Origin of the sequence: Halorubrum distributum JCM 13561 (genome assembly GCF_000337395.1) — an archaeon.
GTDB lineage: Archaea > Halobacteriota > Halobacteria > Halobacteriales > Haloferacaceae > Halorubrum > Halorubrum distributum.
Genome location: NZ_AOJF01000022.1, coordinates 1 through 110,665 on the forward strand (window position 1 = coordinate 1; position 110,665 = coordinate 110,665).

A 110,665-nucleotide genomic window follows, 5' to 3' on the forward strand; every position below is an offset into this window, starting at 1 on the left:
TGGCTCGCCGTAGCGCAGGCGGTTCCCCTGCGACTGGCGGCGCGCGAGGTCGATCAGCTGGCGGGCGTCGGCGACGTGGCCCGCGCTCGCGACGCCGACGTGGTCGTCGGCCTTGTGGAGCTTCTCGATGCTCTCGGGCTCCATGAGGGGGGAGCGGGCGCGCTTGTCGGCCGCGAGGACGACCCCGTCCTCGGCGCGGATCCCGACGCTCGCCGTCCCTCGTTTCACCGCCTCCCGGGCGTACTCGACCTGGTAGAGTCGGCCGTCCGGAGAGAAGATTGTGATGCCGCGGTCGTACGCCTGTTGTTGGGATTGGCCCTGCATGATATCACTCGGTATCGAACGTCGTCGCGCCGACGCGGCCCGACTCGACCCGCACGTCGCACGCGTCTCCGCGCACGACCGCGGGCCGCTCGGCGCCCTCGAACGCGACGTCTCGCTGTGTCGAACTGGGGGTCGCGCGACCCATATATCTTTCCTCACAGGCACGCACCGTCCCCGAAATCCCCCTGACGAGGATTCCGACCGGCTCGTCGTCGACCTCGCTCACGCAGGCTATCGCGGCGCGCGCGTCGTCGACGTGCCCGTGTCTGACGCGGACGACGGCCTCCCCGGTCCCGTCCGCGTGCGCGAACGACAGGAGCGTGAGGTCGGCGTCGGCGCTGCCCGCGTCCCCGAGGAGGTTGCCGGCGCTGTACCACAGCGCGCGCTGGAACGCCCGCCGCCGGATCGATGACTCCGCCCGCGACTCGATCCCGACCGCGAGGTAGCGCCACCGCGGCCGGAGGTGCTTCGGGAGGTGTTTCACGGGGCGATCACGCCGGGAGCTCCCGGATCCGCTCCGCGACGATCACCGCCACCTGGTCGTGGACGCGCTCGACCGCGGTCACCGCGAACCCCTCGTCGGTGAACGCCTCGACCAGCGTCCCGACCGTCGCGGGGTCGTCGACCTCGGGGCTGTAGAACGGCGCCTCCGGGTCCGGCTCCTCGAAGAAGGCGACGTCGCCGAGGACGATCCGGCGTGTTCCCGTGTCGGCCATCACGCCGATCGCCTCGCGCTTCTCGTCGTCCGCGAGGTGGTGGAGCGCGAAGTTCGAGGTGACGACGTCGACGCGCTGGTCCGGGTCGAGGCCGGGGTCGCGGAACTCGCCGTACGCGAACTCGACGTTGTCGAGCCCGCGCTCTTCGGCCTTCCGACGCCCCTCCTCCATCATCCCCTCGCTGATGTCGCGCGCGAGGACGCGCTCGGCGTCCTCGGCGACCGGGAGCGCGATGGCGCCGGTGCCGGCGCCCAGGTCGAGGACCACGTCGTCGACCTCGGGCGCCGCGTGGTCGATCACGAGGCTCGCGCAGGCGTGGTACTCCTCGCTCTTCGAGTCGTCGTACGCCGCCGCCTTCTCGGAGAACCGCTCGGCGTGTTCCTCAACCGTCTTCTTCATACCTGCCACGTCGGACCCCCGGCTCTATGAAGCCCTCGGAGCGGCGGTCGCGGTTACGCTCGACGAGGTCGCCCCACGCACGGAGCCCCTCGCGGACGAACTCGGCGTCGAACCCGACCGCCTCGCCGACCGCGACCAGTTCGCGGGGCGCCCGGAGTTCGAGGTGCGAGCGCGCGTTCGCGCTCACGACGTACGGCGCGTCGTAGTGGGAGACGATCTCGCGGAGCTTCCGGAGGTCCGCCAGCGCCCGGACGCGCTTCCCGCCGGTCGCGCGCAGCGCCGGGCCGAAGTCGAACTCGACGCGGACCCCGTTGTCGCGCGCCGCCTTCGCGAGGACGTGGTTGAAGTCGCCGCCTCCCGCCATCGGGCGGACGAGGGCGTCGACGCGAGCCTGCTCGACCGCGAACCGGTTCAGGGCGTCGTCGCCCCCGACGACGCAGACCGCGGTCCGGTCGGAGCGGTAGTTCCCGACCGCGCCGGAGGCGCTCGTGGGGTCGTCGGCGTCGATCTCGACCGCGTCGACGACGTCGATCCCGTACTCCTCGCGGAGGGCCTGCGGGTCGCGGACGGGACTCTCGTCAGTGTCGGCGGCGGCCGATCCGCCGTTACCGGCCGAATTTTCCCCGTCGACGGCCGGATCCAGCGCGTCGCGCGTCCGCACCACGATCCCGTCGTAGCCGTGCCGGGCGGCGGTCGCGGCGTGGCGCGCGACGGTCGCCTCCCCGTCGGGGTAGGCGTGAACGGCCTCGTACATGAGGGCCCGTTTCGCGGCCGAGCGTATCGGCGTTGCGCTTTCGGCGCTCCCGATCCGCGGGTCACCCCTCGCCGGCGGACTCCTCCGCCTTCTTCCACTCGCGGCGCGGGTCCTCGCCGGTGAACCACGTCGCGATCCCGTCCGGGTCGTCCTCGCGGGCGGCCCGACGCCGGCCCCACTCGACGACCGCCTTCGCCAGCGTGATCGGGAGGAGGTACGGGAGGAGGACGGCCCCGACGCCGAACGCGTCGGCGACGCGGTCGAGCAGCCCGGGAGCGAGGGCCGCCTCGACGACGAAGACGCCGACGGTGACCGGGACGACGGTGAGCATTCCGATGACGAAGTAGAAGAAGACGACGCGCTGGGCCGCCTCGACGACCATGTACGGCGACCGCTCCTCGTACGCCCGCTCGGCGAAGAACTCCCGGCGGACCTCCGCGACCTGCGCGCCGCAGACGCCGAGCGCCGCGAGTCCGACCGTGGGCGTGAGATACGACAGCGCGTCCCACCCCACCGGGACCAGCGGGAACAGCAGAAACGCGAACACGCCCAGCGACCGACGGACGACGCGGAAGTTCCGCCGGTAGATCGGCGGGAGCCACGAGACGAGGCGAATCGGAGTCGGGTCGCTTTCCCACACCTCGTCGCGCTCCGCGTCCTCGTCGTAGCCGGTGATGTAGAACGAGCGGTCCTCCAAGACGATCGGTCGCTCCGCGAACATCGCGGCGGCGGCGTGAGCGAGGACGAGGGCGGCAACCTCGATCCAGTACACCGCGAGCAGTTCGCCGACGCGCCAGCCGAACGCGACGACGCCGGCGAGGGGGAGGAGGTTCGTCGCGACGACGAGCGCGAGCGCCCCGCGGCTCGTGGGGTCGAGCGGGCGCGACGGGCCGCGGTCGGGCCTCGGCGATCCGTCGGAGGGCATCGTGTCGTCTCCGGTTCGCGCCGAACATAAATCTCGCCACCCCGCCGCCCTTTTTGTCCGCCCGCCGGGACACTCGCGTATGGCCGCCGACTTAGAGGAGAAGACCGACCGTTACGAGCGGATGCTCGCGGACGCGCTGGCGGTCGCGGAGCCCCGCCCTCCGGCCGACACGCCGCTGGGCGAGGCCGCCGCGGACGTGACCGAGATGGCCGAGTCGTACCTCGACGACGGGCGCCACTTCCGCGAGGCCGGCGACCCGGTGAACGCGCTCGCGTCCTACTCGTACGGCTACGGCTGGCTCGACGCCGGCGTGCGCCTCGGGCTGTTCGCGGTGCCCGACGACACCGAGTTGTTCACCACGTGAGATAGCGACCCGGGTTCTCCCCACCGTCGCGAGCGGCCCCGAGGGACGCGCTTAAGCGGTGACGCCCGCCACTGGTGGCATGGACGAACTCGCGGACCTGACCGAGCGGCTCGTCTCGATCCCCTCCCACGAGGACGAGACGGCCGCGGGCGACGCCGTCGAGGAGTGGCTGCGCGCGGAGACGGACGCGACGGTCGAGCGCGACGACGCCGGAAACGTGCTCGCGTTCGCGGGCGCGACCGACGACCCGGACGCCGACTCGCTCGCCTTCGTCGGTCACCACGACGTGGTCCCGCCGGCGCCCGAGCAGACGACCGGGGACGGACTCGACGGCGACTACGTCGTCGAGCGCCGCGACGGCCGGATCTACGGCCGCGGAACGGCCGACATGAAGGGGTCGGTCGCGGCCGCAATGTGCGCCTTCCGGGACGCGACGCCGCCGGAGGGCCGGGAGCTGGTCTTCGCCTCGTTCGTCGGCGAGGAGGTCGGCGGCGAGGGCGCGCGCCACGCCATCGACGCCGGGTTCGCGCCGGACCGAGCCGTCGTCGCGGAGGGGTCGACGAACTACTCGAAGCCCGGCGTCACGGACGTCGTCGTCGCCCACCGCGGACGCCGCGGATCGCGGCTCGTCGCCCGCGGGGAGGCCGCGCACGCCTCGGAGCCGGAGGCGGGCGAGAACGCCATCTACCGCGCCTGCGACGCCATCGACGCGGTCCGCGACCTCGACGTGCCCGACGCGACGGTCCTCGGCAACGACGTGTCGGGGTCGCTCGCGGTCACGATCGTCGACGGCGGCGAGACGTGGAACGTCATCCCGGAGCGCTGCGAGGCGACGGTCGACGAGCGCACGGTCCCCGGCGGCCGCGCCGACCTCGCGGGCGTCGCCGACGCGACGTCGGGCGTCGAGCTCGTCGTCGATCAGGACCTCCCGCCGATGGCCTGCGGCGACGCGGCGTTCGCCGACGCCGCGCTCGACGTTGCCAGCTCGGTCCACGACCGGCGCGGCCTCGACGCGCCCGAACACGTCACCAAGCCGCACGCGACCGACGCGGGGTGGCTCGCGCAAGCGGGCACCGACTGCCTCGTCTGTGGCGCCTCGGAGCCGGGGGAGGCGCACACCGACACCGAGAGCGCGAGTCTGGACGTCCTCGACCGCTGTTACCGGATTTATACCGGGATCGCCGAGCGGGAACTGTAGCAGTCGGAACCGGGGTTCCTGCGCGCGCGGCGCGGCGGTCGAGCGACGGTTCGCGGCCGCCTCGCGCGACCCCGTATGGAAGGGGTTTTATGCGCTCCGCGGAAAGTGTGCGCCACTATGGGAGACAAGTCGAAGGCTCAAAAGAAGCGTCTGGCGAAGGCGGAGCGCCAGAACACCCGCGTCCCCGCGTGGGTCATGATGAAGACGGACATGAACGTGACGCGAAACCCCAAGCGGCGCAACTGGCGCCGGAACGACCTGGACGAGTAAATGTCGACGAACGACTTCGAGGAGCGCGTCGTCACCGTCCCGCTCCGCGACGCCAAAGAGAAGCCCGTCCAGCAGCGCGCCGACTACGCCATGAAGATCACGCGACAGCACCTCGCCAAGCACTTCTCCGTCGACGAGGGCGACGTGATCATCGACGGCTCCGTCAACGAGGCCGTCTGGGAGAACGGGCGACAGAACCCGCCCAGCACGGTGCGGGTCCGCGCGGCTCGGTTCGTCGAGGACGGCGAACCGGTCGTCGAGGCCGAACACGCCGAGTAACGTGTTACGGGCGACCTTCACCGGCTCGTCGTACGTGGGCGTGTTCGCCCGCGCCGTCGACGACATCCTGCTGGTCCGGCCGGACGTCGACGAGGAACTCGCCGAGGGCCTCGGGGCGGAACTCGGCGCGGAGCCGCTGCTGACGACGGTCGGGAGGTCCAACACGGTCGGTGCGCTCGCGACGGGTAACGAGCACGGCGTGCTCGTCTCCTCGCGCGCGACCGAGCGCGAGAAGGACCGAATCGCCGACGCCGCCGGCGCCCCGGTGCGCGAACTGCCGGGCGAGATCAACGCCGCCGGCAACGTCGTCCTCGCGAACGACTACGGCGCGTACGTCCACCCGGACCTCTCGCGCGAGTCGGTCCGGACGATCAAAGAGGTCCTCGAGGTCCCCGTGACCCGGGGCGACCTCGGCGACGTCCGGACGGTCGGCACGGCGGCGGTCGCCAACAACGCGGGCGTGCTCTGTCACCCGCAGTCGACCGAGTCGGAACTTCAGGCGGTCGAGGAGGCGCTCGACGTCCGCGCCGACCTCGGCACGGTCAACTACGGCGCGCCGCTCGTCGGCTCCGGCCTCGTCGCTACCGACGAGGGGTACGTCGTCGGCGAGGACACGACCGGCCCCGAACTCGGCCGGATCGAGGAGACGCTCGGCTTCATCGAGTAGCCCGTCCGCTCGCGGCCCGTCTTCTCCCCGTCGCCTCCTCCCACATTTAAGAGCCGCAGCGGAGTTGGGAACGGTATGCCCGCTATCGAGTGTCGCAACCTCTCCAAGTACTACGGGGACGTCCGGGGGATTGAGGACGTCTCCTTCGCCGTCCAGAACGGCGAGGTGTTCGGCTTCCTCGGCCCGAACGGCGCGGGAAAGACGACCGCGATTCGCACCCTGCTGGGGTTCCTCTCGCCGACGAGCGGCGGCGCGACCCTGCTCGGGAACGACGCGGCGGACCCCGTCGAGTCCCGCCGCGCCCGCGAGCGGACCGGGTACCTCCCCGGCGACCCCGGACTCGACCGCGACCGCACAGCGAAGGCCTTTCTCGACCATCAAGCGGCGCTCCGGGGCGCGTCGAGCCGCGAGGACCTCGTCGACCGGTTCGGGCTCGACGAGTCGCGCCGGATCGCCGACCTCTCGCGGGGGAACAGACAGAAGGTGGCGCTGGTCGCCGCGTTCATGCACGACCCCGACCTGCTGCTGCTCGACGAGCCCACTTCCGGGCTCGACCCGCTGCTTCAAGAGGAGTTCGCCGCCCTCGTGCGCGAACGCGTGGACGACGGGGCGAGCGTCCTCCTCTCGTCGCACGTCCTCGGCGAGGTGGCCGCGCTCTGTGACCGCGTGGGCGTCCTCCGGGAGGGGCACCTCGTCGCGGTCGAGTCCGTCTCGGACCTCCGGTCGCGCGGCGGCAAACAGGTCCGCCTCCGCGTCGCGGAGGGCGTCGACCGAGACGACTTCGAAGTCCGGGGCATCATGAACCTCCGCGTCGGCGAGACGGTCTCGTTCACGTGGACCGGCGAATACGACGACCTGATCGACCTGCTCTCCGGCTACACCGTGCTCGACCTCGACGTCGTCGACGCGCCCCTCGAAGAGGCGTTCATGACGTTCTACGACGGCGACGTGCCGGGCCCGACGGGGAGCGGGGGCGGCGAGAGCTCAGGTTCCGACGCGACGGGAAGTGGGGCGGTCGGCTCCGGAGGTGAGGGCCGATGAGCGATCGTCCGGCTCCGTGGCTCGCGATCGCGCGGTACGACGCCACCGGTCGAGCCCGCGGGTCGCTCGTGGTGACGGGGCTGCTCTCCGCGTTCCTGCTGCTCTTCTTAGCCTTCTTCCCCTCGTTGTCGACCGCGGGAATCGACCTCGACGCGTACGTCGACGCGTTCCCGCCGGCGTTTCGAGAGGCGTTCGGGATCATCGCCATCTCCTCCATCGAGGGGTTCCTCGCGGTGGAGTTCTACCAGTTCGCGTGGCTGCTCCTGGTCGGGCTCTACCTCGCGTACCTCGCCGGGGGGACGATCGCCGGTGACGTCGCCTCCGGCCGGATGGACCTCACGCTGTCGGCGCCGGTCGCGCGCCGCGACGTGGTGATCGGACGGTTCCTCGGACTGGTCCCGCTCGTCCTCCTGTTGAACGTCGTGCTCCCCGTCGTCGCGTACGTCGGCGTCCTCGCGGTCGGGGAGACGATCGCGGTCGAACGGCTCGTCGCGGTCCACGCGCTGGCGGTCCCGTACCACCTGACCTGCGTCGCGGTCGGGATCGCCGTGTCGACGCTCGCCTCGCGGCCGGGGATCGCCCAGCGGGTCGCGCTCGGCGCGCTGTTCGCGCTGTTCATGTTCGAGTCCGTCGTCGCGAGCACCGACTACGCCGAGGCGGGAGACCTCAGCCCGACGGCGCATTACGACCCCTCCGGGGTCCTCGTGTTGGGCGAGTACGACGTCACGGGCGCGGCGGTCCTGCTCGCGGCGACGACCGTCCTCGTCGCCCTCGCCGTCGTTCGGTTCCGCCGCGCGGATCTCTCGGGGTAAAAGGCCGCGCACCGAGACCGCTCCGCCGTCCTTCGAGGCCGATCCGTTCCGACCCCGGCAGTCTCGCCGCCTGTCCCTTTTTAGGAAGATACTTCCCTGTCCCTGCCGGATCGGGGAACATGAGTACCTACACGGTGAGTGGACGGTTCCAGAGCCGAGACGGCGACCAGCCGTTCACGAAGGACGTTGAGGCGGAAAACGAGGACCTCGCCCGCGAGCGGATCTACACCACGGTCGGGAGTCAGCACAACCGCAAGCGTACCCAGATCGACATCGAGGAGGTGTCCGAGGCATGATGGGTGGCGGACAACAGCAGCTCCAGCAGCTTTCGCAGGAACTTCAGGAACTCGACGAGGAGATCGAGGCGCTCGAAGCCGAGATCGCGGACTACCGCGAGGAGAAGGCCGACATCGACGACGCGATCGAGGCCATCCAGACGCTCGACACGGGCGCGACCGTTCAGGTCCCGCTCGGCGGCGGCGCCTACCTCCGCGCGGAGGTCCAGGACATCGACGAGGTCATCGTCTCGCTCGGCGGTAACTACTCCGCGGAGCAGGAGCAGGACGACGCCATCGACGTCCTCCGGCGCAAGCAGGAGGCGCTCGACGACCGCATCGAGGAGACCGAGGAGGAGGTCGAGGAGCTCGAGTCCGAGAGCGACGAGCTCGAACAGCAGGCCCAGCAGATGCAACAGCAGATGCAGCAACAGCAGATGCAGCAGATGCAGCAGGCCGAGGAAGGCGACGGGGAGTAAGACGGAGACTATACCGTGTTCGACGGACTGAAAGACAAGCTCTCCGGCTTCCGCGAGGACGTCGAGGAGTCGACCGAGGGTGAGGACGAAGCGGCGCCCGACGACGAGGCGGCCGCCGAGAGCGACGAGACCGACGCCTCGACCGATCCCGTCGGAGACGACAGTGACGCCGCAGCGGTCGAGACCGGTTCCGACGAGCCGACCGCGGACGGCGACTCGTCGTCGAACGACGACGAGCCGAGCACCTTCCAGCGCGCGAAGGCGTTCGCGACCGGCCGGATCATCATCGAGGAAGAGGACCTCGAGGAGCCGCTGTGGAACCTCGAGATGGCGTTGCTCGAGAGCGACGTGGAGATGAGCGTCGCCGAGCAGATCCTCGACAGCGTCCGCGAGAGCATGCTCGGCGAGTCGCGAAAGCAGGTCGAGACGACGGGCGAGCTCGTCGAGTCGGCGCTTCACGACGCACTCCTCGACGTGATCGCGGTCGGCCAGTTCGACTTCGAACAGCGGATCGCGGAGGCCGACAAGCCGGTCACCATCGTCTTCACCGGCGTCAACGGCGTCGGAAAGACGACGAGCATCGCGAAGCTCTCGGAGTGGCTCGCCGACCGCGGCTACTCCTCCGTCCTCGCGAACGGCGACACCTACCGCGCGGGGGCCAACGAGCAGATCCGCGAGCACGCCGACCGGCTCGGCCGCGACCTGATCAGCCACGACCAGGGCGGCGACCCGGCGGCCGTCATCTACGACGGCGTCGAGTACGCGGAGGCGAACGACATCGACGTCGTTCTCGGCGACACGGCGGGCCGGCTCCACACGAGCGACGATCTGATGGCCCAGCTGGAGAAGATCGACCGCGTCGTCGACCCGGACATGACGCTGTTCGTCGACGAGGCGGTCGCGGGCCAGGACGCGGTCAACCGCGCGAAGGAGTTCGACGACGCCGCCGCGATCGACGGCGCGATATTGACGAAGGCGGACGCCGACTCCTCGGGCGGCGCGGCCATCTCGGTCGCGTACGTCACCGGGAAGCCGATCCTCTTCCTCGGCACCGGACAGGGGTACGACGACATCACGCTGTTCGACCCGGAGGACCTCGTCGAGAGCCTGCTCGACGAGGAGTAGCGCTCGGTCGACCCCGAGCGACCGGCTTCTTCGCTCTCCCCGGCTCGCGAGCGGCGGCTCTGGGGGCGCGCGCAGCGGCCCGATCGGTCAACGGTCGACCGGACCGATTCGCCGCTTCGATCAGTCGTCGCCCGCCTTCGGCTTTCGATCCGCCGACGGGCCGTCGAGGGGTTCGGGATCTCCGTCGGTCGACCGCCGCTCGACGCGGGTCACGATCCGCGCCCCGACCGTCGCCGAACCCGCGCCGAGGACGGCGCCGACGACGACGTCAGTCGCCCAGTGGATCCCGAGGAACATCGTCGAGTAGACGACGGCGGCGGCGAGGGTGCCCGAAATCCCGGCCCACCGCGGGAACCGGCGCCGGGAGCGCCACGCGACGGCGGCCACCGCCACCGAGAGCGAGGCGTGGAGCGACGGGAAGACGTTCGTGTTCGACGCGACCGCGGCGGTGAGCTCCTGCGTCTCCGGGTAGAACTGGTACATCAGCCCGTCGACCGAGTCGAGGTACTTGCGCGGCCCGTACCCGATGAACAGCGTGTAACAGAGGGTTCCGACCGCGTAGTTCAGCATGTAGGCGACGAGCAGTTCCTTCAGGTGTCGCCGTCCGCCCGCTCCGGCGAGGAAGTACACCGTCGGCCCGGCGACGAGGAGGACCGCGAACCCGAGCATGTACGCCACCGAGAAGGGTTCGAGCGTCGCATCCGGCGTCGCGCGCTGAAGCGCGGCCACGAACTCTCCCTCGATCGCGTACAGCTCGCCGGTGATGCGCCAGTCGAGCGCGCGGGAGAGCCGAATGCGGTACCCCTGGGTGAGCTGTTTGACCGCTAATAACCCCAGCGCCGCCGCGAGGTACGGGGCGACCTCGCGAGCGCGGCCGCCGAGGTCGTTCGTCGCGCGAGACAGCTGTCGAGGCCCGACACAGAGGAGGGCTGTGACCGCCGTCCCGACGGCTACCGAGAGGCCGGTGAGGGCGGTCACTCTGAGGAGCGCCATCGTCGTTTCCTCACCGTTTTCGCGACACATGAGTGACACGATGTTCGAGTACACCCGTCCAATTCGCTCAAGATCAGCGCGAGCGGTCGACCGAGCCGCTGATTCCCGCACCTTCGGCTGTGGCGGAGAGATCTCACCACTGCTGTGTGCGATGGCCCCGGCGTGACGAGGAAGACCGCGGGTTTCGATATAGCGACATACAGTTTACTCGCACGCTCTCGAACAGAATGAGTCGCCGTCTAATCGACCGAGTTCGACTGCGTCACGGGAAAAGCCGGTATACGTTCGCCTCGTAAACCTCTCGCACCTGATCCCCCCAGTTGTGGGTGTAGGTGTCGATCACGTCGTCGGCGACGTCGCCGCGGAGGTACTTCACCACGCCGCGGTCGCCCGTCCGGTCCCGGAGGTGCGTCGTGAAGAAGTGTCGGAAGTAGTGGGGCGTGACGTTCTCGTCGGCGCCGCCGCCGGTCCGATACCACCCCTCCTCGCGGGCGTGGCGCTCAACGACGTGTCTGACAGCCTCTGGTCGGAGCCGCTCGCCCCACCCTTCCGCAGTACCGACGAACAGCGGCTCCGCGGGCGACGGCGAATCCGGCCGAACGGCGAGCCACGCCTTCAGCGTCCGACGGAGCTCGTCGTCGACCGGGATCACGGTCCCGCGCTTCCGCTTGTTCGCGGCCGTTCGAACCTCCCCGTTCAGCTCCTCGCCGACGGTCGCCTCGGCGGTCACGAATATCGAGTCCGGCCGCTCGGACAGCGCCGGCCGGCCCCCGAGCGAGTACGCCGCTTCGAGGTCCGGATCGGTGACCGCCAGGTCTCGTAGATCGAGGTTACACAGCTCGCCGACCCGCATTCCGGTCTTCAGGAGGGTGACCACGACCGCGCGGTGGAGCGGGTGACGGATCCCGGCGACGAACGACCGCATCGCCGGGATCGAGACGTCGCGACGCGCCGGGTCCTTGTCGACGGTCTCGTCCATCTCCTCCATCACCAGCGTCATCGGATTGCCGTCGAAGGCGCCAACCTCCGTCATGTACCCGTAGAACCGGTGGAGGTACGCCGCGTACGTCGCGACCGTGCTGTCGGTGACGTCCCCCCGCAGCGAGTGTACGAACGACATACAGTCGCGGTGCGTCGCCGCCTTCGGGTCCGTAGCGTCGAGGAACTCCTCGAACCGCCGGAGGACGCGTTCGTACGCCTCTCTGGTCCGGTCGGTCTTCCCGTGATAGGTGAGGTCCTCGAGGAAGTACCCGACCGGGTCGTCGGGGTCGGGGTCGGCGCGCGCGCTACTCATCGGTCAACACGTACCCTCCTTCCCGGCCGCTGTACCGAACGCGGTTGCGCTCCTGAAGCTCGTCGAGCGTCGCCTCCAGTTCGTCCTCCACGTCGCCGACCACGGCCTCGACGAGTTCGTCCCACGAACGGGGTCCCGATTCGAGAGCCGCCCGGACGCCCCTTTCGAGGTCGTGACCCCCTGGGTCAGCGCCCGCGGAAGCGGCTTCCTCGCTGTCGCCGGTGTCGTCCGGCGCGAAGCCCCTGCGTCCGGCCTGTACCATCGTTCTGACGAACTCGCTTAACGACATGTCGAGCTCGTCGGCGTGGTCGCGCCAGACGTCCTTCTGTTCCGTCGGCACGTACGTCTTCACCGACTGTCGATCGCCTCCCATAGCTCTCGGACGAGGGTTCTCACGGCCTCGACTTCAATCTATCCCAGATTTACGGATAAGTGACCTTATCTCGGTAAGTGGTACTCTATATTCCGCGCTGTGAAATACTTATCCGTATTTGTAGCACTATCGGCAGCGGTTTTTGGGTACAGATATCCGGATATGTTTTAGGAACCCATCGCCCGCCGAGATTCCTCCCGGGAGACGCGGATGGATCCTCGCGAAGCCCGGTTGCCCACCATCTGTGGCCGGAGTACGGCCCTGTTGTTCTCGTCGTCCGACGACGACGCGGAACAGATCGTTTGAGGGGCTCTCGGTCGGGCACCGCGACTCGTGTCGTATTGTGGCTCCGAATCGAGGGAAGAATTCGGCCTGACTCGCACACGTATATTCTATGCCGCTATACGATACGGAGAGTCACACGCGGATCTCGGAGTCGGTCGTTTCGCGATCGAGCGCCCGGAGGACCCGAGAGACGGAATCGTCCGTCTCGGCCGCGTTACGCATCAGGACTGTCTCGCTGGGGAAGAGGTGTTCGCCGACGGAGAGGCCGTGCTCGCGCGCCGTGGAGCCGGTAACCGTGAGGTACACGCCGAGGCCGACCCGGGCGATCGCGGCCTCCTCCTCCTCGTCCGCGGCGGGATAGACGAACTCGACCCCGTCGAGCGCGTCGGTACCCAACACCGCGGTGACCAACCGCTCGTAGCGCGGGGAAATACACAGCGGCCCCTCGTAGTCGGCGAGGTACGCGCGGTCGAACGTCGTGTTCGGTGCCCGCCGGTCCTCGCGGCCCATCAGGGTGTGGTACACCGTGTCTCCGAGCCCGGTCACGACGCGCACGTCGGTGTCGACCGGGTCGATCCGGTCGTTGATGTCCGAGATGTTGCCGAGCCCGGTGTCTCGAATCCCGACCACCTCCTCTAAGACGAGGTCGGCGGAGTCGAATCCGAGCGCGAACTCGTGGGTTCGAAGCGCGCGGAACGGCTCCTCGCGACCGACGAGCTTGACCGTCACGTCGCCCAGATCGACCGTCGCGGCGTCGAAGACGATCCGTCGCGGCTTCCCGTTCCGGTCGTCGCGCATCAGCGTGAACTCCGGCTCTGCCGTCGTCGTCGGGTCCGAGTACTCGGCGAGCCGGTCGTAGGGGCCCGCCTCGGCGTCGACCGACCCCTTCGTGACGGCCTTCTCGTATCGGAGCGTGTTGCTCACGCTGTCCGCGAGCCGGTCGAGACGCTCGTCGCTTGCGACGGCCGCGATCCGCTCTAAGACCGCTTCGAGCGGGCGACCCTTGCGAGGGACGGCGACCGGAACCGGATCAGTCATTGACCAATCTGCGGCCGCGCGCGTAAAACGGGTTGCGTTTTGAACCGGCTTGATCGAGGCCGACGGAGCCGTTTCACGTCGGCCGTATCTCGTCGAAAAACGTCGATTTAGGGGCCGAAAGCTTCGTTGAGGCGCGAGCGGAACTCGTCGAGCTCGTCGAGGTGGTCGTTGATCTCGTCCAGCTCGGCCGCCACGTCGTCGAGATCCTCGCCGAGGCGGTCCTCGATGTCGGTGAGCCGCGTGTCGACCTCCGCGAGGTCGTCCCACAGGTCGTCGAACTCCTCGTCGAAGCGGTCGAGCCCGGCCTCGACGTCGTCGACGCGCTCCGCCGCGTCGGCGGCGCGCTCCTCGGCCCCTTCGGCCCGTTCCTCGGCGTTCTCGGCGCGCTCGGCCGCCCTGTCGACTTCCTCGTACAGCGTCTCGACGTCGTCGCCCAGGTCGTCGACCGCGTCTTCGACCGCGTCGGCCTGCCCCTCGACCCGATCGACGTCGGCGGCGAGGTCGTCGACGTCGGTCTCGACGGTCGAGACGGCACTCTGAACCGACTCGACGGCCTCGTCGACGGACGCGACATCGTCTTCGACCGCCCGCACGTCCGCTTCAACGCCGTGAACGTCGCCTTCGACAGCCTCGACGTCCTCTTCGACGGCGTCCACCCGCCCGTCGACCGCGTCCACCGCCTCGGTGGCGGAGTCGACCGCGGAGTCGACGCGGTCGACGTCCGACGATATCGACTCGCGCTCGTCGGCAGCCGCGTCGAGGCGGTCGTCGAGGGCGTCGACCTCGGACTCGACGTCGTCGACGCGTTCGTCGATCCCGTCGAGGATCTCCCGCGCCGTCCCCTCCCCGTCGATGAATTCGGCGAGCGCGTCGGCGTACGCCTCGATGTCGGCCACGCTCGACTGGAGGCGGGCGATCCGCACGTCGACGCTGCGCGGCACGCCGCCCTCGAACGCCCCTTCGATCGTCTCGATATCCTCTTCGTCGGCCGCCCCAGACCTGATCTCGGCCGCCAGCGCCGCCGCGAGGCCGCCCTCGCCGGGCAGCGTCGCGGGCTCGTCGGTCTCGTCGGCTGGTTCCTCGTCCGCCGCTCCGTCGTCGAGAACCTCTTCTACGGCCGTCTCGTCGGCTTCAGCCGGTTCCTCGGACGCCTCGTCGGCCGCCGGTTCGGGTTCGGTGTCGGTCTCCGTCGCCGCGGTACCGATCGGCCCTCCCTCGTGCGCGGTCACGGCTGCCGTTCCCTCGTCGACCGCACGAGGTTCTGGAGCCTCGAGCTCCGGCTCGTCGCCGTCGTCGGATTCCGCGTCGACTTCCGGCTCGTCTCCGGCTTCCGCTGATTCGTCGGGTTCAACGTCTCTCTTCTCGGTTTCAGACGGCTCGGCGGGTTCTTCGACCGGATCGTCCGGCAGCAGCTCGTCGTCCTCCGCCATGCCGGGGAGCGTCGCGCGGTCGCCGGAGAGCACCTCCCGTACCGCGTCCGTGTCGCCGGCGCCGAGGACGTCCTCTATCTCCTCGCCGACCGGGACGTGTTCGATCACCGGCGTCCCGAGGAACCCGTCGAGGTCGGGGTCGTCGTCGCGGATTCCGAACACCGTCTCCACGCTCTCGTCGGGATCGATCACGCGCTCGAACTCCACGCGGTGGTCCTTGTACGCCGTCCAGTTCTCGCTCTCGTACTCCGGGTGGAACCCGACCCGGTCCATCGGGAACGACTCCGGGATCCGGTCGACGATACGTACCCGTACCGGGTCTTCGCGGTGCGAAGAGAGGGTGTACATCACCGCGGGCACGGGGAACGCGTCGTCCGTGAAGGATTTCTCGACGCGGATCCCGTCCTCGTCGACGGTCGTGGCCGCCTCCGCCGTCCGTTCGCTCATATCCGCACGTCCCGGAGCAGGGGCTTAAATTCCACGGGCCGCGTTTCGTGGTTGATAACCGAAACGTCGCGAAAACGCCCGCTCGGCTCCAGATTACAGGTCGAGCCGGTCGCCGATCTCGACTATCTCCAACCGCTCCGGCGACTCGTAGCTCCGGACGTGGTCGTGGAGCGCGGTCGGGTCGGCGGTCAGCCCCTTCCACATGTCCCAGTGGGTCGGCACCAGCCGGTCGAGCCCGAGGTCGTTCGCGGCCGTCGCGATCTCGTTTTCGTCGCTGTACCACTTCGTCTGGACCGGCTCGCCCGTCGCCTTGTCGGGAACCGTGCCCTCGGAGCCGAACGCGAGGATGCCGAGGTCGATGTCGAACCGATCTGCGAGGCCCGTAAAGGACGGCGAGGGCTTGCTGTCGCCGGCGTGGAACACCGTGCCGGCGTCGTGTTCGATCACGTAGCCGACGGGATGGGTGGCGTCGGCGTCGCGCGTCTCCACCACGTGAACGGTGAACTCGCCGATCCGCAGCTCGTCGCCCTCCCGAACCTCGGTGAAGGCCGCCTCGCTCACCGCGTACTCCTCGGTCCAGCGCTCCTCCTCGCGCGCGACCGCGAGCGAGTCGTCGGGTGCGACGAGGTCGGCGTCGGTGTTCTCTAAGATCGGCGCCTGCGACGGACCGTGAACGTGGTCCGTGTGCTCGTGGGTGGCCAGCACGGCGTCGGCGGCCTCGACGTCCGCGGGATCGAACGGGATCGGAACCATGCGGATCGTCCGCGGCGGGTCGCCGGTGCCGACGTACGGGTCGATCCAGAGGACCGTCCCCTCGCTCCCCTTGATCGCGAATCCGTTACAGCCCAGGTACCACAGCGCCACGGTGTCGGGGTCGGCGTCCGCGACCGCGCGCGGCAGCCAGTCTCCCCAGTCGGAGTCGACCATGGGCGTCGATGCGGAAGCTGCGGGGGTAATTATTCCGAAGTGGTCCCGCGTTTTCGAGCCGAGTCCGAATTGCGTTGTCTGTTCTACAACGCAATTCTGTTTGGATTCAAACCCATGTATCTCATATCGCTATATAGAAATCGGCAAGCGGTGCGAGATCACGCACAGCCACGAGACGCAGAGTGAGGCCGCTTCGGTCGTCCGTGGCGGCCTCGGCGACACTCATCCGCGAAAGAGGTTCACCACTTCGTCGACGACGTCCGACTCGACGGCGAGAATGTACTGCTCCGACGGCTGCAGCATCGTCTCGGGGCCGGCGAGGGCCTCCCGATCCGACGTGGAGATGAGGAGACTGCCGGACGGGAGCGCTACCTCGTCGAGTCTGTGGCCCGCCACGGGAGCCGACTCGGCGACCGTCAGCTCGACGATGTCGAGATCCGCGGTGGGGAACACCAGCGTTCGAATCTCCTCGCCCGTGAGCATGTCCGCCGCGTGGTCGCCACTGAGCGACTGCGGGAGGAGCGTGGCATCGACCACCTCGTCGTGTTCCTGCTCGGTCCGGGTCTCAGACCTGGCCAGCGTGCGGATCGACGGCGCGAGGTAGTGAGCCGTCATACAGATCTCCGTGTTCGTTTCTGTCTTGTCGGTGAGCGCGGCGATGGCGTCGGCGTCGGGTAAGTCCGCCTGCCTGAGGATCGACTGGCTCGTGGCGTCGCCGTGGATCACCGGGCCGAGATATGCGTCGGAGAGCTCCTCGACCCGGTCCTCGTCGCTCTCGATCAGCAAGACCTCGTGACCCTGTTCGGTGAGGTTCTCCGCGGTCTGTAGTCCGACTCGCCCCCCGCCGGCGATAACGAACCGCTTCGTTTGGGTCATCGTGCCGCGCCTCGGCGCGTGGCGTCTTTAATCCGCCCCGGAGTTCCTATCGGTTCGGAACGTCGATTCCGACGAGGTATCCTCGAACAGCGGGTTATCACCCCCCGTCACGATTCCTACGACTGGAAAATTCTCCCCGAAAATAAAGTGATTAAATCAGATGGGTGGGAGCGTACGATGGACGACGCGGGACACGCAGAACCGAACGGATGAGCGGGAGTCAAACTCGGTCCCCGGAGGCGGAACTGGGGCTGCTCGACGCGACGATGATCGGCATGGGAGCGATGATCGGCGCGGGGATCTTCGTGTTGACCGGGTTGGCTGCCGAGATAGCCGGTCCGGCGGCGATCATCGTCTTCGCCCTGAACGGCGTCGTCACCGCGTTCACGGGGCTCTCGTACGCCGAACTCGCCAGTTCGATCCCGAAGAGCGGCGGCGGGTACGCGTTCGTCCGCGAGATATTCGACGACCTCTCGTCGTTCATCATGGGGTGGATGCTCTGGTTCGCCTACATGATCGCGGGCGCGCTGTACGCCCTCGGGTTCGCCCCGAACTTCCTCGAACTGCTCCACGTGTACGGGTTCGTCCGCCCGCCGCAGGAGGTCGGCGCTGTTACCTTACCGGTCGTCGACGCGACGCTTTCGGCCGGCTTTCTGCTGGCGTTCGTCGCAGTGTTCGGGCTCGTAGCGCTCAACGCCGTCTCCACTGCCGCCAGCGGAAAAGCCGAGACGGTGTTCACGATAATCAAGGTGACAATTCTGGTTGTGTTCGTCGCCTTCGGACTGGCCTCGCCGATGTTCTCCGGCGCCGAGTTCCAGCCGCTGTTCCCCGAAGGGAGCGGCGCCGCCGCCGTGCTGCCGGCGATGGGGCTCACGTTCATCGCCTTCGAGGGGTACGACCTCATTACCACCGTCACGGAGGAGGTGAAAAACCCCCGCGAGAACATCCCGAAGGCGATCTTCGCGAGCCTGGCGGTGACCGTGGTCGTCTACCTGGCCGTCGTGGCAGTCGCGGTCGGGACGCTCGGGGCGGAGGGACTTGCCGACGCCGGAGAGGCGGGGATCGCCACGGCGGCGACCTCCTTCATGCCGACCGGGCTCCCGATCATCCAGAACGGCGGCGCGCTCGTCGTCTTCGGCGCGGTGTTCTCGACGCTGACCGCGCTGAACGCGGTCGTGATCGCCTCCTCGCGGGTCGCGTTCTCAATGGGGCGCGAGGGACAGCTGCTCCCCTCGTTCGGCCAGATCCACCACCGGTACGGAACGCCGTTCGTCGCGATCCTCGCCAGCGCGGTGGTGATGCTCGGTTCCGTCGCGCTGCCGACCCAGAGCGCCGGCAACATGTCGAGCCTCTTCTTCCTGCTGTCGTTCGTCATCGTCAACGTGGCCGCGATCAGGCTGCGCCGCGAGCGGCCCAACATGCACCGTCCCTACGAGATGCCGTTCTACCCGGCCCCGCCGCTGATCGGCATCGCGCTCAACCTGGTCCTGACCGGCGTGCTCGTCGAATACCTGCTGCGGACGGACCCGTTGGCGTTGGCGCTCAGCGCCGGGTGGATCCTGCTCGGCGTCGTCGCGTACCTCACGCTCAACAGGATTCGCGCGGAGCCGGAGGCGGGACCGGCGGTCGCCGACACCGACATCACCCCGGAGACGGAGGACTGAACCAATGCCAAGCGCACTCAACATCGTGATCGCGGGCGGCGGACGCGTCGGCTTTCAGACGGCGGAGATCCTCGCGGAGCGCGGCCACGAGGTGACGATCATCGAGCGCGACGAGCGGATCGTCTCCGAAATCGCCGACGAGTACGTCGCGACGGTGATACGGGGCGACGCGACGAACCCGGACATCATCGAACAGGCGGGGATCGAGCGGGCGGACGCGATCGCGGCGCTCACGGGGGAGACCGGACTGAACCTCGCCGTCTGTCTGGCCGCGTCGGAGCTGGCTCCGGAGATCCGGACGGTCGCGCGCATCGACCGGGCCGCCGGCGAGGCGTACACGCGGTTCGTCGACGCCGTGCTGTTCCCCGAGCGGGCCGGTGCCCGGGTGGCGGCGAACGAGGTCCTCGGCAGCGACGTTCAGACGCTGGCCGACGTGACGGGGGACCTCGACATCATGCTCATTCGGGTCGCAGAGGGGGCGCCGGCCGCGGGGAAGTCGCTCACCGAGGTCCGCTTCCCGGCGGGAGCTCTGGTCGTCTCCGACGCCGACGGCCACCGGATCGCCGGCTCAGACACGTCGCTGACCCCGGGCGAGCGCTACGTCGTCGCCGTCGAGCCCGACGTCGCCGACGAGGTGCTAAACCTCCTTCAGGGCTGAAGCCGGTCGGGCCCGGGGGTCGGCCCCGGCTACCTCCCGCCCGGCGTCCACTCGGCGCCGTCGAGGTCGCGGTGCGTGAAGGGGAGCGCGTCCTCGCCGCTGTAGCTCGCGACGAGGTGGCCGTCTCCTTCGAGGTAGTACTTGTACGTCGTGAGCCCGTCCAATCCCACCGGACCGCGGGCGTGGATCTTCCCGGTGGAGATGCCGACCTCGGCGCCGAGCCCGTAGCGGTAGCCGTCCGCGAACCGCGTCGACGCGTTGTGGAAGACGCTCGCGGCGTCGACGCCCGTCATGAACGCCTCGGCGGTCTCGGCGTCCTCGGTGAGGATCGACTCCGTATGCTTCGAGCCGTGCTCGTTGACGTGTTCGATCGCGTCGTAGGCGTCGTCGACGACCTTGATCGACAGTTCGAGGTCCCCGTACTCCGTGTCCCAGTCGTCGTCGGTCGCGGGGCCGACGTCGACGACCTCGCGCGTCCGCTCGTCGCCGCGCAGTTCGACGCCCGCCGCCTCGTAGCGCGCGACGAGGTCAGGGAGGACGGCGTCGGCGACGGACTCGTGGACGAGCAGCGTCTCGACGGCGTTGCACACCGCCGGGTACTGGACCTTCGCGTCGAAGGCCACGTCCTCTGCCATCGACAGGTCGGCGTCCGCGTCGACGTACACGTGACAGATCCCCTCGGTGTGGCCCAACACGGGTATCTGGGTGTTCGCCTGGATGTATGAGACGAACTCCGAGGAGCCGCGCGGCATCACCAGGTCGACCCGGTCGTCGAGCTCGAGCAGGCGGTCGACCTCCTCGTGGGCCTCGACGAGCGCGGCCCACCCGTCCGGGAGATCGGCGGTCGCCTCGACGATCGCCTCGTGGAGGATCCGGTTCGACTCGCTCGCCTCGCTGCCGCCCTTGAGGACGACGGCGTTGCCGGACTTCAGCGCGAGCGCCGCGATCTGAACCAGGGCGTCGGGCCGCGACTCGAACACCGTCGCGACGACGCCGATCGGCACCGCGACCCGGTACAGCTCGAGGCCCTCGTCGAGTTCGCGCGCCGCCAGCGTCTCGCCGAGCGGGTCGTCCTGTTCGGCGACCGCCTCGACCATCGACGCGATATCCTCGATCTTCGCCTCGTCCAGCTTCAGCCGGTCGACCAGGGCCTGCGTGTACTCGCCGTCCGCGAGCATCGCCTCGGCCTCCTCGACGTCGACCGCGTTCGCCTCGAGGATCTCGGCCTCGCGGTCGCGGATCGCGTCGGCGATCGACCGGAGCGCCTCGTTCCGGGTCGCCTCGTCCGCGTTCGCAAGGCGGAGGGCGGCGCGCTCGGCCCGGCGGGCCAGCTCGTCCGTGTCGGCCTCAACGTCGCTTCCCGTGTCGGCGTCTGTCTCACTCATCGTCGTCACCAGTCTTCGGCACGAATAGCGTGCCCGTCGGCTTACCCGCTGCGATCCGCTCCAGCACGTCGCGCTCGGCCGAGCCCGCGATGATCGCGGGGATCCCGTGGCGGCTCACGTCGTGAGCGCCCTCCACCTTCGTGCGGATCCCGCCGAAGTCCGTCTCGGTGCCGTCGCCGACGATCTCCCGCAGCCGCTCGTACCCGTCGTCGACCGCCTCGATCAGCTCCGCGTCGTCGTCTCGCTTCGGGTTCCCGGTGTAGACGCCGTCGACGTCGGTGAGCGTCACGAGGAGGTCGGCGTCGAGCCCGATCGCGATCGACGCCGACAGCATGTCGTTGTCGCCGATCCGCAGCTCGTCGGTCGCCACCGCGTCGTTCTCGTTGACGACCGGGACGACCCCCCACGACAGCAGCGTCTCGACGGTGTTCGTGAAGTTGTCGAACCGCTCGGGCGCGTCGAGGTCCGTCCCCGTCACCAGTATCTGGGCGACGTCCTGGTCGAACCGCTCGAAGCTCTGCGTGTAGTGCCGCATCAACAGACCCTGGCCGACCGTCGAGAGCGCCTGATTCTCGACGATCGAGTCGACGCCGTCGCGCGACTCAGGCCCCTCGTCGAGCCGGCCCGTGCCGGCGCCGACCGCCCCCGAGGAGACCAACACGACCTCCGTGCCGCGCTCGCGGAGGTCCATCACGTCGGCGACGAGCTTGTCGAGCTTCACGCGGTCGAGCCGGGAGTCCTCGTCGGTCAGGGAGTTCGTCCCCGCCTTGACGATCACGCGGTCGGCCGCGGCCGCCGCCCGTCGCGCGGCTTCGACCCGCTCGCCGTCGGTCGCGCCGACCCGCTCGAGGCCCGCGTCCTCAGGCATCGTCGAACGCCTCGGCGAGCTCGCGGGACCGGCGCTCCGCGGCCGCGACGGCGTCTTCGACCGCCGCGTCGGCCTCGCTGTCCCACAGCACTTCCATCCCCTCGATCGTCGTCCCGTTGGGCGAGCAGACCGCGTCGATGAGCTCGTCGACGCTCCGGTCGTCGCGCAACACCGTCTCGGCGGCCCCCTTGAACGTCTGGGCGGCCAGCGTCTCCGCCTGCTCGGGGTCGAGCCCGCTGTCGATACCGCCCTGCTTCATCGCGTCGATCAGGTAGAACGCGAAGGCGGGGCCGCTGCCGTTGACCGCGGTCGAGACGTGCATCAGCGACTCGTCGACCTCGACGAACTCGCCGACTGCGTCGAGCATCGCGCGGACCTCGTCGGTGAGGCCCTCGTTCGTCGCGGCCGCGGCCATGTCGCCGGTCTCCGCCGCGAGGTTGGGCATGATCCGGACGACGGGGGCCTCGGTCCGCTCGGCGACGAACTCGCGGGGGAGGCCCGCGGCCAGCGTCACCAGCTGCTGGTCGGCGCGGAGGTCGAGGTCGTCGAGGACCGCCGGCGCCACGTCGGGCTTCACCGCGAGGACGACGATGTCGGCGTCGCGCGCCGCCGCCACGTCCTCGGTCGTCTCGTCGGCGGCGTCTTCGATCGCGGCGAGCGCCTCGGGGTCGAGGTCGATCGCCGTCAGGTGGTACCCCTCAACGCGGGAGAGCCCTCTGAGCAGGGCACCCCCCATGTTGCCGCAGCCGATAACGCTCACTCGAGTCATTTGGCTCTACGGAATCAATGGGCGGACATACCAACTGCGGTTTTCGCAAGATTGTCGGCTCAGAGCCCCCGTCGAGAATCCCATACTAACAGATCCCCGCTCTCGACCGCCCAATACCGGGAAAACGCCACCGAAACGGGGGATCGACGGGGTCGGTATCGAGAGAACGGACGTGGGTTATCGGAGACGTACGCTGGAATATTCGAATCCAACTGGATGACCGCGGGACGCGGCGTCAAAATTCGCAGCGGATGAACGCCACTCCACTATATCGAATCCAGCCCGTCCCCGAATCGATAGATGGCTGCGATCGCACCCGTCGAGAGGGTGACCGTACAGCCCATCGCCCAAGCGAACATCGCGTCCGGGTCGTCGCCCAGCAGCGCGCCCGCCGTACCCGCGACGAGCAGAATCGCAATCGTCACGCCGCTGCCGACCACCCGGACGAATAGATCTTCGTTCATATCTCGTTACTCACGGACGAATGCCACCGATACTCAGACCAGATCCGCGTACAGGTCCCGGTAGCGCTCGGCGATCGCCGACAGGGAGAACGCCTCGCTGCGTTCGGCGGCGTTCGCGCCGAGTTCCGCCCGCCGGTCCGGGTCCCGGAGTTCGTCGATGGCCTCGACGAACCCCTCCACGTCGTCGCCGCGAGCGCGGTCGTCCCGGTCGCCCGTCCCGGCCTCCCCGTCGTCGCGGTCGCCCACCTTCAGGCAGTCCTCGCCGTCCTCCAGCCACGAGAACGTCTCGATGTCGCGGACGACGACCGGCTTTCCGGCCGCCATCGCCTCCAGCAGCGCGATCCCCTCGTTCTCCTCGTGGGTCGGGAAACAGAACACGTCCCCCGCGGCGTACGCGCCGCGGATGTCTTCGATGAACCCCGTGAACGTGCAGTTCGACGGCGCCTCGTCGACGAGCCGCTTCGTCTCGCGACCCTTCAGCGAGCGGTCGATGTGGCCGAACCACGCGAAGTCCACGTCGGGGGTTCGGTGGGCGGTCTCGACGAACGTCTCCAACCCTTTCCGCTTGATCACGTGACCGACCATGAACACCGTCGGCGAGTCGAGTTCGTAGCGCTCGCGGTACTCGGCTTCCAGCGCCTCGAACCCGTCGAGCTTCTCCCGGTCGACGCCGTTCGAGATCACCGTGGTCGGCGCGTCGGTGTACCCCTCGATCACGTCGCGGTTGTACTCGGAGGGACAGACGAGCCGGTCGGCGAGCCCGTACGCGCGGCGGAGGTACGGCTTCAGCGGCCGCGCGAGCGCGTTCGTGAACCGGAAGCTGTCGCCGAAGTCCTCGGCGGTGACGTGGGTGTGCGCGACCACCGGGACGCCCGCCTTCCGGGCGCGGCGCGCGTACCAGACCGAGCGCGGCCCCATCAGGTTCAGATGGAGCACGTCGGCGTCCAGCGTCGGCTCGGTGGTGTACTCGATCCCGGCCCGGTCGAACATCTTCCGCTGGTGGTCGACGGACGCCGCCATGCCGCCGGTGACGTGCTCCTCGAACTCGAAGTAGTGGCTGACCTTCATCGGTGGAGCGGCGCTCGCGGCCGCGCGGCGCTCGCGTCTCGGGACCCCTCGCGGCCGGTCACTCGACTTCCAGCCACGGGACCTCCATCAGCGCGGGGATGTACGTCTCGATGTGGTGCTCCCAGACGCCCTCCTCGCCGAACGCCTCGCCGTGGTCGGCGGTGACGACCACGTCGCCGTCGAGCTCCTCGACGAGCTCCGAGACGCTCTCTAAGGCGATCCGGAGGTTCTCCTCGTACATCGACAGCGCGGTCACGCGCGTGCCGTCCTTCACGAGGTCCTTCGGGTCGAGTTCGAGCCACAGGCCGGCCTTCTGCGCGAACTCGCTGTCGTCCAGCCGGCTCTCGATCTTCGGGCGGACGGTGTCGCTGAGCGAGGTGAGCAGGCCGCCGTCGTCGTCGCCGCCGTCGCTCCCCTCTTCTTCCCCCTGCTCTCTGATCCCCTTCTGGATCTGCTTGAGCTTCTGTCCCTTCCCGCGGGAGAGGTAGGGAGCGTGCGGCTGCATGTAGTGGAGGACGGTGCGGTCGGCGCGCTCGACCGCGTCCTGGTTGCGGTGAAACGCGTCCGCGAGCCCCTCCGGCGGGACGGTCCCGAGGTCGTCGTCCCAGTCGGTCTTCCAGACGTCGTGGATGTCGCTGATGTGCTCGGAGGCCGTCCACTCGTAGTCGCAGCTCGCGCCCCACTTCAGCTCGTTCAGCGGGATCCCGAGATCGTTGATGAATGGGTTCCCGGAGAAGTACGCGATGTCGTGGTCGTCGGTGAACGTGCGGTAGGCCCACTCCGGCGTCGAGGAGCCGACGCTCTTCCGCTTCTCGAGCGTGCCGTCGAGGTACTCGTCGTACACGTCCGCGAACACGTCGTACCGGCACGCGTCGAGAACCAGGCAGTAGTCCCACTCCGACTCGAGGAACCGCTGATCTTCCATTGGGTGGGCCGTCGGCCCGGCGGTACGTATGTATTCTCATTCTCGGCCCGGCACCGCGGGGGCCGTCGAAGGAACGCAGTCCCGGGAGGCGGCCTTCGCCCGACGGACGCGAAGCAGACGTTTCAAGTTCGCTACGGCGCCACCCTGCCTATGGAAGGCCCACAACGGCGCGCGCTAATCTTGGGGGCGGGCGGCGCCGTCCTCCTCCTCGCGGTGCTTTTCGTCGTCGTCGGGGTCGATCGCGTCGTCGACGCGCTCGCCGCCGCGGACCCGGTCCTCGTCGCCCTGACCGCCGGTCTCGGCCTCTGTTGGCTCGCGGCGTGGAGCCTCATGCTGCGCGCCGTGTTGGGCGCGCTCGACGTCGAGATGTCGGTCCGGACCGCCTTTTTGGTCTACAGCGGCGCCGCCTTCGCGAACAACGTCACCCCGTTCGGGCAGGCGGGCGGCGAGCCGGTCGCCGCGGCCCTCATCTCGAAGGTGGGAGAGGCGCGCTACGAGACGGGGCTCGTCGGCATCGCGAGCGTCGACGTGCTCAACGTCGTCCCCTCGGTGTCCCTCGTGTTCCTCGGCGTGGGGTCGTACGCGGCGACCACCGCGGTCGGCGACCGCGTCGGGTTCGCCGTCGCGAGCGCGGTCGCGCTGATCGCCGCCATCGTCTCGGCGATCGCGTTCGTCTGGCGCTACCGCGTGGCGGTCGTCGACCGCGTTCCGGGCGCGCTCGGGCCGTTCCTCGGCCGGTTCGACCGCTTTGACGCCGAGACGATCGAGGCCGGGCTCGCGGACCGGCTGGGGAACTTCTTCGCCGACATCGAGCGCGTCGGCACCGACCGCCCGCGGCTCCTCGGGATCGTCGCGCTCTCGCTCCTCGGCTGGCTCTTCCAGGCGGCCGCGCTCACGGCCGCGTTCGCCGCGGTCGGCCACCCGATCTCGCCGCTGATCCCGGTCTTCGTCGTCCCCCTGTCGTACGTGGCGGGCGCGACGCCCCTGCCCGGCGGCCTCGGCGGCATCGAGGCCGCGCTCGTCGGCCTGCTCGTCCCCACGACCGGGGTCGCCGCGTCCGCGATCACCGCCGCGGTCCTCGTGTTCCGCGGCGCGGTCTACTGGCTGCCGATGGTGATCGGCGGCGCTTCGGCCTCCGCGCTGGGCGTGAAGGCGTTCGAGTAGCGCGGGTCGTCACGGACCGCCGGTTCCCTCCGAGCGACGCCGCAGTGCCACCCCCAGCGCGAACGCCGCGCTCCCGACCGTGAGCGCTATCGCGAGCGCGACGACCGGGCCGATCCGAAGTCCGGTCAGCAGTTCGGCGCGCGGACTCAGCGCGACGATCGACGGTCGCGGAACCGCGTAGCCGCCGGCGTCGAGCGTATCGCCGCGAACGACCGCCGCGAGCGGCGGGATCACGTAGATCCAGATCGTCGCGAGGAACGTCGCTCCCCACCCCGCGACGAGGCCGCCGCGGTGCCGACCGGCGTACCCGGCGCCCGCGAGGCCGACCGCGACGAGGGCGGCCCAGATCGGGTACCGCCCGGCGGTCCGCATCGGCTCCCACGGGAGGGCGACGAGGAGCGACGCGGCGGCGAACGCGGCCGCGACCGCGCCGAGCGCGCGTTTCGGGGACCGGCCGGTTCCGAGGAGGAGGGCTCGCGAGACCATGGGGACGCGTCGACGGGAGCGCACAAAAGCGACGGGGACCGCTCGCTCGAGGGCGGCTCCGCTGGCGCTGGCCCTGGTTCAGAAGAACAGCCACAGCACGAGCAGCGCGTACAGCGTCACGAGCGAGATGATCGTCAGGCGGATGAGGATGTTGACGCTGAACACGAGCCCGTTGTAGTCGTTCTTCAGGAGCTTCACCGGCTCCGTGCGGCGGCTCTCGAATCCCACCGTCGCGGGCGCGACGTCGTCGACGGCGCGGTCGACCGCGCGCTCGATGGCGTCGACGTCGGACTCGCGCATGTTCGCCAGCTCGTGGATCGACGCGTGGGTGTCCGTCGAGAAGGGGATCACCGCGTCGAACTCCTCGCGGTAGGCGTCGGCGGTCGCCCGCACGTCCGGGGTGAGTCCGTTCGTGTCGACCCCGATCCAGAGCACCTCCTGGCCGTCGACGGCCTCGACCATCGCCAGCGCGTCCTGGCCGGTCCGCGTCACGGCGAACCCGGCGGCGTAGTCGTCCGCGAGCTCGGCGTCCGCGAGGCGCTCGCGGAACTCGTCGAACGCGCGCTTCAGGCGGTCGGCCTCGGCGGAGCCGTACTGGATCTCCACGTCGGGGCCGTTCTGGATGTCGTGTCTGTGCTGGTCGATCAACAGCACCTCGTCGTTGTCGACGTCGCGCATGAACACGCCGGTGTCGTAGTCGTCGATCCCCTCGCCGTGGAGGACGATCACCTCCTTGTCGCCGATCCGGCGGCCGTGGAACCGCACGTCGGCGTACCCCTCTCGCTCGCCGTACGACTCCGTGACGAGCCGGGACGTGCGTTCGGTCCGCTCCGGCGCCGCGACCGCGTCGAGGATCCGCTCCGCGTCCGCCGGGTTCGAGAGGTCCTCCTTGTGCGTACACGGTACGTGGAAGAAGAACCCGGCCGAGCCGTCAGCGGCGACCCCGACGCCGCCGTCGGTCGCGGCCTCGTCGCGGTCGCGCTCGCCCCCGTCGGCCTCGCGGCCGTCGTTCAGCGCGTCGATCAGGTTTCCGCTCAGCTGGCCGCCGCCGAAGCCGCCGAGGGGGCCCGGGTGGACCCACGGGGCCGCGACCGTGAGCCGGTCCCCGTTGTCGACGGCGAACGTCTCGACGGACGGGCGGGCCTCGACGCCGAGATCGAGTGACTCGCGGTCGTTCCGGAGGAGCCCGGAGGTGAGCGCGAACGCCGAGACGTCGGTGTTGCTCTTGATCAGGTAGTCGACGACGAGGAGGACCAGCACGAGGAAGCCGGCCGCGATGAGCAGCGACGCGAACGCGAACACGTGGCGGTACGTCGAAAAGCCGAGGTCGCTGCCGCCCAGCGCGTAGAACGCGGTGATGAGCGCCGCCGGCTCGACGAGCGACACGAGGAGGATCCGGTCGGAGCGGTCGATGCCCGTCGAGACGACGAGCACCAGGATGTTGATCAGGTACAGCGTGATGAAGCTCAGCCAGATGATGCTCCAGGCGTTCCCGACGTTGTTCGCGCCGGTGAGCACCAGCGCGTACACGAACAGGACGAACTGCGAGGTGAGCGCCAGGAAGTAGCTCCACGGCCGCGGGTAGCCGTCGAGGACGCGGGGGAACAGCTCCGCGGCGACGACGAACGGGATCAGGAAGATGAGGGCGGCGACCGGAACGATCCGCGACGGGTCGGGAGCGAACGGCGTGAAGAGCCGGATTCCGGCGAACGTGGCGACGCCGTACACGGCGCTGAGGAGGACGAGCGCGACCGCCTGAATCCGGAGTCGCGGCACCGAGAAGATGAACCGCTGGAACGCGTCGACGTTGTCCGCGCCCATCTACCCGGCCACCCCGTATATCGATTCGAGTTCGTCTATCGTCTGTTCCACAGAGAACCGCTCGACGGCCGCGCGGGTGTCCCTGTCGCCGTCGAGGCAGTCGCGGACCGCGCGCTCCATGTCGTCGAGGTCGCCGAGCGCGAACCGCGCGCCGTTCTCGGGACCGATCGTCTCGTCGAACGGCGCGACGTCCGCGGCGGCCACCGGGGTGCCGCAGGCGTTCGCCTCCAGCGTCGAGAGCCCGAGCGTGTCGCAGGTCGACGCCGTGAGGAAGACGTCGAGGGCGGCGTAGAAGTCGGGGAGCTCCTCCCGGGGGAGGAAGTCGTGGAACCGGACGTTCTCCGGCGCGTCCGCCTCCAGCTCCGCGCGGACGGGCCCCTCGCCGACGAGTTCGAACCGGACCTCGGGCAGCCGCTCGGCGAGCCGGAGCGTCTCGTCGACGTTCTTCTTGTGGGTCATCCGGCCGCTGTACCCGACTACCGGCGCGTCGGCCGCGGTCGGGCCGCCGTCGGTCGCGAGCGCGGCCACCCGGGCCCCCTCGCGCGGCCGGAACCGGTCCATCTCGATCCCGACCGGGAGCCGGTACGGCTCCACGTCGCGGCGGATCCGCGAGGTGGATGCCGTGACGCAGTCGAAGGCGTTCAAAAAGCGGTTCTCGTAGGCCACGTACGCCCGCCCGGCGAGCGAGGCGAGCCGCTCCGACTTGAGCCCCTGAACGAAGTAGTCCTCGACGGGGGTGTGGTGGGTGTACACGGAGGTCGCACCGTACCGCTTCGCGTACCGAAGTCCCATCAGGCCGGTCGACGCCGGGCCGTGACAGTGGACCACGTCGAGGTCGGGAAGCGTCGACAGGCGGCGGTAGGTCGGGAGGCGGTACTGTCGGTAGAAGGGGTTCGGCAGCGAGGGGACCGGTATCTCGCGCTCGTCGGGCTCGTGGCTGCTCTCCGGATACACGACGTACACGTCGTGGCCCCGGGACTCGAGGCGGTCGCGCCACGCCTGAATGGTGTAGGTGACGCCGTCGATGCCGGGGAAGTAGCTGTCGGTGAAGAAGCCGATGTTCATGGTCGCGTCTGGCGGTTGGGGGGCTGCCGGCGGCCGGGGCCGCCGCGGAGAGGCCTGTCGGCGGGGACTGCGCCGATCGGGGCGGGGCTCGGGTCGTCGTCCGCGCCGACGGCTACTGCGAGTACCACGGTCATTCGCGGACTTCACCACCTGACCGCTTCAACATTTTCATTTCTCGAGACCGCGCTCCGGGCCCGCCAGCGGGCGGCACGACCCGACCCCGCCCGCTTAATCCCTCGGCGCCCGAACCGACGACTATGATCACGACCGACCGCATGGCGGCCGTCGACGCCAACGCGGCCGCGCTCGGCGTGCCCCGCAAACAGCTGATGGAGTCGTCCGGCAACGCGGTCGCCCGCGAGGTGCGAGCCGTCGCGGACCCCGGGGCGACCGTCGCGCTCGTCTGCGGCCGCGGGAACAACGGCGGCGACGCGCTCGTCGCGGCGCGGTTCCTGAAGGGGTACGACGTGACCGTCTCCCTGCTCGGTCGCCCCGAGACGATCCGGACCGATATCGCGCGAGAGAACTGGGACGCGCTCGAAAGCGCGGAGATTCCGCGCGAGGCCGTCGCCGACTCTCGCGGCCTCAACCTCACCGGCCCCGACGGCGACGACCCGGACGTCGTCGTCGACGCGATGCTCGGCTCCGGAATCTCGGGCGGGCTCCGGGAGCCGGAACGGACCGCGGCCGCCGTGATCAACGCGAGCGACGCGACCGTGATCGCGGTCGACGTCCCCTCCGGTATCGACGCCGACACCGGGGATCCGACCGGCGGTTCGGGGGAGACCTCCGTCGACGCCGACGAGGGCGCCGTCGCCGTACACGCCGACCGCGTGGTGACGTTCCACGACGAGAAGCCAGGACTGGACTCGCTAGACGCCGCCGTCACGGTCGCTGACATCGGGATCCCGGCCGCCGCGGAGCGGTTCACCGGCCCGGGCGACCTGCTCGGGATCGACCGCGACCCGGACTCCCACAAGGGCGAGAACGGCGAGGTGCTGGTGGTCGGCGGGGGGCCGTACACCGGCGCGCCGACGCTGTCCGCGCTCGCCGCCCTCCGCGCGGGCGCCGACCTCGTCCGCGTGGCGTGTCCCGAGTCCGTCGCCGGCGCGGTCCAGGGGTTCTCGCCGAACCTCATCGTCCGCGCGCTGCCCGGCGACCGCGTCGGGCCCGCTCACGCGGACCGAGTCGCGTCGCTCGCGGCGGAGAACGACGTCGTCGTCCTCGGACCTGGGCTCGGGGGCGGCGACGGGACCGAGGCGTTCGTCCGCGAGTTCCTGACGGCGTTCGAGGGGCGCGCGGTCGTCGACGCGGACGCGCTCCGAGTCGTCCCCGACGTCGACACCGACGCCGAACTGATCTGTACGCCCCACCAAGGCGAACTCGTCGGTATGGGCGGCGAGACGGCGGAAGAGCCCGACGAGCGCGCGGAACTGGTCCGCGAGTTCGCGGCCGAACTGGGCCACGCGCTGCTCGTGAAGGGCGCGGTCGACGTGATCGCCGACGCCGACGGCGCCCGGCTGAACCGCACCGGCAACCCCGGAATGACGGTCGGCGGGACCGGAGACGTGTTGGCGGGGACGGTCGGCGCGCTGGCGGCCGTGACCGACCCGTTCCGCGCGGCCGCGGTCGGCGCGTACGTCGTCGGTCGCGCGGGCGACGCGGCCGCGGAAGCGAACGGTGCCGGGCTGGTGGCGACGGACTTACCCGACCGGCTGCCGGAGGCGATGCGTAATGAGTGAGGAGGAAGGCAGCGCCGACAGGGGGGCCGACGGAGCGGGCGCGGAGCCCGCCGGCGCGGACGCGCTGACCCACACCGACGAGTCCGGCGACGTCCAGATGGTCGACGTCGGCGCGAAGCCCGACAGCAACAGGCGCGCGGTCGCCCGCGGCGAGATCCGGCTGACGCCGGAGACGGTCGCAGCGGTCGAGGCCGACGCGGTCGAGAAGGGGGACGTGCTCGCGACCGCCCGGATCGGCGCGGTCCAGGCCGTGAAACACACCTGGGAGACGATCCCGATGTGCCACCAGATCCCCATCACGAACGTCGACACCGAATTTTCTGTCGGCGACGACCGGATAGAACTGACCGTCGCCGTCGAGACCACCGGGAAGACGGGCTGCGAGATGGAGGCGCTCGAGGGCGTCACGACCGGCCTCAACACCGTCTGGGACATGGTCAAGGCCGCCGAGAAGGACGCCGACGGGGGGTATCCCGACACGCGGATCGCGGACGTGGAAGTGGTCGACAAGCGGAAGGAGCGCGTCGGGGAGTAGGCCGATCGACGGGGCGCGGGCGCCGTCTCCCCGAGGGCGCCGCGAGGGTCGCCGCCTCAGAACAGCCCGGTCACGTCGCCGTCGGCGTCGACGTCGATGTCCTCGGCGGCGGGCTCGGCGGGGAGCCCCGGCATCGTCATCACGTCGGCGGTCTTCGCGACGACGAAGCCGGCGCCCGCCGAGGGGGTCACTTCGCGGATCGTCAGCGTCCACCCCTCCGGCACCCCGGTCCGCGCGGCGTCGCCGGACAGCGAGTACGGGGTCTTCGAGAGGCAGACGGGCAGGTCGCCGTACCCCCACCCCTCGACGCGCTCGACGTCGTCGGCCGCGCCGTCGACGTACTCGACGCCCGCGGCGCCGTACACCTCGCGGGCGACGGTCTCGATCTTCTCTCGAATCGGCGCGTCGACGTCGTACAGCGGCGAGAACGACCCCGTCCCGGCGCGCTCGCGGACGAGCTCGGCCAGGTCGGTCGCGCCCGCGCCGCCGTCGCGGTAGGCGGTCGAGCGCGCGACCGGGATCCCGCGGTCAGCGATCGCCTCCTCCAGCGCCGCCAGTTCCGCCTCCGTGTCGTCGCCGAACACGTTGATCGCGGCGACCGTCGGGATCCCGAACGACTCGGCGATCGAGACGTGTTTCGCGACGTTGTCGACGCCGGCGCGGACCGCGTCGGGGTCCGGCTCCGCGAGGGCGTCGAAGTCGGTCGGCCACATCTCCAGCCCGTGGCGCTTCGCGCCGCGGACGGTGGCGACCACGACCGCGACGTCGGGGACCATCCCCTCCCGCGCGACGATGTTGCCGAACTTCTCCGCGCCGAGGTCGGCGCCGAAGCCCGCCTCGGTGACGAGGTAGTCGGCGAGCGCGGTGCCGACTCGGTCCGCGACGAGCGTGTTCGTCCCGTGCGCGATGTTCGCGAAGGGGCCGCCGTGGACGAACGCCGGAACGCCCTCGACCGTCTGGACGAGGTTCGGACGGAACGCGTCGCGGAGCAGCGCGGCCGCGGCGCCGGTCACGCCCAGGTCGTCCGGCGTCACCGGCTCGCCGTCCGCGTCGACGGCGAGGACGATGCGACCGATCCGCGCTTTTAAATCCTCCAGGTCGGACGCCAGCCCGAGGACCGCCATCAGCTCCGAGGCGGCGGTGATCACGAACTCGTCCTCACGGGGGACGCCGCTCGTCGTCCCGCCGAGGCCGACGACCGTCTCGCGGAGCGCGCGGTCGTTGACGTCGAGCGCGCGCGGCCAGTGGACCCGCCGCGCGTCGATCTCCGCGTCGTTCCCCTGATGGAGGCGGTTGTCGAGCGCGGCCGCGAGGAGGTTGTGCGCCGACGTCAGCGCGTGGATGTCGCCGGTGAAGTGGAGGTTGATCGCCTCCATCGGCAAGACCTGCGAGTAGCCCCCGCCGGCCGCTCCGCCCTTGATCCCGAAGACCGGGCCGAGCGACGGCTCGCGCACGGCGACCGCGGTCCGCTCGCCCAGCTCCGCGAGGCCCTGGCCGAGCCCTACGGTCGTAACCGTCTTCCCCTCCCCCTTCGGGGTGGGCGACATCCCGGTCACGAGGACGGTCGTCCCGTCGAGTTCGCCCGGCGCGTCGGCCGCGCTCGCCCCGTCGCCAGCGCCCGCGGCGCCGCCGACGGCCTCGCGCACCGCCGCGTGCGTGAGCTTCGCGACGCCATCGCCGCGGCGCTCGACGTCGTCGGCTGAGAGACCGAGGTCGGCAGCGACGTCCTCGATCGGGCGGGGATCGGTCGCTCGCGCGACGGCGAGGTCGGACTCCGGTGCGCCGGTCGCGTCGCTCGCGGGATCAGTCGGTGCCATACCGGCGCTTCTCGGGCCGGTCTCATGAGGGTTGCTCGGTCCTTGCTGACAACCCTCACCGATCGAGGAACGGCGGGATCACGACCTCGGCGCGCTTCTCGTCGCCCCGCACGACGACGCTTACCTCGGCGCCGGCGTCGGCGTACGACTCGTGGAGGTAGCCGAGTCCGATCGGCTCGTCGAGCGTCGGGCTCATCGTCCCGGAGGTGAGCTTCCCGACGCGGGTGAGGTCGCCGTCGGTGACCGCGTAGCCGCCGCGGGGCACGCCGCGCTCGCGGAGGCGGACGCCGACGAACTTCTCGTCGACGCCTTGCTCCTTCTGGGCCTCCAAGGCGTCGCGGCCGACGAACTCCGTGTCGAGCTTCACGACGAACCCGATCCGGGCCTCGTAGGGCGTTCTGGGTTCGTTCTCGGGGTTGAAGTCCTGTCCGGAGAGCAGGAACCCCATCTCGGTGCGGAGCGTGTCTCGCGCGCCGAGCCCGCACGGCTGCGCCTCGCGCGGCGCGTCGACGAACGCGTCCCAGACGGCCTCGGCGGCGCCGGCGGGGCACATCACCTCGAAGCCGTCCTCGCCGGTGTAGCCGGTGCGCGCCACCCAGCTCTCGGTGTCCGCCACGGCCGCCGCCGTCGCCTCGAACTTCGAGAGGTCGACGACGCGGTCGCGCGGCGTGGCCTCGTCGAGGGCGTCGGCCGCGTCGGGGCCCTGGACCGCGAGCATCGCCCAGTCGTCGGTGGCGTTCGCGACGGTCGCGTCGAGGTCCCAATCGTCGCGGTGCGCGGTCCAGCGGTCCTCCATCTGCTCGTCGTGGCCCGCGTTCGGCACGAAGAGGTAGGCGGGGTCGCCGCTCGGCGCGTCGAGGTCGCCGCCGTGGGCGTCCTCCAAGTCCGCGAGCGACGCGGCCCCCTCGCCGGCCGCGGTGCCGTCCGGAAGTCGGTAGACGACCGTGTCGTCGAGCATCACGCCCGCCTCGTTCGTGATCGCGGCGTACTGGGAGTCGCCGGGGTCGAGCGAGGTCACGTCGTTGGTCGTGAGCCGGTTCATCAGCGCTGTCGCGTCCGGGCCGGCCACCTCGATCTCCCCCATGTGCGAGACGTCGAAGACGCCGACGGACTCGCGGACGGCCGCGTGTTCCGTCCGGATCGAGTCGAACTCGACCGGCATCTGCCAGCCGCCGAAGTCGGTGAACTTGGCGCCGCGCGCGTCGTGAGCGTCGTGGAGCGGAGGGAGGCGATCGGTCATACTCGCACCTCACCGGGACGAACCTAAGGCTTTGTGACATCGGCGGTCCGCTCGGCGAGCGCGTCGCGGCCGGCGCGGTCATCGCCGGACCCGGCCGACAGCCTCAAGCGGTCGCCGGTCCCCGTATCGGGCGTGAGCAGCCGTCGCCCCGATCGCACCGGTCTCGTCGCGCCCGCGGTCGCGGTCCTCCTGATCGCGGTCCTGCTCGGGTCGCTCGTCGGGACGTGGCCGCCGTTCGTCGCCGTCGAGAGCGGCAGCATGGCGCCCGGCGTCGAGCGCGGCGACCTCGTCGTCGTCACGGACACCGACCGCGCGCCGTGGGGCGACCTCTCGACCGCCGCCGACCCGGACGCCCCGACGCGCCTCGGTGAGGCGGGCGACGTGGTCGTCTACACGGTTCCGGGCGCCGGTGGGAGACCGGTGTTCCACCGACTGGCGTTCCCCGTCGACGCCGGCGAGGACTGGACCGACCGGGCGGACCCGGAGCTCCTCGCGGGCGACTGCGACGAACTCGCGACCTGTCCGGCGCCGTACGACGGGTACGTCACGTACGGCGACGCGAACGAGCTGTACGACCAGAGCGCCGGCATCGCGCCGGTCGTCCCCGACGAGTGGATCGCCGGGAAGGCGCTGTTCGCGGTGCCGGACCTCGGCTGGATCCGGGTGGCGATCGACGCGGCGGCCGCGCGGTACGGCGGGGTCGCGACCGGCGTCGTCCTCGTCGGCGGCGCGGGACTCGTGGGGGGCGTCGGCGCCCTTCTGGTAGGACGGCTCCGGCGTGGGAGGCGGCGGTGAGCCGATCTGGCCGGCGCGAGACAGTATTTAAACGGTGGCAAAGCGGCGGCACCGGTGGTTTATAAGGGCGGTGCGGTCGGCGCGCGCCTCCGAGCGCCCGATGGGCGCGAGGAGCGCGTGCGAGGGACGCCGCGAGCGACCGGCGGGAGCGAGCGGCGAGGTTGGGGAGGTGTGAGGCTGCGGTGCTGTGCGGGGCGGGACTCAAAGGGGCAGTCGCCGGCGGCGGAGCCGCCGGCTGCCCGTGGCGCGTAGCGCCTCGCGGCTGGGGCTTTGGAGGTGCTCTTCTCCGGAATACAGTGATTCGGTTATAAATAAGCGGCTGGGACTTCGGAGGCGGTCGTCGTCGATCCGCGACATCTCTAATCGAGCTCGATTCTCAGTGCTACTGCGTCGAAGAGGTTTCCGCGGTCGTCTCGTCCTCGTCGCTCACGGACTCGCTCTTCGTATCGCCGTCAAGCGTAACGGAGCCGTTGGCGGCGTTCCGCAGCGCGTCGGAGCGCCCGAACTCGCCGGGCGCGATGGCGAGCGTCCGGATCCCGTAGCCGTTCGCGGTCTCGACGACCGGCTTGAAGTCCGTGTCGCGGGAGGCGATCGCGAGGGTGTCCATTCGGCCCTCGGCGGCGAACCGCGCGGCGTCGACCGCGAGCTTCACGTCCACGTCGCCGCTCGTGATGACGACCTCGAAGCCGCGGGCCTCCGCGGCCTGGATCAGCCCCGGCGTCGCGTGCTCGTCGAGGTAGAGGCGGGTGATGACGAGCGGCCCCTCCGCCTCCGCCGCCAGTCGCACGTCGTCGAGGTCGACGTCGAACTCCTCGCGCAACACGTTCGGGCCGTCGACGAACAGCGCCACGCCGCCGGCGGTCGCGTCCGTCACGCCTTCTGCGCCTGCCACGCCTTCCGCGCCCGTCTCGCCGTCAGCCGTCACGGCGTCGGTGTCCGTCACGGTATCGGGATCCGTCACACCGCCGGCGGTCGGTTCGCTCTCCGGCCCGTCGCCTCGGTCCATGGCTCGCGTTCGCCGCCGGCGGAAATAGGTATGGTGGTCCGCGGGCGGTTCGGTGTGCCCCCGCCCGCCGAACGAGGGCCTATCCATCACGATCGTTTCAGAACTTTAATCCCTTATATCGGTATTACGACTTCGAGCACGCATGTAGTGAATATACGGAGAATTAAAGTAATGTGTCCAGCAATAGCCGGATAAGATGTCACAATCGAACTCGTACACCGTCATTTCCGCACAGAACGATCACGAATGTACCACGGTACGTGCCCATCCCCGCAACGAGACGTACCACGTCGTCGAGTACGCAGACGAGGACGCCCGCGAGCGCGTCGCGGACCTACCGGTGGGTTCGGTCGTGAAGATGGAACTGTCGCGCGCCGGCCGCCGCAGCAACGTCTGGCGCGCCGAGTCGGTGAAGACCGCAAAGACCGACGGCGGAACGGGCAAGGCGTAGATCAAGTAATTCTCGATATAGAATTCGGAATCCATCGACGGTCTCCGCGATGACTGATCGCAGATCGACGGTGAATACCTCCAAAGCCCCAGTCGTGAGGACGGCGCACGCTCGCTGCGCTCCTCAGTCGCTCGTTACACTCGCTCCTTGCGGTGCTTACGTCGCCTGCGCCGTCCTCACGACTGCCCCTTTGAGTCCCGCCCCGCACCGCCCCGCACAGCAGCCTCAACCCTCCCCAGCCTCGTCAGTCGCCTCCGCTTCGCTCCGGCGACTGACTCCCTCGCGCGTGCTCCTCGCGGCCGCCACCGGCGGCCGCTCGCAGGCACGCGCCACCGCACATATAAATCCGAAAAACGGACGCCCGTCTCGTTTATAAGTCGCGCGTGAGCCGCGGGTTCGTCACCGCGCCGTCGGCGGCGGAAGCGAAGTCGCGGCCGTACTTCGCGAGGATGCCGCCCTCGTAGGGGGGTTCGGGCGCGTCCCACGACTCGCGGCGCTCGTCGAGCTCCTCGTCGGAGAGGTCGACCGTCAGGTCGCGTTCGGGGATGTCCACGGTGACGTGGTCGCCGTCCTCGATGAGCCCGATCGGCCCGCCGACGGCAGCCTCGGGCGCGACGTGGCCGATCATCGGACCGCGGGTGCCGCCCGAGAAGCGGCCGTCGGTGAGCAGCGCCACGTCGTCCTCGTGGCCCGCGCCGACGACGGCCGCGGTGACGCCGAGCATCTCGCGCATCCCGGGCCCGCCGCGGGGCCCCTCGTTCCGGATGACGATCACGTCGCCGGACTCGATACCGCCCGATTGGACGTACTCCATCGCGTCCTCCTCGTTCTCGAACACGCGGGCGGGCCCCTCGTGGTAGAACTCGTCGTCGCCGGTCACCTTCAGCACCGAGCCGTCCGGCGCGAGGTTGCCGTCGAGGATTTTGATCGCGCCCTCCTCCTCCTTCGGGTCGTCGACGGGGTAGAGGAAGTCGGCCTCGATCTCCGACTCGTCCGGGAGCTCGCCGCGCTCCTCCAACTCCGCGATCTCCTCGGCGAGCGTCCGACCTGTCACCGTCATCGCGTCGCCGTGGAGCAGGTCGGCCTCCAGCAGACGCCGGAGCACGACCGGCACGCCGCCGACCTCGTGGAGGTCGTTCATCACGCGGCTCCCGCCGGGCTGGAGGTCCGCGATCTTCGGGGTTCGGCGGGATATCTCGTCGAAGTCCTCGATCGAGAGGTCGACGTCGGCCTCGCCCGCGAGCGCGAGCAGGTGGAGCACCGCGTTCGTCGAGCCGCCCATCGCGGTCTGGGCCGCGATCGCGTTCTCGAACGACTCCCGCGAGAGGATGTCGGAGGGCCGGCGGTCGTTCTCGATACAGTCCATCGCCAACTCGCCGGCGCGCTCGGCGACCGCATAGCGCTCCTCGTCCTCGGCGGGCGGCGAGGCGGAGCCGAGCGGCGCCAGCCCGAGCGCCTCCGAGAGCGACGCCATCGTGTTCGCGGTGAACATCCCGCCACAGGAGCCCGCGCCGGGGCAGGCGTGGCGCTCCAAGTCGTCGAGCTCGTCGGCGTCCATGTCGCCCTGCGCGTACGTCCCGACGCCCTCGAACACCTGGACGATCGTCACGTCGCGCCCGTCGTGCTGGCCGGGCATGATCGAGCCGCCGTAGAGGAAGACGCTGGGGAGGTCCGTCCGGATCGCGGCCATCATCATCCCGGGGAGGTTCTTGTCGCAGCCCGCGACCGTCACGAGGGCGTCCATGCGCTCGCCGAAGGAGACGAGCTCGACGGAGTCCGCGATGACCTCCCGCGAGATGAGGCTCGCCTTCATCCCCTCGGTCCCCATCGAGATGGCGTCGGAGATGGTGATGGTCCCGAACTCGATGGGCATCCCGCCCGCGGCGTCGATGCCGTCGAGCGCGGCGTCGGCCACGTCGTCGAGGTGGACGTTACACGGGGTGATGTCGGCCGCCGGGTTCGGCACGCCGATGATGGGCGAGGAGAGGTCCTCGTCGTCGAACCCCATTGCGCGGAACATCGCGCGGTGCGGCGCCTTGTCCGGCCCCTCGGTCACCTCGCGGCTCCGCAGCTCCTCGTCTTTCCCGCCGGCGAATCGGTCCGTGTCCTCCCGGCGACGACGCCGCTCGTCGTCGTCGGATCTCGGCTGCTGTTCGCTCATACCCGACCCTGTCGCTCGGGACTCTTAAACGACCGCGTCGGGGCGAGGGTTGCTCGGCGGGGCGAACCCGTTCGGGGCGGGGTTACCACTCGCCTGTAAAGTCTATGTCGACACCGCAGGCGTCGGCGAAATTTCGGAGATGGCGTTTCTTGTCTTTCTTGTTTAATGACGTGTAGACGTAGTAATCGCCGCCGACCTGCCGGTACGTTCGCATCTCGTCGCCGTTCGGGTGATTCGGCTCGTCGTTCAGCATCGCAATCTTTTGTCCAGGAACGTACGGAAGTGGTGCGTACGCTTCGATCAGACCGTGATTTTCGACGAGGAGATCCACGGTCTCCTCCATAACGTCTGACTGGCTCTCACCGCTGACGAACGTTGACCCAGCTTCGGTGAGGAGTTCCACGACGTACGATCCAGATTCGTCCGAACGTCCGGTGGTTGTCGCGGGGTCTGACGAATGGGTATCTGTTTCATCGTCCACCCGACTGTCATTCTGATCTCGTTCCAATTCCGCGATCAGATCGTCTATGAGCGTCTTCGACAGCGACTCAGCTGGTTGGGAGACAACTTCGCCGACTCGATCAACGACCGTCTCACGGATCGAATCCGCGATGTCGTCCTTCTCTTCTGACAGCGTCGAAATCGCTTGCCGTCGACGCTCCACTCGCTGATAAATCTCCGTCGAAGCACCCGATTGAATCGACTCCTTCGAGAGCGCGGCGAGCATCCAGTCGTTCGCGGTGAGGTCGGCGAGATCAGATTCTCCGAGACGTTCAACGTCAGGGGTAGCGCCGTCTTTTTTAAGTCGAAACACGGCAAACGTCTTTCCGTTCGTGAGTAGCCCCCAATCGACCCATTCCTGTCGCATATAGCTCCGTAGTTGGTCGGCGTACGCGTCGGTGATCGTCGTGTCACAGCCTTTTGCTTCGACGAACAGAGCCGGAGATCCATCAGCGAACAGGGCGTAGTCGACCTTCTTTTTTGAAGACCCCATCTGGACAGAGTACTCCATCTCGATTTCAGTGGAGTAGAAGTCCCATCCGAGAACATCCCGTATAAATGGATCAATCAGTCGAGACCGCGTGTTCTGCTCGTCCATTTGCGGAGACGACTCGACGAGCGACAGGGAGCGTTCGACGTAGTCCGACACCGTCTCCTCGTCCATCTTTTCGGAATCTCCGGTGCGCACCCTCTTAAAAGTGGAACGTTGCTAACCGTTCAGATGACCGCGGAGGAACACTGTCACGAAATCTCTTCCATGTCTTCCGTTTGTATCTCTTCCAAGCGTTCCTCGCCGTACTGACCATCTGCGTTTTTGTGGTGTCGGTGAAGTCGGTACGCGGCTTGGAGTCGTTCTTCGTCATCGGTGATCGTCCAGTACGACGCCTTGTGACGGACGAGCTCACGATCTTTCAATCGGGAAAGGATCGCACTGACGGCGTCCGTATCCAGATCGAGTTGATCGGTGATCGTCGCCGCCTTCCACGCACATTCATCGTTTTCGTCGAGGAACAGTACGATCCGTTCGGTAGTATTCTGTACTTCGTCCATAGAGGGATTCACACCCGGGCTTTCAGTTCCACCCGATACCCGAACGGGTCCCTGACGTACACCGCGCCCGCCTCCCCGGTCGCGCCGAGCGGCGAGTCGAGGGTCTTCTCGACCTCGACGCCGGCCTCGGCCAGTTCGCGCTCTATCTCCTCGGGCGGCTCCTCGACGACGACCGCGACGTGGTCGTAGTTCGTCTTCGTCGGCCGCTCGAACTCCTCGGTCGGCCAGAGGTGGATCACCGCGGTCGCCGAGAGCCGCACGTCGAAGAAGGGCTTCTCGCCGGCCGCGTACAGCGCGTCCTCGACGCCGAAGCCGAGCCGCTCGCCGTAGAACTCGCGGGCGGCGTCGGCGCCGTCCGCGGGAATCCGGAGGTTGACGTGGTCGATGTGTCGCGCGTTCACACCGACCGATTCGGCGGCCGGGCGCAAAAGTCGTGCGGGGACGCCGCGAGCGTCGTTTCCGAACGGCGGCGAGCGAACCGACCCGTCGACTCGCGACGACTGAGCGCGGTCTCACGACCCGCGAACGGGCGTGGTGTATTTACTTGCGGAATTGTAATTACTACACATGATCGTTCTCGACGCCGTCGCGCCGCTGATGGGCGGTATGGCCGGTTCGGGGATGGCGGGCGGGATGGGCGGCTGGATGTTCGTCTTTCCCCTCGTGGCGCTGCTCACCGTCGCGGTACTGCTCACCGCGGGCCTCCTCGGGGTCAAGCTGCTCGCGAGCGAGAGCGACGACGGCACGGACGCGAGCCCCCCCGACGAGACGCCGGTCGAGCGCCTCCAGCAGTCGTATGCCGCCGGCGATCTCACGGAGGCGGAGTTCGAGCGAGCCGTGGAACGCGAACTGGAGCGCGAGGAGACGGGCGGGACAGCTACGAGGGCGACGGAGACGGAACAGACCGGAGAGGCCGCGCGAGCGCGGTAACCGAGAGCCGACTCGGGCGAACCGAGAGCCGACTCAGGCGAACGCCCGCAGGATCCCCGCGCCGTCGGTGCCGCGCCCGAGGTCCGGGAACGTGGCGCGCTCGGGGTGGGGCATCAGCACGGCGACCGTCTCGCGCTCGCCGAGGACGCCGGCGACGTTGTCGGTCGAGCCGTTGGGGTTGGCGGCGTCCGTGACGTTCCCGTCGGCGTCGCAGTAACGGAACAGGACGCGGTCGTCGGCGACGAGGTCGGCGTGGGCCGCCTCGCTTATCTCGAAGCGCCCCTCGCCGTGCGCGATGGGGACCTCGATCACGTCGCCCTCGTCGTAGGCGGCGGTCCACGGCGTGTCCGCGCGCTCGACGCGCAGGCGGACCGGCTCGCACTGGAAGCGCGCCGAGGCGTTCGTGGTGAACGCGCCGGGGGTGAGCCCGGACTCCGAACCGATCTGCGCGCCGTTACAGATGCCGATCACGGGGACGCCGTCGTCGGCCGCGTCCCGCACCTCCTCCATGATGGGCGCTCGGGCGGCCATCGCGCCGGCGCGGAGGTAGTCGCCGTAGGAGAACCCGCCCGGGAGAACGATCCCGTCGGGGTCGGCCGGGAGCCCGTCCTCGTGCCAGACGCGCTCGGCGTCGACGCCGAGGTGGTCGAGGGCGCGGACGGCGTCGCGGTCGCAGTTCGAGCCGCCGAACTGGACGACAGCGACCGTCACGCCGCCCACCTCCCGCGGGCGGCCGCAACGGCCGAATCGGCGACCGTCATCGCTCCGCGACCGCGACGTCGTAGTCGTGGATCGTGGGGTTCGCGAGCAGCCGCTCGGCCATCTCGTCGGCGCGGTCGGCCGCCTCGTCGGCGTCGGCGGCGTCGAGGTCCACCTCGAACCGGTCCGCCGAGCGGAGGTCGGACAGCTCGAACCCGAGCCGTTCGAGGGCCTGCTGGGTCGTCTCGGCCTCCGGGTCGAGGACGCCCCGCTTCAGCCGGACCGTCACCGTCGCCGTGTACGCGGTCATACCCGTTGGTGCGGAGTCGTGTGTAAAAACCGTTTTGGAACGCCGTTTATAGGCACGTTCGTGGATACAGATCGGTCGTTCATGCGGGAGGCAGGGACCGCGCGGAACGAAAGGGGCAAAGCCCTCCGCCTGTTGGGTGCGGTGTATGCAGCCGCTCGAACCCGCGGAGGTGATCGTCGCATGACCCGCGAACTGACCGAGATCACGGTCGTCGGAGGAGACAAGACCGGACTCATCGCGCGGGTCACCTCCCTGCTGTTCGAGCGGGGAATCAACATCGAGGACCTCGATCAGGCGGTCCGCGAGGGCGTCTTCCGGATGACGACCCGCGTCGACGCGTCGGAGATGGAGACCTCCCGCGGCGAGCTCCGCCGCGCGCTCGCCGAGCTCGGCCGCGAGCTCGACGTCGACATCCAGGTCCGCTTCCCGAGCGACCGCGACGCGCGCCGCGTCGCGCTGCTCGTCACGAAGGAGACGCACGCGCCCGAGGCGCTCCTGGAGGCCGAGGCCAACGGCGAGCTCGCCGACGACGACGCCGAGGCGGAGATCCCCGTCGTCATCGGCAACCGCGGCGACCTCCGGTCGCTCGCGGAGCGCTACGACAAGCCGTTCTACGACGTGGGCGACGGCAACGGCAACACCGACGAGGGACGCCTGCTCGACCTCCTGGCCGAGTACGACGTGGACCTCATCGCCTTGGCCCGCTACATGCGCATCCTCTCTCCGGAGGTCGTCTTCCGGTACGAGGGCCGGATCATCAACGTCCACCCCTCGCTGCTGCCGGCGTTCCCCGGCGCCGAGGCGTACCGGCAGGCGAAGGACGCCGGCGTCCGCATCGCGGGCGTCACCGCTCACTACGTCACGACCGACCTCGACCAGGGCCCGGTCATCGCCCAGCGCGCGTTCGACGTGCCGCCGGGCGCCGACGTCGACGAGATCAAGCGCCGCGGCCAGCCCCTCGAAGCCGAGGTGCTGCTCGACGCCGTGCGGCTTCACCTCGCGGACGCCATCGCGGTCCACCGCGGTACCGTCCACGTTCGCGAGGACGCCGAGGTCGACGTCCAGTTCGGGCTGAGCGACGCCGCCGTCGACGCGAACCCAGACGAGCCCGTCGACGGCGAGCCGCTCGGCCGGTCCCCCGTGTCGCCCTCGGACGACTGAGCGGCCGCGAGCGAGTTGGCCGAATCGACCGCTCCGCCGCCCCACCGGCTACTTTTAAGCGAACGCGGGCGCAACGGTCGACGATGCCCGAGCGTCGCCCGCGGACGGAGTTCCTCGCGGACACCGCCGCGGTCGTCCGCAGCGACGAGCGCCTGATCCTGCTTTTCCTCCTGTTGCTGTCGCTCGCGGCGCTGGTCGTCTTCCTCCACTACACGACGCTGATCTTGGACGGGCTTCCCGACCCGCTCCCGACCGAGCCGATCCGGCCGTGATCCGCCGTCTCAGTCCGATCAGCGGTCCGCGGGCGGTTCGGCATCGCGGTCACCGACGCCGCAGTCACCGGCCTCGTCGCTCCCGGCGCCCCGGGGCGCCTCGCCGATCTCCTCCATCACGCGGGCGTGGAACTCCCGGAGGACGGCCGACTCGTCGTCGGCGATGACGGTGTCGGAGTCGACGAGCGTCGCGAGTCCGAACGCGAGCGGACTCGGGGAGTCGACGACGCGGTGTTCCACCGCCAGGTCGCCCGTCGCGATCCGCCCGACCGCCTCGCGGATCCCGTCGACGTCCAGCCGGTCCTCCAGCAGCTCGCGGTACGTCTCCTCCAGCACGGCGAACTCCTCCAGATCGGCCGCGAACGACAGCAGCATCTCGGCGGACACCTGCTGCTCGGCGGCCGACTTCTCGTACCCCTTGTAGCGCTTGAGGATGAGGAGCGCGCGCCCGGCGTTGATCCGGAAGTAGCGCTGGAGGAGGTCCGTCCCCTGAACGGCCTCGCGGAGGTCCTCGCGGACGGTCTCCGGGTCGAGGCCGGCGAGGATCTGCGCCACGTCGACCTTGCGGTTCAACGGGAGCGCGAGCGAGAACCCGCGGTCCGCGACCGCGACCGCCACGTTGGCGTCGGTGCGGTTCGCGACCGCGGCCGCGACGAGCCGCGAGAGTCCGTCGTTGAACCGGCGGCCGTAGATCGAATGGACGTAGAAGCGACGCTTGTACTCGTTACGGTCGAGCTCCTCCTCGACGACGATGCGGTCGGGCGTCGAGACCGAGCCCGGGCCCGCGTACCTGACCTGCTCGTCGTACATGCGGGCGAGCGCGCGGACCGCGTTCCCGTCGAGGGGGAACTCGCGGAGCCACGCGCGGACCGCGGCGGGACCGGCGCTCGGACCGTCGCCGGTCAGCCGGTCGAGGAGTTCGGCCTGGAACGCCAACACCTCGCGGGCGAGGTCCGCGGACAGCGGGAGGCGTTCGGCGAACCACGAGGGGACCGTCGGGCGCTCGCTCGTGCGGTCGACGTACACCTTCGAGCCGCGGCGGTAGCGGAACGCGAACCGCTCGCCGCCCAGCGCGAACACGTCGCCGGACTCCAGCGTGTCGAGGTACGACTCGTCGAGGGTGCCGACCCACTCGTCGTCGCGCGTGAACACGTCGCAGGTGAACGAGTCGGGGATCGTCCCCACGTTCGTCATGTAGATGACGCGCGCGAGCCGCCCGCGCTTCCCTACGAGCCGCTCGCCGACGGGGAACTCCGGGTGATGGTGCTCGCCGTCCGGCGCGTCGTTGGCGTCGCGCCACACCTTCGGGTAGACGTTCTTCGCCTCCAGCCCGTCGTAGTCGCCGGTGAGGTACCGGAACAGCCGCTCGTAGGCCGCGTCGTCGAAGCCGCGGTACGGGTGCGCCCGACGGAGGACCTCCCGAATCTCGCGGTCGGGGCGGACCCGGTTTATGGCCATCCCGTAGACGTGCTGGGCGGCGACGTCGTAGGCGCCCTCGGGCGGGAACACGCGGTCGACGAACCCGTCCTCTGCGCGGGCGAGCAGCGTCGCGCACTCGATCAGCTCGTCGCGGTCGAGGGCGAACACCCGCCCCTCGACGGTCTCGCCGGGGCTGTGGCCGGCGCGACCGACGCGCTGGAGCAGCGCCGCGACCGACTTCGGCGAGCCGACCTGGACCACCAGGTCGAGGTGGGGCATGTCGATGCCGAGCTCCAGGCTCGTCGAGGTGGTCACCACGTCGAGATCGCCCGACTTCAGCCCCTCCTCGACGCGCGTCCGCTGGGCCTCGCCGAGGCTCCCGTGGTGACAGCCCGAGTCCGACTCGTCGTAGTCGAACCGCTGCCGGAGCTCCTGGAGCGTGCGCTCGGCGCCCGACCGGGAGTTCGTGAACACCAGCGTGTTCTCGTGGGACTCGATCAGCTCGCGGAGCGACTCGTAGAAGCGGTCGGTCACCGCCGACCGCGGCGTGTGGATGAGGTCGGCCGCGGGCGTCCGGAGTTCGAGGTCGAACTCCCGCGCGAACCGCGCGTCGACCACCTCACAGGGGCGCGTCTCGAACCCGTCGACCGCGCCGACCTCGCCGGCGACGCGCTCGCGCCCGACGAGGAACGAGGCGATCCCGTCGAGCGGTTCGACCGTGGCCGAGCAGCCGATCCGGGTGATCTCGGTCTCTGCTTCCCGCTCACCGTTCCGCGCCAGCTCGGTCAGCCGCTCCAGCGACACCGAGAGGTGGGTGCCGCGCTTGTTCGCCGCGAGCGAGTGGATCTCGTCGACGATCACGTACTCGACGGTGCGCAGTTTCTCCTTGAACTTCGGCGAGTTGAGCAGGATCGCCAGCGTCTCCGGCGTGGTGTTGAGGACGTGCGGCGTCTCCGAGAGCATCGCCTGCCGGTCCGCCTTCGAGGTGTCGCCGTGGCGGATCGCCTGCCTGACGCCGGGATCGTATGCGTCCCCGCCGTCGTCGGAGTCGTCCGTCGCGTCGGTCCCGCCGGCCGCCGCCGCGGCGACCGCCTCCCCGATCCCCTCTAAGGGGGCCTCCAAGTTGCGCTCGATGTCGTTCGCGAGGGACTTCAGCGGCGACACGTAGAGGCAGTAGACGGAGTTCTCCAGCTCGCCGGCGCGGTCGCGGGCGAAGAGGTCGTCGAGGACCGCGAGGAAGGAGGCGAGCGTCTTCCCGCTGCCCGTCGGCGCGGCGACGAGGCAGTTCTCGCCGTCGTCGACGTGGGGGATCGCCTCGCGCTGCGGCGGCGTGAAGAAGCCGCCGTTCTCGCCGACGTACCCGCCGAACCGCTCGACCCACCAGCGACGGACCGGCGGCGAGAGCCGGGCGAGGACGTCGGCGTCGGCGATCGGGACCGTCTCCGGGTCGAACTCGGGGTCCGCGATCGCGCCGCGCTCGACCGCGTCTCTGAGGAGCGCCCGCGCGGCGGCCTCGTCGCCGCGGTCCGTGGTCTCGCTCACGACGTTCACGAGGGCTCGGGAAGGGAAATCCGTTGCGTCGATCCTCGTGAGGCGTTCGCGCAACCGACCCCAGCTCCGTCGGTTCCGCGGAAATTCGCGCAACCGACCCGTTTATCCGACGGCCTTCCGTGGCGCAACACGCATGAGCGGCACCTCGCCGGAGCCCGACCGACGGATCGACCGGAACCTGTTCATCACCGTCTCCGGCCCGCCGGGCTGCGGGGCCACGACGCTCGTCGAGGGGATCGCCGAGGCGCTCGACTGCGGCTACGTCTCCGGCGGCGAGCTGTTCCGCGAGATCGCGGCCGAGCGGGACATGAGCCTCTCACAGCTGATCGCGGAGACCGGCGAATCCGAAGAGATAGACCGGGCGCTCGACCAGCGGCTCCGCCGCATCGCCGAGAAGTGGGGCGCCGTGAACAAGGCGTTCGTGCTGGAGTCGCGGCTCGCGGGCTGGATCGCCGGCAACCGCGCCGACATCCGGATCTGGCTCGACGCCCCGGACGAGGTCCGCGCCGACCGCACGGCCGAGCGCGAGGAGATGACCTCCGAGATGCAGGTGCGCGAGGTCATCGAGGAGCAGCGCTACAAGTCCTACTACGGCGTCGACCTGTCGGACCGGTCCATCTACGACCTCGTCATCAACACGGGCCGGTGGGACGCCGCGGCGACGCTCGATCTGGCGCTCACCGGGATCGAGCGCTACGACGTCGACGCCGACGAGGGCGCGTTCGACACGCCCGACTTCGATATCTGAGCGGTTAATCCGGCCAGAACGGACTACAGTCCCTCCACGCGCCGGAACTCGCCCCGGACGTCGCCCGGGGTCGCGTACGGCCCGCCGCTCACCCGGTGGTCCGGAAGCAGGACCGGGATCGGGTTGTCATTGAGCGCGCCGGTCACGGTCTCCAAGTCGTCAGGGTCGTCGGGATCAAATCCGCAGAGCCGTGCGAGCCGGCTCACTGAGACCTCCTCGCCGTACGGGACGCTCCGGAGCGCCTCCAACACCTCCCGCTGATCCGTCGGCACGGTGAGGCCGAGCGCCACCTCGGCGAACTCGTCGCGCTCGCCGCCGAGGTACGCGTCGATCCGGTCCAACAGGTCGTGGTCGCCGTCTGCGTCTCCCGGCGGTTCGGCGGGAAACGACACCGAGATGACGCGGCCCCCCGCGAAACCCACCTGGACTGTCCGGTCGATGGCGTCGAACTCGCGGGCGAAAACGCCGGACGTGCCCGATACACTCATACCCTTCATTGGTAGGGTTGCTTACTTAAAATGTCTCCCGCAGGACCGGTTCGCGCCGCCGGCCGGGAGCCGAGTGGGTCGGTCCGGTCCCCGCAAGTCTTATGAACAGATACGTACATTAGTGTATAGTAATGGACGATCCAGACGAGCTGGCGCCAGCGGTCAGATCGATCCTGTCCGCCGCACGGGACCGGGCTGACGCGGCCGCGGAGGCCGGAGAGGCCGTCTCGGTCGCGCCGCGCGACCTCGAGGCCGCGTTCGAGCGTGCCGAGGCCGACGGGCGCGTTCCGGTGATCGCCGAGGTGAAGCCGACGAGCCCGACGACCGAGGGCAGCCGCGAGGACGACCCCGTCGCGCTCGCGGAGGGGATGGTCGCCGGCGGGGCGGTCGCGCTGAGCGTGCTCACCGAGCCGGAACATTTCGGCGGGAGCGTCGACACGCTCGGACGCGTGCGCGAAGCCGTCGACGTGCCGGTCCTTCGGAAGGACTTCGTCGTCGACGAGGCGCAGCTGGACGCCGTCGAGAGCGACGTCGTCCTCCTGATCGCGCGGTTCGTCGGCGACGACCTCCCGGACCTGCTCGCCGCGGCGCGCGACCGCGGCTTTCAGGTCCTCGTGGAGGTCCACGACCACGAGGAGCTGGAGCGCGCGGTCGACGCGGGCGCGACGACGATCGGCGTGAACAACCGGGACCTCGCGGAACTCGTCGTCGACCTCGGAACCTTCGAGTCCGTGGCGCCCCACGTCCCGGACGACGCCACGCTGATCGCCGAGAGCGGCATCGGCTCGCCGGCGGACGTCCGCCGGATGCGGACGGCGGGCGCAGACGCCCTGCTCGTCGGCAGCGCGATCATGGACGGCGACGTGGAAGCGAACACGCGCGAACTGGTGCGGGCGGAGGCGGACGGTGACGGCGCCGCGGAGGGGGACGCGTACGACGCAGCCGACGACGAGGACGATGCGAGCGGCGAAAGCGGCACCCGAGACACCACGGAGACACCCACATGAGCGAGACCGACACGCGGACGACGGAGGAACCGAACGACACGGCGCCCTCGCGGCGACCGGGCCGCGAGCGCGGCCGCGACGACGGGAAGTTCGGCCGCTACGGCGGCCAGTACGTCCCCGAGGCGCTGATGCCCGCGATCGAAGAGCTGGCCGACGCGTACGAGCGCTACGTCCTGAACAACGAGGACGGCTTCATGGACGAGTTCCGCGAGCGGCTCGCCGACTTCGGCGGGCGGCCGACGCCGCTCCAGCGCGCCGACCGGCTCTCGGAGCGCTACGACACCGAGGTGTACCTCAAGCGCGAGGACCTGCTCCACGGCGGCGCCCACAAGCTGAACAACGCGCTCGGCCAGGTCCTCTTGGCGAAGTACATGGGCAAGGAGCGCATCATCGCGGAGACCGGCGCCGGCCAGCACGGCACCGCGACCGCGATGGCGGCCGCCCACCTCGACATGCCCTGTACGATCTACATGGGCGAACGCGACATCAACCGCCAACGCCCCAACGTGTTCCGGATGAAGCTCAACGGCTCCGAGGTGAAGCCGGTCACGACGGGCCGCGGGACGCTGAAAGAGGCCATCTCCGAGACGATGCGTGACTGGGCCGAGACGGTCGAGGACACCCACTACGTGATCGGGTCTATCGTCGGTCCGCACCCGTTCCCGGTGATGGTCCGCGACTTCCAAGCGGTCATCTCCGAGGAGGCCCGCGAGCAGGCGATCGAGAAGACGGGCGGGCTCCCGACCGACGTGGTCGCCTGCGCGGGCGGCGGCTCCAACACGATGGGGACGTTCGCCGAGTTCGTCGACGACGAGTCCGTCGCGCTCCACGCGGTCGAGGCCGGCGGCTCCACGCTCGAAGTCGACGAGGCGGCGGGCGTCGCGCCCAACTCCGCGTCGCTGTACGCCGGCGAGGAGGGCGTCCTCCACGGGGCGCGGACGAAGCTCCTCCAGGACTCGGACGGGCAGATCATGGAGAGCCACTCCGTCTCCTCCGGGCTCGACTACGCCGGCGTCGGGCCGGAGCTCGCGTACCTCGTCGACGAGGGGCGCGTGAGCCCGGTCGCCGTCGACGACGACGCCGCGCTGGAGGGGTTCCACCGGCTCTCGAACACCGAGGGCATCATCCCCGCGCTGGAGACGGCCCACGCGTTCGGCTTCCTCGAGGAGCACCACGAGGAGCTCGGCGAGCGCGTGGTCGTGAACGTCTCCGGCCGCGGCGACAAGGACCTCGACGCCGCCATCGAGGAGACGGACCAGCGGGACGTGCCGAACGCGCCCGACATGTCGATGTTCACGGAGGGGATGTAGATGGCCAACTCCGACGCCATCGCCGCCGCGTTCGCCGACGGCCCCGCCTACGTCCCGTACCTCGTCGTCGGCGACCCCGACTACGAGTCGTCGAAGGCGTACGTCGAGGCGCTCGACCGCGGCGGCGCCGACGTGATCGAGCTCGGCCTCCCCTTCTCCGAGCCGATCGCCGAGGGGTCGACGATCCAGGAGGCGCTCGTCCGCTCGCTCGACGCGGGGATGACGCCCACTCGCTTCTTCGAGTTCGCGGAGGAGCTCGACGTCGACGCCGCGCTGGTGTGTATGACGTACTACAATCTCATCTACCAGTACGGCGAGGGCGAGGGGCCGCGCCCCTTCGTCGAGCGCGCCGCCGCGGCCGGCATTCAGGGGCTCGTCGTCCCGGACCTGCCGGCCGAGGAGGCGGACCCGTTGCGCGAGGCGTGCGACGAGTTCGGGCTCGACCTCGTCTTCATCGTCGCGCCGACGACGCGCGGCGACCGACTGGACCGCATGATGGAGAACGTCTCCGGCTACGTGTACGTCCAGGCGCGGCTGGGAACGACCGGCGCCCGCGACGACGTCTCCGACCAGACCACGGAGAGCCTCGACCGGCTCCGCGAGTACGACGTGCCGAAGGCGGTCGGCTTCGGCATCTCGACCGGCGAGCACGCCGAGCGCATCGTCGCGGGCGGCGCCGACGGGATCATCGTCGGCTCGGCGCTCGTCGACGTGGTCGCCGAGGGCGTCGCCGAGGACCTGTCGACCGACGAGGTCGCCGACCGGCTGGAGGTGCTCTCCCGCGAGCTGAAGGAGGGCGCCAGGCGCGGCTACCGCTCGCGGACCGAGGCCGTCGAGTCCGCCTGAGCCGCTCCGGACCGGAACGGTACAATACGTCCCCGAACGAAACCGACTTACCTCCGATTGCCACAGACTCACACAACGACCCACCCCACAATGACAGCAGGACTCTCGGCACGACTCGACCGCATCTCCACGAACGACCGATACCTCATCGTCCCGATGGACCACGGGATCACGATGGGCGCCGTCGAGGGGCTCGTCGACATCGAGTCGACGATCGACGGCGTCACGAGCGGCGGCGCGGACGCGGTGCTCACCCAGCGCGGGATCGCGCCCCGCGTCCACGAGAACAAGAACGACGCGGGCTACATCGTCCACCTCAACGGGTCGACGACGATCGGGCCCGACGAGAGCGACAAGCGCGTCACCGGCACCGCGGAGGACGCGGTCCGCGCCGGCGCCGACGCCGTCTCCTTCCACATCAACGTCGGTTCCGACCACGAGCCGGACCAGATCGAGGAGCTCGCCGAGCTGACGGCCGACGCCGAGCGGCTCGGGCTTCCAGTCCTCGCGATGGCGTACGCGCGCGGGCCGGGCGTCGACGAGTCGGACCCGGAGGCGCTCGGGCACGCCGTCCGGCTCGCCGAGGAGCTCGGCGCAGACGTGGTGAAGACGGGCTACTCCGGCGACGGCGACTCCTTCGAACGCGTGACGGAGTCGACCCGGCTCCCGGTCGTCATCGCCGGCGGTTCGAAGGGGACCGACCGCGAGACGGTGGAGATGGTCCGCGGCGCCATGGACGGCGACGCCGCCGGCGTGTCGATGGGGCGGTCGATCTTCCAGCACGACGACCCCGAGGGGATCGCGCGCGCCGTCTCCGCGGTCGTCCACGACGACGCCGCCGTCGAGGAGGCGCTGCGGGCGGGCGGATTCGTCGAGGCGTAAGGGGTCGATCGCGCTCGGGATCCGCCTCAGCAGGCGACGCGCACTCGCTCTTCCGCGTCCGGTTCCCCGACCGGGCCGTCCGAGTCGACGGGCTGTTCGACGTGGACGACCGCGACGGATTCTAAGTCGCGGTCCGATCGCTCGCAGGCGTACGCCGCCACCGGCCGATACTGCGACTCGCCGGCGCTCTTCATTCTGAAGCCGAACTGGTGCCAGAGGGTCGACGGATACGTCTCCGCCGCGTCCGGCGGCCGGTCGTACGAGACCGCGCCGCCGTCGCGCAGGTCGATCGTCTCGCCGGATTCCAGCGTCCCCGCGACGACGTACCAGCCCGAGGCGTCCGGTGGGTTCGGGGCGAAGAACGACCAGCTCACCTCCGACAGCTGTCCGGTCGACTCCTGTGCCGGGAGGTCGACGAGCCCGACCCCCGCCGCCTGCCACCACACGAGCGCGAGGAAGAAGCCGACGAGCAGCGCGGCGGCGCCCGCCCTGATCCCGCGGCGGGTCCGCGACGGGGTCGGAGACGGGGTCCGTGCGTCGGTCCCGCCGTCGCTCCGGTGTGACCGATCGGTCCCCGCGAGCCCCGCGGACTCGGAGACCCTCGACGCGACGGCCTCGACGCGGTCCCACGCGTCGGGCGGGAGGAACAGGAGCAGGACCGCGCTCATGACGTACGGGAACACCGCGAGCCGCATCGTCGCGGCCATGCCGAGGTGGGCGGAAACGAACGCGAGGGCGATCCCGGTCCTGCGCCGCCCGGTCGTGACGACCAGTAGAGGGGAGACGGAGAGGAGCGCGATCCAGAGCCAGTTGATCGCGGTGAGGGCCGCGGTGTACTCCGAGACGAGCGGCCCCAGCCCGACGGTGAACTCGCCCAGCTGGAAGATCCGGGGGACGGCAGTCCCCGACATCCAGGCGCCGCTCCGGTACTTCGAGACCGCGTTCGCCGCGTATATCGACACGAGCGTCAGGAGCGTGACGGCCGTGCCGATCGTACAGATCCGCCGGTCACCGGCGTCGCCTCCCCCGGCGCCCGCACCTCCGTCAGCGTCGTTCGGCTCCCCGCGAACGCTCCGGCGGCCCGCACCGAGCGACCAGCGGGCGTCAAGCGGGAGGAAGAGGCTCAAGAACAGGAAGGCGACAAGCACCGTGTTCCCGCCGTTGAGCACGTACGGGTTCCGCGCGTACAGCGACGCGAGCAGGAGGACCGAGAGGCCCGCCGCCGCCCGCGTGCGATAGCCGACCAGCAGGCAGGCGGCGGCGACGGCGGTAACCGCGAGCAGCCCCGTCTGTACCCGCGCCGATCCGGAAATCGCGTAGAGGGACGCCCGCTCCAACAGCGGGAAGACCTCGGCGAGCGTCGCGCGGGGGAGGACGCCGTCGTCCGTGTAGAACGTCCGCACCGCCGGAAGTCGGTAGATCAGCAGGTCAGAGAGGATCACCAGCGCCGCCGCGATCCGGAACGCGCCGAGCGCCCGCGGGTCGATCCCGAGGTGTGGCCGCGCGCGTTCGCGCAGGGACTCGCGCGCCGCGGCGTACCGGGACCCCGCGTCCGAGAGGCGCTGGCTTGGTTGCGTCATACGGGGGCGTGTGTCAGACGATACTATCTCACCGATAAGTGCTTTGTCGTCTGCCGGGCCGCCGCCCGCAACGCCCGACCCTTTCGCAGTTTTCAAGCCGGCGCGCCGCGACGATTCGACAATGACACGCACGGTCTGGGTCAAAGCCGACGGCGACGTCGGCGACTGGGAGGCGCGCAAGCGACGGGTCACGACGGCCATCGAGGCCGGCGCGGACTGGGTGCTCGTCGACGAGGGCGACGTCGGCCGCGTCCGGGAGCTCGGCGACGTGAACGTGGCGGCGTTCCGCTCGGACGCCGACGTGATCGACGACGCCGAGAGCGACGTCGAGGCCGACGCGTACTTCGTCGGCAAGGGCGGCGAGGGCGACGGGACGGTCTCGATGCCGGACGACTTCTCCGGGTCGGCGGACCTGACCACGCTGCGCCGCCGCGACGACCGCGCGCAGGGCGCGTACGTCCGCGTCCTCGGCACCGAGTACGAGGAGTTCGCCGAGGCCGCGGCCGACGAGGCCGAGTTCACCGTGGTCATCGGCGAGGACTGGTCGATCATCCCCTTAGAGAACCTCATCGCCCGGGTCGGCGACGAGACGCACCTCGTCGCGGGCGCGACGACCGCCGCAGAGGCCCGGACCGCGTTCGAGACGCTGGAGATCGGCGCCGACGGCGTCCTGCTCGACGCCGACTCGCCCGACGAGATCCGCGGTGCGGTCGAGGCCCGCGACGCGGCCGACCGCGAGACGCTGGACCTCCGGCACGCCGAGGTGACCGAGGTCGAACAGACCGGGATGGCGGACCGCGTCTGCATCGACACGGGGTCGCTGATGGACGACAGCGAGGGCATGCTCGTCGGCTCGATGTCGCGCGGGCTCTTCTTCGTCCACGCCGAGACCGCGGAGTCGCCGTACGTCGCCTCGCGACCGTTCCGCGTGAACGCTGGCGCGGTCCACGCGTACGTCCGCAACGCCGAGGGCGGCACGAACTACCTCGCGGAGCTGTCGAGCGGCGACGAGGTCCAGGTCATCGACACCGACGGCCACACCCGCGAGGCGGTCGTGGGCCGGGTGAAGATCGAGAAACGCCCGATGTTCCGGATCCAGGCCGAGATCGAGACCGACGACGGCACCGACCGGATCGAGACGCTCATCCAGAACGCCGAGACCGTGAAGATCGCTACGAGCGAGGGGCGGAAGGCCGTCACCGACGTCGAGCCCGGCGACGAGGCGCTCGTCTACTACGAGGACGTGGCGCGTCACTTCGGCGAGGCCGTCGAGGAGAGCATCATCGAGAAGTAATCGGGGTCTCGCGACCGGAGGGCGCTGTTAAATTTCTCTTTATAAACACCGACAGGCCTGGAACAGCCGATAGCTGAAGCGTGCTTCTTGATCGATTTCGGAGTGAGTATCGCATATCGCTGGCGACGAAACGGTATTTAAATGATCGTGAGCGACGGCGACGTGTATTTATAAATGGCAGGCGGTGGCGCGCCTGCGAGCGGCCGGAGCGAAGCGGAGGCCGCGAGCCAGCCCGCGAGGGAGTCAGTCGCCGGAGCGAAGCGGAGGCGACTGACGAGGCTGGGGAGGCCTGAGGCTGCGGTGCTGGGCGGTCGGGGGAGGACTCAAAGGGGCAGTCGCGAGGGCGAAGCACGCCGCAGTAAGCACCGCAAGGAGCGAGTGAAACGAGCGACTGAGGAGCGCAGCAAGGCGCGCGAGCCGTCGCGACTGGGGCTTTGGAGATCCTCATCCCACCAGCCTCAAGCATTTATAAACAGCCAACGGCAAAACCGAGATTCTATTTATAAATGGCCTCACTCACGACGTACTACACGTACTCCCGCTATCGCTCCTCTCTTCCTCTGTACTGAGCGATCGAGAGCGCTGAACCACCAACCACGAGTACTCACCGGAGTACTGGGGCGGTAAGCGCGTGGTCATCGCCGAGAACCGGCCGCGATCGTGTCGACCAGAACGCATTTGACGGAGACTCGGGATCCGGCGTCCATGGCCGTCGCTGACGAAGGCAGCCGTCACGTCGCTGAGTCGGGATTCGTCGACCGAGTTCGCCACCTCGCGGACGCCGCGAACCCGGCGTTCGCGGCCGGGAGCTTCCTCGTGCCGCTGGCCTTTCTCGCCGCGAGCCTCGCGCTCGCGAACACCGAACTGCTCTTCTACACGCACGTCGCCGCCGGCGCGGTGTGGTTCGGGTTCGCGATCATCTTCCCGGCGATCATCGGGCCGACGCTGGGCGGCCTCGACGAGGAGGCGTCGGCCGCGGTGAACAGGACGCTGATTCCGAAGGCCGTCTTCTTCCTCGTCGGCTTCTCGCTGACGACGGTGCTGTCCGGGACGGTCCTGCTGACGCCGGACCTCGGGCTCGGCTACGGCTTCGGCGGGACGTGGTCGGGGCTCGCGCTCGGGCTCGGCTGGGGGCTGTTCGCGTTCGGGCTGGCCGTCCCGCACCGGCTCCAGCTCAGCGCGTACTACGAGACGCTGTCGCCGGACCCGGACGCCTCGCGGCTCGAATCGATCGAGAAGAAGAACCTCGTGGTCGGGCTGTTCGAGGGCGCCGTGATGCTCGTCCTCATCGTGTTGATGACCGGGTTCCGGCTGGGAATATAAACGCGAGTTAGCGGGAACGGAGCGACTCAGATCCCGTACAGCTCGCCGTACTTCTCGTCGACGTAGTCGAGGAACGCGTCCGCCGAGAAGTCCTCGCCGGTCGCGCGCACCACCAGCTCGTTGGTCTCGTAGCGGGAGCCGTGCTGATGGACGTTCTCGCCGAGCCAGTCGTGGAGGTCGCCGAACTCGCCGTCGGCGATCTTCCCGTGGAGGTCGTCGATCTCGTCCTCGGCGGCCTCGAACAGCTGGGCGGCCATCACGGAGCCCAGCGAGTAGGTGGGGAAGTAGCCGAAGTTGCCGTGGCTCCAGTGGATGTCCTGGAGGCAGCCCTCGCTGTCGGTGTCGGGTCGGATGCCGAGGTACTCCTCGTACTTGTCGTTCCAGACCCCGGGCACGTCCTCGACGTCGAGGTCGCCGCGGATCAGGTCGCGCTCGATCTCGAACCGGATCACGATGTGGAGGTGGTAGGTGAGCTCGTCGGCCTCGACGCGGATGAGGTTGTCCTCGTACACCTGGTTGAACGCCTCGTAGGCGTCTCGAACCGTCGCCTCCTCCGTCTGCGGGAAGTGCTCCTGGAAGACGGGGAGGAACTCCTCCCAGAACGCCTCGCTGCGCCCGACGTGGTTCTCCCAGAGGCGCGACTGCGACTCGTGGACCGAGAGGTCGCGCGACTCGCCGAGCGGCGTGCCGAAGTGCTCCTGCGGGAGCCCGAGGTTGTACTGCGCGTGGCCGAACTCGTGGATCGTCGAGCCGACGGCGCCGAGCGGGTCGTTCTCGTCGAAGCGGGTCGTCACGCGGCAGTCGAACTGGTTGCCCGAGGTGAACGGGTGCGAGGAGACGTCGAGGCGGCCGCGGTCGAAGTCGTAGCCGACGAGTTCGAGCGCCTCCCGCGAGAGCGCTTCCTGCTCGTCCTCGGGGAACGTCCCCTCGAACGTGTCGACGGCGAGCTCGACGTCGGACTCGCGGATCTCCTCGATCATCGGGACGAGCGCCTCGCGGAGCTCCGTGAGGATCGACTCGGCGCGCTCCATCGAGAGGCACGGCTCGAACTCCTCGAAGAGGACCTCGTAGGGGTCGCGGTCGGGGTCGATGTGCTCGGCGTACTCGCGTTTGAGCTCGACGTGCTTCTCGAGGTAGGGGGCGAACTCGTCGAAGTCGTCCTCGGCCTTCGCCTCCTCCCACGCCTGGAGCGCCTCGGAGCCGGTCTCGGAGATCTCCTCGACGAGCTCGACCGGGACGGCGTCGGCTCGCTCGTACTCGCGGCGGACCTCGCGGACGACCGCCGCCTGCTCGTCCGTGAGGTCTGCGTCGTCGAGCTCGTCGAGCAGCTCGCCCGTCTCGTCGGCGGTGACCATGTCGTGGTGGACCGAGGAGAGCGCCGAGAGCTGCTTCGACCGAGCGGGTGTCCCGCCCTCGGGCATCATCACCTGTTGGTCCCAGCCGAGGACGCCGGAGGCGCTGCCGACCGCGTTCCACCGCTGGACGCGGTCGAGGAGGGCGTCGTAGGCGTCCGGTGCGTCGGCTGCGTCGTCTGGCGCGGCTTCCGTTGCCATACGCCACGGATCGGCCGCTGTCGTTAAATAGGGACCGAACGCGGAACCGGGTGGATCGGCCTCGGGACCGTCGGAAACGGTCGGTCTCCGAGGGCGTTCGCCGAGCGCGGGATATATGCCCGCCGCCGCGGAACGACAGACAACCGATGTCCGACGACGACTTCATCGACCTGCGGTCCGACACCGTCACGGCGCCCTCGGACGAGATGCGCGACGCGGCCGCGACCGCCGAGGTCGGCGACGACGTGTACCGCGACGACCCGACCGTCAACGAGCTGGAGCGCCGCGCGGCCGAGGCGGTCGGCACCGAGGCCGCGCTGTACGTCCCCTCCGGGACGATGGCGAACCAGATCGCGGTCCACGCGCACACGGAGCCGGGCCAGGAACTCCTCTTGGAGCGCGAGTCCCACATCTACCGCTGGGAACTGGCGGGCGCGGCCAAGCTCTCCGGCGTCCAGACCCGGACGATCGACGCCGGCGAGCGCTGCGTCCCGACCCCCGAGGCGGTCCGCGAGGGACTCGTCGACGAGGACCTCCACCGACCAGGGACCGGCCTCCTCTCTCTGGAAAACACCCATAACTACCGCGGCGGCAAGGCGGTCCCGGTCGACCGGATCGCGGCCGCCGCCGAGGCCGCCCGCGACGCCGGCGTTCCGGTCCACCTTGACGGCGCGCGCGTGTTCAACGCCGCGGTCGCGCTCGGCGTCGACGCGAGCGAGATCGTCGCGCCCGTCGACAGCGTCACCTTCTGCCTCTCGAAGGGGCTCGGCGCGCCCGTCGGCTCGATCCTCGCCGGCGACGAGGCGTTCGTCGAGGACGCGCGCCGCGTCCGCAAGCTGTTCGGCGGCGGGATGCGCCAGGCCGGCATGATCGCCGCCCCCGCGCTCCGCGCGCTGGAGAACGTCGACCGCCTCGCCGAGGACCACGCCAACGCGGAGCGGCTCGCGGCCGGCCTCGACGCGCTCGACGGCGTCGACGCGCCCGCGCCCGACACGAACATCGTCGTCGCGCACACCGAGGAGGCCGGGGTCCCGGCCGAGTCGCTCTACGCGGCGTGCAAGGAGGCCGGCGTCGGCTGCGTCGAGTTCGCGGACTACACGACGCGGTTCACCACGCACCTCGACGTCGACGAGACCGACGTCGACGAGGCGGTCGAGCGGATCGGGGCCGTCGTCGACGACCTCCGGGACTGAGCGCCACCGCTGTCGAACGCCCGACGGAAACGTTCAATTCGCCGGGTGACTAACGTATTCGCATGGACGCACAGGCACTCGACGCGGACGCGCGGACCGGTCGAACCGTGGTGAACCGCTCCCGCCCCTGAGGTCGTCGGCGTGGACATCAGCGGCCGTCACGAGGAGGACGGCGAGTACCTGATGGTCGCGGCCGCGGTCCACGCGCGGGTCGACTCCGCGCGGATCCGGTCGGTGGAGGGAATTGGCTTCGCGGCGGCGCGCGAGGGGCCGACGCTGGAGGCGACCGTCGCGCTCGCAGCGGAGGCGGTCGGCGACCTCCCTTCACCGCCCGAGGGGCCGGTCGTGGCCGAGGGCGGCGAGTTCTACGAAGAGCCGGCGGAACGCGTCGGACTCAGCTTTCAGCCCGACTTTAAATACGTCGAGAGCATAGGCGAGCGCGAAACAGTGCAGGCAGCACACCACGCCGCGTACGCCGCCCGGGACCTCCTCCGATGAGCGAGGGCACCGGGAGAGCGGACGCCGACGCCGAGTCGTCGACCGAGGGACGCCGCGCAGTCGTCGCCAAGCGCGTCGACTCCGGGGATGCCGATCTCACCGAGATCGGACAGCTCGCGGCCGCTGCGGGCTACGACGTGGTCGGCGAGCTCACCCAGACGCGCACCGAGGACGCCGCCTTCATGTTCGGCGAGGGGAAGGTCGCGGAGCTGCGCGACCTCGTCCGCCGGACGGACGCGAACGCCGTGATCATCGACAACGACGTTGGCCCGTACCAGACGTTCAACATCGGCGGGAAGCTCCCCGAGGGCGTCGAGGTCGTCGACCGGTTCACGCTCATCTTGGAGATCTTCGGCCAGCGAGCCAACACGCGGAAGGCGCAGCTCCAAGTCGAGCTCGCGGAGCTCCGGTACGAGCTGCCCCGCGCGGAGGCGAAGGCGAGCCTGGCGAAACGCGACGAGCGGCCCGGGTTCATGGGGCTCGGAGAGTACGACGAGAGCGTCGAGCGCGACATCAAGCGGCAGATCTCCGAGATCCGCGACGAGCTGGAGTCGATCGCGGAGAAGGAGGAGGCGCGCCGCGAGCAGCGCCGCGACTCCGGGTTCGACCTCGTCGCGCTCGCCGGCTACACCAACGCGGGGAAGTCGACGCTGATGCGCCAGCTCGCCGACGAGCTGGCCGTCGACGAGAACGACGAGCGCCACCGCGACCTCGACACCACCGCCGAGTCGCAGGACATGCTGTTCACGACGCTCGGGACGACGACGCGCCGGGCCGAGATGGAGAAGCGCGACGTCCTCCTCACCGACACGGTCGGCTTCATCGCGGACCTCCCCCACTGGCTCGTGGAGTCGTTCGAGTCGACGCTCGACTCCGTCTACCGCGCCGACCTCGTGCTGCTCGTCGTGGACGCCAGCGAGCCGGTCGAGGAGATGCGCGAGAAGCTCGTGACGAGCCACGACACCCTCTACGAGCGCAACGAGGCGCCCGTCGTCACCGTGTTCAACAAGATCGACCGGCTTGCGCCCGGGGAGCTCGCCGACAAGCGCGGCGCGCTCTCGGGCGTCGCGCCCGACCCGGTCGCCGTCTCGGCGAAGACGGGCGCGGGCGTGGCGGAGCTCCGCGACCGCGTCGAGGACGAGCTCCCGGACTGGGAGCGCGAGCGGCTCGTCCTCCCGGTCTCGGACGACGCGATGAGCCTCGTCTCGTGGGTCCACGACCACGGGCACGTCGCCGAGGAGACGTACGCGGGCGACCAGGTGACCGTCGACTTCGAGGCGAAGCCCTCCATCGTCGCCCGCGCCCGGGCGAAGGCCGCCGAGCTCTCGGCGCCGCCCGCCGAGGAGTCGGCCTGAGCGGGGGCGACCGGCCGCTCTCGGCGGGCCGCCGCGTTCGACGCCGACTCTTGCTCGGCGCCGACTCGCTCGGCGGCGACCCGGACAAAGTATACGGGCCTCCGCGGGCCATACAGTGTCATGGACGATCCCGGGACCGACGGTCGGCTCGTCGAGCGGGACGAGGACGCCGTCCCACCGCCGGCCGACTTCCGGACGCGAGCCGCCGCGAGCGACCCCGCGGTGTACGAGCGGTTCGACCGCGAGGGGCCGGAAGCGTGGCGAGAGGCCGCCGACCTCCTGACGTGGGACCGCGAGTACGAGACGGTCCTCGACGACTCCCACCCCCCCTTCTACGAGTGGTTCCCGGACGGGCGGCTCAACGCCGCGGCGAACTGCGTCGACCGGCACCTGGACGACCGCCGGAACCAGCTCGCGATCCGGTGGTTCGGGAAGCGGGGCGAGCGCCGGTCGTACACGTACCTCGACCTCCACCGCGAGGTGAACGCGGTCGCGGCCGGGCTCCGCGAGCTCGGCGTCGAGGAGGACGACGTGGTCACGCTGTACCTGCCGATGGTCCCGGAGCTGCCGATCGCGATGCTGGCGTGCGCTCGCATCGGCGCGCCGCACAACGTCGTCTTCGCGGGGCTGTCCGCGGAGGCGCTCGCGACCCGGATCGACGCGGCCGACTCCGAGTACCTGATCACCTGCGACGGCTACTACCGCCGGGAGGACGCGTTCAACCAGAAGTCGAAGGCGGACAACGCCCGGATCCGCGCCGAGGGGGAGCTGTCGGCCGCGGTCGTCGTCGACCGCCTCGGCGACGAGCTGGCCGTCTCGCTGGGCGACGACGAACACGAGTACGACGCGCTCGTCGACGCGCACGACGGGGAGACGGTCGAGCCGGTCGCCCGCGACGCGACCGACCTCCTCTTCGTGATGTACACCTCGGGGACGACCGGGCGGCCGAAGGGCGTCGAGCACGCGACCGGGGGGTACCTCGCGCACGTCGCGTGGACGACCCGGAACGTCCTCGACGTGCGCCCGGAGGACACCTACTGGTGCGCCGCCGACATCGGCTGGATCACGGGCCACTCGTACGGCGTGTACGGCCCGCTCGCGACGGGGACGACCACCGTGCTGTACGAGGGGTCGCCCGACTACCCGGACCGCGACCGCGTCTGGGACCTTATCGAGCGCAACGCGGTGAGCGTCTTCTACACCTCGCCGACCGCGATCCGGTCGTTCATGAAGTGGGGCGCGGAGTACCCCGAGTCGCACGACCTCTCGTCGATCCGCCTGCTGGGGACCGTCGGCGAGTCGATCACGCCGAAGGCGTGGCGCTGGTACCGCGACCACGTCGGCGGCGGCGACGTCCCCGTCGTCGACACGTGGTGGCAGACGGAGACGGGGGCCATCTCGCTCGCCACCCTCCCGGGGATCACGCCGATGAAGCCGGGGAAGGTCGGCCCGCCGCTGCCGGGCATCGACGCCCGGGTCGTCGACGAGGACGGCGAGCCGGTCGACCCCGGCGAGTCGGGGTACCTCACGCTCGCCTCCCCGTGGCCCGGCATGCTTCGCGGGCTCCGCGAGGGGGACGAGCGCTACCTGCGGGAGTACTGGGTGAAGGGCGAGGACGGCTGGCGCTACCGCACCGGCGACGGCGCGACCGTCGACGAGGACGGCTACGTCACGATCCTCGGCCGCGTCGACGACGTGATCAACGTCCGCGCGCAGCGGTTCAACACCGGCGAGCTGGAGGCGGCCATCGTCGACGCCGACGGCGTGACCGAGGCCGCGGTCGTCGGCGACGGCGACGGGCACATCGTGGCGTACGTGACGACGAAGAGCGGGGTCGAGCCCGACGAGCCCCTCCGCGACGCGGTCGCGGACCGGCTGGCGAGCACCGTCGGCGACGTGGCGCGCCCGGACCGGGTCGTGTTCACCCCCGAACTCCCGAAGACGCGATCGGGGAAGATCATGCGGCGGTTGCTGGAGGACATCGCCCGCGGCGAGGAGTTCGGCGACGTGAGCGCGCTCCGAAACCCCGAGGTCGTGGGCGAGATCGAGTCGACCGTGCGAGACATGAGTAGGTGAATCTGGTCTCTGTAAACGCATTCTGACGCGGGTCCCACGTACGTATTCGCGGCGACCGAATCGACCGGCATGGGAGCTGCCGGTTTCTCGCGGGAGGCGATACAGGCCCGTCGCCGGGCGGTCGTCGAGACCGGTCGCTACCTGGCGCTGATGGTGACGGTCGCGGTCGCGTTTCTCGTCGTCGGCGACGTCGGGCAGGCGGCGAGCACCGGTCTCGTGACCACCGTCTCGAAGCCGCTCACGTACCACGGCCACGAGCGGCTGTGGGACGACGTCTCCTGAGGCGTCGGCGCGTCCGGCTGACGGCGACCTCGTTTCGGAGCGCAGAACAGAACCGAAACCCTTCGATCGAGACGCGACCGCGGAGAGGGGTGCTTTCGCCAAAGAGCGGGAGGACCCGTCGCGAAGGTGGCGTTTTCCGGAACAGTTTTGTTTCGGCTACCTGTTGTATTCCGAAACGAATGGTCGACGGCCTCGACGCGGACACCTACGACGCGCTCGTCACCGCCGCGGAGACGTATCGCGCGGCGCTCGTCGTCAGGCTGGCGGGCGAGGCCGGACTCCGCACCGAGGAGATCACCCGCGTCGCGCCGCGACACCTGCGCGGGGCGGAGTCGGTCGCGGGCGCGCGCCTCCTCGCGGTCCCCGCGGGCGACGACCAGAGCGCGGGCGGCGAATCGCGCCTGTCCGACGACGAGCCGGTCGACCGCGAGACCGTCGTTCCGGCGTCGCTGGCGGCCGACCTGGACCGGTACGCGACGAGCGAGGAGCTCGACGAGGACGACCCGTACGTCGACGTCTCGCCCCGGCGCGTCCAGATGATCGTGAGCGAGACCGCGGCGCGGGCGGCCGGCCTCACCGACGCCGCGCTCGACGAGCGGGTCACCCCCAGCGCCCTCCGAAAGACGTTCGCGCGGCGGCAGCTCGTCGACCGCGGCGTCGATCCGCGCGCGGTCCGCGACGCCGGCGGCTGGGAGTCGCTCGGCACGCTCGACCCGTACCTCGACCCGCTCGACGGAGAGGCCCTCGCGGCCGCTATCGCCGGCGACGAGGGGACCCCTGACCCGTCGGCGGAACGGGCGACGCGGACCGTCCTCCCGGGGTTCGAGGCGCTCGCGGACCCGGGGTCAGCGGCCCCCCCGGCTGCCGTCGCCTCCGGGCTGACCGAGGCGGACCGCTGGGCCGAGGCGTGGGTCGTCCGCCGGGCGGTCGGCGGGGAGCGGGCCGACGTGGCCACGGCGGCGGGCGTCGACCGAGAGACGCTCGCGGACCGCGGCGTGACCGCCGGCGGCCCCTGGTTGGACGCCATCACGGACGGCGCGCCCGCCGCGACCGACGGCCGTCAGGGGACCGCGGGACGGCCCGCCGTCGCGGTTCCCGCGGCCTACGAGGGCGTGGTCCACGGCGCGCTCTGCGTCGTCGCGGCCGACGGCGACCCGGTCGGCGAGCCCGAACGCCGAGCGCTCGCCGCCCTCGGGGGCTGTCTCGGCCGCGCGATCACCGCCGACCGGTGGCGGGAGCTGCTCCACTCCGACGCGGTCACGGAGGTCGAGTTCCACACGACCGACGAACGCGCGTTCCTCGCCCGCGCGAGCGAGCGGCTGGGCTGCCGGATCGAACTGGCGTCGACCGTCGACGTCGACGACGACGTCTCCCGGGCGTACCTCTCCGTCGACGGGGCCCGCCCGCAGGACGTCGCGGCGGTCGTCGAGTCGGCGCCGGGCGTCTCCGACTTCCGGGTGATTGAGACCGGCGAGGACGGCTGTTCGGCGTCGGTCCGCCTCGCGGACGGGTCGCTCGTCAGGGCGCTCATCGACCACGGCGCGACCGTGCGCGACGCGTCGGCCGCCGACGGCCGGGTCCGCGTCGTCGCTGACTTCCCCGAGGGGACGAACGTCCGCCCCGTCGCGGACGGGCTCCGCGACCGGTTCGCGGACGTCAGGCTCGCGAGCAAGGAGTCGGTCGCGCGTTCGCCGCGAACGGAGTCGTCGCTGCGTGACGGGGTCGCCGACAGGTTCACCGACCGCCAGTGGGCCGCGCTGTCGGCGGCGTACCACGGCGGCTACTTCGACTGGCCGCGGGGGAGCACGGCCGAGGAGGTGGCCGACGCGATGGGCGTCTCGTCGCCGACGTTCCACAACCACCTTCGCAAGGCGCAGCGCGCCCTCCTCGACGGCGTCTTCGAAGACGACGCGGACCGACCGATTCGGGATGGCGACGAGCGGGCGACCCCGCCCGGCGGGTGACCGGCCGAATCGCTTGGCCGCGGCGGGGTCGTCGCTCCCACGGGACCCTCGTCGCCCGCTGAGACACCAGCGCCGGGCCGGAGAGAGTCTATCACGATTTTTCGTATTTAGCGTCAGCGTTTATATGGCGATATTGGTTGGGTACGACCGTACCATGACAGAGGGAGACGGCCAACTGGAAGCGAGACTCGCGGAACAGGAGGTATTCGAGCCGTCGGAGTCGTTCGTCGAGCAGGCGAACGTCTCCGACCCGGAGATATACGAGGAGTTCGAGGAGAACTGGCCCGAGTGCTGGGAGACGGCCGCCGACCTGCTGGAGTGGGAAACCGACTACGACCAGGTGCTCGACGACAGCAACCCGCCGTTCTACGAGTGGTTCACGGGCGGCGAGCTGAACGCGTCGGCGAACTGCCTCGACCGACACCTCGACGAGCGCGGCGACGAGGCCGCAATCGAGTGGGTCGGCGAGCCGGTCGACGAGGACGACCGCACGTACACGTACGAGGAGCTCCACCGCGAGGTGAACGAGTTCGCGGCCGCCCTCCGGGAGCAGGGCGTCGAGGAGGACGACGTCGTCACGATGTACATGCCGATGATCCCGGAGCTGCCGATCGCGATGCTGGCGTGTGCGCGCATCGGCGCGCCCCACAGCGTCGTGTTCGCCGGGTTCTCGGCCGACGCACTGGCGACGCGGATGAACGCCGCGGACTCCGAGTACCTCGTCACCTGCGACGGCTACTACCGCCGCGGCGACCCGCTCGACCACCTCGACAAGGCGAACGAGGGGCTCGCGGGCGTCGACCACGACACGACCACGGTGGTCGTCGACCGGCTCGGGCCGAACGGCGACGGCTTCGGCCACGACCTCGGCGACGACCAGATCGACTACGGCGACCTCGTCGCGGAACACGAGGGCGCCGAGGTCGAGCCGGTCACGCGCGACGCCGAGGACATGCTGTTCCTGATGTACACCTCGGGGACGACCGGGAAGCCGAAGGGCGTGAAACACACGACCGGCGGCTACCTCTCGTGGGTGTCGTGGACCTCGCAGTCGGTCCTCGACATCAAGCCGGATGACACGTACTTCTGTTCGGCCGACATCGGCTGGATCACGGGGCACTCGTACATCGTCTACGGGCCGCTCTCGCTCGGCACGACGACGATGATGTACGAGGGGACGCCGGACCACCCGGAGCGCGACCGCCTCTGGGAGATCGTCGAGGAGCACGAGGCGACCCAGCTGTACACCGCTCCGACCGCGATTCGGGCGTTCATGAAGTGGGGCTCGAAGTTCCCGGACCGCCACGACCTCTCCTCGCTGCGGCTGCTCGGCACGGTCGGCGAGCCGATCAACCCCCGCGCGTGGAAGTGGTACTACCAGCACATCGGCGACGAGGAGTGTCCCGTCGTCGACACGTGGTGGCAGACCGAGACCGGCGGGATGATGGTGACGACGCTGCCCGGCGTCAAGGACATGAAGCCCGGCGCCGCGGGGCCGCCGCTGCCGGGGCTCGACGTCCAGATCCTCGACACGCTCGGCGACGAGGTAGAGCCCGGAAAGGCCGGCTACCTCACGGTACAGAAGCCGTGGCCCGGCATGCTCCGGACGCTGTACAACAACGACGAGCGCTACATCGAGGAGTACTGGGCGGAGTACTCCGACACCGACAGCGACGACCCCGACGACTGGGTGTACTTCCCGGAGGACGGGGCGAAGATCGACGACGACGGCTACATCACCGTCCTCGGCCGCGTGGACGACGTGCTCAACGTCTCCGGCCACCGGCTGGGGACGATGGAGATCGAGTCGGCGATCGTCGGCGTCGAGGGCGTCGCCGAGGCCGCGGTCGTCGGCGGCAACCACGACATCAAAGGCGAGGCGGTGTACACCTACGTCACCACCGAGGACGGCTACGAGGGCAACGAGGAGCTCCGCGAGACGATCGTCGCGGCCGTCGAGGACGCCATCGGCCCGATCGCCCGGCCCGAGCAGGTCGTGTTCACGCCCGACCTGCCGAAGACCCGGTCCGGGAAGATCATGCGCCGCCTGCTGGAGAACATCGCCGACGGCGAGGAGCTCGGGAACACGAGCACGCTGCGGAACCCCGAGATCGTCGAGGAGATCCAACAGAAGGCCGACGCCGAGTAGCGCTCGGCGAGCCGTTTTCAGCTGTTCCACTCACGACCACACCGGACCACACGACGACAATCATCACGAAAAAAACGAGATAAACGATTCCCAACACACGACAAAACATGACAGATAATACCTCACGCGAACGAGACGACGCGGTCACCGATAGTGGCCGCGAAACTGACGACGCGGCCACCGACGGGGGGCGCGCAGCGAACGACGCGGCCACCGACGGGGGGCGCGCAACGAACGACGCGGCCACCGACGGCGGCGTCGCCTCCTCGGGAGCCGCACAGACGCACAACAATACCGACTACCTCGGAGCGGAGGTGAACATCCTGAATCCGAGCACGCCGTACATGCGCGATCACCTGCGAATCGTGTGGTCCGGGTTCGCCATTTGGGTCCTCGCGGTGTGGGGGCCGGTGACCCTGACCCGGATCGCTCCCGGTCCGATGACGCAGTCGATGCCGATCCTTCAGTTCCCGCTCCACTACTTCCTCGTCGCGTTCGGCGCGCCGACCAGCGCGCTGATCTTAGCGTTCTGGTACTCGCGCAAGCGGGACGCGCTCGACGAGAAGTACGGTATCGAGCACGGCACGGCTGACGTCGCGACCGACGGAGGGTCCGACGAATGACGGCGAGTTCGATCCTCCTCCAGAGCGACCTCCTTCCGGAGGCGCTCGACATCTCGTTCAAGCTGGGACCGGCGCTCCTCGTGATCGGGATGTTGGGGCTGTTCCTCACGATCGGCTTCGTCTTCCGCGTGGCCGACACCGACGACATGTGGGTGGCGGGCCGGTCCATCGGGAACGTCGAGAACGGGATGGCGATCGGGGCCAACTGGATGTCCGCGGCGTCCTATCTCGGGATGGCGGCCTCGATCGCGCTGGCCGGATTCTACGGGCTCGTGTTCGTCGTCGGCTGGACGACGGGCTACTTCATCCTGCTCATCTTCCTCGCCGCGCAGCTGCGTCGGTTCGGGAAGTACACGGCGCCGGACTTCGTCGGCGACCGATTCAACTCCGACACCGCGCGCGCCATCGCGGCGGTGACGACGTTCCTCATCGGCTTCGTCTACGCCATCGGGCAGGCGAAGGGGATGGCCTTGGTCGGCCTGTACATCTTCGGTAACTACGGGGGCCTCATCCCCGGCCTCGACGGGTACCAGGTGATGGTCGTCGCCATGATGGTCGTCACCGTCGGCTACCTGACGCTGTCCGGGATGCTGGGCGCCACGAAGAACCAGGCGGTCCAGTACGTCATCCTCATCCTCGCGTTCGTCGTGGGGCTGTTCGTCGTCGGCTACACGAACGGTTACTCCACGGTGCTGCCGCAGCTCGAGTACGGCGCGCTGATCAGCCAGCTCGGCAGCGAGTTCTCCGAGCCGTTCGCCGGGTCGAGCTACTACCTCTGGGTCGCGACGACGTTCTCGCTCATCGTCGGCACCTGCGGGCTCCCGCACGTGCTCGTCCGGTTCTACACGGTCGAGAGCGAGCGGACGGCCCGCTGGTCGACGGTCTGGGGGCTGTTCTTCATCTGCATCCTCTACTGGAGCGCTCCCGCGTTCGCGGCGTTCGGGACCGACCTCTACTCGCAGAACGTCGGCGCGACGTACGGTGACCCCGGGATGACTGGGGCAGCCAGCGAGGTCATCGTCGTGCTGGCGGCGCAGCTGTCCGGACTCCCGTCCTGGTTCGTCGGCATCGTCGCGGCGGGCGGTATCGCTGCCGCCATCGCGACGGTCGCCGGGCTGTTCATCGCCGGCTCGTCGGCGATCAGCCACGACATCTACACGAACATCATCAACGAGGACGCGACGCAGCGCCAGCAGATCCTCGTCGGCCGCCTCTCGATCGTCGCGCTGGGCGCGCTGACGACGCTGGCGGCGCTCAACCCCGCGTCCTCGATCGCCGCGCTCGTCGGGTACGCGTTCTCGCTCGCCGGCTCCGTGCTGTTCCCGATGTTCTTCCTCGGCATGTGGTGGGAGAACGCGAACCGGCAGGGCGCGCTCGCGGGCATGACGACCGGGCTGACGCTCTGGTCGATCCCGATGATCAACCAGATCGTCCCGACGTACATCGGCTCCCTCGATGCGCCGCTGTCGGCCGGGCTCGCGACGTGGATGCCCGCCATCGGTTCGGCGCTCATCACGCTCCCGATCGTGTTCGTCGTCACCATCGCCGTCTCGATGGCCACCGACGAGCCGTCGCTGGAGACGAAGCGGATCGTCCGGCAGTGTCACAGCCCCGAACCGATGGGCCAGCAGGAGACCGCCGAAGACGTCGTCGCCGACGGCGGCGAGGACGTGGCGACCGACGGCGGCCGCGCAATGGACGACGCGGCCGCCGATGGCGACCGCGCAATGGACGACGAAACCACGGAGGAAGCGGAGTAATCCATGTACGACCGAATACTCGTTCCCACTGACGGCAGCGACGTCGCGGAGGCCGCTGTCGACCACGCGCTCGACCTCGCGGAGAAGTACGACGCCGAGGTCCACGCGCTGTACGTGGTCGACATCGACTCCGTGAACTTCAGCCTCGGCACCGAGCAGGTCGACCGGCTCAAGCAGGGCCGGTTCGACGAGATGGGCGAGCTGAAAGAGCAGGCCGACGAGGCGACCGGGGTGGTCGCCGCGCGCGGCGACGAACGCGGCGTCGATATCGTCGAACACGTCTCGGGCGGCCGACCGCACAAGGTGATCGGCGACTACGCCGAGGACAACGACATCGACCTCATCGTGATGGGGAGTCACGGCCGTGCCGGCGTGCGCCGCGCGCTGCTGGGCAGCGTCACGGAGCGCACCCTGCGCTCGACGCACGTCCCGATCCTCGTCGTCGACTACCTCGACGAGGACTGAGGTCGCGGCCCGCAAACCGCTTCATCGCGCGCTCGACGCCGCGCGATTCCGCAACACCGACGTACCCCCTCTTCCACACTCAGTTCATGCCCGACTCGGACGCCCCGGAGACGCCTGACGACCAGCCGACCGACCCGAGCGTCGCCGACCGCGCCCGGCACGTGCTCAGCGAGAACGGCACCGGGATGCTCCAAGACCTGCTGTTCGCGCTCGTGTGGGTGGGGCTCGCGTCCTCGCTGTACAACGTCGCCTTCTCGACGGCCCCGCAGTGGGTGCTGTACATGTTCATGCTCGCGGGGATTCCGGCGTACTTCGGCTTCTTCGTCTCGCTGGAGATGGCCAAGGAGCGCAGCGCGCGCTGACGGACGTTTTTGGATCGGGAGTCGCCCCGCCGCTCACCCGGCGAGATCGCGAATATCGGAGACGTCGAGCAGGCGGTCGTCCGGGTCCAGCGCGGCGCGGTACGTCGCCCGCGCGACGGTGTCGGCGGAGAGCGGCCGCGCCTCGCCGAGCCGCGACGCGAGCGGCGGCGCGCTCGCGACGAACCGGAGGACGCGGTCGACGACGCCGGGGAGGTGCGGCTGTCCCGCTCCGTAGACGGGACCCGGGCGGAGGGTGACCACGTCGAGGTCGAGGTCGGCGATGGACGCCTCGGCGCGGCGCTTGGCCGTCAGGTAGGCGTTTCGAATACCGGGCGGCTTCGCCGCCGCCGAGAGGAAGACGAACGCGTCGACGCCGGCGCGTTCCGCCTCCAGCGACGTGAGGAGGGCCGCGTCCCCGTTGACGCGCTCGAAGGTGACCCCCTCCGTCGGCGCCTCGGTGAGCGTCCCGACCGAGTGGACCACGGCGTCGACGCCGTCGAGGCGGTCGCGCCACGCGTTCGGGCGGAAGAGGTCGGCGCTCGTCCACGAGACGGCGTCCGCCCACGCCTCGTCGACGTCGGGACGGCCGCTCCGCGAGACGCTTCGGACCTCGTGGCCGTCGCGGACCGCGAACCGACAGACGTCGCGTCCGATGAAGCCGCTGCCGCCGACGACGAGGAGGGTCGACATGTGCCGGCGTACGCGCCGCGTCGTCTTGGGGCTTCGGGACCGCCGGCGGGGGAGAAATCGCGCCGCGCTCAGCGCCGCAGGAAGCCGAGGAGCCTGTAGTCGCCGTCGGGGTCGTACCGGCGGAACAGGAGGCTGTTCGTCAGCACCGACACCGAGGAGAACGCCATCGCCCCGGCCGCGAGGACGGGCTGAAGCAGCCCGAGCGACGCCAGCGGGATCATCGCCGTGTTGTAGCCGAGCGCCCACACGAGGTTCTGTTTGATCTTCTGGAGCGTCGCGTCGGAGACGCGGATCGCCTTCACGACGTCGAGCGGGTCGTCGCGCATCAGCGTCACGTCGGCGGCCTCGATGGCCACGTCGGTCCCGGAGCCGATGGCGGTGCCGACGTACGCGACCGCGAGCGCCGGCGCGTCGTTGACGCCGTCGCCGACCATCATCGCCCGGCGACCGTCGGCCTGGATCTCCTCGACCGCGTCTGACTTGTCCTCGGGGAGGACGCCGGCGCGGACGTTGTCGGGATCGATTCCGACCCGCTCAGCGACCGCGCGGGCCGTGCGCTCGTTGTCCCCCGTGATCATCATCACGTCGATAGCGCGGTCCCGGAGCTGACTCACCGCCTCTTTCGCGCTCGGTTTCACCGTGTCGGCGTCGGCGACGACGCCGAGGAGCTCCCCGTCATCCGCGCCGTCTCGAATTCGGGCGACGAGCATCGCCGTCTTCCCCTCGCCCTCTAAGCGTTCCATCGTCTCAGCGGCGGGCGAGGGGTCGATCCCGTTGTCGCGCAGCAGCTTCCGGTTCCCGACCAGTACCCGGTCGCCGCCCACGGTCGCTCTCACCCCGTGGCCGGGGACGTTCTCGAACGATTCGGGGTCGGCGAGGTCGAGGCCGCGCGCCTCGGCGCCGTCGACGATCGCCTGAGCGAGCGGGTGTTCGCTGCCGCGCTCCGCGCTCGCGGCGAGCCGGAGTACCTCGTCCTCGTCGGCCCGCGCGTCGGTCGCGGCGTCGTCGCCGGTCACCGCCGCGTCCTCGCCCTCGGCGACCGCTCCGCCGTCGGGGACGCGCTCGTTGCCGACCGCGACCACGTCCGTGAGCTCCATCTCGCCTTCCGTGAGCGTTCCCGTCTTGTCGAACACCACGGTGTCGACGTCCTTCGCGCGTTCGAGCACGTCGCCGCCCTTGAACAGGACGCCGTGTTGCGCGCCGATGGTGGTCCCGACCATCGTCGCGGCCGGCGTCGCGAGGCCGAGCGCGCAGGGACACGCGATCAGGACCGAGGAGGCGAAGACGACGATCGCGAACTCGAACACCGATACCGACCCGCCGACCGGGGCGGGCCCGCCCGCGACCTGGCCCCACAGCGGGAGCCGGTCGACGAAGCCGGCGAGCGCCTCGGGGAAGGCGAACCAGAGGATCCCCCACAGCAGCGCGTTCGCGATGACCGCCGGTACGAAGTACGCGGAGATGCGGTCAGCGAGGTTCTGGATCTCGGGCTGGCGGGACTGCGCCTCCTTCACCGTCTGGACGATCTGCTGGAGCGCGGTGTCCGCACCGACCTTCGTCGCCTCGACGACGAGGAGCCCGTTCTCGTTGATGGTGGAGCCGACGACCTCGTCGCCCTCCGACTTCTCGACGGGGACCGACTCGCCCGTCACCATCGACTCGTCGACGGCGGACTGCCCATCGACGACGACGCCGTCGGTCGGAACCTGCTCGCCGGGGCGGACCTTCATCCGGTCGCCGACCGCGACCTCGTCGATCGGGACCTCGCGTTCGGTCCCGTCCCCGTCGACGAGGGTCGCGGTGTCGGCCTCCATCTCGAGGAGCTTCCGGAGCGCCTCTCCGGCCTGCCCCTTCGAGCGGGCCTCGAGGTAGTTGCCGAGGGTGATGAAGACGAGGATGAGCGCCGCCGTGTCGAAGTAGACGCTCCCGGCGACCACGTCGAGGAGGACGGCGACGGAGTAGACGTACGCCGTCGTCGACCCAAGGGCGATCAGCACGTCCATGTTGGCGCGCCCGTTCGTGACGAGCGCCTTGTAGGAGTTCACGTAGAACGGGCGACCGAGCACGACCTGGACCGGTGTCGCGAGCGCGGCCGCGACCCAGTGGATCCCGACGCCGAAGACCCGGTCGGGCACGACCGCCCCCCCGAGGAGGAGGTTGTCGACGAGGAAGAAGAGCAGCGGCGCGGACAGCGCGGCCCCGAACAGCGTCAGCCGGCGCTGCTTTCGTATCTCGGCGTTCCGAGCCGCGTCGCGCGCGCTCTCGCCGGAGCCCTCCCCCTCTCCGTCGGCGCCCTCGCCGTCCGCGCCCTCGTCCTCTCGGACGGGAGAGTAGCCCGCGTCCTCGACGGCGTCGTACAGCGCCGACAGCGAGGTCTCGGCGGGGTTGTACCGCACCTGCGCCTCGTCGGTCGCGTAGTTCACGTCGGCGTCGACGACGCCGGGCACGGACGCTAACGCGTCGCGGTTGGCGTCCGCGCAGTTCGCGCACGTCATGTCGGTGATCGCGACGGTCGCCGTCTCCGAGACCGCGCCGTAGCCGGCGTCCTCGATCGCGTCGTAGATCGCCGCGAGCGACGTCGCCTCCGGGTCGTACTCGACCGTCGCCTCGTCGGTGGCGTAGTTCGCGTCCGCACGCGAGACGCCGTCTATCGACTCCACGGCGTCGCCGACGCTCGCCGAGCAGTTGGCGCAGCTCATCCCCGTGATGTCGAGGTGGGTGGTTCTGGTGTTCATCTTGGGTACTACTACGGGATACACCCTTAGTGCGTTTTCCCCTTCGAAACCAAAGCTCTCGGCCGTCGGTATCTTCGGATCGAAAGCGATCTCGGTCCCGGGTCCTTCGACGGAAAAACGACGGGCGCGAAATCGGTCGGACCACCTCGTCTCCGTCCGCGATCCGAGCCCCCGGCCCGAGTCACCGGAACGCGCCGAAGAAAGACTATAGGAAGCGGCGCCTCGTACCCACGACATGGCCCGTTTGGAGCGACTCAGGGTGTATCCGGTGAAGGGGTTAGACGGGGTCGACGTCGAGGGCGTCCGGGTCCTCGACGGCGGGACGCTGAAACGGGACCGCGAGTTCGCGCTGTTCGACGCCGACGGCGACGTCGTCAACGGGAAGCGGACCGACCGGGTCCACGACCTCGCGACCGGCTTCGACGCCGAGTCGGGCACGCTCCGAGTCGAGACGCCCGACGGGACCGTCCGACGGTTCGACCTGGACGGGGAGCCCGCCCGCGCCGCCGAGTGGTTCGGCGACTTCTTCGACGCGGACCTACGGTTCCGGCGCGACGAGTCGCTCGGGTTCGTCGACCGCCGCGAGATGGGCCCCTCCGTCGTCAGCACGGCGACGCTGGAGGCGGTCGCCTCGTGGTTCGACGGGATGACCGTCGAGGGGGCACGTCGCCGTCTCCGGGCGAACGTCGAGGTCTCGGGCGTCCCGGCGTTCTGGGAGGACCGGTTCGTCGGCGAGGGGTCGCCGGCGTTCGAGATAGCCGGCGTCCGCGTCGAGGGCGTGACGCCCTGCGGTCGGTGCGTCGTCCCCGAGCGCGACCCCGACACCGGCGAGCCGACGCCGGAGTTCCGCGAGCGGTTCGTCCGGCGGCGGGAGGAGACGTTCCCCGAGTGGGCCGACGAGGACGCGTTCGACCACTACTACACCGTGATGACCATCGCGCGGATAGCCGAGCGCGACCGCGGCCAGACGCTCCGCGTCGGCGACGAGGTCACGGTCCGCGAGTGAGCGCGCGGCCTCGTCGGTCGCACGCGCTCGGTCCAGCACCGAGAATCCCTTCGCGAGCGGCGAACACGCCCGAGAGAGCGCACGTGGCGGCGATCAGCCCCGGCACGCAACACTTATCACCACGTCGGGAGACTGTTAGGGTGCGATGGCGACAGGCAAGGTCGACTTCTTCAACGACACCGGCGGCTACGGATTCATCGAGACTGACGACGCTGACGAGGACGTGTTCTTCCACATGGAAGACGTCGGCGGCCCGGACCTCGAAGAGGGACAGGAGGTAGAGTTCGAGATCGAGGAGGCGGACAAGGGTCCGCGCGCGACGAACCTCACTCGGCTGTAGCTCGGTCGCGGCATCCGCTACCGGCGAACTCGGATAGCTCTCGAAACGCGTTCCGCGTATATTATCACCGCGAGCGACGGCGCCGTCGTTTTGGTCGCGGAGCCGGGATCGGCACGCATGGAGGCAGACGATTCCGACGCCGCCGACGACGTTCTCGACGACGACGCCGTTCCCGGCGCCGACGCGCGCGACCTCGAGGCGTTCGTCGCCGAGAACCTCGATCGCTACGCCGAGACGCAGGGCGTCCTCCCCGAGCGGCTGGAGGAGTTCGGCGAACGCTACCGGTCGCAGGGCCACCTGACGCGCGATCAGCTGTACGAGATCGCCTACGAGTCGTCCACGCGGAGCGCGTATCACGTCGAGAAGAACCCCGAGGCTCGGTGTCGGGAGGTGACGCGCAACGCGCGCGCCGTCGACGGCGACTTCTCGACGATCCACCTGCTCACCGGGCTCGCCGGCTTCAAGGCGCCGACCGCCTCGTGCGTGCTGGCCGCGCTCGACGGCGACCGCCACGCGGTCGTCGACACTCGCGTCTGGGCGTCCTTAGAGCGGCTCGGCTACCTCGACGGTCGGAAGGAGAGCTTCGACGCCGCCGACTACGTCGCGATGATCGGGCCTCTCCGCGAGATCGCCGACCGGACCGGCTCCCGCGCGGTCGACGTGGGGTACGCGCTGTTCGCGCACGACGCGCACGTCCGGGAGGGGACGCTCCATTAACGCGTCCGACGGACCGACGCCGTATCGCGGGCGGATCTCGGTGCGGTCGGGCCTCGGAGCGGGCGCTCCGACCGAGACGGCGCCGGAAGCCGGATTTTCAAGTCGGTCCGGTGAGACGCGCGTGACATGGTCTCTCGCAGACGATTCCTCCGAGCCGGGGCGGCGGGCGCGCTCGCGGCCCTCGCGGGGTGTTCGGCGGTCCCGGCTCCGCGCCCGAAGCTAGACCTCTCCGTGAGTAACGCGCGAGACGCCGCCGTCGACCTCGACGTGCGGTTCTTCCGACCGAACGTCACGGAGCGGAGCGAGGCGCTCGCCTACCGAAACAGCGTCGAGGTCCCGCCGGACACGGGGTCGGACGACCCGTGGACCGACGAGGACATCGTCTCGGACCGGCCGTACCGGATCGAGGTCGAAGACCGGAGCGCCCGGAGTTCGCGTCACTACCACTACCGACCGGACTGTTCCGACGAGGACCCGTACGATATCGGCGTCCTAGTCCGCTTCAACCCGGACGGCGGCGTCGCCTTCTCGCAGACCACGTGCTCGTCCGACGCGCCATTCCTGTGAAGCGCGGGGGTGGTTCACACACGGAACCCGTGTGTCGCGCCGCTCACAGCGGGTACTCGACGCCGGTCGCCTCGGTCGAGTACTCCCAGAGCTTCCGGGCGTCGTCGCGGTCGTAGGAGGCGTCGTTCGACCGCCCGACGGTCGGGTGCCCCCGCATGTTCATGAGGCCGCCGGGCTCGACGTAGGCGCCGCCGTCGACGTCGGTCGTCGCCGCGAACAGCATCGGCTCGACGCCGATCTCGGGGGCCTGTCCCAGCACCGCGTTCGCGGCCTTCATGCCGACCTTCATGATCGGGTTCCCGCTCTCCGCCGCCGTCCGCATTTGGAGGTTCGTGTCGGTGTAGCCGGGGTGGCAGGCGACGCTGCGGATCCCCGGACCGTCGGCCTCGTCCGTCTCGCCGCTCGCCGCGTCGAGGCGCCGCTGAAGCTCGTAGGCGAACAGGAGGTTCGCGAGCTTGCTGCGCCCGTACGCCTTCCACTTGCCGTACGACGCCTCCCAGTTGAGGTCGGCGAAGTCCATCTCGCCCTGCTCGTGGGCGCCCGACGACTGCGTGACGACGCGGGCGTCGCCCCCGATCCCATCCGCCGCGTCGAGGAGGTCGAACAGCCGGCCCGTGAGCGCGAAGTGGCCGAGGTGGTTGACGCCGAACTGCGTCTCGAACCCGTCCGCCGTCTCGCTCCGCGGGATCGCCATCACGCCGGCGTTGTTACAGAGGACGTCGACTCCGTCGTAGTCGGCGGCGAGTTCCTCGGCGAACGCTTTCACGGAGTCGAGCGAGGCGAGGTCGCACTCGCGGACGTCGAGGTCACCGTCGACCTCGCCGCCGGCGTCGGCGCGGATCTCGTCGGCCGCGTCCTCGGCGCGGTCGACGCTCCGGCACGCCATCACGACGGTTGCGCCCCGGGCGGCGAACGCGCGGGTTCCCTCGAAGCCGAGCCCGCTGTTCGCCCCCGTGACGACGACCGTCTTCCCGTTCAATCGCGGCATCTCGTCGGTCGTCCAGTCTGCCATGTGGTACGGAAGGAGCGTCAGGGGGAGAAACCTGTCGGCGCCCGAACCGGTGATCCGAAAAATCGGTCCCGGAACGAGGCCGTTGCCGTCGGATCAGACCTGCTCGAACCCCCCGAGTACGACGGTGACCGCGTCCTTCGACGCCACGTCGCGGACCCCGTACTCGGTCGGGTGCTGCCGGTCGTGCGGGTACGCCTGCGGCTGCGGGACCTCGTACGTCTCGTTGCCGTCGAACTCCCGGAGGAACTCCCGGGTGATCATCGGCTCGACGAACGCGAGCCGCGACGTTTCGGCGTCGCCGACGAACCCCTGGATGAGAGTGTTATCGAACGCTTCCGGGGTCCCTGGCTCGCCCGGGCCGTCCGGGAGTTCCGGCGCGTCCGCGGGAGCCGTGTGTTCGCCCATGTCGGTGATGTACCGCTGGTCGGCAACCGGCTCGGGCGACCGCGCGTACCCCTCGGGAAGCTGGTCGTAATCGAAGTTCGTCTCCGTCACCTCCCCGTCAGGGTCCGGAGCCGGACTATCGGGCTCGTACTCCTCGTTCCCGGTGTCGTACGGCGGAAGTCGCGGCCCCTCGACGGCGTCGACCCTCGCCGGGTCGAGCATGTGGAAGTGGACGTCGAAGTGCGGCTTCAGCCACGCGCCCGCCCCGCCGAAGTGGCCGCCCGGGTTCCAGTTGAGCCCCAGGAACGTGAACGGCGTCAGCTCCGCGTCCGGGAACGGCACGAAGAACTGGAGCGACTGCTTGAAGTGGACCTCCGTCGCCTGCCCGCCCGCCTGGTACTTGTCGTCCTCGTCGCGGTTGTCGGCGTCCTTGAGGTCCCCCGCGTCCGGTAACCCCTCCAGCGCCGCCCGGTCGAACTCGACCCCGTGGTACTTCGGCTCGCCCGACGGCGTCTCCGTCGTGAACGTCCTGACCGACCCGCTCCCGAGGTCGACGCTCCGTCCGTAGCTCGTGATCCCCTTCGGCGGGAACCCGCCTCCGGGAGCTCCGCCCGGCCCGTTCCCCCGTCCTCCTCCGGGTCTGCCGGCGACCGATCCCGACCCCCAGACGACGGCGGCGCCGGCCGCGGCCGCGCCCCGGAGCACCGCCCGCCGGTTCGCTTCCCGCGATCGAGTCGTGTTTCGCGCTCGATTCGCCCCCCCGTTCGCCTCGTCATCGGTCATCTGTGTGCTCCCTCCCGGCACGGTCGTAATCGAGTGTCACGCTACCGTGCCACACTACTAAATAAATTTAAATTATTTCAATGTAACGACGCGCGAGGCGCTGAGAGGTCGGGGCGAGCGGTTCGTGCGCCGCCTGACACCCTCTCCGCGAGAGCGACCCACACACCCGGGCGAGACTCCGTCTGACGCCGAGATCCACTTTCACCGCGCCGCCGGTGCGTTTTTAGGTGCCTCGGGGGAAAGAACGGGTACCGAATGACGTCCTTCCAGTCGACGATCGGCGACGAGGAGGGGATCGCGGAGGAGCTGGCCGAGGGCCAGCGCGAGATCTCCATCGCCGAGTTCTTCGAGAAGAACAAACACATGCTCGGGTTCGACTCGGGCGCCCGCGGGCTCGTCACCGCCGTCAAGGAGGCGGTCGACAACGCCCTCGACGCGACCGAGGAGGCCGGCTACCTCCCCGACATCTACATCGAGATCGAGGAGGTGGGCGACTACTACCGGCTCGTCATCGAGGACAACGGGCCGGGGATCACGAAAGAACAGCTTCCGAAGGTGTTCGGAAAGCTTCTGTACGGCAGCCGGTTCCACGCCCGCGAGCAGTCTCGCGGACAGCAGGGAATCGGTATCTCGGCGGCCGTGCTGTACTCCCAGCTCACCTCCGGACAGCCCGCGAAGATCACCTCGCGCCCGAAGGGACAGTCGCGGGCGCAGTACTTCGAGCTCATCATCGACACGGACACCAACGAGCCGGAGATCCAGGCGGACGAGGAGACGACGTGGGACCGCCCGCACGGCACCCGGATCGAGCTGGAGATGGAGGCGAACATGCGCGCCCGCCAGCAGCTCCACGACTACGTGAAACACACCGCGGTCGTCAACCCCCACGCGCGGCTCGAACTGCGCGAGCCGGGGCTCGACGAGCCGCTGAAGTTCGAGCGGGCGACCGACGAGCTGCCGGCGGAGACGGAGGAGATCCGCCCGCACCCGCACGGCGTCGAGCTCGGCACGCTGATCAAGATGCTGGAGGCGACCGAGTCGTACTCGGTCTCCGGGTTCCTCCAGGAGGAGTTCACGCGGGTCGGCAAGAAGACCGCCGACAGCGTGATCGACAACTTCCGCGACGTCTACTACGGCCGCGAGCTCGCCTGGTCGCCGCCGCGCGAACACGACGACCGCGACGTGGCGAGCGCGGTCGCGGACGCGGTCGCGAACAAGGGCGCCGAGGCGACGTCCGCCTTCGCGGACGGCGTCGCCGAGGCGGTAGGGAACCACGACCGGGTCACCCGGTCCCAGCTCGCGGCGATCGTCGACAACGCCGCGGAGACCGTCGAGGACGACACCGGGAAGACGTTCGGCGGGACCGTCCGCGAGAACGCGGTCGACGCCGCGTGGCGGGCAGTCACGGGGCTCGGCCGAGCGGACGAGGCCGCCGATTCCGGCGAGGGCGGCGAGGGAGCCGACGAGGTCGAGGAGTCGCCGCTCGTCCCCGACGCCTACGCGCTCGTCGACGAGGCGACGTCGACCCGGAAGGACGACGAGGCGGTTCAGGCGATGGCCGAGGCGCTCGCGCGGCGCTTCGAGAACCTCGACGGCGACGCGTTCCGGATCACGCGCGACGACCTCGAACGCCTCGTCGCGGACGCGGCCTCGTTCGTCGCCGAGCAGCGCGACGCGACGTTCGGCGAGACCGCCCGCGGGAACGTCGTCGAGGCGTTCTGGTCGCGGGCGGTGACGGTGCCGGACGACCCGCCGAAGGTGAAGGCGATCGCGGGCGACCGCGACGCCGCCGCCGACCTGCTCGACGCGATGCGGACGACGGACATCCTCGCGCCGCCGACCGACTGCCTCGCGCCGATCACGGCGGAGCTGGTCGAGGCCGGGCTCCGCAAGGAGTACGACGCCGACTTCTACGCGGCCGCGACCCGCGACGCCGAGGTCCACGGCGGCGACCCGTTCATCGTGGAGGCCGGCATCGCTTACGGCGGCGAGATCCCCGCCGACGGGTCGGTCGAGCTGCTCCGGTTCGCGAACCGCGTCCCGCTCGTCTACCAGCGCGGCGCCTGCGCGACGACGGACGTGATCAAGAACATCGGCTGGCGCAACTACGGGCTCGACCAGCCCGGCGGCTCGGGGATGCCGAACGGGCCGGCGGTGATATCGATCCACGTCGCCTCCACGAACGTCCCGTTCACGAGCGAGTCGAAGGACGCGCTCGCGAACGTCCCGGAGATCGAAGACGAGATCGAGCTCGCGGTGCGGGAGGCCGCCCGCGAGCTGAAGTCGTTCCTCAACAAGCGGCGCTCGATGCAACAACGCCGGGAGAAGCAGGACGTGCTCGGCCGGATCCTTCCCGAGATGGCGGACAAGGTCTCGGAGGTCACGGGCCGGTCGCGCCCCGACATCAGCGGCGCGCTCGCGCGGATCATGAACAACGTCAGCGTCGAGCGCGAGGTGACCGACGGCTCCGTGACGCTCGTCGTCGAGAACCACTCGGACGTGAACGAGGAGCTGGACATCACGGACATCGTGTCGACGGAGCCGACCGACCTCTCCGACGGGACGGTGGTGGACATGGACGGCGAGTGGTTCGTCCAGTGGAAGCCCGAGGTGCCCTCGGGCGACGAGCGGGAACTGACGTACGCGGTCGACGGCGACCCCGAGTTCGAGGTCAGCGTCGGCGGCGTGGAGACCGAGAAACTCACGGTGAACGATTAAATGACGACCGAAAGCGACGCACGAGACGAGCTGATCGACCTGGCGGCGGACTTCTACGACCAGTTCGCGGCCGGGAAGATCCCGGAGATGACGCTCCCGACGCGGACGAAGAGCAACATCGAGTACGACGAGGCGAGCGGCGTCTGGACGTACGGCGACCGCACCTCGACGCGCAGTGCCAACTCGGTGCGCGGCGCGCGCAAGCTGCTGAAGGCCGCCTACACGATCGAGTTCCTCGCGAACCAGCTCGACGACGACCGCTCGTCGACGCTGCGTGAGCTGTACTACCTCTCGGAGTCGTGGGACAACGACGAGGCGCAGTTCAAGAGCCAGGACGAGTCGAACGACCTCGTCGAGGACCTCGAGATCGTCACGGGCGTCACCCGCGAGGACTTCCACATGCGCCCGGAGGAGTCGGGCGCGAAGGTGATGGGGCCGCTGGAGATCCGCGAGCAGACCAACCGCGGCGACCGCGAGATCCACTGCCAGCTCGACGTGGGGCAGGGCGGCTACCAGATCCCCAACAACCCCGACACCATCGAGTTCCTCGACAACGACGCGGAGTTCGTCCTCTGCGTGGAGACCGGCGGCATGCGCGACCGGCTCGTCGAGAACGGCTTCGACGAGGCGCACGACGCCCTCGTCGTCCACCTCGGCGGGCAGCCGGCGCGCGCGACGCGGCGGCTCACGAAGCGCTTCCGCGACGAGCTCGACCTCCCCGTGGTGGTGTTCACTGACGGCGACCCGTGGTCCTACCGGATCTACGGCTCCGTGGCGTACGGCTCGATCAAGTCGGCGCACCTCTCGAAGTACCTCGCGACCCCCGAGGCGCGGTTCATCGGGATCCAGCCGGAGGACATCGTCGAGTACGACCTCCCCTCGGACCCGCTCTCGGACTCGGACATCAACGCCCTCGAATCGGAGCTGGAGGACCCCCGCTTCCAGACGGACTACTGGGAAGAACAGATCGAGCTCCAGCTCGACATCGGGAAGAAGTCGGAACAGCAGTCGCTCGCGAGCCGCGGGCTGGACTTCGTCACGGACACCTACCTCCCCGAGCGGCTCGGGGAGATGGGCGTCCTCTAAGGGGCGGACGAGACGCGGCTACTCGTCGGCGTAGACGATCTCGTCGATCTCGCGCCGTTCCGCCTCGGCCTCGTCGTTCGGGTACTTATAAACGACGCCGTCCGCCTCGTCGGTCGTCGCGTTGTGCGAGCCGTCACAGAGCGGCTTCGTGTCCGAGAGGCCGCACTGACAGACGTAGATGAGGCCGTCGTCGCCCTTGTCGTCGTCGTCGAGAACCGCCGGGCCTCGCTCCTCGTGCGTGACTTCGCGCGCCATGAGTGCGATTCGGCTCCCACCCGAATACGGCTTGTGACCGCCGCAACCCCCTTGCCCGTGGGACCCGTATCGGTGGTATGAGCGAGACCGGCGAGTCCGATCCGAGCGAGCTGACCGACGAGGAGTGGCGCGAGCGGCTCTCCGAGGAGGAGTACCGCGTGCTGCGCGAGAGCGGCACGGAGGCGAAGTTCTCCGGCGAGTACGTCGACCACCACCCCGACGACGGGGAATACCGCTGTCGGGCCTGTGGCACCGTCCTCTTCGAGGCCGAGACGAAGTTCGAGTCCGGCTGCGGGTGGCCCGCCTTCTACGCCGCCGAGGAGGAGTCGGTGACCACGACGGTGGACACCAGCCACGGGATGCGCCGCACCGAGGTCCGGTGCGCGAACTGCGACTCGCACCTCGGCCACGTGTTCGACGACGGCCCCGAGCCGACCGGCAAGCGCTTTTGCATCAACTCGGTCGCGATGGAGTACGACGAATAACTCGGTTCGCCGAACACGTCGGGAGACGGCATTTATAAGGTGATCTCGGGCACTGGTATCAAGCATATATAAGCGATCAACGACGCAAAGACGAGTTCCGAATCTCCAGCTGCTCGCTGATAATTCGTTGTCAGTGACTCGGCGGTGAATCCCTCCAAAGATCCAGTCGCTTGTTTATAAACAGGTACCGGCGGATCGGCGGTGAACGCCGCCAAAGCCCCACCCGCCCCGCACCGCAACCGCACCTCACACCTCCCCAGCCTCGTCAGTCGCCGTCGCTTCGCTCCGGCGACTGACTCCCTCGCGCGGTGCTGTCGCCGGCGCTACGCGCCGGCTTCCAGAGGGACCTTCGGTCCCTCGCGGCTCGGCCGCGGGGCGGCCTCGCAGGCACGCGCCACCGTGTTGTTCCTTATAAGCGATCGCCGTCGCGTCTGTAAGTGTTACCCCTCGCACAGCGGCAGCTGGACGACGAAGACCGCGCCCTTCGGCTCGTTGTCCTCGACCCACACGTCGCCGCCGTAGATCTCGACGAGCGACCGGACCAGGTACAGTCCGATCCCCGCACCCGGGCTGTCGAGCCCCTTCTCCCCCTTCCCGAACACCTCGTCGCGCTGGTCTTCGGGGATCCCCGGTCCGTTGTCGGCGATCCGCACCTCGGCGACGCCCTCGGCCTCCTCGACGGTCGCGGATACGGTCACCTTCGGCGGGGTCTCGTCGTTGTGCTGGACCGCGTTCCGCAGGAGGTTCCGGAACACGGAACTCAGCATCTCGTCGCCGACGACCTCCGCCTCGGGGTACGACCCCTCGACCGTGAAGACGGCCTCCGAGTACCCCGACCGGATCTCTTCGACCTGCTGCGAGAGGACCCGATCGAGCGCGACGCGGCTCGGCTCGGCGTCCTCGCGGAGCATCACCTCGGCGAGGTCGCGGACCGTGGTGGTGAGCGAGACGGCGCTCTGGGTGTTGCGCTTGATCACGTCCAGGTACTCTTCCCCCTCCTCGTCGACGTGGTCGTCGAGCAGCTCGGCGTACGCGCCGACGAGCTGGAGGTCGTTCCGGATGTCGTGGCGCATCACCTGGTTCAACAGCCGGAGGTCGTCCCGCTGGCGCTTGAGGCGCTCTTCCGGGTCCACCTCATCGTCCGCGTCGAAGATGGGACCGTCGCCCGGCTCGGCGTCCGCCCCGTCGCCCGGCTCGGCGCCCGCGTGGTCGCTCATGCCGGAAATCTACGCTCCCTGGTGATTTTTACGTACCGGTTGCGGACGGCCGAGGACCGGCTCCCGCGTCTCACATCCCCTCGTCGAGCAGCTCGCGGGCCACGATGTTCTTCTGGATCTCCGTGGTCCCCTCGTAGATCTGGGTGATCTTCGCGTCGCGGTAGAGCCGCTCGACGTCGTGGTCGTTGACGAAGCCGGCGCCGCCGTGGACCTGGACCGCCTCGTCGGCGACCTCGACCGCGGTCCGCGAGGCGAACTCCTTGGCCATCGACGCCAGCGCGGTCAGGTCGCCCGACTCGTTGTCGACGGCCCACGCGGACCGGTAGGTGAGCCAGCGGGCGGCCTCGGTGTTCGTGTGCATCTCCGCGAGCTTGTGTTTGATCGCCTGGAAGTCGCTGATCGGGCGGTCGAACTGCTCGCGCTCCTCGGCGTACTCCAGCGCGCGCTCGGCGGCGCCGCGGGCGATGCCGACGCCCTGCGCGGCGACCGCGGTCCGGGTCTCGTCGAAGAACTGCATGAGCTGGAGAAAGCCCATCCCGCGCTGCCCGACGAGGTTCTCCTCGGGCACCCGCACGTCGTCGAAGCGCAGCTCCGCGGTGTCGCTCGCGCGGATCCCGAGTTTCCCGGTGATCTTGTCGCGGGTGAGCCCGTCGCGGTCGGCCTCGACGAGGATCTGCGAGTAGCCGGAGTAGCGGTCGTCGATCTCCGGGTCCGTCTCGCAGACGACGACGAAGTAGTCGGCGACGGTGCCGTTCGTGATCCACATCTTCGAGCCGTTGATCACCCACTCGTCGCCGTCCTTCTCGGCGCGCGTCGCGACCGAGGTCACGTCCGAGCCGGCCTGCGGCTCCGAGATGGCCGAGCCCATCACCGCGTCGCCCGCGGTCACCTCGGGGAGGACGCGCTCCTTCTGTTCCTCCGTGCCGAACTCCATCAGCGCCTCCGCGCCGAAGCCGGCGCTGGAGATACAGAGCCCGATCCCGGGGTCGGCCGCGAACAGCTCCTCGGTGAGGATCGCGTTCTCCAGCGAGGAGTAGCCGATCCCGCCGTACTCGACCGGGACGTGCGGCGCGAGCAGCCCCATGTCGGCCGCCTTGTCCATCACCTCGTGGGGGTACGCCTCGTCGACGTCGTACTCGGTGGCGACCGGTCGGATCTCCTCGTCGGCGAACTTCCGTACCTCCTCGCGCAGCTGCTTCTGTTCGTCCGTGAGCTGGAACTCCATACCTCGTCGATCCGGATCGAACGTGATAATCGTTGGCGAACGCCGAACAATTCGCGAGGAGTTGTTCGTTTACGAGCCGTCCGCCGGGTACCCGCGCTCCTCGCGAACCTCGTAGTGTCGCGCGCGGTCGTCGTACCGTTCGAGCACCTCGCGGGCCGCGGGCGGAACGTGCGCCTCCCGGTACTCCTCGCCCGCGAACGCTTTCACCGACTCAGTTGAGTCGAACCGGAGGATCGTGACGAACTCGACCTCCTCGTCGTCGCCGCCGGCCTCGCGGCGGAGCAGTCTCGCGCCTCGGTAGCCGTCGTTGTCCGCGTCAGCGAACGAGGGGAGGACCTCCGCTCTGAGCAGCCGCTCGTACTCGTCCGCGTTCGCCGGCGTCGTCCACCCGTGCCAGATTCTGTCGATCATCGTCTCCCGACGAACTCGGTCATCGATCCGCTACGAACGACGCGATCCGGTCGGTCGCCTCCTTCAGCTCGCGCATCGAGGTCGCGTACGAGACGCGGAGATGTCCCTCGCCGCCCTCGCCGAAGACGGAGCCGGGGACGACCGCGACCCCCTCCGCCTCCAGCAGCTCCTCGGCGAACGCCTCGTCGTCGCCGCCGCACTCGGGGAACGCGTAGAACGCGCCGCCCGGCTCGAACGTGTCGAGGCCCATCTCGTTGAACCGGGAGACGACCAGCCGCCGGCGGCGGTTGTACTCCTCGACCATCTCCGTCACCTCGTCGTCGCAGCGGTCCAGGGCCTCGATCGCCGCGTACTGCGGGGTCGTCGGCGCCGACAGCATCGTGTACTGGTGGATCCGGTTCATCGCGTCGATCGCCTCCGCGGGGCCCAGCGCGTAGCCCAGTCGGAGCCCCGTCTGTCTCTTATACACATCTCTGANGTAGCCCAGTCGGAGCCCCGTCATCGCGTACGCCTTCGAGAAGCCGTTGACGACGACCGTGCGCTCGCGCATTCCCGGCTGGGTGGCGATCGAGCTGTGGTCGGCGCCGTAGGTGAGGGCCGCGTAGATCTCGTCCGCGACCACGCGGAGGTCCTCGTCGCGGCAGAACGCCGCGACCTCGGCCAGCTCCTCGTCGGTCATCGTCGCGCCGGTCGGGTTGTTCGGGTAACAGAGGACGAGCAGGTCCGCCTCGGCCGCCCCGGCCGCCTCCAGCGACTCCCGCGTGAGCGCGAAGTCGTCCGCGGCGCGCGTGGGGACCGTCAGCCGCTCGCCGCCCGCCAGTTCGATCCCCGGCCCGTAGGAGATGTACGTCGGCTCGTGGACCGCGACGGTGTCGCCGGGGTCGACCAAGGCGCGGAACGCGAGGTCGACCGCTTCGCTCGCGCCGGTCGTGACGAGCACCTCCGACTCCGAGTCGTACGACTGGTCGTAGCGCTCGTGGTGGTCGGCGATCCGCTCGCGGAGCGCGGCCATCCCGCGGTTCGACGTGTAGGAGGTCTTCCCGCGTTCCAGCGAGTCGATCGCGGCGGTGCGGGCGGCCCACGGCGCCGAGAAGTCCGGCTCCCCGACCCCGAGGGAGATGACGTCGTCGCGCGCCTCCGCGAGCTCGAAGAACTTCCGGATCCCGGACTCGGGGAGGGTGCGCGCGCGGTCCGACAGCCTCATGGCGACACGGAGAGGCGGTCGTCGTCGTCGCCGTCCTCGAACCGGATCCCGCCGTCCTTGTACGTCTCCATGATGTAGTGAGTCACGGTCTGCGTGACCTCCGACATCGGCGCGACCTGCTCGGAGATGAACTCGGAGACCTCCTGCATGTTCTCCCCGAGCACCTCGACGGCGAAGTCGTAGTCGCCGGAGACGAGGTGTAAGGCGTCGACCGCGGGGAACTTCGCGATCCGGTCCGCCACCTGCTCGTACCCCGTCTCGCGGTCGAGTTCGACGTTGATCTCGACGACCGCGCGGATCTTCCCCTCCTCGACGCGGTCCCAGTCGACGACGGCCTGGTAGCCGTGGACCACGCCGTCCGCCTCCAGCGCGTCGATCGCGTCCGCTACCGCGTCCGCGTCGAGGCCCGTCTGGGCCGCGATGTCGTCGATGTCCTCGCGGGCGTTCCGCGCCAACACGTCGAGTACCTCGCGCTCGGCGTCCATACTTTACGATTACGCGGGGACGGTTTATGAGTAGCGACGGGCGCAACACGGGCGAGCGGCGGGGCGTTCGGTGCGTGCGCCCCGAACCCTTTTCAGTAGTACCGCTGTATCACACGACATGAGCGCCGACGCAGACGCGGGCGACGACCGGATGGAGAAGATCAACGTCCGGGTTCCGAAGTCCCTGCTCGATCGTATCGACGAGGAGTGGGAACGGCGGGGGTACGCGAACAAGTCCGAAGCGATCCGCGACGCGCTGCGCGACTGGGTCGATCCGTCGGTGACGCTCTCCGAGGAGACGCTGTCTGATCTGGCAGAGAGCCGCGAACAGACGGAGCGCGACGAGACGGTGTCGGCCGAAGAAGCCCGCGAGCGGTTGGGTCTCGATGGCTGAGGTCGAGTACACGGAGCAGGCGCTTTCTCACCTCGAATCCCTCGATCCGCAGGCCGCCGATCGAATCATGAACAAAGTCGACGAGGCGACCGAATGGACCGAACACCGGTTGGAACCCCTTTCTGGGTATCCGTACTACAAGCTCCGAGCCGGCGACTACCGTGCCATCGTCGCATGGGACCGCAACGACGACGTCATTCGCGTCGAGGCCGTCGGTCACCGTCGGAACGTGTACGACCGACACCTCCCTCCCTGAACGCGTTCCGCCCCGCTCCTCCCCGCCTCCTTCCGCCATCCCCACGGCTTTCCGCGTGGCGCGAGTTCGTTCGCCCATGGCTTCGAACACCACCAGCGGGAGCGAGACGTTCGAGATCGGCGGTGAGCTGACTGTCAACCGCCTTGGATTCGGCGCGATGCGGATCACGGGCGAGGACATCATCGGTCGCCCCGACGACGAGGCGGACGCGAAGGACGTACTCCGGCGCGCGGTCGACCTCGGCGTCGACTTCGTCGACACCGCCGACTCCTACGGCCCGGGCGTCTCCGAGCGGCTGATCGGCGAGGCGCTCGGCGACCCCGACGACGTGGTCGTCGCCTCGAAGGCCGGCCTGCTCCGCAACCGCGAGGGCGAGTGGCTCCCCCACGGCGACCCCGACTTCCTGAAGAACCAGGTGCTGTGTAGCCTCGACCGACTGGGGACCGACAGGATCGGCCTCTATCAGTACCACCGCCCGGACCCGGACACCGACTTCGAGGAGTCCGTCCACGCGTTCGCGGAGATGAAAGACGCCGGGCAGATCGCCCACGTCGGCCTCTCGAACGTCACCGTCGAGCAGCTCGAGACCGCCATGGAAATCGTCGACATCGCGACGGTCCAGAACCGCTACAACGTCGGCCACCGCGACGACGAGGACGTGCTGGCCGCTTGCGAGGACCACGGGGTCGGCTTCATCCCGTGGGGACCGATGTACGCGGTCGACGACGAGGACGCCGGCGAGGTGCTCGACGAGGTCGCCGAGCGGCGGGACGCGACGCCGCAGCAGGTCTCGCTCGCGTGGCTCCTCGACCACTCCGACGTGACGCTCCCGATCCCGGGCACGTCGAGCGTCGACCACCTCGAATCCAACCTCGCGGCGGCGGACCTGACGCTCACCGACGAGGACCGCGCCGCCCTGAACGGCGTCGACCCGCAGTAAGGAGCGGCCGGTTCACCCCGTCGGTTACTCATTCCACCGTCTCCACGTCGGCCATCTCGGCGACCTTCAGCGCCGTCGCGACGTTGAACGCGAGGCCGAGCGGCGCGGCGACGACCGCTGCGAGCAGGGCGCCGGCAGGCCCCGCATGTGTCAGGAGGCTCAGCGGGACCGAACAGAGCGCCGTGACGACCGCGACGGAGAGGAAGAAGCCGATCGGCTTGTGCTCTCCCACGAGGTCGCGCGCCCGGAGCGCCGCGGACCGGATGTCGCGGTCCTCCAACACGAGGACGTAGGCAGTCGGAAAGAACAGGTACGAAAGCACCAGCGCCGCGAGGATCGCGACCACGAACAGCGGCGGAACGACGAGAAGCGGGAGGAACACCGCCGCCAGCGCGACGATGACGATCGCCTCCAGAAGTATCATCCGGACGCCGAACCGCCGCACGCCCGCGGCGAAGTCGAATCGACCGGTGGTGATGCCCTCGGCGATGGCGCCGAAGTAACCCGCGCTCAGTGCGCCCGACACGATCACGTACGCGCCGAGCAGCGGCACGAAGAGCAGCACCGGCTCCAGCGTCCCGAACGGGAGCGACACCGACAGCCCGCCCCCGGTCGGCGACTCGATGAAGCTCCAGAGGTCGTACCGGTAGACGGGGAACGACGCCCGGATCGAGATCCCGTTCGTCCGCGACGCCGCGAACAGGTCGCTGACCTTCAACAGGGCGGTCGCGAGCGGGACGAGCGCGAGCGGGAGCAGCCGGGAGAGGTGCGCGAACGTGCGTTCGACGATCGGTTCCGGGGCCGGCGGCGCGTCGGCTGACGGACCGGCGGAGGGCTCGGCCATGCCCGGGGGATCGCGTTCGACCGTGAAAAGCGTCCGCCGTCCGCGCTACTCGCCCGCACGCCGCGGTCGGCTCCGGAACCCTCGGCGCGACCCTACTCGTCGAACGGGTTCGTCAGCTCGACCGTCTCCTCGCGGTCGGGACCGACGCCGACGGCGTAGACCGGGGTGTCGATCTCGTCGGCGAGGAACTCCAAGTACTCGCGTGCGGCCTCGGGCAGCGCGTCGTAGCCCGCCTCTGCGACCGCCGAGGAATCGAACTCCTCCCAGGTGTCGAGCGTCTCGTAGATCGGCTCGCAGCGCTCCCACCGGTCGGTGGTGGTGGGGACGGTGTCGAGCGTCTCTCCATCCAGCTCGTACCCCGTACACACCTTCAGCTCGTCGAGCCCGGCCAGCACGTCGACGTGGTTGACCGCGACGCCCGTGAAGCCGGAGACGCGCGCGGAGTGCCGGAGCATCGGGAGATCGAGCCAGCCGATCCGGCGCGGGCGACCGGTGACGGTGCCGAACTCGCCGCCCCTCTCGCGGATCTCGTCGGCGAGCGCCTCCTCGTCGGCGTCGCCGTCGAGCTCGGTCGGGAGCGGCCCCTCGCCGACGCGCGAGAGGTACGCCTTCACGATGCCCACGACATCGCCGTCGCCGACGGTCGTGACGCCGACGCCGGAGCCGACCGCCGCGGCGCCCGCCGTCGGGTTCGAGGAGGTGACGAACGGGTAGTTGCCGTGGTCGACGTCGATGTGGGTCCCCTGCGCCCCCTCGAACACGATCGCGTCGCCCGCCTCGTGGCGGCGGTGGAGGTAGTCGGAGCAGTTGACGGTCATCCCCTCGTCGGCGAGGCGCTCGCCGATCGCGGCGAACTCCTCGTGGAGCGCGTCGACGTCGAACGCCTCGGCGCGGTCGTCGTCGAGGTCGAGCCCGTACACGTCCTCGACGAGTGCGCGCTTCTGCGGCACGGCGTACTCGAGCTTCTCGCGGAGCGCGTCGGGGTCGAGCAGGTCCGCGACCCGGATCCCGCGGCGGCCGGCCTTGTCCTCGTACGTCGGGCCGATGCCGCGCCCGGTCGTGCCGACCTCGTCGCCGGCGTCGTCGTCGGCCTTGACCTCCTCTTCGATCCCGTCCAGCACGCGGTGGTACGGCATGATGACGTGCGCGCGGCGGGCGACGCGTACGTCGGGGTCGAGCCCTCGCTCGCGCAGGTCGTCTATCTCGGTGAACAGCGTGCGCGGGTTGACGACGCAGCCGTTGCCGAGGATGCCGACGGTCCCCCGGACCGCGCCGCTGGGAACGAGAGAGAGCTTGTACTCCGCGCCGCCTTCGACGACGGTGTGGCCGGCGTTGTCGCCGCCCTGATAACGGACTACGACGTCCGCGTCCCCTCCCCACCGGTCGACGAGCGCGCCCTTGCCCTCGTCGCCGAGCTGGGAGCCGACGATGGTGAGTGTCATACGACCTGCCGATTCCCCGCGGGGGGTAAAACCGATTACGGTCTCCGACCGCGAGACCGGCACAGACGTGGATCAGAAAATACGCCCGATACTGTGAATACGCTCGTTCGTGTATTCTCTCGAGATCGCTCCGGGACGCCTCCCTCGCGCGCTATCCCGTGCGTACGCTCTCCGTCTGCCGTGCCGCGATCGAACACGTTAACTACTGCCACGTCAAAGCGTGCGATCTGACGAGGCCTCCCCGGCCGCCGACAGCAACTTTTAAACGGGGGCATGACGAGTTAACATGTGCCATGATAGATCGATTAGAGAAGGAGGTAGACATGCTGGAACGCCACCTCCAAGTCCTGCGGATGGTCATCGAGAACGAGCCGATCGGCATCGTGAAGATGTCGAACGAGACCGGTTACCCGCACCACAAGGTCCGGTACTCGCTGCGCGTCCTCGAGGAGGAGAACCTCATCGAGCCGTCCAGCCAGGGCGCGATCACCACGGAGCGCACCCACGAGTTCGTCGACGAACTCGACGAGAAGCTCGACGAGACCGTCGAGAAGCTCGGCTCCATGCGGATCGACGACGCCGCAGAACTCGAGAACTGACCGCGCTTTCGATTTCGCCCGCCGGCGCATCTGCCGCGTTTCTGCGCTCCCGGTAGCCGCTCCGACAGCGCCCCGTGACGGTTACAGGTCCGGGACCGTCATGTGGAACCCGCCGTCGCGCGCCTCGACGAGACACAGGTGGTACCCCTGCTTGCGCGAGAGCTTCACGAAGCTCGCTCGCTTCGACCGGCTGAACAGGCCGCCGCCGACCGCGTCGCTCGCGGTCTCTAAGGCGCCCGGCTCGAAGAAGCTCTCCGTCACCGCGAACGCCCCGGCGAACGTCTCGTTCGACGCCGCGATGTCGCGCCCGTTCTCGACGAGCGACTCCAGGGTTCCCTCGGGCGTCGGATCCCGGCTGTCGTTCAGGTCGGCGACGAACAGCGGGTGGCCCATCCGGTCGCGCAACACGAGGTCGAACGACCGCTGCTCGCGCACCTCCTCGCCGCCCTCGCGGAGTTCGATCGACACCGTCCCGCCGATCTCGGCGCGATCGATCTCCGGGAGGGCGTCGTAGAGGTCGCGGAGCGTCCCCTCGTTGCCGGTGCCGCGGACCTCGAACGGGAGGTCCTCGACGAGCCAGCGGGTGAAGCCGTACTCGATGGTGTCCTCGAGGAACTCCGCGAACGGCCTGCCGTCCACCGCGAGGCCGTCCGTCTCGAAGCTCGTGTGGTGCTCGACCCGGAGGTTCTCGCGGAGCGCCTCGCGGTCGGCGCTCCCCTCGTGGGCGTCCGCCAGCGTCGCGCCCTCCTTCGAGTCGTACCTGATGAACAGGTTCGTCCCGTTGCGCGCCTCTGCGGCCGTGAGCGTCCGCTCCGCGTCCGGGAGGCGCTCCTTCGCGTTCGAGAGCTCGCGGCGGAGCCGGTCGCGCTCCTCCCGGAGGTCCTCGGCCTCGGACTCGAGCCGTTCGACCTCGTCGGCCAGCTCGTCGCGCTCCGACTCGACCTCGTCGCGCTCGGCCGCCAGGCGGTCGCGTTCGTCCGCGAGCGACTGCCGCTCCGTCTCCGTCTCCTCTAAGGCCGCCTCGAGCTTCCGGACCCGATCGGGGTCGGCGTCGCCCCGCGCGTCGCGCCCGTCGCGCTTCGACACCGCAGACGGCGCCGACGCCGTCTCGGTGGAGCGCGGCGACGGCGACCCGCCGTTCGCGTTCGACCCGCCCCGCTCCGCCCGGCCGCGGTCGTCGCCCGAGCGGGAGCGCTGCGAAGCGGCTTCGCGGCGCTCCTCGGCGCTCCGGGGCTCCCCGCCCGCCTCGGAGGGGTCGAGCGCCGGGATCGACTTCTGTTCCCGCCACTCGGCCTCCTCCGAGAAGACGTCCTCGGAGTCCGGCGCGTCGGCGGCGGCGTTCGCGTCGGCGGCGTTCGCGTCGCCCGGTTCCCCGGTTTCGGCCCCCGGAGCGGACGCTCCGTCGGACCCGGTCGACGACCGGCGCGCGCGGCCCGTCACGGCCGAACCGTCGGTGTCTCGCTCGGCCGACTCGGCGTCGCCGATCCGGACCTCGTCGGGCGTCGGCCCGTCGGCCCCGGCGGCGTCGCCGCTCGCACCGACCCCTTCGCTCGGATCGACCTCGTCGCGGTCGTCCGCGGCCGATTTCGCGTTGACGCCCGCCGACTCGTCGCTTCGGCCCGCGGCGGCCGCCCCGTCGTCAGGGCCGGCGCTCGCGTCGAGGTCGACGGCGCTCGTCGGACCGCCGTCGTCCCCGTCCGGCTCCGGCTCGACGTCTCCCCCGCCGTCCGCCGGCTCGTCGGTCGGTTCCTCGTCCGCGTCGGCCGCGCCGTCGGAACCGGCGGTGTCGGTGGGGCCGACCGCGGCGCTCGACACGCCCGCGTCGTCGCCGTCCGGGAGCGGGCGGACGTCGAGGTCGACCTCGTATACCGTGTAGATGCCGACCTCGTCGGCGGCGAGGTCGAACGCGTCGTCGCCCGTCTCCAGTCGCCTCGCGTTGCCGACGTACGCGGCCGCCACCGACTCGCCGCCCGTGTAGGCGACGTAGTAGTCGCCGGAGAGGACGTTCTCCGACAGCTCGATGTAGCCGGTGAACCCGCCCTGTGAGAGCTTCTGGTCCGCCTCTCGCAGGGGCGTGTCCTTGGTGTAGTACTTCGCTCGCGGCTCGCCGTCCAGCTCCTGCATCGCGAAGAGCACTGGGAGCGCTTCGTCCGGGGCCCGGTAGACGGTCCCGGAGGCGTCGGCGAAGGCGTCGAGCGTGGCGTCGACCACGCCGACGACGCGCCCGTCGACGAGGAAGATCCACCCGGTCCCGTCGGTCGCCGCGCCGGAGAACCCGTCGTCGACGATCCGGCCGAGCCCCGCGAACCCGTCGGAGAACGAGCGGTCGTCCCACTCGGCGATCGCCTCCCGTCGCTGTGCGTCCATCCTTGCGTTTACGTCGCCAACACCGACCCAAATACCTTCCGGAGCGTGAGACGGCCGTCTGACGCCGCGGATCGCGGTTCGAACCGGTCGACTGCGGTGGCGCGCCCGGAGCCGGTCTCCCCCGACCGGGATCGGCGCACCTGGCCGCCCGTTCCGGTCAGCGCTCGTCGACCGCGGCGATCGCCTCTCGGCCGAGGTCGACGACGTCGTCCGGGAGGTCGCTCGCCGCCAGCTCGGCGGGCGTGTACCAGCGCCAGCGCGCCGGGTCGACCTCGTCGTCGCCGTCGGGGGCGATCTGCCGGGAGTCGACGCGAGCGTAGTAGAGGTGGTCGACGTGCTGGTGGCCCACCGACCCGTCCTCGTGGACGTTGATGTCGTGGAGCATGAGGTGGGCGGGCTCCGGGAGCCCGCGGGTGTTCGGCCCGGTAATCGGTGACTCCGTCGCGACGAGCTCCGGGGTCAACCCCGTCTCCTCGCGGACCTCGCGGCGCGCGGCCTCGTGCGGGAGCTCGTCGCGGTCGACGTGGCCGCCTGGGGGGAGCTTGATTCCGAGCCGCTCGTGGTCGTGAAGCGCGGTCGCCCCGTCGTGGACGATGTACGTCGTCGCCGTGAAGTGGCGAGTCGTCTCCATACGGTCGGGTGGCGACGCGCCGCCTTCGCGGTTTCGGCTCCCGACCGCGCCGGGCCGAAGGGCCGGGCGGCGGCCGCTCCCTCGGGGACGCGAACGACTTTGCCGTTCCCGCATAACGGTAGTCCATGCCACCAGTCAACGCGGACGACCTGTCGTGGACGACGCCCGACGCGGACGACGCCGCCTGGCGGCGGAAGCAACTGGCCGAGGCGGCGGGCGGCGACGCCCTCGGCTGTAGCCTCTACGAGCTGCCGGCGGGGGAGCGCTCGTGGCCGTACCACTACCACGCGGCCAACGAGGAGGCGCTGTACGTCCTCGCGGGCGAGGGGACGCTGCGGCTGGACGACGAGACGCACCCGCTTCGACCGGGGGAGTACGCCGCGTTCCCCGCCGACGCCTCGGGCGCGCACCGGGTCGTCAACGACGGCGACGAGACCCTGCGCTACCTCGTCGTCTCGACGATGCGCGAGCCCGACGTGACCATGTACCCGGACTCGGAGAAGTTCGGCGTGTACGTGGGCTCGCCGCCGGGGGGCCGCGAGGAGCGGTCGCTGTCGGGGTACTACCGGACCGGCGACGACGTACACTACTGGGACGGCGAAGACGGCGATTGAAAACGGAAGCGGCCTCCGGACGCCGCGACCCTCGGACGCGGAGCGACGCGTCAGTTCAGCGCGACCGAGTCCTCGGCCTCGAGGAGCTCGTGGTACCGGTTCCGGATGGTGACCTCGCTGATGTTCGCGACCTCGCTGACCTCGCTCTGAGTCACCTTCTCGTTGACGAGCAGCGAGGCGGCGTAGACGGCGGCCGCGGCGAGCCCCACCGGCGACTTGCCGGAGTGGATCCCCTGTTCCTTCGCCGTGTCGAGCAGGCTGCGGGCGCGGCGCTCGGCCTCGTCGGAGAGGCCGAGGTCGGAGGCGAACCGCGGGACGTAGCTCTCGGGGTCGGCGGGCTGGATCTCCAGCTTCAGCTCGCGGACGACGTAGCGGTACGTCCGCGCGATCTCGTCCTTCTCGACCCGCGAGACGCCGGCGATCTCGTCGAGGCTGCGGGGCGTCCCCGCCTGTCGGGCCGCGGCGTACAGGGAGGCCGTCGAGACGCCCTCGATGGAGCGGCCGGGGAGCAGGTCCTCGTCGAGCGCGCGGCGGTAGATGACGGAGGCGGTCTCGCGGACGTTGTCCGGGAGGCCGAGGGCGCTGGCCATGCGGTCGATCTCGCCGAGCGCCTGCTTGAGGTTGCGCTCTTTCGAGTCGCGGGTGCGGAACCGCTCGTTCCACGTGCGCAGCCGCTGCATCTTCTCGCGCTGGCGGCTGGACAGCGACTTGCCGTAGGCGTCTTTGTCCTGCCAGCCGATGTTCGTCGAGAGCCCCTTGTCGTGCATCATGTTCGTCGTCGGGGCCCCGACGCGCGACTTGCTGTCCTTCTCCTTGGAGTCGAACGCGCGCCACTCCGGCCCGCGGTCGATCTCGTCCTCTTCGACGACGAGCCCGCAGTCGACGCAGACGGTCTCGCCGTGTTCCGTGTCGGTCGCGAGCTGGCCGCCGCACTCGGGGCACCGCAGCTCCTCTGCTTCGTTCTCCGACTCGGTCTCGCTCTCGTCGTCGACGTCCTCGGTCGTGTACGTTCGAAGGTTCTCGCTCATTGGTTTGGTGCGTGGAGGGAACAACGAAACCGAGAGACGGTTCTCGGTGTTTTCCTCACCTTCGGGTAAGTGACCGACGCACTTAAATGTTCGCGTGTGTGGCGTCGCAGGAGCACGGTCGAAAACGGCGTGTACAACCCTGTAGAATTCGGATTTTGCGACGGTGGGAACGAACCCCGGTCGAGAGCGAAGACGACGGCGGCGGAACGGGAGTTAGTATATATGCGTTTCGCGGGGGCCGGGCGGCGCTCGGGGCGACCGATCCCTCCGTCAATCGCCGACCGTGGCCGCCGCGAACGCGCCGGCGAGGTAGCCGAGGACGACGTTCAGGCCGGTCACCACCGCGAGGGTAACGGCGAGGTCGGGACCGGCGGTGACGCCGGCCGCCGCCGACACCGGGATCCCGTCGGCGTCGGAGATCGGTACCCTCCCGTCGGCCGCGTGGCGCGTGAGCGGCACGCGGGAGACCGCCCGCAGCGCAAGCATCGCCGGGAGGTAGCCCAGCGTCGCGCCCACCCCGGTCACGGCGCCGGCGAGCAGGTCGTCGATACCGAGGTACCGGACGGCGGTCGCGGCGCCGAGACCGAACGTGAGGGGAACGAGACGGAGCGGCCACAGCGCGGCGTCCGACTGTATCAGCGGGTGCCCGAAAGTGACGAGGTTCGACAGCCCGTGGCCCGTCCGGGTCCGGATCCAGTGCGCGTCGAAGAGGAACCAGATCGACCCTTCGAGCGCGGAGATCGGTCCGCCGACCATCCAGTGGGCGACGTCCGAGTCCCCCGGCGACACGCCGGCGACCGCGAGTCCGACCCGGGTGAGCGCCAGTCCGAGCAGCGCCGCGCCGGCCCCGCAGGCGACGGCGACCGGCAGCCAGCGAGGCGGGAGATTGAGGAGCGAACGGAGGGTAGTATTATCCTCAGGCGACATTGCAACGCCCGCATTCCGACGTGAGCCGTATATGCCTTGTCTCGCGCCGGCCTCGAAGGGCCCTCCTCGTTCGGCCGGTTCCGCGAGGACAACCGCTTTGAGCGTCGCCCGAGCAGGGAGAAGTGTGAACCGAACCCGACTCGACGACCACTTGGCCGACCTCGATGCGGACGGCTACCTGCTCGACGCCTCGCAGGAGGACGCAAACCAGCTGTACCTCTCCGGGTTCACCGGGCCCGACCCGTTCCTCACGCTGTACGCCGACGGCGAGGTCCACCTCCTCGTCAGCGGGCTGGAGTACGGCCGCGCGCAGACCGAGGCGACGGCCGACACGGTGGAGCGCCACGCCGACTACGACTACGAGTACGGCGGCCGCGAGGAGCGAACCGACATGTACGCCGCGTTCCTCCGCGACAAGGGCGTCGAGTCCGTCTCGATGCCGCCGCGCGGCCCGGTCGGCACCGCCGACGCCCTCCGCGAGCGGGGTATCGAGGTGGCCGTCGACGCCGACGACCGGCTCCAGGCGGTCCGCGCGGTGAAGACCGACGAGGAGATCGACGCGATCCGGGACGCCCAGAAGGCGAACGAGGCGGCGATGCGCGCCGCAGAGGACCTGATCGCCGGCGCCGACGTGGCCGGGGAGGACGTCCCGGCGGACGGCGACGTCGAGCGCGGCGTCCTGCTTCACGAGGGCGAGCCGCTCACCAGCGAGCGCGTGACCGAGGAGATCGAGGTGACGCTGCTGCGCCACGGCTGCGCGCTCGACGAGACGATCGTCGCCGGCGGCGCGCAGGCCGCGGACCCGCACGACCGCGGCTCGGGCCCGCTCCGGGCGAACGAGGCGATCATCGTCGACATCTTCCCGCGCTCGAAGGCGACGAAGTACAACGCCGACATGACGCGGACGTTCTGCGTCGGCGAGCCGAGCGAGACCCTCCGCGAGTGGTACGACCTCACTGAGCGCGCGCTGGAGGCGGCGCTCGACGCGGTCGAGCCGGGCGCCACGGGCGAGGAGGTCCACGCCGCCGCCTGCGAGGTGTACGAGGAGGCCGGCGAACCCACCTTCCGGACCGACCCGGAAACGGAGACGGGGTTCATCCACTCGACCGGGCACGGCATCGGCCTCGACGTCCACGAGTCGCCCCGGCTCGCGAGCGGCGGGGAGGAGTTGGAGCCCGGCCACGTGATCACCGTCGAGCCCGGCCTCTACGACCCCGCGGTCGGCGGCGTCCGGATCGAGGACCTCGTCGTCGTCACCGAGGACGGCTGCGAGAACCTCACCGACTATCCGATCCGGTTCGCGGCGGAGTGAGTCCCCGCTCCGGTCGACCGACGGGCCCTGACCCCCCGTGGGAGCGAGCGAGTCCCCGGCCCGTCTGACCGCGATCGGAAGCCGCTTTGACCCGTACCGGGAATGCCGACCGTGAACTGGCGGTACGAACACACGGTGCTCGCGCTCTGTACGCTCGCGTTCACCGGCACGATGGTGGCGCGGCTCGTCGTCAGCCCGCTCGTTCCGGAGATCACGACGCAGTTCGACGTGACCAACGGCACCGTCGGGCTCGCGCTCAGCGGAATGTGGCTCACCTACGCGCTGGCGCAGTTCCCCTCCGGCGTCCTCGGCGACCGCTACGGCGAGCGCCGCGTCATCCTCGCCGCGGTCGGCGCAACCGCCGTCGCGTCGGTGCTGCTCGCCGCCTCGCCCTCGATCCTCGCGTTCGGGCTGTTCGCGGCCGTGCTCGGCGTGGGCGCCGGGCTCCACTACTCGGTCGCGACGACGTTCCTCACGCGGCAGTTCGACGACACCGGCCGCGCCATCGGCGTTCACGTCGCCGGCGGCCCGCTCGCGGGGCTCGCCGCGCCGCCCGCCGCCGCGCTCGTCGGGTCGCGGCACGGCTGGCGCGCCGGCGTCCTCCTCGGCGCCGCCGTCGCGGTCCCCGTGTTCGTCCTGTTCGCGTGGCGGGTCCGGCCGACAGAGCCCCTGCGCCCCGACCAGCCGATGGGCGAGCGGTTCGCGCTCGGCCCGCTCGCCGAACTGCTCTCGCGGCGGGAAATCCTCTACACGACCGCGCTGGCGACGATGGGCGCGTTCACGTGGCAGGCGACCGCCTCGTTTCTGCCCACGTTCCTGGAGGTCGGGACCGGCCTGTCGAGCGCGCTCTCAGCGCTTTTATTCTCCGTGTACTTCCTCGTCCACGGCGGCACCCAGCCGGTGACCGGCTCGGTGTCCGACCGGATCGGCCGCGACGCCACCGCGATGGTGACGATGGGCGCCGGCGTCGTCGGCTACGGGACGCTGGTCGCGGCCGCGGCGTTTGACCTCGGGCTGCCGGTCACGGTCGGGGCCGTTGGCCTCGTCGGCCTCGCGATGTCGTGGGGCGCGCCGGTCCAGTCGCGGTTCATGGACCTGCTGTCCGACGCCGAGCGCGGCGCCGGCTTCGGGCTCGTCCGGACCGCGTACATGGTGACGGGCGCCTCCGGCAGCGTCGTCGTCGGCGCCGTCTCCGACGCCGCGGGGTGGCCCGTCGCCTTCGGACTGCTCGCCTGCGTGATGGCGCTCGGGCTGGCGACGCTGTCGGCGAACCGGCTGCTCGGGCTGGGGTACTGAGTCTGGGGTGGGTTAAAAGGAGCGCAGCAGAGCCCGAGTGTTCAGAGCCGGTCGTCTTCGATGCTGCCCGGGTCCTCCGCGGTGTCGAACATGTTGTTCTCGGCGCCGTCGAGCATCTCGTCGCGGGGCTCGTCGTCGACGACGCTCACGTTGTACGCCTCGATGCCGGACGCGATGAGGTCCTCCGCGGCCTGCTCCTCGGAGACGAACTCCTCGTCCGCCAGCTGCTGAAACTCCGCGTACACGTCGTCCGAGAGGTTCAGCTCGAATGTGGGCATACCCCTCGTTCCGACCGGACGCTTTTAAATCGTTCCCTCGTTGCGGCACGTGTCCGGAGCTCCCTGTCCATGAACGACGGCGACGAAACGGTGATCGAAGCGTACGACGACGGCCTGCGGGTCGTTCGCGAGGAACGCGTGCGACCCGACGCGTACCACGTCGACGGCCCCGACGGGCGGATCGCGTCGTTCGAGATCCCGGCGGCGGCTCGGCTGTACGCCGACCTGTACGCGGTCACCGGAGGATTCGACGAGAAGGAGACCGGCAGGCGGGGCGTCCCGCCGACGATCGCTCGCGCCGACGAGGAGGTGCGAATGACCTACCTCGCGGTCCGGTTCTCGTTGCCCTACGCCGCGCGAGCGTTCGGGGTCGACGAGTCGGCCGCTCGCGAGGCCGTCGACAGCGTTCACGCCCGGGCGGCGGAGCTGCGCTCGCGGGATGGCGGGAACGGCTGAGGGCCGCTCGCCGGCGACGGCGTCCCGAACATCTGCGGGGTCAGGAGTACCCCGGCGGGCCGCCACGGTACGCACATGCCCAGTTTCCCGTCTCCCTTCGGCTCCGACGACGAGGACCTGTTCGACGGCTACGACGAGTTCGTCGCGGACGACCTCCCGCGGCCGGGCGAGTTCCTCGACGGCCACGACGTGCTCACGGGGGCGGACCACCTCGCCTTCCACCGGCTCACCCGCGACTGCTTCGAGGAGCGGAAGGTGTACGACATGACGTTCAACTACAACCTCGCGCGGCTCAACCTCGACACGCGACACGGGAACGCCGGGTTCCGCTACGCCGTCGAGCGCGGCGACGCCGCGGCTGCCGCCGACGCCGTCGCCCCCGCTGTCGTCGACGGGGACGCCTTCGACGACGGCGACTGCGACCGCGTCCTCCGCGCGGAGTTCACGCCGACCACGCCGTTCTGCCCGCAGACGCACACGCTGACTATCGGGGCCTTCCGCGCGTGGAACGGCCTCTCCGACCGCCACGAGTACGATCTCGTCCGGGTCCGCGCGGCCCCGATGCACAACCAGAGCGAGGCGGTGAACGACCGGCTCGCGGAGTTGGAGGCGGCGTACCTCGAAACGGGCGACGTAGAGACCGAAGCGGAGGAGGACGCCGGGATGGGATCGAACCCGATGACCGGGACGGGAGAAGCGAGCGCGCGGAGCCCCTCGACAGACGCGCCGTTCTGAGGGACGACCCCGCCGATCACAGGTCGCGCCAGGCGCCGAGGAACCGCTGGACCGCCGTGAGGTGGCCGACGACGGCGAACAGCGCGAGCAGCAGGCCGACGACGTTCAGCCCGGCGGCGATCGGCGCGGAGTAGACCGCGGCGGCGACACCGACGATCCCGGCGAGCGCGAGCCGGTCGGCCCGGCCGAGGAGCCCGCCGTACTCGCGGCCGATGCCGACCGCCTGGATCTGCGTGCCGAGGTAGGAGGTGAGGAGGACGCCCGTGACGGCGGCGAAGCCGAGCGCGTACGCCTCGACGCCGGCCGTGAACCCCGCGATGATCGCCACGTCGGCGTAGCGGTCGAGGACGTGGTCGAGGAAGTCGCCGCCGTCGGAGGCGACTCCCTGATGTCGCGCGAGCGCCCCGTCGACCACGTCGAGCCAGCCGTTGAGGAGGACGAGGAGGGCACCGGCGGCGTAGAGCGGGCTCGACCCCGCGGCGAAGGCGACGGCGGCCGCGACGGCGACGAGGAACGCGATCACGCTCACTTGGTCGGGCGAGAGGCCGAGCCTGTCGGCCGCCGACACCCACGGCCCGAGGAGGCGGTCCGCGACGGAGCGGTACTGGTCGAGGGTCATCTACCGTCCCGAGGGTCGCGGCCGGCTCATATATAATCGATGAAGTCCACGGTGCCGGCGCTCGGCTCCCGCTCGCCCTCGATCGCCGCGCGGATCGCGTCGGCGACCGCCTCGGGGTCGCGGTCGGTCGCGTCGACCTCGTAGACGTCCTCGACGCCGTGCTCGGCGACCGCCTCCGAGAGGATCACGTCGAGCGCCTCGCTTTCCGCGTTTTCGGCGGCCGTCTCGGGCGACTCGCCTCGCGTTTCGAGCCGGGACTCGATCGTCTCCGGGCGACACCGCAACACGACCACGCGGTCGACGTCGAACCGGTGCGCGAGGTGGGAGTCGAGGACGCCGCTCCAGTCGCCGAGGTCCTCGCGGACCGCGTCGAGGTCGGCGACGAGCGTGTCGCGGTCGTCGTCGCGCTCGGTCCAGAGGCCGTCGTCGGACTTGATCCGGTCGTTGAGGTGGATCACGTCGTACTCGCCTTCGAGCAGCGCCGTCGCGGTCGACTTTCCGGTTCCGGGGGTGCCCGTGACCGCGACGCGGTCGGCGCGGCCGCGGTCGGCACTTTCGGCGGCGTCGGCGTCCGCCGCGGGCTCGGCGTCGCCGTCGCTCACGCGCTGACACCGAGTTCGAGGTCCGCCAGCGTCTCGTTGAGCAAGGCGACCGCCTCGCGGGTCTCCTCGCGGGTGCCCGTCGATACCCGGACGTGCTCCGGGAGCCCGAACGAGGTGCAGTCGCGGACGATCACTCCGCGCTCCTGAGCCGCCTCGGCGACGCGCTCGCCGTCTCCGACCGCGGCGAGGACGAAGTTGCCCGCGGAGTCGACGGTGGGCGCGTCGAGCTCGCTCGCGATGTACTCGCGGGCCCAGCGGGCGGACTCGACCGACCGCTGGACGTGCTCGTCGTCGTCCAACGCGGCGAGCGCGGCGCGACAGGCCAGCTCGTTGGCCGCGAACGGCGTGTTGACGCGGGCGTACGCCTCGCCCCACGCCTCGGGGACGACGCTGTACCCGATCCGGAGCCCCGCGAGCCCGTACGCCTTCGAGAAGGTGCGGAGGACCGCCACGTCGTCGCGCTCGTCGACGAGCGGGATCGCGCTGTCGACGGCGGCGAACTCGCCGTACGCCTCGTCGACGACGACGAGCGTCTCCTCGGCGGTCGCGTCCGCGATCGCCTCGATCTCGTCGAGGGGCATGGTCGAGCCGGAGGGGTTGTGCGGGGAGGTGACGTAGACGATCCGCTCGCCGCCGTAGGCGCTTAGGACGGTCTCCGCGTCCTGCGCGAAGCCGTCGGCCGGGGAGAGCTCGTACTCCGTCACCTCGCCGTGGTGGTACCGCGAGGACATCGCGTAGTAGGCGAAGCCGGGGCTCGGCACCAGCACCTCGTCGCCCGGCTCCAGCGCGGCCCGCGAGAGGTAGTCGATCGAGCCGTCGGCGCCCGGCGACACCCACACCTGCTCGTCGTCGACGCCCCACTTCGCCGCGATCTTCGCGGTGAGGTCCGTGTGCGAGGACTTCGGGTACTGGTGGACGCGGTCGGCGTGCTCGCGGATCGCCTCGACGGCCGCCGGGCTCGGGCCGTGCGGGTTCTCGTTCGAGGAGAGCTTGATGAGGTCGTCGGGGTCGAGCCCGCGCTCGCGGGCGACCTCCTCGACGCCCCGCCCGGGCACGTACGGCGAGTGATCGGAGAGATCCCGTGGTTGCATGCCCGGTGGTCGGGGACCGGCGGGCTTAAGCGTGGTCTTGGCGGTCGAGGGCTCGCGACGGGGTCGCCCCGCGATTCACGACGACGGGGCGTCCGCGAACCGCCGCTCGGCCTCGGCGACCACGTCGGGGCGCCCCCCGAGCTCGACGACGACGGTCTCGCTCCCGTAGTCGACGTCCGCGACCACGCCGCGGTCGTACGCCCACGAGAGCGCGGCCTGCGCGGCGCCGCCGTTGGGCGCCTCGGCCGTCGCGGTCGCCGTCGGCAGCGCGTCGGCCACCGCGTCCGCGAGGTCGGCGAGCCCGGTCTCGTCGCGGACGCTGACCGGGATCGGCGAGCGGAGCGCGTCGACGACGGGGGCGTCCCGCGGGTCCAAGTCGGCGACCGCGCCCTCGTAGGCCTCGACCGCCGCCGCGAGCCCGTCTGCCCCGACCTCATCAGCCTTCGACAGCACGGGGATCACGGGACCGTCGGTCGCCTCGATCGCCGACAGCGACGCCGTGAGCTTCCGGCGCAGGGCCGCCGGCTCGTCGCTCGCGTCGACGACGAGGAGCGCGCAGTCGGCCGCCCGGATCGCGTCGATCGTCGTCCGGAACGAGCGCACCGCCTCGTGGGGGAGCCCGTCGAGGAAGCCGACGGTGTCGGTGACGAGCGCTCGCCGCCCGCCGACCGTCGCCCGGCGCGTCGTCGTCGAGAGCGTCTCGAACGGCCGGTCCGCGACCGCGAGCGGGCCGTCACGGTCCGCCGGGTCGCCCTCACCCTCGTCGGCGTCGGCGCGGCGGACGTCGGCGCGGCGGACGTCGCCACCCCCGGCCTCGTCCCCGAACTCGGGGTCGTCGACCTCGTCGGCGAGCCGGCGAGCCAGCGTCGACTTCCCGGCGTTGGTGTACCCCGCGAGCGCGACGAGGTCGAACCCGGCGTCGCGGCGCTCCGCCCGTCGGGCCGCCCGGTCGTCGGCGATCTCGCCGAGCGCGCGCTCCGCGGATTCGATCCGCTTCTCGACGTCGAGCACGCGGCTGTCGCCCTCCGGCTGGAGGCGGACATCCTCGCTCGCGTCGCGGGCGACCGCCTCCCGGAGCCGGGGGAGCTCGTACCGTAACCGCGCCAGCTCGAGCTGGCGGTCGGCCGCGCGCGAGTCGGCGGCGTCGGCGAACAGCTCCAACACGAGGCGCGGGCGGTCGATCACCGCGGTCCCGGGCGGCAGCAGGTCGCCCAGCGAGAACGTCTGTCCCGGCGACAGTCCCCTGTCGTAGATCACCGCCTCGGCGCCCGCGTCGGCCGCGAGCCGCATCAGCTCCTCGGCCTTCCCGCGACCGAGGTCGTAGGTCGGGTCCTCGCGGCGCCGCTGGGTGACCTCGCCGACGACCGCGTAGCCGGCCGCGGCGGCGAGCTCCCGGATCTCCGCCGTGTCCGGCGGCTCACCCTCGGACCGGGCCGCGACGACGGCGGGGGTCGCGTCCGGGGCGGCGGGGTCGATGAGGGAGGAGTCGGCGTCGTGGGCGTCGGCGTTGTCGGCGTCGGCGTGGGCGTCGGCGTTGTCGGCGTCGGCGTGGGCGTCGGTTTCGATCGATTCGGCGGTCGCGTTCGTCGTGGCGTCGTCTCGTGACATTCGGTCGGGCGCTCGCGTCGGCCCGGAGAGGGGAGCGTCTCGCGCTCCAGTCGCGGCTCTGCGGCGCGGGCGACGGCCCCCGCCTCGCGGAGCGGGGCGGCCGCGTCGCGCCGCGGCGATGCCGTCATGAACCGGCGACGAACGAACTGGTCTCCATACTTCCGACTCCCGGGGCTCGCACATAAGCGTTCACCGGAAACGAGGTGTGGTACCGAACCGCAAAAACGGGGAGGCGGCCGAACGGCGCGCCGCTCAGGGGATCCGCACGTCGTGTTCCAGCGTGCCGACGCCCTCGACTTCCACCTCGACGGTGTCCCCGTCGGAGAGGGCGCCGACGCCCTCCGGGGTGCCCGTCGCGATGACGTCGCCGGGTTCGAGCGTGAGGTACGTCGTGATCTCCTCGATCAGCGTCGGCACGTCGAAGATCATGTGCTCGCGGTCGCTCGACTGCTTCGTCTCGCCGTTGACGCGGAGTTCGACGCTCGCGTCGGCGGGAACCTCGTCGGGCGTCGCGAGGACCGGGCCGAGCGGCGCGGCGCCGTCGAACGCCTTCCCGCGCACCCAGTTCTGCTCGCGGTTCTGGTCGTCGCGGTTCGACACGTCGTTCATGCAGGTGAACCCCGCGACGACGTCCATCGCGTCCGCGGCGTCGACCGACTTACACTGCTCGCCGATCACGACCGCGAACTCCGCCTCCCAGTCGATCCGCTCTTTTCCGGCCGGGACGGTCACGGTGTCGCCGTGGCTCGCCACCGCGTTCGGCGGCTTCAAGAAGAGCAGCGGGCGGTCCGGCACGTCGTTGCCGAGTTCGGCGGCGTGGTCGGCGTAGTTGCGCCCGATACAGACGATCTTCGACGGGTCGGTCGGCGCGAGCACGTCGATCGCGGGGTCCGAGAGCGCGTACTCCTCGCCGCCGAAGGCGACCGTGTCGGTCGCCGGGTCGTACTCGCCCTCGCGGATCGATCCGGCCGGGTCGCGGAACCGTGCCTGGTACATACGCGAGCGAACGGGCGGGCCCCCGAAAAGCGTTCCCGGAGAGGCAAGCGACGACCGCGGCGGGGGGAGGACACCATTTACTCCGCCGACTCGCTCGCTTCGCGGACCGAGTCGGTCTCCGCCTCGTCGCTCGGACCGTCGCTCGCGTCGTCACCGGCCGCGCCGTCAGTTCCCCCGTCGTCGTCCGCGATGTGGTCGAGCGACGGGGCGCCGATCCGGTCGCCGAACAGCTCCGACCGCGCGCAGTCGACGCAGTAGTGGTTGTGGCGGATCGAGTGGGTCCGGACCGGGACGCCGGCGACGACCGTCTCGTCGCGGCGCCGCCTGACGAGGCCGCGCTCGAACCCTTCGCCGCAGACGACGCAGGGCCCCTCCACGGACTCGGGCGGCCGGACGACCCGGTGGTCGACCGTCTTCCGTCGACCGAACTTGGTTATCCCGTGACGGCGGTCGAGTCGCCGGCGGACGGGCGGTGCCACGCCGAGGCCGAGCCCGGCGAACGCGATCCCGATCAGCGCGGCGGGCGGGGACCCGCTCGTCGCCGCGAGGAAGCCGATCCAGCCGCCGATCAGCAACAGCAGCGCGGACAGGACGTACGCGGTGGCCGTCTCCGTCCGACCCGCGCCCTCGACGCTCGACGGGGCGCGCGCCGGCGTCTCGTCGCCGCGAACGAGTCGCCGCCGCTCGGCGAGCTTCGAGTAGTGCCACCAGCCGTACAGCAGGTTTCCGATCCCGCTGGTGAAGATGAACAGGAGGATGTGGACGCCGACGGAGCCGATACCGCGGTCGACGAGGACCACTCGGTCCCCGTCGTCCCGCTCGACGTCCCACCCGGCGTCGAGGTGGTCCTGGACGCGACGGCGGAAAGCGCGCGAACTCTCCCGCGGGGTCGGCGCCGAGCGCGACGGGGACGAGTCGGGGTCCGCCGACTCCGTGGGCGCGCGGCCCGCTACCTCGGACGCGGCGGACCCGCCGCCCGACCGCGACGCGCCGCAGTTCGAGCAGAATCGGTCGTCGTCGTCGAACGCCTCGCCGCACGCGGCGCAGTACGCGGGGTCGGACGGGTCGCCGAGGTCGGCGCCGCAGTCGGGGCAGAAGCTCGACCCGGCGGGGACCGCCTCCCCGCAGGCGGGGCAGGCGGCCGACGGGTCGCCGGGCTCGCTGGTCTCGGAGGGCATCTACTCTGCGTTCGCGTTCGTCCCTGTTAATTGCTTTCGCCGGCGGACGACGCGACCCGCGGCGTCGAGTTTTATTACGGCCCGCCGAGATGTAACGGACGTACCATGGAACTCACCTGGCACGGCCACTCCACGTGGCACGTCGTGGTCGAGGACACGGAGCTGCTCATCGACCCGTTCTTCGACAACCCGAAGACCGACGTCGACCCCGAGGAGCTCGACCCCGACTACCTCCTCTTGACCCACGGCCACGCGGACCACATCGCCGACGCGGCCGAGTTCGAGGACGCCACCGTGGTCGCCACTCCGGAGCTGACGGGCTACGTTCAGGAGAACTTCGGCCACGAGCACACCCTCCCGGCCGGCGGGATGAACATCGGCGGCACCGCCGAGTGCGGCGACGCGTGGGTGACGATGGTCCGCGCGGACCACTCGAACGGCATCGAGAACGACCCCGACTACTCGGGCGGGATGCCGACCGGGTTCGTCATCGGCGACAAGAAGCCGACCCAGGAGTCAGACGCCGACTGCACCACGTTCTACCACGCCGGCGACACGGGCCTGATGTCCGAGATGGTCGACGTGATCGCCCCGTACCTCGAGCCGGACGCCGCCGCCTTACCCGCCGGCGACCACTTCACCATGGGGCCCGCGGGCGCCGGCATCGCCGCCGACTGGGTGGGCGCCGACGTCGTCTTCCCGATGCACTACGACTCGTTCGGCCCGATCGAGATCGAGACGCAGGAGTTCGTCAACGAGGTGAAAGCCGCGGGCGCCGCGGCCGAGCCGGTCGTCCTCGAAGGCGACGAGACGTACACCTTAGAGTAGCGCTTTCGGCGCCGGCGGCCGACTTCCACGCCCGCTCGGCCCGAGTGCGGCGACGACCTCGTTTTTTTCGACGGCGAAGCTCGGCAGTTCGTGCGCGGTGCCGCTTCGACGCCGGAGACGGGACGCCGCGACGGTCCGCAGTAGAATGCTATTCGAATCTGAATAAATATTATCCTCTCTGAGAGTAGATTCCGTGAGCGGTCGGTAGGAGAAATGTATTGAATGTATTTAAATTAATAATAAATCAGAAGGCTTCTAAATAAATGATGGTTAGCGCCGAATTGGTACGCCATGTCAACCGCCGATATGCGGGCTGTGATCCGGGGAGAGGGCGGTCGCTTCGTCTACGTCGTCTCCGCGCTCGCAGCGCTCAACGGACTCCTGTTCGGGTTCGACACCGGGATCATCTCCGGAGCCATCCTCTTCATCGACACGGCCTTCGAGCTGAGCCCGCTGGTGGAGGGGATCGTCGTCAGCGGTGCGATGGTCGGCGCGGCCGCCGGTGCGGCCGTCGGGGGGCAGATCTCCGACCGCATCGGCCGCAAACGGTTCATCCTCCTGTCGGCCGGGGTGTTCTTCCTCGGCTCGTTCCTCATGGCGGTCGCGCCGACCGTCGAGGTGCTCGTCGCCGGGCGGATGATCGACGGGATCGCCATCGGGTTCGCGTCGATCGTCGGCCCGCTGTACATCTCCGAGATCGCGCCGCCCTCCGTCCGCGGCGGCCTCACGTCGCTGAACCAGCTGATGGTCACCGTGGGGATCCTCTCGTCGTACTTCGTCAACTACGCCTTCTCCGGCTCCGGGTCGTGGCGGATCATGCTCGGCGCCGGAATGGTCCCCGCCGTCGTCCTCGCCGTCGGCATGCTCAGGATGCCCGAGAGCCCGCGGTGGCTCTACGAGCAGGGCCGGACCGACGAGGCCCGGGCGGTGCTCCGCCGCACGCGCGACGGCGACATCGACTCCGAGCTCTCGGAGATCGAGGAGACCGTCGAGACCCAGTCCGGAAACGGAGTCCGCGATCTGCTCAGTCCGTGGATGCGCCCGGCGCTGATCGTCGGGCTCGGACTCGCGGTCTTCCAGCAGGTCACCGGGATCAACGCCGTGATGTACTACGCGCCGACGATCCTGGAGTCGACCGCGTTCGGCAGCTCGCAGTCGATCCTCGCGTCGGTGTTCATCGGCACCGTCAACGTGGCGATGACGATCGTCGCGATCCTCCTCGTCGACCGCGTCGGGCGGCGCCCCCTCCTGCTCGTCGGGACCGGCGGGATGATCGGG

At 70.0% G+C, this 110,665-nt stretch carries 112 protein-coding genes and 1 pseudogene (1 of these 113 cut by a window edge); 56 read left to right on the forward strand and 57 right to left on the reverse strand.

Features of this window, described 5'->3' with window-relative positions; translation table 11 throughout:
• The 5 genes and pseudogenes from C470_RS01495 to C470_RS01515 all read right to left on the reverse strand — a co-directional run.
• Positions 1–324, reverse strand: a pseudogene (locus C470_RS01495) (proteasome subunit alpha); the annotation flags it as partial.
• 4 nt (positions 325–328) lie between these two features.
• Positions 329–808 (reverse strand): Rpp14/Pop5 family protein, encoded by a 480-nt coding sequence (locus C470_RS01500; RefSeq protein ID WP_008364743.1) that lies wholly within the window; start codon positions 806–808, stop codon positions 329–331.
• Between the two features lie 7 nt (positions 809–815).
• Entirely contained in the window at positions 816–1,439 is a 624-nt protein-coding gene (locus C470_RS01505; protein WP_008364745.1) for a class I SAM-dependent methyltransferase, read from the reverse strand.
• Positions 1,423–2,193, reverse strand: a complete 771-nt coding sequence (locus C470_RS01510; RefSeq protein ID WP_008364747.1) for an RNase P subunit p30 family protein — start codon at positions 2,191–2,193, stop codon at positions 1,423–1,425. Before C470_RS01510 ends, C470_RS01505 begins: the two co-directional genes overlap by 17 nt.
• 61 nt (positions 2,194–2,254) lie before the next feature.
• Positions 2,255–3,118, reverse strand: a complete 864-nt coding sequence (locus tag C470_RS01515; protein WP_008364749.1) for a DUF6498-containing protein — start codon at positions 3,116–3,118, stop codon at positions 2,255–2,257.
• Between the two features lie 79 nt (positions 3,119–3,197).
• Between C470_RS01515 and C470_RS01520 the strand changes: the two genes are divergently transcribed.
• The 10 genes from C470_RS01520 to ftsY all read left to right on the forward strand — a co-directional run bounded on the left by C470_RS01520 (position 3,198) and on the right by ftsY (position 9,628).
• On the forward strand, positions 3,198–3,482 hold the full coding sequence (locus C470_RS01520; protein WP_004595724.1) for a DUF357 domain-containing protein: 285 nt from the start codon (positions 3,198–3,200) through the stop codon (positions 3,480–3,482).
• Between the two features lie 79 nt (positions 3,483–3,561).
• On the forward strand, positions 3,562–4,680 hold the full coding sequence (locus C470_RS01525) for a M20 family metallopeptidase (RefSeq protein WP_008364751.1): 1,119 nt from the start codon (positions 3,562–3,564) through the stop codon (positions 4,678–4,680).
• A 117-nt stretch (positions 4,681–4,797) separates the two neighbouring features.
• A complete protein-coding gene (locus C470_RS01530; protein ID WP_004050128.1) occupies positions 4,798–4,950 on the forward strand; it encodes a 50S ribosomal protein L39e in 153 nt (50 codons plus the stop codon).
• On the forward strand, positions 4,951–5,229 hold the full coding sequence (locus tag C470_RS01535; RefSeq protein ID WP_004595726.1) for a 50S ribosomal protein L31e: 279 nt from the start codon (positions 4,951–4,953) through the stop codon (positions 5,227–5,229).
• A gap of 1 nt (position 5,230) precedes the next feature.
• Positions 5,231–5,896 carry a translation initiation factor IF-6 gene (locus C470_RS01540; RefSeq protein ID WP_004595727.1) on the forward strand — a complete coding sequence of 222 codons (666 nt, stop codon included), beginning with the start codon at positions 5,231–5,233 and terminating at the stop codon, positions 5,894–5,896.
• Between the two features lie 75 nt (positions 5,897–5,971).
• Complete coding sequence (locus C470_RS01545) at positions 5,972–6,937, forward strand: ABC transporter ATP-binding protein (RefSeq protein WP_008364753.1); 966 nt, start codon at positions 5,972–5,974, stop codon at positions 6,935–6,937.
• Positions 6,934–7,749 carry an ABC transporter permease subunit gene (locus C470_RS01550; protein ID WP_004595729.1) on the forward strand — a complete coding sequence of 272 codons (816 nt, stop codon included), beginning with the start codon at positions 6,934–6,936 and terminating at the stop codon, positions 7,747–7,749. The genes C470_RS01545 and C470_RS01550 overlap by 4 nt, the downstream gene beginning before the upstream one ends.
• 119 nt (positions 7,750–7,868) lie before the next feature.
• Positions 7,869–8,045 carry a 50S ribosomal protein L18Ae gene (gene rpl18a, locus C470_RS01555; protein WP_004595730.1) on the forward strand — a complete coding sequence of 59 codons (177 nt, stop codon included), beginning with the start codon at positions 7,869–7,871 and terminating at the stop codon, positions 8,043–8,045.
• Complete coding sequence (gene pfdA, locus C470_RS01560) at positions 8,045–8,503, forward strand: prefoldin subunit alpha (RefSeq protein ID WP_004595731.1); 459 nt, start codon at positions 8,045–8,047, stop codon at positions 8,501–8,503. Before rpl18a ends, pfdA begins: the two co-directional genes overlap by 1 nt.
• Positions 8,504–8,518: 15 nt before the next feature.
• A complete protein-coding gene (gene ftsY, locus C470_RS01565; protein ID WP_007344779.1) occupies positions 8,519–9,628 on the forward strand; it encodes a signal recognition particle-docking protein FtsY in 1,110 nt (369 codons plus the stop codon).
• Positions 9,629–9,748: 120 nt separating this feature from the next.
• Here the strand turns inward: ftsY and C470_RS01570 are convergent, their stop codons facing one another.
• From C470_RS01570 to C470_RS01600, 7 genes are all read right to left on the reverse strand, one after another.
• Positions 9,749–10,621, reverse strand: a complete 873-nt coding sequence (locus tag C470_RS01570) for a phosphatase PAP2 family protein (protein WP_049908339.1) — start codon at positions 10,619–10,621, stop codon at positions 9,749–9,751.
• Positions 10,622–10,883: 262 nt separating this feature from the next.
• Positions 10,884–11,915, reverse strand: a complete 1,032-nt coding sequence (locus C470_RS01575; protein ID WP_004595757.1) for a tyrosine-type recombinase/integrase — start codon at positions 11,913–11,915, stop codon at positions 10,884–10,886.
• The gene (locus C470_RS01580) at positions 11,908–12,288 is read right to left on the reverse strand and encodes a DUF5805 domain-containing protein (protein ID WP_008364760.1); all 381 of its coding nucleotides are present in this window, start codon (positions 12,286–12,288) and stop codon (positions 11,908–11,910) included. The genes C470_RS01575 and C470_RS01580 overlap by 8 nt, the downstream gene beginning before the upstream one ends.
• 417 nt (positions 12,289–12,705) lie before the next feature.
• Entirely contained in the window at positions 12,706–13,611 is a 906-nt protein-coding gene (locus C470_RS01585; RefSeq protein ID WP_007344783.1) for a hypothetical protein, read from the reverse strand.
• A 107-nt stretch (positions 13,612–13,718) separates the two neighbouring features.
• Positions 13,719–15,488: an alanine-zipper protein gene (locus C470_RS01590; RefSeq protein ID WP_008364762.1), complete on the reverse strand. Its 1,770-nt coding sequence runs from the start codon at positions 15,486–15,488 to the stop codon at positions 13,719–13,721.
• A gap of 93 nt (positions 15,489–15,581) precedes the next feature.
• Complete coding sequence (locus C470_RS01595; RefSeq protein ID WP_008364764.1) at positions 15,582–16,415, reverse strand: MBL fold metallo-hydrolase; 834 nt, start codon at positions 16,413–16,415, stop codon at positions 15,582–15,584.
• A 222-nt stretch (positions 16,416–16,637) separates the two neighbouring features.
• Positions 16,638–17,291: a potassium channel family protein gene (locus tag C470_RS01600; protein ID WP_008364766.1), complete on the reverse strand. Its 654-nt coding sequence runs from the start codon at positions 17,289–17,291 to the stop codon at positions 16,638–16,640.
• 209 nt (positions 17,292–17,500) lie between these two features.
• Here C470_RS01600 and C470_RS01605 point away from each other — a divergent pair, with 209 nt between their 5' ends.
• Both C470_RS01605 and C470_RS01610 read left to right on the forward strand, forming a co-directional pair.
• A complete protein-coding gene (locus C470_RS01605) occupies positions 17,501–18,955 on the forward strand; it encodes an APC family permease (RefSeq protein ID WP_008364768.1) in 1,455 nt (484 codons plus the stop codon).
• 4 nt (positions 18,956–18,959) lie between these two features.
• Positions 18,960–19,613 (forward strand): potassium channel family protein, encoded by a 654-nt coding sequence (locus tag C470_RS01610; RefSeq protein ID WP_008364771.1) that lies wholly within the window; start codon positions 18,960–18,962, stop codon positions 19,611–19,613.
• 29 nt (positions 19,614–19,642) lie between these two features.
• Here C470_RS01610 and C470_RS01615 read toward each other — a convergent pair whose 3' ends face one another.
• The 6 genes from C470_RS01615 to C470_RS01640 all read right to left on the reverse strand — a co-directional run bounded on the left by C470_RS01615 (position 19,643) and on the right by C470_RS01640 (position 25,092).
• Positions 19,643–21,007 (reverse strand): glutamate-5-semialdehyde dehydrogenase, encoded by a 1,365-nt coding sequence (locus C470_RS01615; protein WP_008364772.1) that lies wholly within the window; start codon positions 21,005–21,007, stop codon positions 19,643–19,645.
• A complete protein-coding gene (gene proB / locus C470_RS01620) occupies positions 20,991–21,866 on the reverse strand; it encodes a glutamate 5-kinase (RefSeq protein WP_008364773.1) in 876 nt (291 codons plus the stop codon). The genes C470_RS01615 and proB overlap by 17 nt, the downstream gene beginning before the upstream one ends.
• Entirely contained in the window at positions 21,859–22,635 is a 777-nt protein-coding gene (gene proC, locus C470_RS01625) for a pyrroline-5-carboxylate reductase (RefSeq protein ID WP_080505958.1), read from the reverse strand. The genes proB and proC overlap by 8 nt, the downstream gene beginning before the upstream one ends.
• 266 nt (positions 22,636–22,901) lie before the next feature.
• Positions 22,902–23,099 (reverse strand): hypothetical protein, encoded by a 198-nt coding sequence (locus C470_RS01630; RefSeq protein WP_008364775.1) that lies wholly within the window; start codon positions 23,097–23,099, stop codon positions 22,902–22,904.
• A gap of 33 nt (positions 23,100–23,132) precedes the next feature.
• Positions 23,133–24,167 carry a glycosyltransferase family 4 protein gene (locus C470_RS01635; RefSeq protein WP_008364777.1) on the reverse strand — a complete coding sequence of 345 codons (1,035 nt, stop codon included), beginning with the start codon at positions 24,165–24,167 and terminating at the stop codon, positions 23,133–23,135.
• A 58-nt stretch (positions 24,168–24,225) separates the two neighbouring features.
• Complete coding sequence (locus C470_RS01640) at positions 24,226–25,092, reverse strand: hypothetical protein (protein ID WP_008364779.1); 867 nt, start codon at positions 25,090–25,092, stop codon at positions 24,226–24,228.
• 150 nt (positions 25,093–25,242) lie between these two features.
• On the opposite strand from C470_RS01640, the gene C470_RS01645 reads away from it, so the two are divergent.
• The gene (locus C470_RS01645; protein WP_049908508.1) at positions 25,243–26,256 is read left to right on the forward strand and encodes a lysylphosphatidylglycerol synthase transmembrane domain-containing protein; all 1,014 of its coding nucleotides are present in this window, start codon (positions 25,243–25,245) and stop codon (positions 26,254–26,256) included.
• A 9-nt stretch (positions 26,257–26,265) separates the two neighbouring features.
• Here C470_RS01645 and C470_RS01650 read toward each other — a convergent pair whose 3' ends face one another.
• The 3 genes from C470_RS01650 to C470_RS01660 form a co-directional block, all read right to left on the reverse strand.
• A complete protein-coding gene (locus C470_RS01650) occupies positions 26,266–26,742 on the reverse strand; it encodes a hypothetical protein (RefSeq protein WP_008364783.1) in 477 nt (158 codons plus the stop codon).
• A gap of 78 nt (positions 26,743–26,820) precedes the next feature.
• Positions 26,821–28,563, reverse strand: a complete 1,743-nt coding sequence (locus C470_RS01655; protein ID WP_008364784.1) for a DUF2070 family protein — start codon at positions 28,561–28,563, stop codon at positions 26,821–26,823.
• Entirely contained in the window at positions 28,564–29,628 is a 1,065-nt protein-coding gene (locus tag C470_RS01660) for a glycosyltransferase (RefSeq protein WP_004595781.1), read from the reverse strand.
• A gap of 257 nt (positions 29,629–29,885) precedes the next feature.
• Between C470_RS01660 and C470_RS01665 the strand changes: the two genes are divergently transcribed.
• The gene (locus C470_RS01665; RefSeq protein WP_008364787.1) at positions 29,886–31,370 is read left to right on the forward strand and encodes a bifunctional ADP-dependent NAD(P)H-hydrate dehydratase/NAD(P)H-hydrate epimerase; all 1,485 of its coding nucleotides are present in this window, start codon (positions 29,886–29,888) and stop codon (positions 31,368–31,370) included.
• Positions 31,363–31,905: a cyclic pyranopterin monophosphate synthase MoaC gene (gene moaC, locus C470_RS01670; protein WP_008364788.1), complete on the forward strand. Its 543-nt coding sequence runs from the start codon at positions 31,363–31,365 to the stop codon at positions 31,903–31,905. The genes C470_RS01665 and moaC overlap by 8 nt, the downstream gene beginning before the upstream one ends.
• Positions 31,906–31,961: 56 nt before the next feature.
• On the opposite strand, the gene C470_RS01675 is transcribed toward moaC, so the two are convergent.
• On the reverse strand, positions 31,962–33,722 hold the full coding sequence (locus C470_RS01675) for a formate--tetrahydrofolate ligase (RefSeq protein WP_008364791.1): 1,761 nt from the start codon (positions 33,720–33,722) through the stop codon (positions 31,962–31,964).
• Positions 33,723–33,777: 55 nt separating this feature from the next.
• Complete coding sequence (gcvT, locus tag C470_RS01680; RefSeq protein ID WP_008364793.1) at positions 33,778–34,962, reverse strand: glycine cleavage system aminomethyltransferase GcvT; 1,185 nt, start codon at positions 34,960–34,962, stop codon at positions 33,778–33,780.
• A 132-nt stretch (positions 34,963–35,094) separates the two neighbouring features.
• Here gcvT and C470_RS01685 point away from each other — a divergent pair, with 132 nt between their 5' ends.
• A complete protein-coding gene (locus C470_RS01685; protein WP_049908510.1) occupies positions 35,095–35,757 on the forward strand; it encodes a S26 family signal peptidase in 663 nt (220 codons plus the stop codon).
• Between the two features lie 382 nt (positions 35,758–36,139).
• Here C470_RS01685 and C470_RS01690 read toward each other — a convergent pair whose 3' ends face one another.
• Complete coding sequence (locus C470_RS01690) at positions 36,140–36,763, reverse strand: NYN domain-containing protein (protein WP_008364796.1); 624 nt, start codon at positions 36,761–36,763, stop codon at positions 36,140–36,142.
• Between the two features lie 196 nt (positions 36,764–36,959).
• Between C470_RS01690 and C470_RS01695 the strand changes: the two genes are divergently transcribed.
• Positions 36,960–37,214, forward strand: coding sequence for a hypothetical protein (locus C470_RS01695; RefSeq protein WP_007343981.1), 255 nt, complete (start codon positions 36,960–36,962; stop codon positions 37,212–37,214).
• Between the two features lie 370 nt (positions 37,215–37,584).
• Here C470_RS01695 and ilvD read toward each other — a convergent pair whose 3' ends face one another.
• The 4 genes from ilvD to C470_RS01715 form a co-directional block, all read right to left on the reverse strand.
• Complete coding sequence (gene ilvD, locus C470_RS01700) at positions 37,585–39,375, reverse strand: dihydroxy-acid dehydratase (RefSeq protein ID WP_008364798.1); 1,791 nt, start codon at positions 39,373–39,375, stop codon at positions 37,585–37,587.
• An 82-nt stretch (positions 39,376–39,457) separates the two neighbouring features.
• Positions 39,458–40,540: a type I restriction enzyme HsdR N-terminal domain-containing protein gene (locus C470_RS01705; RefSeq protein ID WP_007993278.1), complete on the reverse strand. Its 1,083-nt coding sequence runs from the start codon at positions 40,538–40,540 to the stop codon at positions 39,458–39,460.
• A gap of 77 nt (positions 40,541–40,617) precedes the next feature.
• The gene (locus C470_RS01710) at positions 40,618–40,926 is read right to left on the reverse strand and encodes a hypothetical protein (protein WP_008364801.1); all 309 of its coding nucleotides are present in this window, start codon (positions 40,924–40,926) and stop codon (positions 40,618–40,620) included.
• A gap of 8 nt (positions 40,927–40,934) precedes the next feature.
• Positions 40,935–41,327 (reverse strand): VOC family protein, encoded by a 393-nt coding sequence (locus C470_RS01715; RefSeq protein WP_008364802.1) that lies wholly within the window; start codon positions 41,325–41,327, stop codon positions 40,935–40,937.
• Positions 41,328–41,493: 166 nt separating this feature from the next.
• Here C470_RS01715 and C470_RS01720 point away from each other — a divergent pair, with 166 nt between their 5' ends.
• Positions 41,494–41,856: a hypothetical protein gene (locus C470_RS01720; RefSeq protein WP_008364805.1), complete on the forward strand. Its 363-nt coding sequence runs from the start codon at positions 41,494–41,496 to the stop codon at positions 41,854–41,856.
• Positions 41,857–41,889: 33 nt separating this feature from the next.
• Here C470_RS01720 and purQ read toward each other — a convergent pair whose 3' ends face one another.
• On the reverse strand, positions 41,890–42,567 hold the full coding sequence (purQ, locus tag C470_RS01725; protein WP_008364808.1) for a phosphoribosylformylglycinamidine synthase I: 678 nt from the start codon (positions 42,565–42,567) through the stop codon (positions 41,890–41,892).
• Between the two features lie 46 nt (positions 42,568–42,613).
• Positions 42,614–42,865, reverse strand: a complete 252-nt coding sequence (purS, locus tag C470_RS01730) for a phosphoribosylformylglycinamidine synthase subunit PurS (protein ID WP_004595793.1) — start codon at positions 42,863–42,865, stop codon at positions 42,614–42,616.
• Between the two features lie 180 nt (positions 42,866–43,045).
• Between purS and C470_RS01735 the strand changes: the two genes are divergently transcribed.
• Together C470_RS01735 and C470_RS01740 are read left to right on the forward strand one after the other, a co-directional pair.
• Entirely contained in the window at positions 43,046–44,026 is a 981-nt protein-coding gene (locus C470_RS01735) for a formyltetrahydrofolate deformylase (protein WP_008364810.1), read from the forward strand.
• 83 nt (positions 44,027–44,109) lie between these two features.
• A complete protein-coding gene (locus C470_RS01740; protein ID WP_007344611.1) occupies positions 44,110–44,298 on the forward strand; it encodes a hypothetical protein in 189 nt (62 codons plus the stop codon).
• An 18-nt stretch (positions 44,299–44,316) separates the two neighbouring features.
• Here the strand turns inward: C470_RS01740 and C470_RS01745 are convergent, their stop codons facing one another.
• Complete coding sequence (locus C470_RS01745) at positions 44,317–47,268, reverse strand: ATP-dependent helicase (RefSeq protein WP_008364812.1); 2,952 nt, start codon at positions 47,266–47,268, stop codon at positions 44,317–44,319.
• A 133-nt stretch (positions 47,269–47,401) separates the two neighbouring features.
• Between C470_RS01745 and cmk the strand changes: the two genes are divergently transcribed.
• Complete coding sequence (cmk, locus tag C470_RS01750; RefSeq protein WP_004595797.1) at positions 47,402–48,016, forward strand: (d)CMP kinase; 615 nt, start codon at positions 47,402–47,404, stop codon at positions 48,014–48,016.
• Positions 48,017–48,039: 23 nt separating this feature from the next.
• Here the strand turns inward: cmk and C470_RS01755 are convergent, their stop codons facing one another.
• On the reverse strand, positions 48,040–48,504 hold the full coding sequence (locus tag C470_RS01755) for an MGMT family protein (protein ID WP_008364813.1): 465 nt from the start codon (positions 48,502–48,504) through the stop codon (positions 48,040–48,042).
• Positions 48,505–48,635: 131 nt separating this feature from the next.
• On the opposite strand from C470_RS01755, the gene trpC reads away from it, so the two are divergent.
• The 4 genes from trpC (at position 48,636) to C470_RS01775 (ending at position 52,549) form a co-directional block, all read left to right on the forward strand.
• Positions 48,636–49,511 carry an indole-3-glycerol phosphate synthase gene (gene trpC, locus C470_RS01760; RefSeq protein ID WP_008364815.1) on the forward strand — a complete coding sequence of 292 codons (876 nt, stop codon included), beginning with the start codon at positions 48,636–48,638 and terminating at the stop codon, positions 49,509–49,511.
• The gene (gene trpB / locus C470_RS01765; protein WP_008364817.1) at positions 49,508–50,821 is read left to right on the forward strand and encodes a tryptophan synthase subunit beta; all 1,314 of its coding nucleotides are present in this window, start codon (positions 49,508–49,510) and stop codon (positions 50,819–50,821) included. The genes trpC and trpB overlap by 4 nt, the downstream gene beginning before the upstream one ends.
• A complete protein-coding gene (trpA, locus tag C470_RS01770; protein ID WP_008364819.1) occupies positions 50,822–51,667 on the forward strand; it encodes a tryptophan synthase subunit alpha in 846 nt (281 codons plus the stop codon).
• A 90-nt stretch (positions 51,668–51,757) separates the two neighbouring features.
• On the forward strand, positions 51,758–52,549 hold the full coding sequence (locus tag C470_RS01775; RefSeq protein WP_004595802.1) for a 2-amino-3,7-dideoxy-D-threo-hept-6-ulosonate synthase: 792 nt from the start codon (positions 51,758–51,760) through the stop codon (positions 52,547–52,549).
• A gap of 26 nt (positions 52,550–52,575) precedes the next feature.
• Here the strand turns inward: C470_RS01775 and C470_RS01780 are convergent, their stop codons facing one another.
• The gene (locus C470_RS01780) at positions 52,576–54,129 is read right to left on the reverse strand and encodes an HTTM domain-containing protein (RefSeq protein ID WP_008364822.1); all 1,554 of its coding nucleotides are present in this window, start codon (positions 54,127–54,129) and stop codon (positions 52,576–52,578) included.
• A gap of 121 nt (positions 54,130–54,250) precedes the next feature.
• Here C470_RS01780 and C470_RS01785 point away from each other — a divergent pair, with 121 nt between their 5' ends.
• The gene (locus C470_RS01785; protein WP_008364823.1) at positions 54,251–55,423 is read left to right on the forward strand and encodes a 3-dehydroquinate synthase II; all 1,173 of its coding nucleotides are present in this window, start codon (positions 54,251–54,253) and stop codon (positions 55,421–55,423) included.
• A 705-nt stretch (positions 55,424–56,128) separates the two neighbouring features.
• Positions 56,129–56,746 carry a hypothetical protein gene (locus tag C470_RS01790; RefSeq protein ID WP_008364825.1) on the forward strand — a complete coding sequence of 206 codons (618 nt, stop codon included), beginning with the start codon at positions 56,129–56,131 and terminating at the stop codon, positions 56,744–56,746.
• A 26-nt stretch (positions 56,747–56,772) separates the two neighbouring features.
• Here the strand turns inward: C470_RS01790 and C470_RS01795 are convergent, their stop codons facing one another.
• Positions 56,773–58,299 carry a carboxypeptidase M32 gene (locus C470_RS01795; RefSeq protein ID WP_008364827.1) on the reverse strand — a complete coding sequence of 509 codons (1,527 nt, stop codon included), beginning with the start codon at positions 58,297–58,299 and terminating at the stop codon, positions 56,773–56,775.
• A 146-nt stretch (positions 58,300–58,445) separates the two neighbouring features.
• Between C470_RS01795 and C470_RS01800 the strand changes: the two genes are divergently transcribed.
• The 11 genes from C470_RS01800 to C470_RS01850 all read left to right on the forward strand — a co-directional run bounded on the left by C470_RS01800 (position 58,446) and on the right by C470_RS01850 (position 71,026).
• Positions 58,446–59,492, forward strand: coding sequence for a threonine aldolase family protein (locus tag C470_RS01800; RefSeq protein ID WP_008364828.1), 1,047 nt, complete (start codon positions 58,446–58,448; stop codon positions 59,490–59,492).
• A gap of 141 nt (positions 59,493–59,633) precedes the next feature.
• Complete coding sequence (locus tag C470_RS01805) at positions 59,634–59,990, forward strand: DUF2209 family protein (RefSeq protein WP_008364830.1); 357 nt, start codon at positions 59,634–59,636, stop codon at positions 59,988–59,990.
• Complete coding sequence (gene hflX, locus C470_RS01810; RefSeq protein ID WP_008364832.1) at positions 59,987–61,345, forward strand: GTPase HflX; 1,359 nt, start codon at positions 59,987–59,989, stop codon at positions 61,343–61,345. Before C470_RS01805 ends, hflX begins: the two co-directional genes overlap by 4 nt.
• A gap of 120 nt (positions 61,346–61,465) precedes the next feature.
• The gene (gene acs / locus C470_RS01815) at positions 61,466–63,421 is read left to right on the forward strand and encodes an acetate--CoA ligase (RefSeq protein WP_008364833.1); all 1,956 of its coding nucleotides are present in this window, start codon (positions 61,466–61,468) and stop codon (positions 63,419–63,421) included.
• Positions 63,422–63,490: 69 nt separating this feature from the next.
• On the forward strand, positions 63,491–63,703 hold the full coding sequence (locus tag C470_RS01820) for a DUF2061 domain-containing protein (RefSeq protein WP_008364835.1): 213 nt from the start codon (positions 63,491–63,493) through the stop codon (positions 63,701–63,703).
• A 179-nt stretch (positions 63,704–63,882) separates the two neighbouring features.
• The gene (locus C470_RS01825; RefSeq protein WP_008364837.1) at positions 63,883–65,667 is read left to right on the forward strand and encodes a bacterio-opsin activator domain-containing protein; all 1,785 of its coding nucleotides are present in this window, start codon (positions 63,883–63,885) and stop codon (positions 65,665–65,667) included.
• Positions 65,668–65,821: 154 nt separating this feature from the next.
• Entirely contained in the window at positions 65,822–67,816 is a 1,995-nt protein-coding gene (gene acs / locus C470_RS01830; RefSeq protein WP_007344596.1) for an acetate--CoA ligase, read from the forward strand.
• Positions 67,817–67,923: 107 nt separating this feature from the next.
• Entirely contained in the window at positions 67,924–68,439 is a 516-nt protein-coding gene (locus C470_RS01835) for a DUF4212 domain-containing protein (protein ID WP_004595815.1), read from the forward strand.
• Positions 68,436–70,199 carry a VC_2705 family sodium/solute symporter gene (locus C470_RS01840; RefSeq protein ID WP_008364839.1) on the forward strand — a complete coding sequence of 588 codons (1,764 nt, stop codon included), beginning with the start codon at positions 68,436–68,438 and terminating at the stop codon, positions 70,197–70,199. Before C470_RS01835 ends, C470_RS01840 begins: the two co-directional genes overlap by 4 nt.
• Before the next feature lie 3 nt (positions 70,200–70,202).
• Positions 70,203–70,664 carry a universal stress protein gene (locus C470_RS01845; RefSeq protein ID WP_004595817.1) on the forward strand — a complete coding sequence of 154 codons (462 nt, stop codon included), beginning with the start codon at positions 70,203–70,205 and terminating at the stop codon, positions 70,662–70,664.
• 86 nt (positions 70,665–70,750) lie between these two features.
• On the forward strand, positions 70,751–71,026 hold the full coding sequence (locus C470_RS01850) for a hypothetical protein (RefSeq protein ID WP_004595818.1): 276 nt from the start codon (positions 70,751–70,753) through the stop codon (positions 71,024–71,026).
• A 33-nt stretch (positions 71,027–71,059) separates the two neighbouring features.
• Here C470_RS01850 and C470_RS01855 read toward each other — a convergent pair whose 3' ends face one another.
• Both C470_RS01855 and C470_RS01860 read right to left on the reverse strand, forming a co-directional pair.
• Positions 71,060–71,716, reverse strand: a complete 657-nt coding sequence (locus tag C470_RS01855) for an NAD-dependent epimerase/dehydratase family protein (RefSeq protein WP_004595819.1) — start codon at positions 71,714–71,716, stop codon at positions 71,060–71,062.
• A 68-nt stretch (positions 71,717–71,784) separates the two neighbouring features.
• Entirely contained in the window at positions 71,785–74,451 is a 2,667-nt protein-coding gene (locus tag C470_RS01860) for a heavy metal translocating P-type ATPase (protein ID WP_008364841.1), read from the reverse strand.
• A gap of 235 nt (positions 74,452–74,686) precedes the next feature.
• Between C470_RS01860 and C470_RS01865 the strand changes: the two genes are divergently transcribed.
• The 4 genes from C470_RS01865 (at position 74,687) to C470_RS01880 (ending at position 77,081) form a co-directional block, all read left to right on the forward strand.
• Positions 74,687–75,457 carry an MOSC domain-containing protein gene (locus C470_RS01865; protein WP_049908512.1) on the forward strand — a complete coding sequence of 257 codons (771 nt, stop codon included), beginning with the start codon at positions 74,687–74,689 and terminating at the stop codon, positions 75,455–75,457.
• A gap of 145 nt (positions 75,458–75,602) precedes the next feature.
• On the forward strand, positions 75,603–75,797 hold the full coding sequence (locus C470_RS01870) for a cold-shock protein (RefSeq protein WP_004045866.1): 195 nt from the start codon (positions 75,603–75,605) through the stop codon (positions 75,795–75,797).
• Positions 75,798–75,914: 117 nt separating this feature from the next.
• Positions 75,915–76,514 carry a hypothetical protein gene (locus tag C470_RS01875; protein ID WP_008364847.1) on the forward strand — a complete coding sequence of 200 codons (600 nt, stop codon included), beginning with the start codon at positions 75,915–75,917 and terminating at the stop codon, positions 76,512–76,514.
• 231 nt (positions 76,515–76,745) lie between these two features.
• Positions 76,746–77,081, forward strand: coding sequence for a hypothetical protein (locus C470_RS01880; RefSeq protein ID WP_049908528.1), 336 nt, complete (start codon positions 76,746–76,748; stop codon positions 77,079–77,081).
• 43 nt (positions 77,082–77,124) lie between these two features.
• On the opposite strand, the gene C470_RS01885 is transcribed toward C470_RS01880, so the two are convergent.
• Positions 77,125–78,093, reverse strand: coding sequence for an oxidoreductase (locus tag C470_RS01885; RefSeq protein ID WP_008364851.1), 969 nt, complete (start codon positions 78,091–78,093; stop codon positions 77,125–77,127).
• Positions 78,094–78,186: 93 nt separating this feature from the next.
• Positions 78,187–79,260 carry a hypothetical protein gene (locus C470_RS01890; protein WP_008364854.1) on the reverse strand — a complete coding sequence of 358 codons (1,074 nt, stop codon included), beginning with the start codon at positions 79,258–79,260 and terminating at the stop codon, positions 78,187–78,189.
• A gap of 255 nt (positions 79,261–79,515) precedes the next feature.
• Here C470_RS01890 and C470_RS01895 point away from each other — a divergent pair, with 255 nt between their 5' ends.
• Entirely contained in the window at positions 79,516–81,978 is a 2,463-nt protein-coding gene (locus tag C470_RS01895; protein ID WP_004595826.1) for a DNA topoisomerase VI subunit B, read from the forward strand.
• Positions 81,979–83,064 (forward strand): DNA topoisomerase IV subunit A, encoded by a 1,086-nt coding sequence (locus C470_RS01900; protein WP_004595827.1) that lies wholly within the window; start codon positions 81,979–81,981, stop codon positions 83,062–83,064.
• Positions 83,065–83,082: 18 nt separating this feature from the next.
• Here C470_RS01900 and C470_RS01905 read toward each other — a convergent pair whose 3' ends face one another.
• Positions 83,083–83,319: a CDGSH iron-sulfur domain-containing protein gene (locus tag C470_RS01905; protein WP_004595828.1), complete on the reverse strand. Its 237-nt coding sequence runs from the start codon at positions 83,317–83,319 to the stop codon at positions 83,083–83,085.
• A gap of 77 nt (positions 83,320–83,396) precedes the next feature.
• Between C470_RS01905 and msrB the strand changes: the two genes are divergently transcribed.
• Positions 83,397–83,804, forward strand: a complete 408-nt coding sequence (gene msrB, locus C470_RS01910) for a peptide-methionine (R)-S-oxide reductase MsrB (protein WP_008364856.1) — start codon at positions 83,397–83,399, stop codon at positions 83,802–83,804.
• A 440-nt stretch (positions 83,805–84,244) separates the two neighbouring features.
• On the opposite strand, the gene C470_RS01915 is transcribed toward msrB, so the two are convergent.
• From C470_RS01915 to C470_RS01935, 5 genes are all read right to left on the reverse strand, one after another.
• Positions 84,245–85,021: a sensor histidine kinase gene (locus C470_RS01915; RefSeq protein ID WP_008364858.1), complete on the reverse strand. Its 777-nt coding sequence runs from the start codon at positions 85,019–85,021 to the stop codon at positions 84,245–84,247.
• 70 nt (positions 85,022–85,091) lie between these two features.
• Positions 85,092–86,246, reverse strand: coding sequence for an acyl-CoA dehydrogenase family protein (locus C470_RS01920; RefSeq protein ID WP_008364860.1), 1,155 nt, complete (start codon positions 86,244–86,246; stop codon positions 85,092–85,094).
• A gap of 69 nt (positions 86,247–86,315) precedes the next feature.
• Complete coding sequence (locus tag C470_RS01925; RefSeq protein ID WP_008364861.1) at positions 86,316–86,657, reverse strand: hypothetical protein; 342 nt, start codon at positions 86,655–86,657, stop codon at positions 86,316–86,318.
• A gap of 19 nt (positions 86,658–86,676) precedes the next feature.
• On the reverse strand, positions 86,677–87,861 hold the full coding sequence (locus C470_RS01930; RefSeq protein WP_008364863.1) for a pyridoxal phosphate-dependent aminotransferase: 1,185 nt from the start codon (positions 87,859–87,861) through the stop codon (positions 86,677–86,679).
• Positions 87,858–88,346 (reverse strand): Lrp/AsnC family transcriptional regulator, encoded by a 489-nt coding sequence (locus tag C470_RS01935; RefSeq protein WP_008364864.1) that lies wholly within the window; start codon positions 88,344–88,346, stop codon positions 87,858–87,860. The genes C470_RS01930 and C470_RS01935 overlap by 4 nt, the downstream gene beginning before the upstream one ends.
• 118 nt (positions 88,347–88,464) lie before the next feature.
• Between C470_RS01935 and C470_RS01940 the strand changes: the two genes are divergently transcribed.
• The 3 genes from C470_RS01940 (at position 88,465) to C470_RS01950 (ending at position 89,936) form a co-directional block, all read left to right on the forward strand.
• Positions 88,465–88,740, forward strand: a complete 276-nt coding sequence (locus tag C470_RS01940; RefSeq protein WP_008364866.1) for a ribbon-helix-helix domain-containing protein — start codon at positions 88,465–88,467, stop codon at positions 88,738–88,740.
• A complete protein-coding gene (locus C470_RS01945; RefSeq protein WP_008364868.1) occupies positions 88,733–88,996 on the forward strand; it encodes a type II toxin-antitoxin system RelE family toxin in 264 nt (87 codons plus the stop codon). Before C470_RS01940 ends, C470_RS01945 begins: the two co-directional genes overlap by 8 nt.
• A 76-nt stretch (positions 88,997–89,072) precedes the next feature.
• Positions 89,073–89,936, forward strand: a complete 864-nt coding sequence (locus C470_RS01950) for an aldo/keto reductase (RefSeq protein WP_008364870.1) — start codon at positions 89,073–89,075, stop codon at positions 89,934–89,936.
• Between the two features lie 28 nt (positions 89,937–89,964).
• Here C470_RS01950 and C470_RS01955 read toward each other — a convergent pair whose 3' ends face one another.
• On the reverse strand, positions 89,965–90,780 hold the full coding sequence (locus C470_RS01955; protein ID WP_008364871.1) for a hypothetical protein: 816 nt from the start codon (positions 90,778–90,780) through the stop codon (positions 89,965–89,967).
• Between the two features lie 92 nt (positions 90,781–90,872).
• On the reverse strand, positions 90,873–92,222 hold the full coding sequence (locus C470_RS01960) for an adenylosuccinate synthase (RefSeq protein WP_007344579.1): 1,350 nt from the start codon (positions 92,220–92,222) through the stop codon (positions 90,873–90,875).
• Positions 92,223–92,515: 293 nt separating this feature from the next.
• Between C470_RS01960 and C470_RS01965 the strand changes: the two genes are divergently transcribed.
• Positions 92,516–92,821, forward strand: a complete 306-nt coding sequence (locus C470_RS01965) for a hypothetical protein (RefSeq protein ID WP_004595838.1) — start codon at positions 92,516–92,518, stop codon at positions 92,819–92,821.
• 81 nt (positions 92,822–92,902) lie between these two features.
• Here C470_RS01965 and C470_RS01970 read toward each other — a convergent pair whose 3' ends face one another.
• Complete coding sequence (locus C470_RS01970; RefSeq protein WP_008364875.1) at positions 92,903–95,188, reverse strand: DUF7527 domain-containing protein; 2,286 nt, start codon at positions 95,186–95,188, stop codon at positions 92,903–92,905.
• A 157-nt stretch (positions 95,189–95,345) separates the two neighbouring features.
• On the reverse strand, positions 95,346–95,819 hold the full coding sequence (locus C470_RS01975) for an NUDIX hydrolase (RefSeq protein WP_004595840.1): 474 nt from the start codon (positions 95,817–95,819) through the stop codon (positions 95,346–95,348).
• A 125-nt stretch (positions 95,820–95,944) separates the two neighbouring features.
• Here C470_RS01975 and C470_RS01980 point away from each other — a divergent pair, with 125 nt between their 5' ends.
• The gene (locus C470_RS01980; RefSeq protein ID WP_008364878.1) at positions 95,945–96,433 is read left to right on the forward strand and encodes a cupin domain-containing protein; all 489 of its coding nucleotides are present in this window, start codon (positions 95,945–95,947) and stop codon (positions 96,431–96,433) included.
• 50 nt (positions 96,434–96,483) lie between these two features.
• Here the strand turns inward: C470_RS01980 and C470_RS01985 are convergent, their stop codons facing one another.
• Both C470_RS01985 and C470_RS01990 read right to left on the reverse strand, forming a co-directional pair.
• On the reverse strand, positions 96,484–97,461 hold the full coding sequence (locus tag C470_RS01985) for a transcription initiation factor IIB (RefSeq protein ID WP_008364880.1): 978 nt from the start codon (positions 97,459–97,461) through the stop codon (positions 96,484–96,486).
• A gap of 270 nt (positions 97,462–97,731) precedes the next feature.
• Positions 97,732–98,388 carry a hypothetical protein gene (locus C470_RS01990; RefSeq protein WP_008364882.1) on the reverse strand — a complete coding sequence of 219 codons (657 nt, stop codon included), beginning with the start codon at positions 98,386–98,388 and terminating at the stop codon, positions 97,732–97,734.
• A 124-nt stretch (positions 98,389–98,512) separates the two neighbouring features.
• Between C470_RS01990 and C470_RS01995 the strand changes: the two genes are divergently transcribed.
• Together C470_RS01995 and C470_RS02000 are read left to right on the forward strand one after the other, a co-directional pair.
• Positions 98,513–99,700 carry a M24 family metallopeptidase gene (locus C470_RS01995; protein WP_008364883.1) on the forward strand — a complete coding sequence of 396 codons (1,188 nt, stop codon included), beginning with the start codon at positions 98,513–98,515 and terminating at the stop codon, positions 99,698–99,700.
• A gap of 102 nt (positions 99,701–99,802) precedes the next feature.
• Positions 99,803–100,996 (forward strand): MFS transporter, encoded by a 1,194-nt coding sequence (locus C470_RS02000; RefSeq protein WP_004595846.1) that lies wholly within the window; start codon positions 99,803–99,805, stop codon positions 100,994–100,996.
• A gap of 41 nt (positions 100,997–101,037) precedes the next feature.
• Here C470_RS02000 and C470_RS02005 read toward each other — a convergent pair whose 3' ends face one another.
• Positions 101,038–101,274, reverse strand: coding sequence for a hypothetical protein (locus C470_RS02005; RefSeq protein WP_004595847.1), 237 nt, complete (start codon positions 101,272–101,274; stop codon positions 101,038–101,040).
• A 69-nt stretch (positions 101,275–101,343) separates the two neighbouring features.
• Here C470_RS02005 and C470_RS02010 point away from each other — a divergent pair, with 69 nt between their 5' ends.
• Positions 101,344–101,730, forward strand: coding sequence for a hypothetical protein (locus C470_RS02010; protein ID WP_008364886.1), 387 nt, complete (start codon positions 101,344–101,346; stop codon positions 101,728–101,730).
• Between the two features lie 75 nt (positions 101,731–101,805).
• Complete coding sequence (locus C470_RS02015) at positions 101,806–102,465, forward strand: hypothetical protein (RefSeq protein WP_008364888.1); 660 nt, start codon at positions 101,806–101,808, stop codon at positions 102,463–102,465.
• Between the two features lie 16 nt (positions 102,466–102,481).
• Here C470_RS02015 and C470_RS02020 read toward each other — a convergent pair whose 3' ends face one another.
• The 6 genes from C470_RS02020 to C470_RS02045 all read right to left on the reverse strand — a co-directional run bounded on the left by C470_RS02020 (position 102,482) and on the right by C470_RS02045 (position 108,559).
• Positions 102,482–103,084 (reverse strand): CDP-alcohol phosphatidyltransferase family protein, encoded by a 603-nt coding sequence (locus C470_RS02020; protein ID WP_007993375.1) that lies wholly within the window; start codon positions 103,082–103,084, stop codon positions 102,482–102,484.
• Positions 103,085–103,110: 26 nt separating this feature from the next.
• Positions 103,111–103,686, reverse strand: a complete 576-nt coding sequence (locus C470_RS02025; protein ID WP_008364890.1) for an adenylate kinase family protein — start codon at positions 103,684–103,686, stop codon at positions 103,111–103,113.
• Complete coding sequence (hisC, locus tag C470_RS02030; protein ID WP_049908514.1) at positions 103,683–104,777, reverse strand: histidinol-phosphate transaminase; 1,095 nt, start codon at positions 104,775–104,777, stop codon at positions 103,683–103,685. Before hisC ends, C470_RS02025 begins: the two co-directional genes overlap by 4 nt.
• A gap of 75 nt (positions 104,778–104,852) precedes the next feature.
• Positions 104,853–106,385, reverse strand: coding sequence for an HflX-like GTP-binding protein (locus tag C470_RS02035; protein WP_008364893.1), 1,533 nt, complete (start codon positions 106,383–106,385; stop codon positions 104,853–104,855).
• 252 nt (positions 106,386–106,637) lie between these two features.
• Positions 106,638–107,381 carry a fumarylacetoacetate hydrolase family protein gene (locus C470_RS02040; protein WP_004595854.1) on the reverse strand — a complete coding sequence of 248 codons (744 nt, stop codon included), beginning with the start codon at positions 107,379–107,381 and terminating at the stop codon, positions 106,638–106,640.
• Between the two features lie 77 nt (positions 107,382–107,458).
• On the reverse strand, positions 107,459–108,559 hold the full coding sequence (locus C470_RS02045; RefSeq protein WP_008364896.1) for a double zinc ribbon domain-containing protein: 1,101 nt from the start codon (positions 108,557–108,559) through the stop codon (positions 107,459–107,461).
• Between the two features lie 105 nt (positions 108,560–108,664).
• Here C470_RS02045 and C470_RS02050 point away from each other — a divergent pair, with 105 nt between their 5' ends.
• Together C470_RS02050 and C470_RS02055 are read left to right on the forward strand one after the other, a co-directional pair.
• On the forward strand, positions 108,665–109,387 hold the full coding sequence (locus C470_RS02050) for a metal-dependent hydrolase (RefSeq protein WP_004595856.1): 723 nt from the start codon (positions 108,665–108,667) through the stop codon (positions 109,385–109,387).
• Positions 109,388–109,678: 291 nt separating this feature from the next.
• Positions 109,679–110,665, forward strand: partial view of a sugar porter family MFS transporter gene (locus tag C470_RS02055; protein ID WP_049908516.1) — the 5' portion only. The gene runs 411 nt beyond the window's last position; 987 of the gene's 1,398 nt are visible here — the first part of the coding sequence; it begins with the start codon at positions 109,679–109,681; the stop codon falls past the right edge of the window.

Excerpts from the sequence above, each read along its gene's own strand:
- C470_RS01505 (WP_008364745.1), bottom strand. The coding sequence starts at position 1,439 with ATGAAGAAGACGGTTGAGGAACACGCCGAGCGGTTCTCCGAGAAGGCG.
- C470_RS01510 (WP_008364747.1), bottom strand. The coding sequence starts at position 2,193 with ATGTACGAGGCCGTTCACGCCTACCCCGACGGGGAGGCGACCGTCGCG.
- C470_RS01515 (WP_008364749.1), bottom strand. The coding sequence starts at position 3,118 with ATGCCCTCCGACGGATCGCCGAGGCCCGACCGCGGCCCGTCGCGCCCG.
- C470_RS01520 (WP_004595724.1), top strand. The coding sequence starts at position 3,198 with ATGGCCGCCGACTTAGAGGAGAAGACCGACCGTTACGAGCGGATGCTC.
- C470_RS01525 (WP_008364751.1), top strand. The coding sequence starts at position 3,562 with ATGGACGAACTCGCGGACCTGACCGAGCGGCTCGTCTCGATCCCCTCC.
- C470_RS01530 (WP_004050128.1), top strand. The coding sequence starts at position 4,798 with ATGGGAGACAAGTCGAAGGCTCAAAAGAAGCGTCTGGCGAAGGCGGAG.
- C470_RS01535 (WP_004595726.1), top strand. The coding sequence starts at position 4,951 with ATGTCGACGAACGACTTCGAGGAGCGCGTCGTCACCGTCCCGCTCCGC.
- C470_RS01545 (WP_008364753.1), top strand. The coding sequence starts at position 5,972 with ATGCCCGCTATCGAGTGTCGCAACCTCTCCAAGTACTACGGGGACGTC.
- C470_RS01550 (WP_004595729.1), top strand. The coding sequence starts at position 6,934 with ATGAGCGATCGTCCGGCTCCGTGGCTCGCGATCGCGCGGTACGACGCC.
- rpl18a (WP_004595730.1), top strand. The coding sequence starts at position 7,869 with ATGAGTACCTACACGGTGAGTGGACGGTTCCAGAGCCGAGACGGCGAC.
- pfdA (WP_004595731.1), top strand. The coding sequence starts at position 8,045 with ATGGGTGGCGGACAACAGCAGCTCCAGCAGCTTTCGCAGGAACTTCAG.
- C470_RS01570 (WP_049908339.1), bottom strand. The coding sequence starts at position 10,621 with ATGGCGCTCCTCAGAGTGACCGCCCTCACCGGCCTCTCGGTAGCCGTC.
- C470_RS01575 (WP_004595757.1), bottom strand. The coding sequence starts at position 11,915 with ATGAGTAGCGCGCGCGCCGACCCCGACCCCGACGACCCGGTCGGGTAC.
- C470_RS01580 (WP_008364760.1), bottom strand. The coding sequence starts at position 12,288 with ATGGGAGGCGATCGACAGTCGGTGAAGACGTACGTGCCGACGGAACAG.
- C470_RS01585 (WP_007344783.1), bottom strand. The coding sequence starts at position 13,611 with ATGACTGATCCGGTTCCGGTCGCCGTCCCTCGCAAGGGTCGCCCGCTC.
- C470_RS01590 (WP_008364762.1), bottom strand. The coding sequence starts at position 15,488 with ATGAGCGAACGGACGGCGGAGGCGGCCACGACCGTCGACGAGGACGGG.
- C470_RS01595 (WP_008364764.1), bottom strand. The coding sequence starts at position 16,415 with ATGGTCGACTCCGACTGGGGAGACTGGCTGCCGCGCGCGGTCGCGGAC.
- C470_RS01600 (WP_008364766.1), bottom strand. The coding sequence starts at position 17,291 with ATGACCCAAACGAAGCGGTTCGTTATCGCCGGCGGGGGGCGAGTCGGA.
- C470_RS01605 (WP_008364768.1), top strand. The coding sequence starts at position 17,501 with ATGAGCGGGAGTCAAACTCGGTCCCCGGAGGCGGAACTGGGGCTGCTC.
- C470_RS01610 (WP_008364771.1), top strand. The coding sequence starts at position 18,960 with ATGCCAAGCGCACTCAACATCGTGATCGCGGGCGGCGGACGCGTCGGC.
- proB (WP_008364773.1), bottom strand. The coding sequence starts at position 21,866 with ATGCCTGAGGACGCGGGCCTCGAGCGGGTCGGCGCGACCGACGGCGAG.
- proC (WP_080505958.1), bottom strand. The coding sequence starts at position 22,635 with ATGACTCGAGTGAGCGTTATCGGCTGCGGCAACATGGGGGGTGCCCTG.
- C470_RS01630 (WP_008364775.1), bottom strand. The coding sequence starts at position 23,099 with ATGAACGAAGATCTATTCGTCCGGGTGGTCGGCAGCGGCGTGACGATT.
- C470_RS01635 (WP_008364777.1), bottom strand. The coding sequence starts at position 24,167 with ATGAAGGTCAGCCACTACTTCGAGTTCGAGGAGCACGTCACCGGCGGC.
- C470_RS01640 (WP_008364779.1), bottom strand. The coding sequence starts at position 25,092 with ATGGAAGATCAGCGGTTCCTCGAGTCGGAGTGGGACTACTGCCTGGTT.
- C470_RS01645 (WP_049908508.1), top strand. The coding sequence starts at position 25,243 with ATGGAAGGCCCACAACGGCGCGCGCTAATCTTGGGGGCGGGCGGCGCC.
- C470_RS01650 (WP_008364783.1), bottom strand. The coding sequence starts at position 26,742 with ATGGTCTCGCGAGCCCTCCTCCTCGGAACCGGCCGGTCCCCGAAACGC.
- C470_RS01655 (WP_008364784.1), bottom strand. The coding sequence starts at position 28,563 with ATGGGCGCGGACAACGTCGACGCGTTCCAGCGGTTCATCTTCTCGGTG.
- C470_RS01660 (WP_004595781.1), bottom strand. The coding sequence starts at position 29,628 with ATGAACATCGGCTTCTTCACCGACAGCTACTTCCCCGGCATCGACGGC.
- C470_RS01665 (WP_008364787.1), top strand. The coding sequence starts at position 29,886 with ATGATCACGACCGACCGCATGGCGGCCGTCGACGCCAACGCGGCCGCG.
- moaC (WP_008364788.1), top strand. The coding sequence starts at position 31,363 with ATGAGTGAGGAGGAAGGCAGCGCCGACAGGGGGGCCGACGGAGCGGGC.
- C470_RS01675 (WP_008364791.1), bottom strand. The coding sequence starts at position 33,722 with ATGGCACCGACTGATCCCGCGAGCGACGCGACCGGCGCACCGGAGTCC.
- gcvT (WP_008364793.1), bottom strand. The coding sequence starts at position 34,962 with ATGACCGATCGCCTCCCTCCGCTCCACGACGCTCACGACGCGCGCGGC.
- C470_RS01690 (WP_008364796.1), bottom strand. The coding sequence starts at position 36,763 with ATGGACCGAGGCGACGGGCCGGAGAGCGAACCGACCGCCGGCGGTGTG.
- C470_RS01695 (WP_007343981.1), top strand. The coding sequence starts at position 36,960 with ATGTCACAATCGAACTCGTACACCGTCATTTCCGCACAGAACGATCAC.
- ilvD (WP_008364798.1), bottom strand. The coding sequence starts at position 39,375 with ATGAGCGAACAGCAGCCGAGATCCGACGACGACGAGCGGCGTCGTCGC.
- C470_RS01705 (WP_007993278.1), bottom strand. The coding sequence starts at position 40,540 with ATGGACGAGGAGACGGTGTCGGACTACGTCGAACGCTCCCTGTCGCTC.
- C470_RS01710 (WP_008364801.1), bottom strand. The coding sequence starts at position 40,926 with ATGGACGAAGTACAGAATACTACCGAACGGATCGTACTGTTCCTCGAC.
- C470_RS01720 (WP_008364805.1), top strand. The coding sequence starts at position 41,494 with ATGATCGTTCTCGACGCCGTCGCGCCGCTGATGGGCGGTATGGCCGGT.
- purS (WP_004595793.1), bottom strand. The coding sequence starts at position 42,865 with ATGACCGCGTACACGGCGACGGTGACGGTCCGGCTGAAGCGGGGCGTC.
- C470_RS01735 (WP_008364810.1), top strand. The coding sequence starts at position 43,046 with ATGACCCGCGAACTGACCGAGATCACGGTCGTCGGAGGAGACAAGACC.
- C470_RS01740 (WP_007344611.1), top strand. The coding sequence starts at position 44,110 with ATGCCCGAGCGTCGCCCGCGGACGGAGTTCCTCGCGGACACCGCCGCG.
- cmk (WP_004595797.1), top strand. The coding sequence starts at position 47,402 with ATGAGCGGCACCTCGCCGGAGCCCGACCGACGGATCGACCGGAACCTG.
- C470_RS01755 (WP_008364813.1), bottom strand. The coding sequence starts at position 48,504 with ATGAGTGTATCGGGCACGTCCGGCGTTTTCGCCCGCGAGTTCGACGCC.
- trpC (WP_008364815.1), top strand. The coding sequence starts at position 48,636 with ATGGACGATCCAGACGAGCTGGCGCCAGCGGTCAGATCGATCCTGTCC.
- trpB (WP_008364817.1), top strand. The coding sequence starts at position 49,508 with ATGAGCGAGACCGACACGCGGACGACGGAGGAACCGAACGACACGGCG.
- trpA (WP_008364819.1), top strand. The coding sequence starts at position 50,822 with ATGGCCAACTCCGACGCCATCGCCGCCGCGTTCGCCGACGGCCCCGCC.
- C470_RS01775 (WP_004595802.1), top strand. The coding sequence starts at position 51,758 with ATGACAGCAGGACTCTCGGCACGACTCGACCGCATCTCCACGAACGAC.
- C470_RS01780 (WP_008364822.1), bottom strand. The coding sequence starts at position 54,129 with ATGACGCAACCAAGCCAGCGCCTCTCGGACGCGGGGTCCCGGTACGCC.
- C470_RS01785 (WP_008364823.1), top strand. The coding sequence starts at position 54,251 with ATGACACGCACGGTCTGGGTCAAAGCCGACGGCGACGTCGGCGACTGG.
- C470_RS01790 (WP_008364825.1), top strand. The coding sequence starts at position 56,129 with ATGGCCGTCGCTGACGAAGGCAGCCGTCACGTCGCTGAGTCGGGATTC.
- C470_RS01795 (WP_008364827.1), bottom strand. The coding sequence starts at position 58,299 with ATGGCAACGGAAGCCGCGCCAGACGACGCAGCCGACGCACCGGACGCC.
- C470_RS01800 (WP_008364828.1), top strand. The coding sequence starts at position 58,446 with ATGTCCGACGACGACTTCATCGACCTGCGGTCCGACACCGTCACGGCG.
- hflX (WP_008364832.1), top strand. The coding sequence starts at position 59,987 with ATGAGCGAGGGCACCGGGAGAGCGGACGCCGACGCCGAGTCGTCGACC.
- acs (WP_008364833.1), top strand. The coding sequence starts at position 61,466 with ATGGACGATCCCGGGACCGACGGTCGGCTCGTCGAGCGGGACGAGGAC.
- C470_RS01820 (WP_008364835.1), top strand. The coding sequence starts at position 63,491 with ATGGGAGCTGCCGGTTTCTCGCGGGAGGCGATACAGGCCCGTCGCCGG.
- C470_RS01825 (WP_008364837.1), top strand. The coding sequence starts at position 63,883 with ATGGTCGACGGCCTCGACGCGGACACCTACGACGCGCTCGTCACCGCC.
- acs (WP_007344596.1), top strand. The coding sequence starts at position 65,822 with ATGACAGAGGGAGACGGCCAACTGGAAGCGAGACTCGCGGAACAGGAG.
- C470_RS01835 (WP_004595815.1), top strand. The coding sequence starts at position 67,924 with ATGACAGATAATACCTCACGCGAACGAGACGACGCGGTCACCGATAGT.
- C470_RS01840 (WP_008364839.1), top strand. The coding sequence starts at position 68,436 with ATGACGGCGAGTTCGATCCTCCTCCAGAGCGACCTCCTTCCGGAGGCG.
- C470_RS01845 (WP_004595817.1), top strand. The coding sequence starts at position 70,203 with ATGTACGACCGAATACTCGTTCCCACTGACGGCAGCGACGTCGCGGAG.
- C470_RS01850 (WP_004595818.1), top strand. The coding sequence starts at position 70,751 with ATGCCCGACTCGGACGCCCCGGAGACGCCTGACGACCAGCCGACCGAC.
- C470_RS01855 (WP_004595819.1), bottom strand. The coding sequence starts at position 71,716 with ATGTCGACCCTCCTCGTCGTCGGCGGCAGCGGCTTCATCGGACGCGAC.
- C470_RS01860 (WP_008364841.1), bottom strand. The coding sequence starts at position 74,451 with ATGAACACCAGAACCACCCACCTCGACATCACGGGGATGAGCTGCGCC.
- C470_RS01865 (WP_049908512.1), top strand. The coding sequence starts at position 74,687 with ATGGCCCGTTTGGAGCGACTCAGGGTGTATCCGGTGAAGGGGTTAGAC.
- C470_RS01870 (WP_004045866.1), top strand. The coding sequence starts at position 75,603 with ATGGCGACAGGCAAGGTCGACTTCTTCAACGACACCGGCGGCTACGGA.
- C470_RS01875 (WP_008364847.1), top strand. The coding sequence starts at position 75,915 with ATGGAGGCAGACGATTCCGACGCCGCCGACGACGTTCTCGACGACGAC.
- C470_RS01885 (WP_008364851.1), bottom strand. The coding sequence starts at position 78,093 with ATGGCAGACTGGACGACCGACGAGATGCCGCGATTGAACGGGAAGACG.
- C470_RS01890 (WP_008364854.1), bottom strand. The coding sequence starts at position 79,260 with ATGACCGATGACGAGGCGAACGGGGGGGCGAATCGAGCGCGAAACACG.
- C470_RS01895 (WP_004595826.1), top strand. The coding sequence starts at position 79,516 with ATGACGTCCTTCCAGTCGACGATCGGCGACGAGGAGGGGATCGCGGAG.
- C470_RS01900 (WP_004595827.1), top strand. The coding sequence starts at position 81,979 with ATGACGACCGAAAGCGACGCACGAGACGAGCTGATCGACCTGGCGGCG.
- C470_RS01905 (WP_004595828.1), bottom strand. The coding sequence starts at position 83,319 with ATGGCGCGCGAAGTCACGCACGAGGAGCGAGGCCCGGCGGTTCTCGAC.
- msrB (WP_008364856.1), top strand. The coding sequence starts at position 83,397 with ATGAGCGAGACCGGCGAGTCCGATCCGAGCGAGCTGACCGACGAGGAG.
- C470_RS01915 (WP_008364858.1), bottom strand. The coding sequence starts at position 85,021 with ATGAGCGACCACGCGGGCGCCGAGCCGGGCGACGGGGCGGACGCCGAG.
- C470_RS01920 (WP_008364860.1), bottom strand. The coding sequence starts at position 86,246 with ATGGAGTTCCAGCTCACGGACGAACAGAAGCAGCTGCGCGAGGAGGTA.
- C470_RS01925 (WP_008364861.1), bottom strand. The coding sequence starts at position 86,657 with ATGATCGACAGAATCTGGCACGGGTGGACGACGCCGGCGAACGCGGAC.
- C470_RS01935 (WP_008364864.1), bottom strand. The coding sequence starts at position 88,346 with ATGGACGCCGAGCGCGAGGTACTCGACGTGTTGGCGCGGAACGCCCGC.
- C470_RS01940 (WP_008364866.1), top strand. The coding sequence starts at position 88,465 with ATGAGCGCCGACGCAGACGCGGGCGACGACCGGATGGAGAAGATCAAC.
- C470_RS01945 (WP_008364868.1), top strand. The coding sequence starts at position 88,733 with ATGGCTGAGGTCGAGTACACGGAGCAGGCGCTTTCTCACCTCGAATCC.
- C470_RS01950 (WP_008364870.1), top strand. The coding sequence starts at position 89,073 with ATGGCTTCGAACACCACCAGCGGGAGCGAGACGTTCGAGATCGGCGGT.
- C470_RS01955 (WP_008364871.1), bottom strand. The coding sequence starts at position 90,780 with ATGGCCGAGCCCTCCGCCGGTCCGTCAGCCGACGCGCCGCCGGCCCCG.
- C470_RS01960 (WP_007344579.1), bottom strand. The coding sequence starts at position 92,222 with ATGACACTCACCATCGTCGGCTCCCAGCTCGGCGACGAGGGCAAGGGC.
- C470_RS01965 (WP_004595838.1), top strand. The coding sequence starts at position 92,516 with ATGATAGATCGATTAGAGAAGGAGGTAGACATGCTGGAACGCCACCTC.
- C470_RS01970 (WP_008364875.1), bottom strand. The coding sequence starts at position 95,188 with ATGGACGCACAGCGACGGGAGGCGATCGCCGAGTGGGACGACCGCTCG.
- C470_RS01975 (WP_004595840.1), bottom strand. The coding sequence starts at position 95,819 with ATGGAGACGACTCGCCACTTCACGGCGACGACGTACATCGTCCACGAC.
- C470_RS01980 (WP_008364878.1), top strand. The coding sequence starts at position 95,945 with ATGCCACCAGTCAACGCGGACGACCTGTCGTGGACGACGCCCGACGCG.
- C470_RS01985 (WP_008364880.1), bottom strand. The coding sequence starts at position 97,461 with ATGAGCGAGAACCTTCGAACGTACACGACCGAGGACGTCGACGACGAG.
- C470_RS01990 (WP_008364882.1), bottom strand. The coding sequence starts at position 98,388 with ATGTCGCCTGAGGATAATACTACCCTCCGTTCGCTCCTCAATCTCCCG.
- C470_RS02000 (WP_004595846.1), top strand. The coding sequence starts at position 99,803 with ATGCCGACCGTGAACTGGCGGTACGAACACACGGTGCTCGCGCTCTGT.
- C470_RS02005 (WP_004595847.1), bottom strand. The coding sequence starts at position 101,274 with ATGCCCACATTCGAGCTGAACCTCTCGGACGACGTGTACGCGGAGTTT.
- C470_RS02010 (WP_008364886.1), top strand. The coding sequence starts at position 101,344 with ATGAACGACGGCGACGAAACGGTGATCGAAGCGTACGACGACGGCCTG.
- C470_RS02015 (WP_008364888.1), top strand. The coding sequence starts at position 101,806 with ATGCCCAGTTTCCCGTCTCCCTTCGGCTCCGACGACGAGGACCTGTTC.
- C470_RS02020 (WP_007993375.1), bottom strand. The coding sequence starts at position 103,084 with ATGACCCTCGACCAGTACCGCTCCGTCGCGGACCGCCTCCTCGGGCCG.
- hisC (WP_049908514.1), bottom strand. The coding sequence starts at position 104,777 with ATGCAACCACGGGATCTCTCCGATCACTCGCCGTACGTGCCCGGGCGG.
- C470_RS02035 (WP_008364893.1), bottom strand. The coding sequence starts at position 106,385 with ATGTCACGAGACGACGCCACGACGAACGCGACCGCCGAATCGATCGAA.
- C470_RS02040 (WP_004595854.1), bottom strand. The coding sequence starts at position 107,381 with ATGTACCAGGCACGGTTCCGCGACCCGGCCGGATCGATCCGCGAGGGC.
- C470_RS02045 (WP_008364896.1), bottom strand. The coding sequence starts at position 108,559 with ATGCCCTCCGAGACCAGCGAGCCCGGCGACCCGTCGGCCGCCTGCCCC.
- C470_RS02050 (WP_004595856.1), top strand. The coding sequence starts at position 108,665 with ATGGAACTCACCTGGCACGGCCACTCCACGTGGCACGTCGTGGTCGAG.